This window comes from Janthinobacterium sp. PSPC3-1 (assembly GCF_049896105.1).
Taxonomy (GTDB): Bacteria; Pseudomonadota; Gammaproteobacteria; order Burkholderiales; family Burkholderiaceae_D; genus Janthinobacterium.
Genome location: NZ_JAFCTQ010000003.1, coordinates 222,985 through 338,327 on the forward strand (window position 1 = coordinate 222,985; position 115,343 = coordinate 338,327).

General features: G+C 64.4%; 93 protein-coding genes and 2 tRNA genes (2 of these 95 only partly in view). 71 read left to right on the forward strand and 24 right to left on the reverse strand.

Annotated elements, in window-relative coordinates; all coding sequences use genetic code 11:
• Nucleotides 1–125 carry the start of a BON domain-containing protein gene (locus ACP7B7_RS05590; protein ID WP_426075984.1) on the reverse strand. 292 nt of this gene lie to the left of the window's left edge, so the window shows 125 of its 417 coding nt (coding positions 1–125); the start codon lies at nt 123–125; its stop codon lies beyond the left edge, outside the window.
• Nucleotides 126–373: 248 nt separating this feature from the next.
• Here ACP7B7_RS05590 and ACP7B7_RS05595 point away from each other — a divergent pair, with 248 nt between their 5' ends.
• The 5 genes from ACP7B7_RS05595 (at nt 374) to ACP7B7_RS05615 (ending at nt 5,907) form a co-directional block, all read left to right on the forward strand.
• A complete protein-coding gene (locus ACP7B7_RS05595; RefSeq protein WP_426075985.1) occupies nt 374–1,474 on the forward strand; it encodes a dienelactone hydrolase family protein in 1,101 nt (366 codons plus the stop codon).
• Between the two features lie 153 nt (nt 1,475–1,627).
• Nucleotides 1,628–3,142, forward strand: a complete 1,515-nt coding sequence (locus ACP7B7_RS05600; RefSeq protein WP_426075986.1) for an NYN domain-containing protein — start codon at nt 1,628–1,630, stop codon at nt 3,140–3,142.
• A gap of 52 nt (nt 3,143–3,194) precedes the next feature.
• Nucleotides 3,195–3,815, forward strand: a complete 621-nt coding sequence (gene trhA / locus ACP7B7_RS05605; RefSeq protein WP_308920177.1) for a PAQR family membrane homeostasis protein TrhA — start codon at nt 3,195–3,197, stop codon at nt 3,813–3,815.
• Nucleotides 3,816–3,895: 80 nt separating this feature from the next.
• On the forward strand, nt 3,896–4,777 hold the full coding sequence (locus ACP7B7_RS05610) for a LysR substrate-binding domain-containing protein (RefSeq protein ID WP_426075987.1): 882 nt from the start codon (nt 3,896–3,898) through the stop codon (nt 4,775–4,777).
• A gap of 80 nt (nt 4,778–4,857) precedes the next feature.
• Nucleotides 4,858–5,907, forward strand: coding sequence for an MORN repeat-containing protein (locus ACP7B7_RS05615; RefSeq protein WP_426075988.1), 1,050 nt, complete (start codon nt 4,858–4,860; stop codon nt 5,905–5,907).
• Here ACP7B7_RS05615 and ACP7B7_RS05620 read toward each other — a convergent pair.
• On the reverse strand, nt 5,904–8,783 hold the full coding sequence (locus ACP7B7_RS05620) for a bifunctional diguanylate cyclase/phosphodiesterase (RefSeq protein ID WP_426075989.1): 2,880 nt from the start codon (nt 8,781–8,783) through the stop codon (nt 5,904–5,906). The genes ACP7B7_RS05615 and ACP7B7_RS05620 overlap by 4 nt on opposite strands.
• 141 nt (nt 8,784–8,924) lie before the next feature.
• On the reverse strand, nt 8,925–9,695 hold the full coding sequence (locus tag ACP7B7_RS05625) for a transferase spermidine synthase (protein WP_426075990.1): 771 nt from the start codon (nt 9,693–9,695) through the stop codon (nt 8,925–8,927).
• Between the two features lie 144 nt (nt 9,696–9,839).
• Here ACP7B7_RS05625 and ACP7B7_RS05630 point away from each other — a divergent pair, with 144 nt between their 5' ends.
• The 7 genes from ACP7B7_RS05630 to ACP7B7_RS05660 all read left to right on the forward strand — a co-directional run bounded on the left by ACP7B7_RS05630 (nt 9,840) and on the right by ACP7B7_RS05660 (nt 16,671).
• Nucleotides 9,840–10,115, forward strand: a complete 276-nt coding sequence (locus ACP7B7_RS05630) for a hypothetical protein (protein ID WP_308920182.1) — start codon at nt 9,840–9,842, stop codon at nt 10,113–10,115.
• A 31-nt stretch (nt 10,116–10,146) separates the two neighbouring features.
• Nucleotides 10,147–11,298, forward strand: coding sequence for a diguanylate cyclase (locus tag ACP7B7_RS05635; RefSeq protein ID WP_426075991.1), 1,152 nt, complete (start codon nt 10,147–10,149; stop codon nt 11,296–11,298).
• Between the two features lie 88 nt (nt 11,299–11,386).
• A complete protein-coding gene (locus ACP7B7_RS05640) occupies nt 11,387–12,469 on the forward strand; it encodes a calcium:proton antiporter (RefSeq protein ID WP_308920184.1) in 1,083 nt (360 codons plus the stop codon).
• Between the two features lie 158 nt (nt 12,470–12,627).
• Nucleotides 12,628–14,085, forward strand: coding sequence for a Ppx/GppA phosphatase family protein (locus ACP7B7_RS05645; protein WP_308920185.1), 1,458 nt, complete (start codon nt 12,628–12,630; stop codon nt 14,083–14,085).
• A 93-nt stretch (nt 14,086–14,178) separates the two neighbouring features.
• Nucleotides 14,179–14,895: a hypothetical protein gene (locus ACP7B7_RS05650; RefSeq protein WP_426075992.1), complete on the forward strand. Its 717-nt coding sequence runs from the start codon at nt 14,179–14,181 to the stop codon at nt 14,893–14,895.
• Nucleotides 14,896–14,955: 60 nt separating this feature from the next.
• Nucleotides 14,956–15,792: a formate dehydrogenase accessory sulfurtransferase FdhD gene (fdhD, locus tag ACP7B7_RS05655; protein ID WP_426075993.1), complete on the forward strand. Its 837-nt coding sequence runs from the start codon at nt 14,956–14,958 to the stop codon at nt 15,790–15,792.
• Nucleotides 15,793–15,909: 117 nt separating this feature from the next.
• Nucleotides 15,910–16,671, forward strand: a complete 762-nt coding sequence (locus tag ACP7B7_RS05660; protein WP_308920188.1) for a GNAT family N-acetyltransferase — start codon at nt 15,910–15,912, stop codon at nt 16,669–16,671.
• A 169-nt stretch (nt 16,672–16,840) separates the two neighbouring features.
• Here the strand turns inward: ACP7B7_RS05660 and ACP7B7_RS05665 are convergent, their stop codons facing one another.
• Together ACP7B7_RS05665 and ACP7B7_RS05670 are read right to left on the reverse strand one after the other, a co-directional pair.
• Entirely contained in the window at nt 16,841–17,128 is a 288-nt protein-coding gene (locus tag ACP7B7_RS05665) for a hypothetical protein (RefSeq protein ID WP_308920189.1), read from the reverse strand.
• A gap of 165 nt (nt 17,129–17,293) precedes the next feature.
• Nucleotides 17,294–17,992, reverse strand: coding sequence for an ABC transporter ATP-binding protein (locus ACP7B7_RS05670; RefSeq protein WP_308925734.1), 699 nt, complete (start codon nt 17,990–17,992; stop codon nt 17,294–17,296).
• A gap of 384 nt (nt 17,993–18,376) precedes the next feature.
• On the opposite strand from ACP7B7_RS05670, the gene egtD reads away from it, so the two are divergent.
• Both egtD and egtB read left to right on the forward strand, forming a co-directional pair.
• Nucleotides 18,377–19,375 carry an L-histidine N(alpha)-methyltransferase gene (gene egtD / locus ACP7B7_RS05675; RefSeq protein ID WP_308920190.1) on the forward strand — a complete coding sequence of 333 codons (999 nt, stop codon included), beginning with the start codon at nt 18,377–18,379 and terminating at the stop codon, nt 19,373–19,375.
• 9 nt (nt 19,376–19,384) lie between these two features.
• The gene (gene egtB, locus ACP7B7_RS05680; RefSeq protein ID WP_426075994.1) at nt 19,385–20,659 is read left to right on the forward strand and encodes an ergothioneine biosynthesis protein EgtB; all 1,275 of its coding nucleotides are present in this window, start codon (nt 19,385–19,387) and stop codon (nt 20,657–20,659) included.
• 144 nt (nt 20,660–20,803) lie between these two features.
• On the opposite strand, the gene ACP7B7_RS05685 is transcribed toward egtB, so the two are convergent.
• Nucleotides 20,804–22,384, reverse strand: coding sequence for a methyl-accepting chemotaxis protein (locus tag ACP7B7_RS05685; protein WP_426075995.1), 1,581 nt, complete (start codon nt 22,382–22,384; stop codon nt 20,804–20,806).
• A 166-nt stretch (nt 22,385–22,550) separates the two neighbouring features.
• Nucleotides 22,551–24,257, reverse strand: a complete 1,707-nt coding sequence (gene leuA / locus ACP7B7_RS05690; RefSeq protein ID WP_308920193.1) for a 2-isopropylmalate synthase — start codon at nt 24,255–24,257, stop codon at nt 22,551–22,553.
• 499 nt (nt 24,258–24,756) lie between these two features.
• Between leuA and ACP7B7_RS05695 the strand changes: the two genes are divergently transcribed.
• The 6 genes from ACP7B7_RS05695 (at nt 24,757) to ACP7B7_RS05720 (ending at nt 32,086) form a co-directional block, all read left to right on the forward strand.
• Nucleotides 24,757–25,668 carry a patatin-like phospholipase family protein gene (locus tag ACP7B7_RS05695; RefSeq protein ID WP_308920194.1) on the forward strand — a complete coding sequence of 304 codons (912 nt, stop codon included), beginning with the start codon at nt 24,757–24,759 and terminating at the stop codon, nt 25,666–25,668.
• A gap of 69 nt (nt 25,669–25,737) precedes the next feature.
• Nucleotides 25,738–26,145, forward strand: a complete 408-nt coding sequence (locus ACP7B7_RS05700) for a GlcG/HbpS family heme-binding protein (protein ID WP_308920195.1) — start codon at nt 25,738–25,740, stop codon at nt 26,143–26,145.
• Nucleotides 26,146–26,601: 456 nt separating this feature from the next.
• A complete protein-coding gene (gene carA, locus ACP7B7_RS05705; RefSeq protein WP_426075996.1) occupies nt 26,602–27,780 on the forward strand; it encodes a glutamine-hydrolyzing carbamoyl-phosphate synthase small subunit in 1,179 nt (392 codons plus the stop codon).
• Nucleotides 27,773–31,009, forward strand: coding sequence for a carbamoyl-phosphate synthase large subunit (gene carB, locus ACP7B7_RS05710; RefSeq protein ID WP_426075997.1), 3,237 nt, complete (start codon nt 27,773–27,775; stop codon nt 31,007–31,009). The genes carA and carB overlap by 8 nt, the downstream gene beginning before the upstream one ends.
• Before the next feature lie 157 nt (nt 31,010–31,166).
• Entirely contained in the window at nt 31,167–31,643 is a 477-nt protein-coding gene (gene greA, locus ACP7B7_RS05715; protein ID WP_308920198.1) for a transcription elongation factor GreA, read from the forward strand.
• Nucleotides 31,643–32,086: a DUF4149 domain-containing protein gene (locus tag ACP7B7_RS05720; protein WP_426075998.1), complete on the forward strand. Its 444-nt coding sequence runs from the start codon at nt 31,643–31,645 to the stop codon at nt 32,084–32,086. The genes greA and ACP7B7_RS05720 overlap by 1 nt, the downstream gene beginning before the upstream one ends.
• A gap of 90 nt (nt 32,087–32,176) precedes the next feature.
• Here the strand turns inward: ACP7B7_RS05720 and ACP7B7_RS05725 are convergent, their stop codons facing one another.
• Nucleotides 32,177–32,647, reverse strand: coding sequence for a YhbY family RNA-binding protein (locus ACP7B7_RS05725; protein ID WP_308920200.1), 471 nt, complete (start codon nt 32,645–32,647; stop codon nt 32,177–32,179).
• Between the two features lie 42 nt (nt 32,648–32,689).
• On the opposite strand from ACP7B7_RS05725, the gene ACP7B7_RS05730 reads away from it, so the two are divergent.
• The 6 genes from ACP7B7_RS05730 (at nt 32,690) to ACP7B7_RS05755 (ending at nt 38,117) form a co-directional block, all read left to right on the forward strand.
• Nucleotides 32,690–33,373 (forward strand): RlmE family RNA methyltransferase, encoded by a 684-nt coding sequence (locus ACP7B7_RS05730; RefSeq protein WP_034757436.1) that lies wholly within the window; start codon nt 32,690–32,692, stop codon nt 33,371–33,373.
• A 200-nt stretch (nt 33,374–33,573) separates the two neighbouring features.
• Complete coding sequence (ftsH, locus tag ACP7B7_RS05735) at nt 33,574–35,454, forward strand: ATP-dependent zinc metalloprotease FtsH (RefSeq protein ID WP_308920202.1); 1,881 nt, start codon at nt 33,574–33,576, stop codon at nt 35,452–35,454.
• Nucleotides 35,455–35,554: 100 nt separating this feature from the next.
• On the forward strand, nt 35,555–36,400 hold the full coding sequence (folP, locus tag ACP7B7_RS05740; RefSeq protein ID WP_426075999.1) for a dihydropteroate synthase: 846 nt from the start codon (nt 35,555–35,557) through the stop codon (nt 36,398–36,400).
• Nucleotides 36,401–36,437: 37 nt separating this feature from the next.
• Nucleotides 36,438–37,775, forward strand: coding sequence for a phosphoglucosamine mutase (gene glmM / locus ACP7B7_RS05745; RefSeq protein WP_308920204.1), 1,338 nt, complete (start codon nt 36,438–36,440; stop codon nt 37,773–37,775).
• A gap of 93 nt (nt 37,776–37,868) precedes the next feature.
• Nucleotides 37,869–37,945: transfer RNA gene (locus ACP7B7_RS05750), tRNA-Pro, on the forward strand.
• A 97-nt stretch (nt 37,946–38,042) separates the two neighbouring features.
• Nucleotides 38,043–38,117: transfer RNA gene (locus tag ACP7B7_RS05755), tRNA-Arg, on the forward strand.
• A gap of 50 nt (nt 38,118–38,167) precedes the next feature.
• Here the strand turns inward: ACP7B7_RS05755 and ACP7B7_RS05760 are convergent.
• Nucleotides 38,168–38,746, reverse strand: coding sequence for a GbsR/MarR family transcriptional regulator (locus ACP7B7_RS05760; RefSeq protein ID WP_308920205.1), 579 nt, complete (start codon nt 38,744–38,746; stop codon nt 38,168–38,170).
• 123 nt (nt 38,747–38,869) lie between these two features.
• On the opposite strand from ACP7B7_RS05760, the gene cydD reads away from it, so the two are divergent.
• The 5 genes from cydD to cydX are packed head-to-tail and all read left to right on the forward strand — an operon-like array spanning nt 38,870 to nt 45,145.
• Nucleotides 38,870–40,546 carry a thiol reductant ABC exporter subunit CydD gene (gene cydD / locus ACP7B7_RS05765; protein WP_308920206.1) on the forward strand — a complete coding sequence of 559 codons (1,677 nt, stop codon included), beginning with the start codon at nt 38,870–38,872 and terminating at the stop codon, nt 40,544–40,546.
• Nucleotides 40,543–42,219: an amino acid ABC transporter ATP-binding/permease protein gene (locus ACP7B7_RS05770; RefSeq protein WP_426076000.1), complete on the forward strand. Its 1,677-nt coding sequence runs from the start codon at nt 40,543–40,545 to the stop codon at nt 42,217–42,219. Before cydD ends, ACP7B7_RS05770 begins: the two co-directional genes overlap by 4 nt.
• 48 nt (nt 42,220–42,267) lie before the next feature.
• Nucleotides 42,268–43,842 carry a cytochrome ubiquinol oxidase subunit I gene (locus tag ACP7B7_RS05775; protein WP_308920208.1) on the forward strand — a complete coding sequence of 525 codons (1,575 nt, stop codon included), beginning with the start codon at nt 42,268–42,270 and terminating at the stop codon, nt 43,840–43,842.
• Between the two features lie 11 nt (nt 43,843–43,853).
• On the forward strand, nt 43,854–45,008 hold the full coding sequence (cydB, locus tag ACP7B7_RS05780; RefSeq protein WP_308920209.1) for a cytochrome d ubiquinol oxidase subunit II: 1,155 nt from the start codon (nt 43,854–43,856) through the stop codon (nt 45,006–45,008).
• Between the two features lie 23 nt (nt 45,009–45,031).
• A complete protein-coding gene (cydX, locus tag ACP7B7_RS05785; protein ID WP_308920210.1) occupies nt 45,032–45,145 on the forward strand; it encodes a cytochrome bd-I oxidase subunit CydX in 114 nt (37 codons plus the stop codon).
• Between the two features lie 20 nt (nt 45,146–45,165).
• Here cydX and ACP7B7_RS05790 read toward each other — a convergent pair whose 3' ends face one another.
• The gene (locus ACP7B7_RS05790) at nt 45,166–45,378 is read right to left on the reverse strand and encodes a hypothetical protein (RefSeq protein WP_308920211.1); all 213 of its coding nucleotides are present in this window, start codon (nt 45,376–45,378) and stop codon (nt 45,166–45,168) included.
• 131 nt (nt 45,379–45,509) lie between these two features.
• On the opposite strand from ACP7B7_RS05790, the gene ACP7B7_RS05795 reads away from it, so the two are divergent.
• A complete protein-coding gene (locus tag ACP7B7_RS05795; protein WP_308920212.1) occupies nt 45,510–46,235 on the forward strand; it encodes a hypothetical protein in 726 nt (241 codons plus the stop codon).
• Here ACP7B7_RS05795 and ACP7B7_RS05800 read toward each other — a convergent pair whose 3' ends face one another.
• Nucleotides 46,236–46,802 carry a methylated-DNA--[protein]-cysteine S-methyltransferase gene (locus ACP7B7_RS05800; protein ID WP_308920213.1) on the reverse strand — a complete coding sequence of 189 codons (567 nt, stop codon included), beginning with the start codon at nt 46,800–46,802 and terminating at the stop codon, nt 46,236–46,238.
• A gap of 79 nt (nt 46,803–46,881) precedes the next feature.
• Between ACP7B7_RS05800 and ACP7B7_RS05805 the strand changes: the two genes are divergently transcribed.
• Complete coding sequence (locus tag ACP7B7_RS05805) at nt 46,882–47,634, forward strand: nucleotidyltransferase domain-containing protein (RefSeq protein ID WP_426076001.1); 753 nt, start codon at nt 46,882–46,884, stop codon at nt 47,632–47,634.
• Here the strand turns inward: ACP7B7_RS05805 and ACP7B7_RS05810 are convergent.
• Entirely contained in the window at nt 47,631–49,865 is a 2,235-nt protein-coding gene (locus ACP7B7_RS05810) for a TonB-dependent siderophore receptor (protein ID WP_426076002.1), read from the reverse strand. The genes ACP7B7_RS05805 and ACP7B7_RS05810 overlap by 4 nt on opposite strands.
• A gap of 288 nt (nt 49,866–50,153) precedes the next feature.
• Here ACP7B7_RS05810 and ACP7B7_RS05815 point away from each other — a divergent pair, with 288 nt between their 5' ends.
• Nucleotides 50,154–51,047 carry a hypothetical protein gene (locus ACP7B7_RS05815; protein ID WP_426076003.1) on the forward strand — a complete coding sequence of 298 codons (894 nt, stop codon included), beginning with the start codon at nt 50,154–50,156 and terminating at the stop codon, nt 51,045–51,047.
• Nucleotides 51,048–51,098: 51 nt separating this feature from the next.
• Here the strand turns inward: ACP7B7_RS05815 and ACP7B7_RS05820 are convergent, their stop codons facing one another.
• From ACP7B7_RS05820 to ACP7B7_RS05835, 4 genes are all read right to left on the reverse strand, one after another.
• Nucleotides 51,099–51,497 carry a bacteriohemerythrin gene (locus tag ACP7B7_RS05820; RefSeq protein ID WP_426076004.1) on the reverse strand — a complete coding sequence of 133 codons (399 nt, stop codon included), beginning with the start codon at nt 51,495–51,497 and terminating at the stop codon, nt 51,099–51,101.
• A gap of 128 nt (nt 51,498–51,625) precedes the next feature.
• Complete coding sequence (locus ACP7B7_RS05825) at nt 51,626–51,778, reverse strand: hypothetical protein (protein WP_426076005.1); 153 nt, start codon at nt 51,776–51,778, stop codon at nt 51,626–51,628.
• 161 nt (nt 51,779–51,939) lie between these two features.
• Entirely contained in the window at nt 51,940–52,125 is a 186-nt protein-coding gene (locus tag ACP7B7_RS05830) for a hypothetical protein (protein WP_426076006.1), read from the reverse strand.
• A gap of 105 nt (nt 52,126–52,230) precedes the next feature.
• Entirely contained in the window at nt 52,231–54,777 is a 2,547-nt protein-coding gene (locus ACP7B7_RS05835) for a PepSY domain-containing protein (protein ID WP_426076007.1), read from the reverse strand.
• 249 nt (nt 54,778–55,026) lie between these two features.
• Between ACP7B7_RS05835 and ACP7B7_RS05840 the strand changes: the two genes are divergently transcribed.
• The 8 genes from ACP7B7_RS05840 to ACP7B7_RS05875 all read left to right on the forward strand — a co-directional run bounded on the left by ACP7B7_RS05840 (nt 55,027) and on the right by ACP7B7_RS05875 (nt 65,297).
• A complete protein-coding gene (locus ACP7B7_RS05840) occupies nt 55,027–55,536 on the forward strand; it encodes a sigma-70 family RNA polymerase sigma factor (RefSeq protein ID WP_426076008.1) in 510 nt (169 codons plus the stop codon).
• Nucleotides 55,526–56,509, forward strand: a complete 984-nt coding sequence (locus ACP7B7_RS05845) for a FecR domain-containing protein (RefSeq protein ID WP_426076009.1) — start codon at nt 55,526–55,528, stop codon at nt 56,507–56,509. The genes ACP7B7_RS05840 and ACP7B7_RS05845 overlap by 11 nt, the downstream gene beginning before the upstream one ends.
• Before the next feature lie 82 nt (nt 56,510–56,591).
• Nucleotides 56,592–58,976: a TonB-dependent siderophore receptor gene (locus ACP7B7_RS05850; protein ID WP_426076010.1), complete on the forward strand. Its 2,385-nt coding sequence runs from the start codon at nt 56,592–56,594 to the stop codon at nt 58,974–58,976.
• 97 nt (nt 58,977–59,073) lie between these two features.
• On the forward strand, nt 59,074–61,422 hold the full coding sequence (locus ACP7B7_RS05855; protein ID WP_308920224.1) for a TonB-dependent receptor: 2,349 nt from the start codon (nt 59,074–59,076) through the stop codon (nt 61,420–61,422).
• Nucleotides 61,423–61,483: 61 nt separating this feature from the next.
• Nucleotides 61,484–61,972, forward strand: a complete 489-nt coding sequence (locus tag ACP7B7_RS05860) for a Fur family transcriptional regulator (RefSeq protein WP_308920225.1) — start codon at nt 61,484–61,486, stop codon at nt 61,970–61,972.
• Between the two features lie 70 nt (nt 61,973–62,042).
• Entirely contained in the window at nt 62,043–63,143 is a 1,101-nt protein-coding gene (locus ACP7B7_RS05865; protein WP_308920226.1) for a branched-chain amino acid aminotransferase, read from the forward strand.
• Nucleotides 63,144–63,213: 70 nt separating this feature from the next.
• Nucleotides 63,214–63,918 carry a ribonuclease T2 family protein gene (locus ACP7B7_RS05870; RefSeq protein ID WP_308920227.1) on the forward strand — a complete coding sequence of 235 codons (705 nt, stop codon included), beginning with the start codon at nt 63,214–63,216 and terminating at the stop codon, nt 63,916–63,918.
• An 11-nt stretch (nt 63,919–63,929) separates the two neighbouring features.
• Complete coding sequence (locus tag ACP7B7_RS05875; protein ID WP_308925735.1) at nt 63,930–65,297, forward strand: MFS transporter; 1,368 nt, start codon at nt 63,930–63,932, stop codon at nt 65,295–65,297.
• A gap of 6 nt (nt 65,298–65,303) precedes the next feature.
• Here the strand turns inward: ACP7B7_RS05875 and ACP7B7_RS05880 are convergent, their stop codons facing one another.
• Nucleotides 65,304–66,938: an acyl-CoA synthetase gene (locus ACP7B7_RS05880; protein ID WP_308920228.1), complete on the reverse strand. Its 1,635-nt coding sequence runs from the start codon at nt 66,936–66,938 to the stop codon at nt 65,304–65,306.
• Nucleotides 66,939–67,059: 121 nt separating this feature from the next.
• Between ACP7B7_RS05880 and ACP7B7_RS05885 the strand changes: the two genes are divergently transcribed.
• The 14 genes from ACP7B7_RS05885 to ACP7B7_RS05950 all read left to right on the forward strand — a co-directional run bounded on the left by ACP7B7_RS05885 (nt 67,060) and on the right by ACP7B7_RS05950 (nt 81,853).
• Nucleotides 67,060–67,743, forward strand: a complete 684-nt coding sequence (locus ACP7B7_RS05885; RefSeq protein WP_426076011.1) for a Crp/Fnr family transcriptional regulator — start codon at nt 67,060–67,062, stop codon at nt 67,741–67,743.
• Between the two features lie 62 nt (nt 67,744–67,805).
• Nucleotides 67,806–68,399, forward strand: a complete 594-nt coding sequence (locus tag ACP7B7_RS05890; RefSeq protein ID WP_426076012.1) for a hypothetical protein — start codon at nt 67,806–67,808, stop codon at nt 68,397–68,399.
• A gap of 20 nt (nt 68,400–68,419) precedes the next feature.
• Nucleotides 68,420–68,797 carry a DUF2946 family protein gene (locus ACP7B7_RS05895; RefSeq protein ID WP_308920231.1) on the forward strand — a complete coding sequence of 126 codons (378 nt, stop codon included), beginning with the start codon at nt 68,420–68,422 and terminating at the stop codon, nt 68,795–68,797.
• Between the two features lie 70 nt (nt 68,798–68,867).
• A complete protein-coding gene (locus ACP7B7_RS05900) occupies nt 68,868–69,467 on the forward strand; it encodes an SCO family protein (protein WP_426076013.1) in 600 nt (199 codons plus the stop codon).
• Nucleotides 69,468–69,488: 21 nt separating this feature from the next.
• The gene (locus ACP7B7_RS05905) at nt 69,489–69,956 is read left to right on the forward strand and encodes a copper chaperone PCu(A)C (RefSeq protein ID WP_308920233.1); all 468 of its coding nucleotides are present in this window, start codon (nt 69,489–69,491) and stop codon (nt 69,954–69,956) included.
• A 106-nt stretch (nt 69,957–70,062) separates the two neighbouring features.
• On the forward strand, nt 70,063–70,725 hold the full coding sequence (locus tag ACP7B7_RS05910; RefSeq protein WP_426076014.1) for a CerR family C-terminal domain-containing protein: 663 nt from the start codon (nt 70,063–70,065) through the stop codon (nt 70,723–70,725).
• Nucleotides 70,722–71,930: a multidrug effflux MFS transporter gene (locus ACP7B7_RS05915; RefSeq protein WP_426076015.1), complete on the forward strand. Its 1,209-nt coding sequence runs from the start codon at nt 70,722–70,724 to the stop codon at nt 71,928–71,930. Before ACP7B7_RS05910 ends, ACP7B7_RS05915 begins: the two co-directional genes overlap by 4 nt.
• Nucleotides 71,931–72,018: 88 nt before the next feature.
• Nucleotides 72,019–73,353 (forward strand): DUF3422 family protein, encoded by a 1,335-nt coding sequence (locus tag ACP7B7_RS05920; RefSeq protein WP_426076016.1) that lies wholly within the window; start codon nt 72,019–72,021, stop codon nt 73,351–73,353.
• Nucleotides 73,354–73,413: 60 nt separating this feature from the next.
• The gene (locus ACP7B7_RS05925; protein ID WP_426076017.1) at nt 73,414–74,940 is read left to right on the forward strand and encodes a hypothetical protein; all 1,527 of its coding nucleotides are present in this window, start codon (nt 73,414–73,416) and stop codon (nt 74,938–74,940) included.
• A gap of 66 nt (nt 74,941–75,006) precedes the next feature.
• Nucleotides 75,007–75,399: a BlaI/MecI/CopY family transcriptional regulator gene (locus ACP7B7_RS05930; protein ID WP_426076018.1), complete on the forward strand. Its 393-nt coding sequence runs from the start codon at nt 75,007–75,009 to the stop codon at nt 75,397–75,399.
• A complete protein-coding gene (locus ACP7B7_RS05935; RefSeq protein ID WP_308920239.1) occupies nt 75,396–77,108 on the forward strand; it encodes a M56 family metallopeptidase in 1,713 nt (570 codons plus the stop codon). The genes ACP7B7_RS05930 and ACP7B7_RS05935 overlap by 4 nt, the downstream gene beginning before the upstream one ends.
• A 15-nt stretch (nt 77,109–77,123) precedes the next feature.
• Nucleotides 77,124–78,053 (forward strand): subclass B3 metallo-beta-lactamase, encoded by a 930-nt coding sequence (bla, locus tag ACP7B7_RS05940; RefSeq protein ID WP_308920240.1) that lies wholly within the window; start codon nt 77,124–77,126, stop codon nt 78,051–78,053.
• Nucleotides 78,054–78,491: 438 nt separating this feature from the next.
• A complete protein-coding gene (locus ACP7B7_RS05945; protein WP_308920241.1) occupies nt 78,492–80,615 on the forward strand; it encodes a TonB-dependent siderophore receptor in 2,124 nt (707 codons plus the stop codon).
• A gap of 71 nt (nt 80,616–80,686) precedes the next feature.
• Nucleotides 80,687–81,853 (forward strand): DUF1624 domain-containing protein, encoded by a 1,167-nt coding sequence (locus tag ACP7B7_RS05950; protein ID WP_308920242.1) that lies wholly within the window; start codon nt 80,687–80,689, stop codon nt 81,851–81,853.
• Between the two features lie 16 nt (nt 81,854–81,869).
• Here the strand turns inward: ACP7B7_RS05950 and ACP7B7_RS05955 are convergent, their stop codons facing one another.
• From ACP7B7_RS05955 to ACP7B7_RS05965, 3 genes are all read right to left on the reverse strand, one after another.
• Nucleotides 81,870–83,747, reverse strand: a complete 1,878-nt coding sequence (locus tag ACP7B7_RS05955) for a hypothetical protein (protein ID WP_308920243.1) — start codon at nt 83,745–83,747, stop codon at nt 81,870–81,872.
• 107 nt (nt 83,748–83,854) lie between these two features.
• Nucleotides 83,855–84,385: an isochorismatase family protein gene (locus tag ACP7B7_RS05960; protein WP_308920244.1), complete on the reverse strand. Its 531-nt coding sequence runs from the start codon at nt 84,383–84,385 to the stop codon at nt 83,855–83,857.
• Nucleotides 84,386–84,404: 19 nt separating this feature from the next.
• A complete protein-coding gene (locus ACP7B7_RS05965) occupies nt 84,405–85,322 on the reverse strand; it encodes a LysR family transcriptional regulator (protein WP_308920245.1) in 918 nt (305 codons plus the stop codon).
• 144 nt (nt 85,323–85,466) lie between these two features.
• On the opposite strand from ACP7B7_RS05965, the gene ACP7B7_RS05970 reads away from it, so the two are divergent.
• The 11 genes from ACP7B7_RS05970 (at nt 85,467) to ACP7B7_RS06020 (ending at nt 106,572) form a co-directional block, all read left to right on the forward strand.
• Nucleotides 85,467–86,663, forward strand: coding sequence for an ABC transporter substrate-binding protein (locus ACP7B7_RS05970; protein ID WP_374694308.1), 1,197 nt, complete (start codon nt 85,467–85,469; stop codon nt 86,661–86,663).
• Between the two features lie 24 nt (nt 86,664–86,687).
• Complete coding sequence (locus ACP7B7_RS05975; protein ID WP_308920247.1) at nt 86,688–88,202, forward strand: CoA-acylating methylmalonate-semialdehyde dehydrogenase; 1,515 nt, start codon at nt 86,688–86,690, stop codon at nt 88,200–88,202.
• Between the two features lie 10 nt (nt 88,203–88,212).
• Nucleotides 88,213–89,103: a 3-hydroxyisobutyrate dehydrogenase gene (gene mmsB, locus ACP7B7_RS05980; protein WP_426076019.1), complete on the forward strand. Its 891-nt coding sequence runs from the start codon at nt 88,213–88,215 to the stop codon at nt 89,101–89,103.
• A 217-nt stretch (nt 89,104–89,320) separates the two neighbouring features.
• Entirely contained in the window at nt 89,321–92,869 is a 3,549-nt protein-coding gene (locus ACP7B7_RS05985; RefSeq protein WP_426076020.1) for a DUF4132 domain-containing protein, read from the forward strand.
• A gap of 32 nt (nt 92,870–92,901) precedes the next feature.
• A complete protein-coding gene (locus ACP7B7_RS05990) occupies nt 92,902–96,645 on the forward strand; it encodes a DUF4132 domain-containing protein (RefSeq protein WP_426076021.1) in 3,744 nt (1,247 codons plus the stop codon).
• Nucleotides 96,639–99,188: a DUF4132 domain-containing protein gene (locus ACP7B7_RS05995; RefSeq protein WP_426076022.1), complete on the forward strand. Its 2,550-nt coding sequence runs from the start codon at nt 96,639–96,641 to the stop codon at nt 99,186–99,188. The genes ACP7B7_RS05990 and ACP7B7_RS05995 overlap by 7 nt, the downstream gene beginning before the upstream one ends.
• A 12-nt stretch (nt 99,189–99,200) precedes the next feature.
• Nucleotides 99,201–100,304, forward strand: coding sequence for an AAA family ATPase (locus ACP7B7_RS06000; protein ID WP_426076023.1), 1,104 nt, complete (start codon nt 99,201–99,203; stop codon nt 100,302–100,304).
• Nucleotides 100,295–102,754 (forward strand): DUF5682 family protein, encoded by a 2,460-nt coding sequence (locus ACP7B7_RS06005; protein WP_426076024.1) that lies wholly within the window; start codon nt 100,295–100,297, stop codon nt 102,752–102,754. The genes ACP7B7_RS06000 and ACP7B7_RS06005 overlap by 10 nt, the downstream gene beginning before the upstream one ends.
• Nucleotides 102,747–103,889, forward strand: coding sequence for a VWA domain-containing protein (locus ACP7B7_RS06010; protein WP_426076025.1), 1,143 nt, complete (start codon nt 102,747–102,749; stop codon nt 103,887–103,889). The genes ACP7B7_RS06005 and ACP7B7_RS06010 overlap by 8 nt, the downstream gene beginning before the upstream one ends.
• Nucleotides 103,886–105,883: an SWIM zinc finger family protein gene (locus ACP7B7_RS06015; protein WP_426076026.1), complete on the forward strand. Its 1,998-nt coding sequence runs from the start codon at nt 103,886–103,888 to the stop codon at nt 105,881–105,883. The genes ACP7B7_RS06010 and ACP7B7_RS06015 overlap by 4 nt, the downstream gene beginning before the upstream one ends.
• A 260-nt stretch (nt 105,884–106,143) precedes the next feature.
• The gene (locus tag ACP7B7_RS06020; RefSeq protein WP_426076027.1) at nt 106,144–106,572 is read left to right on the forward strand and encodes a tetratricopeptide repeat protein; all 429 of its coding nucleotides are present in this window, start codon (nt 106,144–106,146) and stop codon (nt 106,570–106,572) included.
• Nucleotides 106,573–107,071: 499 nt separating this feature from the next.
• Here ACP7B7_RS06020 and ACP7B7_RS06025 read toward each other — a convergent pair whose 3' ends face one another.
• Nucleotides 107,072–108,262, reverse strand: a complete 1,191-nt coding sequence (locus ACP7B7_RS06025) for a DUF3626 domain-containing protein (RefSeq protein ID WP_426076028.1) — start codon at nt 108,260–108,262, stop codon at nt 107,072–107,074.
• Nucleotides 108,263–108,388: 126 nt separating this feature from the next.
• Here ACP7B7_RS06025 and ACP7B7_RS06030 point away from each other — a divergent pair, with 126 nt between their 5' ends.
• On the forward strand, nt 108,389–109,480 hold the full coding sequence (locus ACP7B7_RS06030) for a hypothetical protein (RefSeq protein ID WP_426076029.1): 1,092 nt from the start codon (nt 108,389–108,391) through the stop codon (nt 109,478–109,480).
• Nucleotides 109,481–109,517: 37 nt separating this feature from the next.
• On the opposite strand, the gene ACP7B7_RS06035 is transcribed toward ACP7B7_RS06030, so the two are convergent.
• Nucleotides 109,518–109,907: a DUF1090 family protein gene (locus tag ACP7B7_RS06035; protein ID WP_308920265.1), complete on the reverse strand. Its 390-nt coding sequence runs from the start codon at nt 109,905–109,907 to the stop codon at nt 109,518–109,520.
• 86 nt (nt 109,908–109,993) lie between these two features.
• Here ACP7B7_RS06035 and ACP7B7_RS06040 point away from each other — a divergent pair, with 86 nt between their 5' ends.
• The 3 genes from ACP7B7_RS06040 to ACP7B7_RS06050 are packed head-to-tail and all read left to right on the forward strand — an operon-like array spanning nt 109,994 to nt 113,170.
• Entirely contained in the window at nt 109,994–110,995 is a 1,002-nt protein-coding gene (locus ACP7B7_RS06040) for a tetratricopeptide repeat protein (protein ID WP_426076030.1), read from the forward strand.
• Between the two features lie 34 nt (nt 110,996–111,029).
• Complete coding sequence (locus ACP7B7_RS06045) at nt 111,030–112,256, forward strand: AGE family epimerase/isomerase (protein WP_426076031.1); 1,227 nt, start codon at nt 111,030–111,032, stop codon at nt 112,254–112,256.
• Complete coding sequence (locus ACP7B7_RS06050) at nt 112,253–113,170, forward strand: carbohydrate kinase family protein (protein ID WP_426076032.1); 918 nt, start codon at nt 112,253–112,255, stop codon at nt 113,168–113,170. Before ACP7B7_RS06045 ends, ACP7B7_RS06050 begins: the two co-directional genes overlap by 4 nt.
• Before the next feature lie 133 nt (nt 113,171–113,303).
• On the opposite strand, the gene ACP7B7_RS06055 is transcribed toward ACP7B7_RS06050, so the two are convergent.
• Both ACP7B7_RS06055 and ACP7B7_RS06060 read right to left on the reverse strand, forming a co-directional pair.
• Nucleotides 113,304–114,347, reverse strand: a complete 1,044-nt coding sequence (locus tag ACP7B7_RS06055) for a LacI family DNA-binding transcriptional regulator (RefSeq protein WP_426076033.1) — start codon at nt 114,345–114,347, stop codon at nt 113,304–113,306.
• A gap of 1 nt (nt 114,348) precedes the next feature.
• Nucleotides 114,349–115,343: the 3' portion of a glucokinase gene (locus ACP7B7_RS06060; RefSeq protein ID WP_426076034.1), read on the reverse strand. The gene runs 919 nt beyond the window's last position; only the last 995 of its 1,914 coding nucleotides appear in the window; the start codon falls outside the window, past its right edge; its stop codon occupies nt 114,349–114,351.

A 115,343-nucleotide genomic window follows, 5' to 3' on the forward strand; every position in this document is an offset into this window, starting at 1 on the left:
GCGGCCGGGCTGGCCACGCCAGGTTTGCTTTGATCTTTGGCATGCGGCGCCGTTTGCGCCGTGGCGATCGAGGCGCTGCACGCCAGTGCCAGCGTCAGGCTGATGAGTTTTATTGCGTTGCGCATTCCATGCTCCTTGTAGGTACCGGCCGTTGTTGTGCCGAGAACTTCAGCATAGAGCAGGCAAGATTGACACGGTGTTAAGTACTTCACCTTGCGGCGAAGTAAATGAAAATAGCCACTGCGAAAAAAAGTTGCTGGCGATAATTGTTTAATATTGCTTTGCGTAAGCTTCGTACTAGACTCGACGCAATTGTTTGCCTTGCCCTCTGGAGTGCCGCATTTTTCCGTCCGTTTGCCGCCTGTTGCTCTGCGTGTTGTCCAGCTTGCCCCTGTTCGCCCGCGCGCTGACCTTGCCGCCTGATGCGCGCCTGCGCGAAGAAGTCATCATGGTGCCGTCCGGCGACGGCGGCCGCGAACAGCTGGAAACGACCGTGTTCCGGCCGCCCGGCCCCGGGCCGTTTCCGCTGCTGCTGATGAATCATGGCAAGCAGCCCGGGCCGGCAAGTCAGCAGCCACGCGAGCGCTTCATCTACATGGCCGCCGAATTCGTGCGCCGCGGCTATGCCGTGATGCTGCCGATGCGCGCCGGGTATGCCGGCTCGACGGGCGCCTACCGCGACCATGGCTGCGACATGGCGGCCAATGCGGCCGGCCAGGCGCGCGACGTGGGCGATGCGCTGGCCTATGCGCGGCGCCAGCACTGGATCGATACGAGCCGCATCGTCGTCGCCGGCCAGTCGTATGGCGGCCTGGCCGCGCTGTCGCTGGCCACGCAGGCCCTGCCCGGCGTGCGCGGCGTGCTCAATTTTGCCGGCGGCCTGCGCGTCGATGACGGCGCCTGCGACTGGCAGGCGGCGCTGGACGTGGCCTTTGCCGCCCTGGGCGCGGCCAGCCGGGTACCCAGCCTGTGGCTGTATGGCGAGAACGATGGCTATTTCGCGCCGCCGCTGGTGCGCCGCCTGTACCGGGCGTATACGGCGGCGGGCGGCCAGGCCGAGCTGTTCGCCTATGGCGCCTTCAGGCGCGATGCGCACCTGACCCTGGGCAGCCGCGACGGCGTGGCCGTGTGGCTGGCGCCCACCGAGCGTTTCCTGCGCCGCATCGGCATGCCGGCCGCGCCGGTGGTGGCGCTGTCCGAACCGGCGCCGCCGCCGGCCACGCGGTTCGCCAGCCGCGGCGATGTCGGCGCCGTGCCCTACCTGGCCGAAACGGGCCGCGCCGCCTACCGGGTTTTTCTCGGCAAGCTGCAGCCGCGCGCGTTTGCCGTCTCGGCCAGCGGCGCCTGGGGCTGGGCCGAGGAGGGCGAAAGCCCGGCGCTGCGGGCGCTCGACTCCTGCCAGCAGGGCAGCAGCGCGCCCTGTCATTTGTATGTGGTCGATGACAGCGTGGTGTGGCCGGCGGGTGGGCAATAAGGCCGCGCGTACGATAAGAGTTCGTGAAAACGGCGGCGGGCGAATATACTATCGGAAATAACGGACGGCGCAAGCCGTCCAGGCAGGCCTGCTGCGACTGCCCGCTTCGATATAATCGGAGCAGGCCAACCCATCACTTGAGAACAAATCCCTATGGCGTCATCCCCAGAAAACCTCAGCATGGCCGTGTTTTGCGACTTTGAAAACGTCGCGCTCGGCGTGCGCGATGCAAATTACGAAAAATTCGACATCAAACCGATCCTGGAGCGCTTGCTGCTCAAGGGCAGCATCGTTGTCAAGAAGGCCTATTGCGACTGGGACCGCTACAAGAGCTTCAAGGGCACCATGCACGAAGCAAACTTCGAGCTGATCGAAATCCCGCATGTGCGCCAGTCCGGCAAGAATTCGGCCGACATCCGCCTGGTGGTCGATGCGCTCGACCTGTGCTACACCAAGGCCCACGTCAACACGTTCGTCATCATCAGCGGCGACTCCGACTTTTCGCCGCTGGTGTCGAAACTGCGCGAAAACGCCAAGCAGGTGATCGGCGTGGGCGTCAAGCAGTCGACCTCCGACCTGCTGGTGGCCAACTGCGACGAATTCATCTTTTATGACGACCTGGTGCGCGAAAGCCGCCGCACGGCCGCCAAGCGCGATGCCCGCAATGAGCGCGATGAGCGTGATGCCCCGGCGCCGAAACGTTCGGCTGACGAAGAAGTGCGCCGCAAGGAAAAATACGAGTCGCGCAAGACCGAGGCGATCGAGATGGCCGTCGAAACCTTCGACGCGCTGGTGTCCGAGCGCGGCGACAGCGGCAAGATCTGGGCCTCGATGCTGAAAGAAGCGATCAAGCGCCGCAAGCCCGACTTCAGCGAATCGTTCTACGGTTTCCGCACCTTCGGCAACCTGCTTGAAGAAGCGCAGACGCGCGGTTTGCTGGAATTTGGCCGCGATGAAAAATCGGGCGCCTATGTGTACCGCAGCAGCGGCCTGGCGCCGGCCGCTTCCGTGCCAGCTGTCACGGACAACGCCAGCGAAGTCGTGGTGGTGGACGCCGCCGCGCAGGAAGACGGCAACCGCGACAGTGGCAACACCGGCAACCGCCGCGAGGGACGTGACAACACGCGCCGCAATGGCCGCGGCGGGCGCAAGCAGAACGACAACCGCCGCAACGATGCCGTACCGCAGGCCTTTGTGCCGGTGGCGGAAGTGGAAACGCCGGTCGAGGCCGTCGAGACGGTGCAGGAGCCGGTGCAGCAAGCGGCTGAGGCGGTAGAGACCGTGGCGGAAGACAGCAAGCGCGGCTCGCGCCGCAATGGCCGTGGCGGGCGCAACAGCAATAATCGCGAAGCGCGCAATCCCGTGGCCGAGGTGGTGGAAGTGGCACCGGTCGTCGAGTTCGTGCCTGAACCGGAGCCGGTGGTGGAAACCGTCGTCGAGCCGGTGATCGAAACGCCGGCCGAAGTCAAGCCGAAACCGAAGCGTACGCCGGCCCGCAAGGCGGCGGCTGCCAAGAAACCGGCCAAGGCGGCGGTGGAAGCGGTTGAAGCTGTGGTCGAGGTGGCGCCGGTGGTTGAAGTCGTGCCAGCGGTGGAAGAACAGCCAGCCAAGGCGCCACGCAAGACGCCAGCACGCCGTCCTGCGCGCAAGAAGGTTGAGGAAGCTTGATTGAACCCCTGAATCAGGGTCCGGCACCAGCCCTTGCCTGGGGTCTGTAGCCATGTACCCCGGCGAACGCTTCAACAGTATCTCCCACGTGGTCGGCGCGGCGCTGGCCGCCATCGGCGGGGTGATCCTGGTGGTGGCGGCGGCGCGCACGGGCGATGCGTGGAAAATCGTCAGCTGCAGCGTGTATGCGGCCATGCTGCTGACCTTGTACCTGACGTCCTCGCTGTACCACAGCGTGCGCGCCAGCAGGGCCAAGACGGTGCTGCAGCGGCTCGACCATTGCGCCATCTATCTGCTGATAGCGGGCACCTACACTCCCTTCATGCTGGTGACCTTGCGCGGGCCGTGGGGCTGGTCGCTGTTCGGCGTGGTGTGGGGCCTGGCCGTGATCGGCATCGCGCAGGAATATCTGTACGCCAGGGGCGCGCGCATTTTGTCGCTGGTGATCTATGTGCTGATGGGCTGGCTGATCGTCATAGGCTTGAAACCGCTCTTGGCGGCACTGGAATGGAACGGCTTTTTGTGGCTGGCGGCCGGCGGCCTGTGCTACACGGGCGGCATCGGCTTCTACGCCACCGACCACAAGCTGCGCCATGGCCACGGCATCTGGCACTTGTTCGTGCTGGCCGGCAGCAGCTGCCATTTTATCGCCATCTTGTTCTACGTTGCCTGACGTAGCGGGCAAGCCGGGCGCCGCCCCGACTATTGCTGATAATCCATTATAATGCCCCGATCTGTGAAACAAGGGCAAGAATGGATATCAACTCGGACGACCTGAAAATCTTCGTCACCGTCATCGACAGCGGCACCCTGAGCGCGGCCGCCGTGCACCTGGGGCAAACCACCTCGGGCGTGAGCCGGGCCTTGTCGCGCCTGGAAGACAAGCTGTCCACCTCCCTGCTGACGCGCACCACGCGGCGCATGGAACTGACCGAAGAAGGGCAGCTGTTCCTGGCGCGCGCGCGCACCATCCTGGCCTCCATGGAAGACGTGGAAGAATCGATCCGCATCCGCCGCCAGAAACCGGCCGGGCGCCTGTGCGTGGACGCCGCCTCGCCCTTCATGCTGCATTGCGTGGTGCCGCACGTGGCCGAATTTCGCGCCATGTACCCCGAGATACGGCTGGAATTGACCAGCAACGACCAGATCGCCGACCTGCTGGAACACCGCACCGATATCGCCATCCGCATCGGCGCCCTGGCCGACTCCACCCTGCATGCGCGCGCCTTGAGTTCCAGCCCGCTGCACCTGCTGGCCACGCCGGCCTACCTGGCGCGCCATGGCGCACCAGGCACGCCGGAAGAACTGGCCAACCACGCGCTGCTGGGCTTTGCCCAGTATGACCTGGGCAATAACTGGCCGTTGCGCCACCAGGCCGGCAACAGCCTGCAGATCGTGCCGGCGCTGGCCGCCTCCAGCGGCGAAACCTTGCGCCAGCTGGCGCTGCACGACCAGGGCATCGTGTGTTTGTCCGACTTCATGACGCGTGACGATATCGCCGCCGGGCGCCTGGTGAAAGTGCTGCAGCCGTTCTACACCGGCTACCGCCAGCAGATCCACGCCGTGTATTACCGCAATACCCAGCTGGCGCAGCGCATCAGCTGCTTCCTCGAATTCCTGCAGCAAAAGCTGTAGTGGAGACTGTGAGAATGCGTGTATTTTCCCTCATGTAGCTTATGTTAACATATTGCAACTTTAACTATTGCAAATATGTTATGAAAGCTTGCTTTTCCCTGATAGTCTTGCTGGGTGCTTCCAGCGCCGCTGCCGCCGACATCCGCTACGCCGGCAAGCCGGACTGCCGCGTTGTCGAACCGGCGCGGGTTGCCGGCCATGCGGCGTACTGGAGCGGCGCTTGCCAGGACGGTTATGCCAGCGGCCCCGGCGCTTTGCAGTGGAGCCTGGATGGCAAGCCGACCGAACGCTATGAAGGGCCGCTGGCCAAGGGCCTGCCGGAGGGGGCCGGCATCGCGCAACGGGCCGATGGCAGCGTGCACGAGGGCACGTACCGGGACGGCGAGCTGCAGGGGCCGGCGGTGGTGGTGTTTAAAAGCGGCAACAAGCTGGAAGCCACCTTCGAGCATGGCAAGCCGGTCGGCAATGTCAAGGCCGCCTTTGCCGGCGGAGACCGTTATGAAGGTGGCTGGCGCAATGGCCCGGAAGGCAGCGGGACGATGACATTTGCCCTGGGCGGCGCCTATCGCGGGCCATGGCGCGAGGGCAAGCCGGTCGGCGACGGCGAGATCCTGTATCCGAACGGGCAGGTGCTGAAAGCCCGCTTCAACGGCAGCTTCCAGTTGACGCAGCGGCCGCAGCCGGAGACGCCCAAGCTTTACAACATCAAGCGCGAGGATGCGCGCACCGGCTCGAACATACGCCCGGTGGTCGGCAGCAATTTTGTGGTGCCGCCGGAAAAACCATATGCCGAGTTGACGCCGGATCAGCAAGCGCTGGTGAAAGGCAGGTACAAGGCCTTGCAGGAGGACGATGCGCCGCCGTATCCGGAAAAAGGCATGCTGCAGATTTCGCGCGCGATGGGGAAAATGATCTCGTACGGCTACACCACGGGCGTCTTGCGCGCGAATGTCAGCGTCAATGAAAAAGGCGTGCCGCAGAGTGTGACCTTGCTGGAAAGCCCGGACAGCGAAGCGGGCAAGCTGGCGGGCTCGATCCTGATGCTGATCACCTATACGCCGGGACGTTGCGCGGGCCAGCCTTGCGCCATGATGGTGCCATTCAATTACTCGCTGAGCGTCGTGCACTAGCCTGCCGGCGTGACCAGTTCGCCGCGCAGCAGCAGCTCCACTTCATGCGCCGGCAGCGGATGGCTGAAGTAAAAGCCCTGTGCTTCGTCGCAGCCGTGGCGGCGCAGGTAGTCCAGCTGTTCCGCCGTTTCCACGCCTTCGGCCACCACGCGCAGTTTCAGGTTGTGCGCCAGCGCGATGATGGAGACCACGATGGCCGCGTCGTCGGCATCGCTGGCGACGTCGCCGACAAAACTGCGGTCAATTTTGAGGACGTCGATCGGGAAGGTGCGCAGGTAGGCAAAGCTGGAATAGCCGGTGCCGAAATCGTCGATCGACAGTTGCACCCCCAGCGCCTTCATGTCGTGCAGCTGGCTCACCGCCAGCGCCACGTCGTGCATGAACAGGCTTTCCGTCAGTTCCAGTTCCAGGCAGGCCGGCGCCAGGCCGGTTTCCGCCAGCACGTCGGCGATCGAGGCCACCAGGTTCGGCTCATTGAACTGGCGCGCCGACAGGTTCACCGCCAGGCGCAAGGACCCCAGGCCGGCCGCATGCCAGGCCTGCATCTGCGCGCAGGCCTGGCGCATCACCCAGGCGCCGATCGGCACGATCAGGCCGGTATCTTCGGCCAGCGCGATAAAGCGGTTGGGCGCCACCATGCCCAGTTCCGGGTGGCGCCAGCGCAGCAGCGCTTCGACGCCAACGATGCGCCCGCTTTCCAGGTCCAGCTGCGGCTGATAATGCAGCACGAACTGGTCGCGCTCGAGGGCGTTGCGCAGCGCCGTTTCGATGCGCAGCCGTTCCAGGGTAGCCTGGTTCATCGCCTTGGTGTAGAACTTGATGGTATTGCGGCCCTGTTTCTTGGCGCTGTACATGGCGATGTCGGCCTGCTCGATCAGGTTCTGCGTTTCGCCGTTCAGGGTCACGTCGCCGGGCGCGTCGAATTGCGTCATGTCGTAGACGGCCACGCCGATGCTGCAGGTGACAAAGAATTCCTTGCCGTCGAGCAGCACCGGTTGCGCCACGGCGTCCATGATGCGCTGCACCACCGCCTTGCTCAGTTCCTCGTCGGCCTGCTCGGACAGGATGGCGACGAATTCGTCGCCCGACAGGCGCGCCACGGTGTCGCTTTCGCGCAGGCTGGCCTGCAGGCGCGCGGCGATGGTTTTCAGCAGCAGGTCGCCGGCCTTGTGGCCCAGGCTGTCGTTGACGAACTTGAAGCGGTCCAGGTCGATCAGCAGCACCCACAGCGCACGGTTCTTGCGGCGCGACAGCGCCATCGCCTGCGCCAGCCGGTCGCGCAGCAGGGCGCGGTTGGGCAGGCCGGTCAGCACGTCGTGGTGGGCGATATGCTGGATCTGCTGTTCCGCCAGCTTGCGCTCGGTGATCTCGGAACCGGTGCCGCGATAGCCCTTGAAGTCGCCCAGGTCGTCGAACAGCGGTTCGCCATTGATGCTGAACCAGCGCAGCTTGCCGTCGCGGTCGGCCATCGCATATTCGAGGTGGAAGAAGGGCAGGTGGGCCTGCAGGGTGGCCATATGCTGCTTGCCCCAGCGCGCATTGCGCATCTCGGGATTATGGTCCCAGCGCGTGGCGCCGATGAAGCGATCGAGCGGCATGTTCGACTTGTCGGCAAAGCCGCTGGTGATGTGCGTGAAGCGGAAGTGCGCGTCCTGTTCCCAGTACCAGTCCGAGGACAGGGCCAGCAGGCGGCGAAAGCGCTTTTCGCTTTCCTGCAGCGCCCGTTCGGTGCGCTGGCGCGCGCGCACGTCTTCGCTGAGCAGCTCGTTGCTGCGCTTGAGGTCGGCCGTGCGCTGCTCGACCAGCAGCTGCACGCGGCGCGAGCGCTGCGTCAGCGACTGCACGAAGGCGGCTGTCAGCAGGCTGAACAGGAGGCCCGTGACCAGCGTAAACAGCGAGCCCAGGTGGTCGGTCATGAAGGGGCGCGGGTGCGCCACCACGCGCACGTGCCAGGAACGGCCGGCGGTGGCAAAGCCCTTGTCGTAGCGGCTGTGATAGGCGAAATGCAGCCAGCGCGGCAGCCGGTGCCAGCCGCCGGCGTGGTCCTCTTCCGCCACCGCGCCGTGCTGGAAGATGCGGCTGCCCGCTTCGGCGCTGGCGCCGGCAAAGACTTCGATTTCCAGCTGCGGATCATCCAGCAGTTCGGCGCCGGAGAGGATTTTTTGCACCAGCTCGCCGCCGCGGACGACGGCCGCCGTGTCGCCGATCACGGCCGCGCGCCGCTGCTCGGGAGTATCGAGCGGCGCGCCGTGGCGGTACACGGGGCGCAGGATGACAAAGCCCTTTTCCGGGCCCTGGGCCAGGTTCAGCAGGCTGGTCGCCACCGTCAGGTTGCCCGTCACCGCCTGGTCGAGGGCGCCGGCCAGCAGGCCGTCGGGGCGCACGTTCAGGCCGAAGGCGGGCAGGTTGCCGTGCATCGGCTCCAGGTAGTCGACCACCAGGTAGTTGGCGCGCACCGGCGCCGGCAGCATGGCGCCGTCATGCATCTCGAGCATGCGGTAGCCGGGCACGATGGCGCGCAGTTCGGCTTCCAATGCGGCGCGTTCGCCATGCGGCACGCGGCGGTGGTAATTGAAGGCCTGGATGAAGGGATGGCGCTGCAGCAGCGGCGTGGTGAAGTCATGGAACTGCTGGCGCGTGACGGGCACCACGGCGGAAAACAGCTGGTTGGTGGTGGTCAGCACTTCCACCGCGTCGTCCAGGCCCTGCTCGATGGCGGCCACGCGCGCGCCGGCGCGCTGCTGCAGGCTCAGGCTCATCTTGTCGTACTCGAGCTGGCTGATGGCGGCAAACAGCACCGCCGTCACCGACAGGCCGCAGGCAAACGTCAGCGCGGCCGCGGCGGAAAGGGAGTAGGGCAGGCGGCCACGCAGCATGGAAAAGGGTCTCGTTCAGGATGGATCTGGCCCGCCGCGACAGCGGGCCGGCAGAGCCGGTAGTGTGTCATAAACGCTGTCTGGCGTGCTGATTTTGCAACCGCTCAGTGCCATTATGCAACACCGCCATGCAACACCGTTTCAATCCGGCGGCCGCTGGCGCCGTTGCAGGCGCCACAGCTGCCAGGGTGGCAGCAGGCGGTTCAGGAAGCCCAGGCCGCACAGCGCGCGCCAGCGGACCATGCGCACCATGCGCACCGCGCGGCCTGCGTCGGCACGGCCGGGCTTGGCCGCGAAGATGATGCGGTTATTGCCGGCGATGCCGTCGAAGTGGCAGACCAGGCCGCGAAAGGTCAGCATCAGCCGGCCCAGCATGGCCGCGTAGTGCGGATCGTAATTGAACAGGTTGGCCACCAGCACGCTGCCGGGCACCAGCGCGCGCAGGCAGTCGGCATAGAAGCGCGCGCTGCCCAGCGCCGGTGGCAGGCCGCTGGCGTCGAAGCCGTCGAGCAGCAGCACGTCGGCGCTGGCCGGATGCTGGCGGATATAGCTGACGGCGTCGGTCTCGATGATGCGCAGGCGCGCATCGTCGGGCGGCACCATGAATTGCTCGCGCAGCGCGATCACGTCGGCGCGCAGTTCCAGCACCGTGATGCGCGTCTCGGGCAGGTAGCGGTGGCAGAATTTCAGCAGCGAGCCGCCGCCCAGTCCCACCATCAGGATATGGCGCGGGCGCGGCACGAACAGGGTAAAGCACATCATGGCGCGCGCATAGCGCAGCAGCAGGTGATCGGGGCGCGACAGCAGCATTTCACTCTGGATCATGCCGGGGCAAAACTCCAGCCGGCGCCGGTCGCCATCGGTATGCACGAGAGGAGGGGGAGGGGCGGTCGTCTGCGCGTCGATGGGCATGAATCGGTGGGTGGAAAAGAGGCCAGGTTTTGTTGCATTCAAAGAAATCTGATAAGCTCCTGACAGCATACCCGATTTATTATCCCCATAGGGCCGCGGCGCCTCGGCAAGCTGCCGGCAAGATCGGGCACCATGGAGACAAGCATGTTTTTGGATCACCCCACGATTACCGCCACCAACAGTTTTACCGAGCCCGACCGCATCGAGCGGCTGACCCGCGTCTACGGTTACGCGGCGGCCATGGCCGACCAGGCCGGCAACGAGCACTTCATCGAAAAAGTGGCGCAGATCCACGACCACAAGGGCACCCTGATCGTGTTCTGGTACGACGCCCCCACCGAAGCGGAAAAGCACTATTTCGTGCAGGCCTGGGCCAGCAAGGTCGGCGACGGCAGCACCAATGTCGAACACGAGATCTGAGCTGCTGCACGCGCGCGCTCTGGCCTGAGCCATGGATATCAAGACCCTGGTCCTGGCGCTGGCGCTGGGCAACCTGAGCCTGTGCGCCGCGCTGTTTTTCTTCGAGTACGAGCGCAAGAAGTCGTTCGCCATGTCGACCTGGGCGCTGGCCAAGCAGTGCCAGGCCATCGCCTGGTGCCTGCTGTACCTGCGCGGCGTGCTGCCCGATTTCCTCTCCATTTTGCTCGGCAACAGCCTGCTGTTCGCCGGCATGGCGCTCGACGCCGGCGCCCTGTGGCAGGCGGCCGGCAAGAGCGGCTGGCGCCGGCGCCTGCTGCCGGCGCTGGGCGCGGCCGTGCTGCTGTTCGCGCTGTGCTATATATTCGACGTGGCGCCGCTGCTGCGCAGCGCCGGCGGTTCGCTGATCGTGGCCGGCTTCTTCCTGTCCGGCGTGGCCGCCTTGTCGCTGCAGTGGCGCGAGGCGAGCATGCTGCGCCGTTTCCTGGTCGTCGCCATGGGCCTGCTGTCGCTGCTGATCGCCGCGCGCGGCGTGCTGGCCGCCTTCGTGCCGGGCTTTGACGCCGAGCTGATGCAGCTGGCCGGCTTCGGTGCGCTGTACCTGATGATGCTGACCAATGCCTTCGGCTACCTGCTGCTGTCGCGCGAAAAACTCGGTGGCGAACTGGCTCGCCTGGAAGTGGTCGATGCGGCCACGGGCGTGCCGAACCGGCGCGGCTTTTACCAGGCGCTGGCGCCATGGATGGCGCTGGCGCGCCGGCCCGGCCTGCCCACCGCGCTGGTGGTGCTCAATCTCGACGATTTCAAGCGCGTCAACGACAGCTACGGCCATCCGGTCGGCGACGCGGTGCTGAAAAGCGTGGTCGACATCTGCCGCCAGCAATTGCGCGACAGCGACCTGATGGGCCGCCTGGGCGGCGCCGAATTCGCCATCCAGCTGCCGCGCACCAGCTTGAGTGACGCGCTGATGGTGGCCGAACGTATCCGCTTTGCGGTCGCCGCCTTGCCGGTCAAGACGGAAAAAGCCGTGCTCAGCCTGACGGCCAGCCTGGGTGTGACCACCATCCGCGCCGAAGACAGCACGGTGGCGCTGTTCAAGCGCGCCGACGAGGCGCTGCAGGCGGCCAAGGAAGCCGGGCGCAACCGCGTGATGGCGGCGCCGGAGGCCCCCGCACTGGATGTGTAAGCCCTAACTTATATTTAAGCCAAGCAAGTTATGATGCGAAAGACTTTGTCTTTCGCATTTCTTTTTCCACTCTTGCCCGGGCCACTCCATGAAAAGTCTTACCTCCCTGCCTGTATGGCCGCTGGCCGCCCCGATCGTGGGCTGGCTGTTCCTGGGCGGCGCCAGCTTCGGCTTCGGCGGCGCCTACCAGATCCTGCTGGTGATCGGCCTGATCGCCAGCGTGCTGGCCGCCGTCTACCACGCCGAAGTGGTGGCGCACCGCATCGGCGAACCGTACGGCACCCTGGTGCTGGCGCTGGCCGTGACCCTGATCGAGGTGGCGCTGATCGTCTCGCTGATGCTGGCCGGCGGTCCTGAAACCACGGGCCTGGCGCGCGACACCGTGTTCGCCGCCATCATGATCATCCTGAACGGCATCGTCGGCATCTGCCTGCTGCTGGGCGCCGGGCGCCACAAGGAGCAGACCTTTGGCCTGCTGGGCGTGAGCGCGTCGCTGGCCACCCTGGCGGCGATCGCGATTCTGACCCTGGTGCTGCCGAACTATACGTCGAGCGCGGCCGGACCGTTCTACAACTCCAGCCAGCTGATCTTCATCGCCGTCATTTCGCTGGTGCTGTACGGCACTTTTGTCCTGGTGCAGACGGTGCGCCACCGCGATTACTTCCTGCCCAAGGAAGCCGTCGGTGACGAAGAGGTCCATGCCGAGCCGCCCACGCCGACCGTGGCCTGGATCAGCGCCATCGCGCTGCTGGTCTGCCTGGGCGCCGTGGTGCTGCTGGCCAAGTCGCTGGCGCCCGCGCTGGAAACGGCCATCGCCGCCATGGGCGCGCCCAAGACCCTGGTCGGCATCGTCATCGCCGCCATCGTGCTGCTGCCCGAAGGCCTGGCGGCCGTGCGCGCGGCGCGCGCCAATCGCCTGCAAACCAGTCTGAACCTGGCGCTCGGTTCGGCCCTGGCCAGCATCGGCCTGACGATACCGGCGGTGGTGGTGGTGTCGCTGGCCACCGGGTTGACCATCACGCTGGGCCTGGACATCAAGTCGACCGTGCTGCTGCTGCTGTCGCTGATGGTGGCCACCCTGTCGCTCGGCACGGGACGCACCACCGTGATGCAGGGCACGGTGCACCTGGTGATCTTCGCCGTGTATTTGTTTACAACGATCGTGCCGTAAAAACCGGCCGCTGGCTGTCACGATCCTGTCACGCCCCTGTCATATGATGGCGGTAGTGTGGTAGGATTTTTAAATCGTTTAAATGATTTATATAATTTCCCTGCCGGCCGGCCTGTTTCGGTCCAACTGGCGGGGCAGTGACCAGACAAGAGGCCAGTATGTATGCAGCGGTGGACCTGGGGTCCAACAGTTTTCGTTTACACGTCGGCAAGCATGATGGCGACACCATCCGCGTCATCAAGAGCGTGCGCGACCCGATCCGCCTGGCCGCCGGCCTGGACGCCCATGGCGACCTGACCGAGGCGGCCATGCAGGGCGCGCTGGCGTGCCTGCAGCGTTTTCGCACCGTGCTTGACGGTTTCCAGCTCGAAGCCGTGCGCGTGGTGGCCACGTCGGCCATGCGCGTGGCGCGCAACGGCGCCGTCTTTTTGCCGCTGGCCGAAGAGGCCATCGGCTACCCGATCGAAATCATCTCGGGCGAGGAAGAGGGGCGGCTGATCTACATGGGGGTGGCCAATTCGCTGGCGATTCCCGGCGAGCGGCGCCTGGTGATGGATATCGGCGGCGGCTCGACCGAGCTGATCCTGGGCCGTGGGCAGGACGTGGAGCGGGTCGAGTCGTTCAGCCTCGGCACGGTCAAGCAGAGCCTGTCGTTCTTTATCGGCGGGCGCATCGACGCACCGTCGTTCGAAGCGGCGATCCTGTCGGCGCGCAGCCACTTCGAGGATGGCGCGCCACCGTACATGCCGCAGCACTGGAAGACGGCCTATGGTTCTTCCGGCACGATCCGCACGATTGCCGACATCATCGCCCGCAACAAGCTGGGCGACGGCCTGCTGAGCGGCTCCAGCCTGGACGCGCTGGCGCGCCGCTTCATCGAACTGGGCCACACCAGCAAGATCGACCTGCCCGGCCTGCGGCCCGACCGCGCCGGCACCATCGTCGGCGGCCTGGCGATCCTGATCGGCCTGTTCCGCGAACTGGCGATACCCGCAATGACGCCGATCGAGGCCGGCCTGCGCATGGGCGTGATGTGGGACTTGTTCCTGCGTTCGACCAAGCGCGACCGGCGCGAACAGTCGGTGCAGGCCTGCATGGAAAAATTCCATGTCGACCAGCGCCGCGCCAGCCGGGTGGCCGAGCAGGCGCAGGCCCTGTACGCGCAGCTCAAACCCACGTCCGAGGCGCTGGTCAAGCCGCTGCGCTGGGCCAGCCTGCTGCACGAGACGGGCATGGTGGTGTCGCAGACCGGTTATCACAAGCATGCGGCCTACATCATCGAAAACGCCGATTTGCCCGGTTTTACCACGCGCGAACAGAAGACCATGAGCCGGCTGATCCTGGCGCAAAAGGGCAATCTGCGCAAGATCGACGATGTGCTGGCCGATGCCGACTTCGCCAAGGCGGTGCTGGCGCTGCGCCTGTCGATTTTGCTGATGCATGCGCGCATCGAAGCCGATTTCAGCGAGCTGCGTCTGCGCATGAAGAACCGGATCGACCTCGATATCAAGCGCGGCTGGGTGGCGCACCATCCGACGGTGTCGTTCTGGATCGAAAAAGAACAGGAATTCTGGGATGAAGTCGGCGTCGATTTCACCATCCGCGCAAGTGCCTGAGCGCTTGCGCGACTGCCACCAATTTTTTTTTGACGAGCAAAATTCTTAAAAACCATATATATTGTTTATATTATTTACTTGATTGGATGACCCATGACCAAAACCGCGCCAGTGAAAAAGCCCGTCGCCGCTCCCGCTTCGATATTCCCGACCAGCGAATCGATCAACGCGGCAGCCGCCTTTGACGCCGCACCGGCGGCCGCCGTGGCAGCCAAGCCTGCGGCAAAAGCGCCAGCCAAGCCACGCGCAAAAGCGGTAGCGCCAGCCGCAGCCAAGCCGGCAGCGCCAGCCCCGGCCCCTGCTGCGGCGGCCAAGCCCGCAGCCGCCAAACCTGCCGCCAAGCCAGCCGTGGCGAAGGCCGCCGTGGTTGCCAAGCCTGCCGTGAAAGCTGCCGTCAAGGCCGCTGCCAAACCGGCGCCAGCCGCCGAAAAACCGGTGGCCAAGGCCGTGGCCAAAGCCGCGCCCAAACCAGCCGCCAAGGCCGCCGCGAAGCCAGCCGCCAAGGCGGTAGCCAAGCCGGCAGCCAAGCCAGCGGCAGTGAAAAAAGCGCCTGCCGCCAAGGCCGCCGCCGTCGTCAAGGAAAAGGCCCGCAAGCCGAAACTGGTGCGCGACAGCTTCACCATGCCGGAAGCCGAATATGAAGTGCTGGGCCAGGTGAAAAAAGCCTGCCTGAAAGCCGGCTTCGAGATCAAGAAAAGCGAATTGCTGCGCATCGGCGTGGCGCTGATCAGCCAGATCGACCTGGCCACCCTGCAAAACGTGCTGGCCGGCCTGCCGCAACTGAAAACCGGCCGTCCAAAGAAAGACTGATAGCGGCTGTCCTGCTGGCGTCGTCATTCTGGTTTACCATGGGGCTTGCATAGAAATCCCATGGTAGCCATGTCAGCAGATACTGAAACATCCGAAATCGAGCGCGCCGGCTTTGTCGAGCGCGCCATCGTGCGCCATCGCGGCGCCGGCAGCACCCCCGCCATCGACCATGTCGCCGAGGAAATCCCGGTCGCGCTGGTCTTCAACGGCATCTCCCACGTGGTCATGATGGCCACTCCGCGCGACCTCGAAGCATTCGCCTGTGGCTTTGCGCTGACCGAAGGCGTGGTGGCGTCGGCCGCCGCCATTTTCGACTGCGAAGTATTCCTGCGTCCTGATTCGGCCGAAGTGGCGATGACCATCGCCCAGGAAGACTTCGTGCGCCTGAAAGACCGCCGCCGCGCGCTGACGGGCCGCAGCGGCTGCGGCGTATGCGGCATCGACAGCCTGGAAATGCTCGACCTGCGGCCGGAAGCGCTGCCGCCGGCGCTGATCACCGTCAACCTGCCGCAGGCGCTGGCGAAGGCCGCCGACGGCCTGCGCGCGCACCAGGCGCTGATGCAGGCCACCGGCGGCGTGCATGCGGCCGCCTGGTGCACGCCAGAGGGCGAGATCGTGCACGTGTTCGAGGATATCGGCCGCCACAATGGCCTCGACAAGCTGATCGGCCACCTGGCCCTGCAAGGCGCCGACCTGCGGCGCGGCTTCGTGTTTTTGTCCAGCCGCGGCAGCTACGAGCTGGCGCGCAAGGCGGCGCGCATGCGGATACCCTTGCTGGCGACCATCTCCGCGCCCAGCTCGCTGGCCATCCGCATCGCCACCGAGGCGGGCATGAAACTGGTGGGTTTCTGCCGCCAGGATGCGTTTGTTGATTACACGCCACACATCACCTTGTAGCCATCCGCTTGCCGCCAGAGGGGTTTGACTTGCGTCATGGAAATGACATTCCACTGTCATTTTCCTGACATATTAGGCAAGTACGCTGGAGTCGTCTTGTTCACCAGGGATGACACCATGCAAAACATAATCGCTACAAACGACACCAAGTCGCGGCCGGTACAACTGGTACTCAGCCAGGCAAGCACGGCCGAAGAGCTGCGCGAAGTACAGCGCCTGCGCTACAAGGTCTTTATCGAAACCATGGGCCTGACGTCGCTGGCCAATGCCGATGGCCTCGACAGCGACGAGTTCGACGCCCACTGCGATCACCTGATCGTGCGCGACGCCGACACCCTCAAAGTGGTCGGTACCTACCGCGTGCTGAGCGCGTCCAAGGCCGCCAAGCTGGGGCGCTTGTACTCCGAGAATGAATTCGACCTGAGCCGCCTGAACCACCTGCGCGGCCGCATGGTCGAAGCGGGGCGCGCCTGCATCCATCCGAAGTACCGTGGCGGCAGCGTGATCATGCTGTTGTGGTCGGGCCTGGCGGAATACATGCGCCGCGAGCGCTGCGACTACCTGGTCGGTTGCGCCAGCATCAGCCTGGCCGACGGTGGCCACAATGCGGTGGCGGTCTACCAGGCGCTGGCGGAAAAGCATCTGGCGCCGTCCGAGTACCGCGTCACGCCGCACCTGCCGTTCCCGATCCACAAGGTGGAAGCGGCCCAGAAGCCGCAAGTGCCGCCATTGATCAAGGGTTACCTGCGTTCAGGCGCGTGGATTTGCGGCGAACCGGCCTGGGATCCTGATTTCGAGAGTGCCGACATGTTCATGATGATGCCGCTGGCGAATCTGGACGAGCGCTATGCGCGTCATTACGGGGTGACGCCGGTCTGATGGAATAGCAGGGTAGGGCGAGATGGAACCTGGTGGCAGAAACAGACAGCATGGTTTGGGCTGTGCTTCCTTGATGTTGCCAGGGTTTGCTCTGTCAGGAGCGCACTGCAGGTAGTGGCCGAGTGGGCGGCACCAGGAGCGCGGGCCGGGCCAGGCAAGGGCAAGAAGATCAGTGGGTCGCGGTCGACGTCAATTCTTTCAGGTCGCGGATCGAGATCTCCGACTTTTCATGCATGCGCAACAAAATCGTCGCGCCCACGGCCAACTTGCCGTGGCGTATCTTGCTGATGATGGGCGGCTGCACTTCCAGCACGCGGCACAATTCCGCATCATTTTTCAAATTGAGCTTTTCAATCAGGGTGTCGAGCAGCTTGTTGGGAACAAAGCTCGATGGTTCCAGCGCACGCGCCCGGTTCATCGCTTCGATCATTTCCAGTTTCTTTTGCCGAACGTTCATATACTCCTCCTTCAGGCCAGGGTAGGGACGGAACCGCTGCCGGTTCCGCTGTGGGTGTTATCGCAGCACCGCCTGTGATGGTCATATTGTCAATCAACATTGGCACCAAGGCAATTTTATGGATAATACTACGATAACAAAATTTGTGATAGATGGTCAGTAAAATTAACTAAGTGTTTCGCGCATTTTTGCGGCGCCTGTTGTATTTTGCAAGCCGTCGCGGGTCAGTATCATGGTCCGGTCGGCCATTTCGGCGGCCGCCACCGAATGCGTGACCATGATGGCGCAGCTGCCGTTGGCCTTGATCTCGGCGCGCAGCAATTGCAGGATGCCATGCGCGGTTTCCGGATCGAGGTTGCCGGTCGGCTCGTCGGCCAGCACCAGCGCCGGCTTGTGCACCAGGGCGCGGGCGATCGCCACGCGCTGCATTTCACCGCCCGACAACTGCTGCGGAAAGTCGCCACCGCGTCCGCCGAGTCCGACCGCGTCCAGCATGCTGGCCGCGCGTTCCTGGGGCAGGCCATTGAGCAGCAGGGGCAGGGCCACGTTCTGCAGCAGGGTCAGGTGCGGCAGCACGTGAAAGGCCTGGAAGATGAAACCCATGCGGGCGCGGCGCAAGCGCGTCGCGGCGGTATCGTCCAGGCTGGACATGGCGATGCCATCGATCCATATCGGCTGTGCTTCAAGGCCGGGACCCGCGTCGGGCGTGTCGAGGCCGGCGATCAGGTTCAGCAGGGTCGACTTGCCGACACCGGAGTCGCCCATGATGGCAATGAATTCGCCCGCCGCGAAGCGGCACGACAGATTGGCCAGCACGGGGCGCGCGTTGGCATAGGACTTGGACAGATGGCGCAATTCGAGCATGGTAGTCACGATCTTGGTAGCAAGATTAAAAGCGGCGGCACGCGGGGAAGAGGGGTGCCTGGAAACGACATTGGCGCGCGGCGGATTGTTTGGCCGGCAATGTGGAGTATACGACAGCCTTGTTTCTTTTGCTTGCACAACTTCATTTACGCAACAAAGTGTGTATCGGATTCAACTGATGACGAAAAAAAACGCATGAAAGGTAAGTGAACTGGCGTACGGCTGGGGTTTGAATATTCGGCTATGATGGAAAAACGTCATCGCCATGCCGTTGCGAAACAGGTGCCTGTCAGCCGTTTCCACTATGACGCGATGCTTGAACTGCGCCGCTGCGGCCTTGCGGCCGTGACCGTTGTTGCTACCTCTCACAATCTCAGCCAGCCCATGACCAAGACCTTTGCGCCGCCATCGACAGATCTTCGCCAGCCCGCCACCGCCCCCCTTTTGAAGGCGGCAGCCACTCCTGCAACGATAGCCGAGGTGGCGCAAGGCCTGCTGGCGCCATCCGCCTGGACCTCGCCCAAGTACTTGTACGATGCGCTGGGTTCCAAATTGTTTGAAGCCATCTGCGTCTTGCCCGAGTACTATCCGACGCGCACCGAGGCCGCCATCTTTGCCCGTCACGGCGCCGACATGGCGCAAGCCGTGGGGCCGGGCAGCACCCTGGTCGACCTGGGCGCCGGCAATTGCGCCAAGGCCGCCAGCCTGTTCCCGCTGTTACAGCCGGCGCAGTACGTGGCCATTGATATCTCGTATGATTTTCTCAGCGAATCGCTGGGCCGGCTGCAGCAGCGCTTTCCGGCGATCGACATGCTGGGCCTGGGGCTGGACTTTTTCAGCGGCCTGGAGCTGCCCGCGTCGGTGCGCGACAGCAAGCGGCTGTTTTTCTATCCCGGTTCCTCGATCGGCAATTTCACGCCGGACCAGGCCATCGCCTTTTTGCGCGAGGTGCGCGCCAGCGCCGGCCCCGACGGCGGCTTGCTGATTGGCGTCGACCTGATCAAGGACGATGCCGTGCTCGACGCCGCCTACGATGACGCGCTGGGCGTCACGGCCGCGTTCAACCTGAACATGCTGCGCCACCTGAACTGCTTGATGGGCGCCGATTTCGACGTGCGGCAATGGCGGCACCACGGCTTTTTCAATCCCCGCGAGAGCCGCGTCGAGATGCACCTGGAAGCGCGCAGCGAGCAGCTGGTGCGCTGGCAGGGCGGCCAGCGGCGCTTTGCCAAGGGCGAATGCATCCACACGGAAGACAGTTATAAATATACGCGGGCCAGTTTTGTCGGGCTGCTGGAACAGGCCGGCTTTGCCACCGCCCAGGTCTGGACCGATGAGCAGAACTGGTTTGCCGTGATCCACGCGCGCGCCATCCGCGACTAAGGAGCTTACATGCACGCCGCCCATAGCCAGGCCCAAGCCGCCAGCCATCCCTTGCTGGAACACTACCAGCGCGTGCGCCAGCACTCGCTGCAGCTGGCCGCGCCGCTGTCCGACGAGGATTGCGGCGCGCAGTCGATGCCCGACGCCAGCCCCGTGAAATGGCATCTGGCCCATACCACCTGGTTTTTCGAAACGTTTATCCTGGAAACGCTGGAAGACGGCTTTGCGCCGTTCCACCCGGCCTTCCGGGTGCTGTTCAATTCCTATTACAACGGCATCGGCGACAAGCACCCGCGTGCCCAGCGCGGCTTGCTGACACGGCCCGGCATGGCGCAGGTGCGCGCCTACCGCGCCGATGTCGACGCACGCGTGGCGCGCCTGATGGACGGCGGCCTGGCCCCGGCGCAGCAGGAACGCCTGGCCATGCTGCTGACCCTGGGTCTGGAACACGAACAGCAGCACCAGGAGCTGTTGCTGACCGACGTCAAGCACCTGCTGGCGCAAAGCGCGCTGTTTCCCGCTTATCTGGACGCGCCTTCCGCGCGCGCGGTGGCGGCACCAAGCGGCAAGGCGGGCTGGATCGCGTTTGACGGCGGCTTGAGCGAGATCGGTTACGCGGGCGAGGGCTTTTGCTTCGACAATGAATTGCCGCGTCACCAGCAATTCGTCGCCCCGTTCGAGCTCGCCTCCAGCCTGGTCACCAACGGCGAATACCTGGCCTTTATCGAGGCCGGTGGCTACCGCAATGCCAGCCTGTGGCTGGCCGAGGGCTGGGACTGGGTGCGTAGCCAGGGCCTGGCATGCCCGCTGTACTGGCAGCAGGATGGCTCGGGCAACTGGCTGGAATTTACCCTGCATGGCCTGCAGCCACTGGATATGGAGCGGCCGGCCACCCACCTGTCGCTGTTCGAAGCGGACGCCTACGCCCACTGGGCCGGCGCGCGCCTGCCGACGGAGGCGGAGTGGGAGCTGGCGGCGCACGGCGTGCCGATGCAGTGCGGCCAGCTGCATCCGGCCGCGGCGGTGCCCGGCGCCGGCTTGCGCCAACTGTTCGGCCACTGCTGGCAATGGACCAGCAGCAGCTATGCGCCGTATCCCGGCTACCGCACGGCGCCTGGCGCGCTCGGTGAATACAACGGCAAGTTCATGCTGAACCAGTATGTGCTGCGCGGCTCGTCCTGCGCCACGCCGGCCGGCCATGCGCGCGCCAGCTACCGCAATTTCTTCCCGGCCGGCGCGCGCTGGCAATTTACAGGCATACGCCTGGCGCGCCAGGTCGACTGAGAACGCCTAACCAAACCTACTACGCGTCGGTATAGGCAGCTTGCGATGCTCACTGCCTCGGCGGCCCCGTGCATGCGCACAGCTGCGCTTCTCGGCCGCCTCTCCCTTCCGCTCGCTACGGTTTTGTTAGGCGTTGTAAAGGTATCAAACCAGTGCCAACTGACGTCGGCCTGTTTGCTGCTGGTCCAGCTTGAACTGGCTGACCAGCGTTTCCAGTTCGCCGGCCTGGTCGTGCATGGCGGCGGCCGCTGCGGCTGCCTGTTCCACCAGCGCCGCGTTTTGCTGGGTGGTCTGGTCCATCTGCATGATGGCGGCATTGATCTGTTCGATGCCTTCGCTCTGCTCGTGGTTGGCCGTGCTGATCTCGCCGACGATGGCGCTGACCCTGCCCACGCTGGCCACCACATCGTCCATGGTGCTGCCGGCCTGGCTGACCAGCCGCGCGCCCTGGTCGACCTGGCTGACGGAGTCGGCGATCAGCGCCTTGATTTCCCTGGCCGCCGCGCTTGACCGCTGTGCCAGGTTGCGTACTTCGGTGGCGACCACGGCAAAGCCGCGGCCCTGTTCGCCGGCGCGCGCCGCTTCCACCGCCGCATTCAGCGCCAGGATATTGGTCTGGAAGGCGATGCCGTCGATCACGCCGATAATGTCGACAATTTTCTTCGATGAGCTATTGATGGCGTCCATGGTGCCGATCACCTGCGCCATGGCGGTGCCGCCGCGCTGCGCCACTGCGGCGGCCGAGCGGGCCAGCTGGTCGGCCTGGCGCGCGTTGTCGCTGTTGCTGCGCACGGTGCCCGTCATCTCGATCATCGACGAGGCGGTCTCTTCCAGCGCGCTGGCCTGGGCTTCGGTGCGGGCCGACAGGTCGGCATTGCCGCTGGCAATTTCGCTCGAGGCCACGGCAATCGCACCGGTGCCGCCGCGTACCTGCCCCACCAGTGCGGCCAGGTTGTCGTTCATCTCGCGCAGCGCCTGCAGCAGCTGCCCCGTTTCATCCTTGCCATCGGCCACGATCTTGCTGCTCAGGTCGCCAGCCGCCACCGCGCGCGCCACGGTCAATGCATACGCCAGCGGGGCGGTGATCGAGCGCGTCACATACCTGGCAAACAGCACGCCCAGCAGCACGGCGGCCGCGCCCAGGCCGGACATCATGATATTGGCCAGCGAAATGTTTTGCTGGATCTGTTCGCCGCCTTGCAGCACCATGCCGCGCTGCAGGTCATTGAGGGTATTGACGGTCGCTTGCAGGCTGGCCAGGGCCGGCAGGGTATCCTTGCGCACATGCTCGGCGGCCGCTTCGCGCTGGCCGGCCATCAGCAGCTTGTCGGCCTGGCTGAAGGAGGCGACATAAGCCTTGCGCTGCTGCTTCAGGGTGGCCAGCAGGCTCAGGCCTTTGGGCGTGTGCACCAGTTGGTCGAGCACCTCCAGCGATTTGGTGATGGTGATTTTATTGGCGTCGATCTCGGCGTGGATGGCGTTCGAGTGGGCCCCATCCTCATGGATGAACAGCTCCAGCACCAGCGCCGCGTTCGAGCGCGTGGTGCTGCGGATGGTGGCGATGGCATCGGCCTTGGCCCAGTCGCTCTGGATAATGAACTCGCTGAGCGCGCCTATCTTGTCGAGTCGCAACAGGCCGGTGGCGATCAGCACCACCATCAGCAGCAATACCATGCCAAAACCCGCGCCCAGCCGTGCGCCTATCTTCATGTCCGTCAATTTCATGATGCTTCCTTCGGTAGCTATTGCATAGTCTCCGATGGTCTTCTTCTCATTTGATTATACGGTTTGTGATACCTGGATGGCATCAATGTGGCCACTGGAAATGAAAAAAGCGGAACGACCGTCAAGTCATTCCGCTTTTTCTCCTATGAGAATCGCTGCCTGGTGCTTACGCGGCGGCGGCTGGCGTTACCGCCGCTGTTGTTTTTTCGCCTTCCGTTTGCTTGATGCGGCGGTTCACGGCCGACAGGACGGCCTTGAACGAGGCGGTGACGATATTGCTGTCGATGGCCGCGCCGAACAGGGTCGGGCCGTTATCGAGGCGCAGCTCGACATAGCAGGCGGCCTTGGCGTTGGCGCCCGAACCGATCGAGTGCTCGTGGTAGTCCATCAGCTTGATGTCGAGACCGAGCGCATTGACGAAGGCGTCGATCGGACCATTGCCGCCGCCCTGCAGCGCCAGTGGCGACTGGCGGTGCGACAGGCTGATGTCGATCTGCACCGATTCGTCGCTGCTGGTGTCTTCCACCATGCGGTGCGAGCCGTAGGCGTAGGGCGCGGTCTGTTCCAGGTATTCCTTCTGGAAGATGTCGTGGATGTCCTGTGCGGCGATTTCGCGGCCGGTGGCGTCGGCCACGGCTTGCACGGCGCGCGAGAATTCGATCTGCAGGCGGCGCGGCAAGACCAGGCCGTATTCCTGTTCCAGCAAGTACGCCATGCCGCCCTTGCCGGACTGGCTGTTGACGCGGATCACGGCGTCGTAGCTGCGGCCCAGGTCGGCCGGATCGATCGGCAAGTACGGTACTTCCCAGATGCTGTCCGGTTGCTGCTTGGCAAAACCTTTTTTGATCGCATCCTGGTGCGAGCCGGAGAACGCGGTAAACACCAGGTCGCCCGCATACGGGTGGCGCGGGTGGACCGGCAACTGGTTGCATTCTTCCACGCACTTGCGCACGGTATCGATATCGGAGAAATCCAGGCCCGGGTGCACGCCCTGCGTGTACAAATTCATCGCCAGGGTGACCAGGTCGACGTTGCCGGTGCGCTCGCCATTGCCGAACAAACAGCCTTCGACCCTGTCGGCGCCTGCCATCACGGCCAGCTCGGCGGAAGCGACGGCCGTGCCGCGGTCATTGTGCGGGTGCACGCTGATGATGATGGAATCGCGGCGCGCCAGCTTGCGCGACATCCATTCGATCTGGTCGGCATACACGTTCGGCGTGCTGCATTCGACGGTCGACGGCAGGTTGATGATCATCTTGTTGGCCGGGGTCGGTTTCCAGATGGCGCTGACGGCATCGCAGATATGCTTGGAGAAATCGAGTTCGGTGGTCGAGAACGATTCAGGCGTGTATTCGAAGCCCCATTCCGTTTCCGGATGCTGTGCGACCAGCTGTTTCACCAGGGTGGTGCCGGTGGTGGCGATATTGGTGATTTCTTCGCGCGACATGCCGAACACGACTTTGCGGAACACGGGGGCCACCGAATTGTACAGGTGGACGATGGCGCGCTTGGCGCCGACCACGGATTCCACCGTGCGGCGGATCAGCTCTTCACGCGACTGCGTCAGCACGATGATGGTGACGTCGTCCGGGATGCGCTTTTCATCGACCAGTTTGCGCACGAAGTCGAAATCGGTCTGCGAGGCGGACGGGAAACCCACTTCGATTTCCTTCAGGCCGATGGCGATCAGCATTTCAAAGAATCGCAGCTTCTTCTCGGCGCTCATCGGCTCGATCAGCGACTGGTTACCGTCGCGCAAGTCGGTGCTCATCCAGATCGGCGGTTTATCGATGATCTGGTTTGGCCATTGACGGTCGGTCAATTTGACGGGAGGGAAGGCGCGGTATTTGGAAGCTGGATTTTGCAACATCATGATCGGGTACTCCTGAAGATAGGGGGGAATCGAAATCGGGTGTGGCGCAAGCTTGCCGGGCGGCCACGCAACACTAGGCCAGGCAAGCGATCGGTAGTTTTAGCAGGCAGAGTGGGGCAACGGCGCCGGCGGTCGCAAAAGAAACTGTGTGTGGTGCTGGGGATGGTGCAAACATCTCAAACCTTCCAGGGTTTTTTTAAAACACGCCGGCGTGTGGCCAGGCGCAGCAAAGCGGCAAACTCAAGCGCGTGCTAGTAGTAGTCGCGGTAGCGACAGCAGGGAAGGGGATGGAAGTTTGAAGGAGGACATGCAGCCAATGTAATGGAATTTGGGTTTGGCTGTCAAGCAGATTTCTGGCGAGCGGGCAATTTGCGCGCGTCCGCTGGCGCGTCGGCAGAAAATACTTTTAAGCATCGCTTCAGTGGGCGCGGCTCCGCTTGCGCTACAATCTGCGCTTCCCTTTGCTGTCACTGCCGCGCGCGGCTCCTACTCGTCCACTATGCTCCCTAAACGCCTGACCCTGCTTGCCCTGGCCGCCTTTGTGCTGGCCGGCTGCGAAACTCCCGCCCCGAAAACCGTGCAAGTGCTGACGCCGCCCGAGCCGGTGGCTGTCACGCCGCGCAAGATCAAGATCGGGCTGGCGCTGGGCGGCGGCGCGGCGCGCGGCTTTGCCCATATCGGCGTGATCAAGGCGCTCGAATCGCAGGGCATCAATGCCGATATCGTCACCGGCACCAGCGCCGGCAGCGTGGTGGGCGCCTTGTATGCGGCGGGCAACTCCGGCTTTGCATTGCAAAAGATGGCGTTCGACATGGATGAGGCGGCGATCTCGGACTGGGCGCTGCCCCTGTTCGGCAAGTCGTCCGGCGTGCTCAAGGGCGAAGCGCTGCAAAGCTATGTGAACAAGGCGGTGGGCGGCGTGCCGCTGGAAAAACTCAAGATTCCGTTTGGCGTGGTGGCCACCGACCTGAAAAACGGCCAGCCGATCCTGTTTCAGCGTGGCAATACCGGCATGGCCGTGCGCGCCTCGTCGGCCGTGCCGGGCGTGTTCCAGCCGGTGGTGATCGCCGGCCATACCTACGTCGATGGCGGGCTGGTGGCGCCGGTGCCGGTGCGCTTTGCGCGCGACATGGGCGCCGACTTCATTATCGCCGTCAATATTTCCTCGCAAACCGATACCCAGAAAGCCATCAGCTCGATGGAAGTGATCATGCAGACCTTCGCCATCATGGGTCAGCGCATTAACCAGTTCGAACTGAAGGACGCCGACGTGGTGATCCAGCCCAGCCTGGGCACCATGAAAGGCAACGATTTCGCCAGCCGCAACCAGGCCATCCTGGCCGGCGAGCAGGCCACCTTTGCCGTGATGGCGCAGTTGAAGCAAAAGCTGAAGGCCAAACGCGAGCAATAAGGGCTGCCGGTATTGCGGCCGTTTCAGCTACAATTTTGAACCACCGAATCACCATCACAAGGAAGCATCATGCAATCGAAACCGGTACTGAGCCTGGAAGACATCAAGAAAATCGCCGCCGCCGCCGAAGCGGAAGCGGTCAAGAACAACTGGGCGGTGGCGATCGCCATCGTCGATGACGGCGGCCATCTGGTGTGGATGCAACGCATGGACGGCGTGGCGCCGATCTCGTCGCATATCGCGCCCTCGAAAGCCAAGACGGCCGCGCTGGGCCGCCGCGAGTCGCGCATCTATGAAGAGATGATCAATGGCGGCCGCGTATCGTTCCTGAGCGCGCCGGAAATCGACGGCCTGCTCGAAGGCGGCGTGCCCATCATTTACGACGGCCACTATGTGGGCGCCGTTGGCGTGTCGGGCGTGCGCTCGAACGAAGATGCGCAGATTGCAAAAGCCGGTATCGCCGCCCTGACGGCCTAAGAGCCTATCCCAGTAGATGAATACGCCCCCTGCTGGCGCCCCTCAGAAGCGGGGACTGCGTTGCTCGTCGTTGCATGGCTCGCCATGCGGCCTCCTCGCGCCTTGTCCGCGCTCCTGATGAGCTGCAAGCAGAAGACGCTCACTACTGGGATAGGCTCTAAGTAGTAGCCGATATTGCCTGAGAAGCCGCTCCGCATATGCCGGGCGGCTTTTTTCGTGGTGGGGCGATTTATGCTGCCGCGCAAAAAAATGCCGCAGATTTCTGAATTTTCGTCCTTGTGGAAAAGCTGCCTTTTGGTTATAATTCAAAGGTTTAGCCAATCACACACATACCGTAGCGACTACCCATCCCATCATTCAAAATGACCGTTGACACACCCTGAGCGCACGCGACTCGGGTAGAGAGACGGTCGGTCTGACGTGGCGCAGCTACGGTAACTTTATCAGGAGTTGCCCTTGCCGCCATTTTTTTCTGGCCCTGCCGTTCCAGCCATATTAGCGCTTGCTGATGGAACGATCTTCAAAGGATTTTCGATCGGCGCCGCCGGTCATACCACGGGCGAGGTTGTTTTCAATACCTCGATGACCGGGTATCAGGAAATCCTCACCGACCCCAGCTATAGCCGCCAGATGGTCACCCTGACCTATCCGCATATCGGCAATACCGGTGTCAATCCGGAAGACGTCGAATCTTCCAAGGTTCATGCTTCCGGCCTCATCATTCGTGACCTGCCTTTGCTGGCATCCAATTTCCGTTCCACCCTTTCCCTGTCCGACTACCTGAAAGCTGAAAATATCGTCGCCATCGCCGGCATCGATACCCGCAAGCTCACGCGCATCCTGCGTGAAAAAGGTGCGCAGGGCGGCGCCATCCTGGTCGGCACGCAAGGCAACGAACCATCCTCCGCGCAAGCGCTGGACCTGGCCCGTTCCTTCCCTGGCCTGTCCGGCATGGACCTGGCCAAGGTTGTTTCGACCAAGACCGCCTATGAATACCGCGAAACGGAATGGACGCTGGGCGAGGGCTACGGCCAGCTGGCGGACGCCGACGTGAAATACCACGTGGTCGCCTTCGACTACGGCGTCAAGCGCAATATCCTGCGCATGCTGACGGCGCGCGGCTGCAAGGTCACCGTACTGCCGGCGCAGGCGACAGCCGAAGAGGCCCTGGCCCTGAATCCTGACGGCATCTTCTTGTCGAACGGTCCCGGCGACCCGGAGCCATGCGACTACGCCATCGCCGCCACCAGGGCGTTGATCGAGAAGGGCATCCCGACCTTCGGCATCTGCCTCGGCCACCAGATCATGGCGATCGCTTCCGGCGCGAAAACGCTGAAGATGAAGTTCGGCCACCACGGCGCCAACCACCCGGTGCAAGACCTGGAAACGAAACAGGTCCTGATCACCTCGCAGAACCACGGTTTCGCCGTTGATGCAGCCACCTTGCCTGCCAATTGCCGCGTTACCCATGAATCGCTGTTCGACGGCTCCCTGCAGGGCTTTGCCCGCACGGACAAGCCGGCCTTCTGCTTCCAGGGTCACCCTGAAGCGTCGCCGGGCCCGATGGATGTTGCTTACCTGTTTGACCGCTTCATCAAGCTGATGGACGCGGAGGAGAAAAAGAAAAATGCCTAAACGTTTAGATATCAAAAGTATTCTGATTATTGGCGCTGGCCCGATCGTGATCGGCCAGGCCTGCGAGTTCGACTATTCCGGCGCGCAAGCGTGCAAGGCCCTGCGCGAAGAGGGCTACAAAGTCATCCTGGTCAACAGCAACCCTGCGACCATCATGACCGATCCGGAAATGGCCGATGTCACCTATATCGAACCGATCACCTGGTCGGTGGTCGAGCGCATTATCGCCAAGGAGCGTCCTGACGCGATCCTGCCGACGATGGGCGGCCAGACCGCGCTGAATTGCGCGCTGGACCTGTTCAACAATGGCGTGCTGGCGAAATACAACGTCGAGCTGATCGGCGCATCGCCGGAAGCCATCGACAAGGCCGAAGACCGTTCCAAGTTCAAGGACGCGATGACCAAGATCGGCCTCGGTTCGGCCCGTTCCGGCGTGGCGCACTCGATGGAAGAATCGTGGGCCGTGCAGCGCACGGTCGGTTTCCCGACCATCATCCGTCCATCGTTCACCATGGGCGGTTCCGGTGGCGGCATCGCCTACAACGAAGAAGAATTCGAAACGATTTGCAAGCGCGGCCTGGAAGCCTCGCCGACCAAGGAATTGCTGATCGAAGAATCCTTGCTGGGCTGGAAAGAGTACGAGATGGAAGTGGTCCGCGACAAGGCGGACAACTGCATCATCATCTGCTCGATCGAAAACCTCGATCCGATGGGCGTGCACACGGGCGACTCGATCACGGTCGCGCCGGCACAGACCCTGACCGACAAGGAATACCAGATCATGCGCAACGCCAGCCTGGCGGTCCTGCGCGAGATCGGCGTCGACACCGGTGGCTCGAACGTGCAGTTCTCGATCAACCCGGCCGATGGCCGCATGATCGTCATCGAAATGAATCCGCGCGTGTCGCGTTCCTCGGCACTGGCGTCGAAGGCCACCGGTTTCCCGATTGCGAAGATCGCCGCCAAGCTGGCGGTCGGTTTCACGCTGGACGAATTGCGCAATGAAATCACGGGCGGCGCCACGCCGGCCTCGTTCGAACCGTCGATCGACTACGTCGTCACCAAGATTCCGCGTTTCACGTTCGAGAAATTCCCGACCGCCGACCAGCACCTGACGACGCAGATGAAGTCGGTCGGTGAAGTGATGGCGATCGGCCGCACGTTCCAGGAATCGTTCCAGAAAGCCCTGCGCGGCCTGGAAGTGGGCGTCGACGGCATGAACGAAAAGACCAAGGACCGCGAAAAGATCGAAGAAGAGCTGGGCGAGCCTGGTCCGGAACGCATCTGGTACGTGGGCGACGCGTTTGCCCAGGGCTTCACCCTGGAAGAAGTGCACCAACTGACCAAGATCGACCCGTGGTTCCTGATCCAGATCAAGGAAATCGTCGACCTGGAACTGTGGCTGGACACGCAGAAGCTGGAAAGTCTGGACAAGACCACGCTGTACAAGCTGAAACAAAAAGGCTTCTCGGACCGCCGCCTGGGCTTTTTGCTGCAGACGACCGACACCGCCGTGCGCCAGCAGCGCCATGCGTTGAACATCCGCCCTGTCTACAAGCGCGTCGACACCTGCGCGGCCGAGTTCTCGACCGACACCGCGTACATGTATTCGACCTATGACGAAGAGTGCGAATCGAATCCGACCGACAAGAAAAAGATCATGGTATTGGGCGGTGGCCCGAACCGTATCGGCCAGGGTATCGAGTTCGACTATTGCTGCGTCCATGCCGCTCTTGCCATGCGCGAAGACGGCTACGAGACCATCATGGTCAACTGCAACCCGGAAACCGTGTCGACCGACTACGATACCTCGGACCGCCTGTACTTTGAATCGCTGACGCTGGAAGACGTGCTGGAAATCGTCGCCATCGAAAAACCGGTTGGCGTGATCGTGCAGTACGGCGGCCAGACGCCATTGAAACTGGCGCTGGACCTGGAAGCGAACGGCGTGCCCATCATCGGCACCTCGCCCGACATGATCGATGCGGCCGAAGACCGCGAGCGCTTCCAGCAGATGCTGCACAAGCTGGAACTGCGCCAGCCGCCTAACCGTACCGCCCGCACCGAAGCCGACGCCCTGGCGCTGGCGCAGGAAATCGGCTACCCGCTGGTGGTGCGTCCTTCCTACGTGCTGGGCGGCCGGGCGATGGAAATCGTCCACGAGCAGCGCGACCTCGAGCGCTACATGCGCGAAGCGGTCAAGGTTTCGCACGATTCGCCGGTGCTGCTGGACCGTTTCCTGAACGACGCCATCGAGTGCGACGTCGATTGCATCTCCGACGGCGAAACCACCTTTATCGGCGGCGTGATGGAACACATCGAACAGGCAGGCGTCCACTCGGGCGACTCGGCCTGCTCGCTGCCACCGTATTCGCTGAGCGCCGACACCATCGCCGAACTGAAACGCCAGACGGCGCTGATGGCCAAGGGCCTGAACGTGGTCGGCCTGATGAACGTGCAGTTCGCGATCCAGAAGCAGGAGATCGACGGCGAACTGAAAGACGTCGTGTTCGTGCTTGAAGTCAATCCACGCGCCTCGCGTACCGTGCCTTTCGTGTCGAAAGCCACCGGCTTGCAGCTGGCGAAGATTGCCGCCCGTTGCATGGTCGGCCAGAGCCTGGCGTCGCAAGGCATTACCGAGGAAGTCGTGCCGCCGTATTACAGCGTCAAGGAAGCCGTGTTCCCGTTCGTCAAGTTCCCTGGCGTGGACACCATCCTGGGACCGGAAATGAAGTCGACCGGCGAAGTGATGGGCGTGGGCCTGACGTTCGGCGAAGCGTTCGTGAAATCGCAGCTGGGCGCCGGCGTCAACCTGCCGAAAACCGGCAAGGTCTTCATCAGCGTGAAGTCGTCGGACAAGCCGCGCGCCGTGCAAGTGGCGCGTGACCTGGTCGACTCCGGCTTTACGGTGGTCGCCACCAAGGGCACGGCGGCCGTGATCGCGGCCGCCGGGATTGCCGTCACGCCAGTAAACAAGGTGATCGAAGGCCGTCCGCACGTGGTCGACATGATCAAGAACCACGAGATCGTGCTGGTGATCAACACCGTCGAAGAAAAGCGCAGCGCCATCGTCGATTCGCGGGCCATCCGCACCTCGGCCCTGGCCTCGCGCGTGACGACCTACACCACCATCGCCGGCGCGGAAGCGGCCGTCGAAGGCATCCGTCACCTCGACGAGTTGCGCGTGTACGATCTGCAGGGCCTGCACAAGACCTTGCAACAGGCGTAAGCCAGCGTGTTATTTGCAGTGGCCGCCGTTAGGCGGTACACTGCATGCTTATCAACCACAGAGTTCCGTGCAGAGCAGCGCGCGGCCTCTGTGGTTTTCACTTGGTGACGTCGTTTGCACGACCTGACACTGATAACTAGCAGATAGTAGAGATAACATGACCTCAGTCCCATTGACCAAATTCGGCGCAGAACTCCTGAAAGAAGAGCTGCATCATTTGAAGACCAAGGAACGCCGTATCGTCATCGATGCGATCGCCGAAGCGCGCTCGCACGGCGACCTGTCGGAAAACGCCGAGTACGATGCCGCCAAGGAACGCCAGGCCTTTGTCGAAGGCCGTATCGCCGAACTCGAAGGCAAGCTGGGCGCCGCACAGATCATCGACCCGACCACCCTCGACGCGGAAGGCCGCGTGGTGTTCGCCTCGACCGTAAACCTGGAAGACCTGGAGTCGGGCCAGAAAGTGACCTACCAGATCGTCGGCCTCGATGAAGCCGACCTGAAGCTGAACAAGGTTTCCGTCACGTCGCCGATCGCCCGTGCGCTGATCGGCAAGTATGCCGGCGACGTGGTCGAAGTGCAGGCGCCGTCCGGCCCGCGCGAATACGAAATCCTGGAAGTACTGTACATCTGATGCTCACGCGCATCCGCATCCTGGTTGCCACCCTGTGGGCCGGCAGCCTGTGGACCATCGGCTTTGTCGTCGCGCCCACCTTGTTTGCTACCTTGAGCGACCGTGTATTGGCTGGCAATATTGCCGGCAGCATGTTCCGTGCCGAGGCCTGGCTGTCGGTCGCCTGCGCGGTGATCCTGCTGGCCCTGCTGCAATGGGCGCCCGGCGCGCTGGAACCCAAGCGCCGCCGCCTGCTGGGCGCGCTGGTGCTGTCGATGCTGGTGTGCGCGCTGGTCAGCCATTTCGGCATCACGCCGCTGATGGCCGAACTGAAGGCGCAGGCGCCGTCGGGCATCATGGACGACGCCATGCGCAGCCGTTTCGGCATGCTGCATGGCGTATCGACGCTGGTGTTTGCAGTGCAGAGTCTGCTGGCGGGTGTGCTGATCTGGAAACAACACTGACCATGCTGTAATGGCAATAAAAAAGCGGAGCAGGGAAAATCCCTTGCTCCGCTTTCTGTTTCAACCGCCTGGCGGCGGCCGAGGGTGGGCTTACTTGCTGCCCAGTGCGCTTTTCTTGGCGCTCTTCTGGCGCGGCTTGGCACGCTTGATGGAGCCGCCTTCGGTGACGCGCTCATTGCCCTTGATCATGACTTTCGTCACGCTCGGGCGCTTGGTGCCGCTGGCGCTGGCTTTGACGATGGTCACTTCGCGCATGCCCTTGCCGGAACTGATCTTCTCCTTCACCACTTCTTTTTTCGGACGGTAGATTACCAGCAGTTTGCCTATGTGTTGTACCGGGGCGGCGCCGAGATTGCCGCAAATCGTCTCGTACATTCCGACGCGGGCTTCGCGGTCGTCGCCAAACACGCGCACTTTAATCAGGCCGTGCGAATCGAGGCCCAGGTCAATCTCTTTGAGGACAGCAGGTGTCAAGCCCGCTTCGCCGATAATGACGATAGGCTTCAGCGCGTGTGCTTCGGCGCGCAGTGCGCTGCGCTCAACGGGTGTAAGTTTTAGCATAATAATTTTTAGTAATTCCCTTAAAAGCAGTATTCTACGCGAATGGCAAAGAAGAAATTAAACAAAAACTGGTTGCACGACCACATTAATGACCCTTATGTGAAGTTGGCGCAAAAAGAGGGCTACCGTGCCCGGGCCGCATACAAGCTCAAGGAAATCGATGAAGACGAGAAACTGATCAAGCCTGGCCAGGTGATTGTCGACCTCGGTTGCACCCCTGGCAGCTGGGCGCAATACACGCGCCGCAAGCTGGCCGGCAAGGATGGCGGCGGCGTCAATGGTACGCTGATCGGCCTCGACATGCTGGAGATGGAGCCGATCGCCGACTTTCATTTCATCCAGGGCGACTTCCGCGAAGCGCGCGTGCTGCGCCAGCTGGAAGTGGTGTTGCAAGGACGCAAAGTGGACCTGGTGCTGTCGGACATGGCGCCGAATCTGTCGGGCATCGCCACGGCGGACGCCGCGCGCATGGAACATCTGATCGACCTGGCCATCGAATTTTCACAGCTGCATTTGAAACCTTCCGGCGTGTTGCTGGTCAAGTGCTTCAAGGACATGGGTTTCAGCCAGATCGTGGAAAAATTCCGTGCTGAATTCAAGGTCGTGGTGCAAAAGAAACCGAAGGCCAGCCGCGACAAGTCGTCGGAAATCTTCCTGATGGGCCGGGGTATCAAGAATCCCTTGAAAAATGCCGTTGAAGAAGACGATTCCGCTCTTGATATTTAAGTCGGAATCCGCACATGGGAACGAGAAGTGCGGCAGTGGTGGTGGCCTATGGGCCTAAATTGTTTATACTGCACTTCTTGACGTGGGCGCGGGTATTTGGCGCACACGGATAGCCAGGCTTTGGCACGGCCTGCTTATTGCGAGTAAAATCGTGTTTCTAGCTATAGCAAAAAGATGCGCACTGCATCCAAGGAGTCTTCGTGAATAACATGTTTTCCAAATCTGCCATCTGGGTCGTCGTACTGCTGCTGCTGTTCATGCTGTTCAAGCAGTTCGATAGCCATGGCGCCACGGGCGGCAGCAAGGCCATCGCTTATTCCGATTTGCTGGATGAGGTCAAAGCCAAGCGCGTCAAGGATGTCGTGATCGAAGGTTCGTCGATCACCGCCAAGCTGATGGACGATACCAAGGTGCGCACCACTGCCACCAGCCTCGACAAGGGCCTGATCGGCGACCTGCGCGACAACGGCGTGCACTTCGACGTGCGTCCGCCCGAGGAACCATCGTTCCTGCAATCGATTTTTGTCTCCTGGTTCCCGATGCTGCTGTTGATCGGCGTCTGGGTCTTCTTCATGCGCCAGATGCAGGGCGGCGGCAAGGGCGGGGCTTTCTCGTTCGGCAAGTCGAAAGCCCGCATGATGGATGAAGCGAGCAACACCGTCACCTTCGCCGACGTCGCCGGTTGCGACGAAGCGAAGGAAGAAGTCAACGAAGTGGTCGACTTCCTCAAGGATCCGAGCAAGTTCCAGAAACTGGGCGGCCGCATTCCGCGCGGCGTGCTGATGGTCGGTCCTCCGGGCACGGGTAAAACCCTGCTGGCGCGCGCGATTGCCGGCGAAGCCAAGGTGCCGTTCTTCTCGATCTCCGGTTCGGACTTCGTTGAAATGTTTGTCGGCGTCGGCGCCAGCCGTGTACGCGACATGTTTGAAAACGCCAAGAAACACTCGCCGTGCATCATCTTTATCGACGAGATCGACGCGGTCGGTCGTCACCGTGGCGCCGGTACCGGCGGCGGCAATGACGAACGCGAACAGACCCTGAACCAGCTGCTGGTCGAGATGGACGGTTTTGAAGCGAATTCCGGCGTGATCGTCGTGGCCGCCACCAACCGCGCCGACGTGCTTGATAAAGCGCTGCTGCGCCCGGGTCGTTTCGACCGCCAGGTTTCGGTCGGCTTGCCGGACATTCGCGGCCGTGAACAGATCCTCAACGTGCACATGCGCAAAGTGCCTATCGGCACCGATGTCAAGGCCGATATCCTGGCCCGCGGCACGCCTGGCTTCTCGGGCGCCGATCTGGCCAACCTGGTCAACGAAGCGGCCCTGTTCGCCGCGCGCCGCAGCAAGCGCCTGGTGGAAATGTCGGATTTCGAAGACGCGAAAGACAAGATCTACATGGGTCCCGAGCGCAAGTCGATGATCATCCGCGAGGAAGAGCGCCGCAATACGGCGTATCACGAGTCCGGTCACGCAGTCGTCGCCAAGTTGCTGCCGAAAGCCGACCCAGTGCATAAAGTGACGATCATGCCGCGTGGCTGGGCCCTGGGTCTGACCTGGCAGTTGCCGGAACACGACAATCTGTCCGCCTACAAGGACAAAATGCTGGAAGAAATTTCCATCCTGTTCGGCGGCCGTATTGCGGAGGAGATTTTCGTCGGCCAGATGTCGACCGGCGCCTCGAACGACTTCTCGCGCGCCACCAAGCTGGCCCGCTCGATGGTGACCCGCTTCGGCATGTCCGACAGCATGGGCGTGATGGTCTACGAGGACAGCGAAAACGAAGGCTTCTTCGGTGGCGCCACCAAGACGATCTCGGAAGCGACCCAGCAAAAGGTCGACGCCGAAATCCGCAGCATTCTCGACACGCAATATGCACTGTCGCGCAAGCTCCTGGAAAGCAACCGTGACAAGGTCGAAATGATGACCAAGGCCCTGCTGGAATGGGAAACCATCGATGCCGAGCAGATCAACGACATCATGGCCGGCCTCGAGCCGCGTCCGCCAAAAGTCATTCCACCACGCCGCAATGCGGGTGACAGTGGCGCCGGCGGCATCTCGCCGAACGTGACGGCACCAGCCTGATTGTGACAGCCTGTTAAAAGGCGGCAATGGCAGGAAAGGGTAAGGAGCAATCCTTGCCCTTTTTCGTTACAACTCCACATCCTCCACCCTTCAAAGTTACATGCGACAGTATTTACAATTTGGCCGCTGCGGCTTCCAGCTGCAGGAGCAGGCGCCGGGCGGCAACGCGCTGGTGATGGGCATCCTGAACATCACGCCCGATTCTTTTTCCGACGCCGGCAAGTTCCAGCACCTGGAGTTTGCCCTGTCGCGCGCCGAGCAGATGATACTGGATGGCGCCGACATCCTCGATATCGGCGGCGAATCGAGCCGTCCCGGCGCGCCACCGGTGTCGCTGGCCGACGAATTGCAGCGCGTGATGCCGGTGCTGTATGCGCTGCGCGACTGCGGCAAGCCCTTGTCGGTCGACACCTACAAGCCGGAAGTGATGCGCGAAGCGATCCTGGCCGGCGCCGACATGATCAACGATATCAATGGCTTCCGCGCGCCGGGCGCCATCGACGCCGTGAAGGACAGTGACTGCGCGCTGTGCATCATGCACATGCAAAGCGTGCCCGAAACCATGCAGGACCGGCCCCAGTACGACGACGTGGTGCGCGAAGTCATCGAGTTCCTGCGCCAGCGGGTCGACACCATGCTGGCTGCCGGCATCGACCGCGAGCGCCTGTGCATCGACCCCGGCTTTGGTTTTGGCAAGACGGTCGAGCAGAATTACGCCTTGCTGCGGGCAACCAGGCAGTTGCGCAGCGAACTGGGCTTGCCGGTACTGGCGGGCCTGTCGCGCAAATCGATGATCGGGGCCGTCACCGGCCGTCCGGTCGAACAGCGGCTGGCGGGCAGCATTGCCGGCGCCATAGCCGCAGTCGCACATGGCGCGCAAATCGTGCGCGTACATGATGTGGCAGAAACCGTCGATGCGCTGAAGATCTGGCGCATGGCACATTGATCTTGTAAAATTTGCTATAAACATAAAAGAGAAGAATATGACACGCAAGTATTTTGGTACCGATGGCATCCGCGGCCTGGTGGGCACGGCTCCGATCACCCCCGACTTTGTCATGCGCCTGGGCTACGCGGCCGGCAAGGTGCTGGTCAAGGCACAAAACAGCAAGGTGCATCCAACCGTGCTGATCGGCAAGGACACGCGCATTTCCGGCTATATGCTGGAAGCGGCGCTCGAGGCGGGCCTGGCGGCGGCCGGCGTCGACGTGATGCTGGCCGGCCCCGTGCCCACGCCGGCGATCGCCTACCTGACGCGCGCGCTGCGCCTGACGGCCGGCGTGGTGATCTCCGCCTCGCACAATCCCTACCATGACAATGGCATCAAATTCTTTTCCGGCCAGGGCACCAAGCTGCCCGACAGCCTGGAGCAGGAAATCGAAGCGGCTCTGGACCAGCCGATGGATTGCGTGCCGTCCGAAAAACTGGGCCGCGCCAAGCGCCTGGACGACGCCTCGGGCCGCTATATCGAGTTTTGCAAGAGCACTTTCCCGAACGAGCTCGACCTGCATGGCCTGAAGATCGTCGTCGATTGCGCGCATGGGGCCGCCTATCAGATCGCGCCCCACGTATTCCATGAACTGGGCGCCGAAGTCATCGCCATCGGCAACAAGCCGGACGGCTTCAATATCAACGCCGGCTTCGGCGCCACCGCCACCAAGGCGATGGCCGCGGCCGTCGTCGAGCATGGCGCCGACCTGGGCATCGCGCTCGACGGCGACGCCGACCGTTTGATCATGTGCGACGCCACCGGCCGCCTGTATAACGGCGACGAGCTGCTGTACGTGATGGTCAAGGACCGCCTGGCCACCGGCCCGGTGGCGGGCGCCGTCGGCACGCTGATGACCAATATGGCGCTCGAAGTGCTGTTCAAGGAGCGGGGCATCGGTTTTGCGCGCGCCAAGGTGGGCGACCGCTACGTGCTGGAAGTCATGAAAGAGAAGGGCTGGCTCCTGGGCGGCGAAGGTTCCGGTCATTTGCTGTGCCTGGACAAGCACACCACCGGCGACGGCATTGTGTCGGCGCTGCAAGTGCTGTCGGCGCTCAAGCGCAGCGGCCAGAGCCTGCAACAGTGCTTGAGCGAACTGGTGCTGTTCCCGCAAACCCTGATCAATGTACGCGTGGCGCCCGGCACCGACTGGAAGCAGAACGCCGCCATGGTGGCCGAGACCGCCAAGGTGGAAGCCGAGCTGGGCGACACCGGCCGCGTGCTGATCCGCGCGTCCGGCACGGAACCGCTGATACGCGTGATGGTTGAAGCGAAGGATGCGGTCAAGGCCGAAAGCATGGCCAAACGCATCGCCGACAAGCTCGCGGCGTAATTGCTCGCGCCAGAGGGGAGATCGATAGTTATTTCCATCTATTTCGCCTCTGGCAATTGACGAAATTGTTGCCAGGCTTTATTATCTTGTCTTCGGAGTGTGGCGCAGCCCGGTAGCGCACCTGGTTTGGGACCAGGGGGTCCAAGGTTCGAATCCTTGTACTCCGACCAAAGTCATAAAACGGGCTGTCAGAAATGACAGCCCGTTTTTCATTGCAGGCAGGGATAGGCAATCCTGCCTTTGCATCAGTTAAAATACTGCACCTCTCCGCCCATCGTTCAACGGATAGGACAACGGTCTTCTAAACCGTGAATGGGGGTTCGATTCCCTCTGGGCGGACCAGCGATCGCTGGCCCTCGATGCGCTCGCGCATCCGCATAGATTCTCAGCCTCTACTCTTCTTCTTTCTTGTTCCCCGCGCCAAACAGGCGATCCTTGGCATTCAACAGCTTTTGTACCTTGGCGCCCATCTTCATCAGCTGCGCCATCGATTCGGGCGACAGCCGCTGCAGGTCGTCGAACCAGGTATTGGCCAGGTCGACCAGCTCATACATTTCGCGCATGCGCTCCTGCGCATACTTGTCGCCCGGCTCATTGGCCGGCGCCATCAGCGATTCGCGCAGCACCGTCAGGGTGGGCGCCACTTCGCGGCGGCGCCGTTCGGCCGCCACCACCCGGAAAATCTGCCACACGTCGCCCAGCGACGAGAAATACTCGCGCCGGTCGCCGGGAATGCGCGTCAGCCGTATCAGGCCCCAGCCCTGCAATTCCTTCAGGCCGATGCTGACGTTCGAGCGCGAAAAACTCAGGTGCTCGGCGATTTCATCGGCATGCAGCGGCTGCTCCGACACGAACAGCAGGGCATACACCTGGCCCACCGTGCGGTTGAAGCCCCAGCGGCTGCCCATCTCGCCGAAATGGCTGACGAAGGTCAGGATCAGCGGCGTCATTTCAATATTGTGAGTTTTCATAATTATCTGGAAGTTTTGCACTCGATTGATGGCAGGTCAATTGATATCTGTCACGTTTCGCAGTATTATACAAAAAATCGAATTTACAGAAATCTCTGAAAACTCAAGAAATACGAATAAAACATGAACGCCATGCCTCCTGTCTTGCCACGCTTTGTCCTTCCCCGTCTCGCCAGCCTGGTACAGGGCGGTGCCGCATTGCTGTGGTTGCCGCAGGCGGCCTTGCTGGCCTCGGCCATTGTGGCGATGACGGCGGGTGCCGGCTGGCGCGCCGCGCTGCCGCCGGCCGCCGGCGTTCTGCTGTTGGGCCTGCTGCGCGCCGCCGGCGAAGCGTGGGGCGCGCGCGCCATGTATGCGGCCGCGCGTGCGCATTTGTCCACGCTGCGCGCGCAAGTGGCGCTGGTCCTGGCGCGGCGCTCGCCGCTGGACCGCCAGCGTGCCCAGTCGGGCCAGGCCGCCAGCGTGATCGCCGAGCAGGCCGAAGCCATCGTGCCCTACCTTGTGCGCTACCAGCCCACGCGCTGGAAAGTGCTGCTGGTGCCGCTGGTGATCCTGGCCGCCATCGCGCCGCTGTCGTGGCTGGCCGCCCTGATCCTGCTGGTCGCCGCGCCGCTGATACCGCTCTTCATGGCGCTGGTGGGCATGGGCGCGCAGGCGGCCAGCCGTGCGCAGATGGTGGAAATGGGCGGCATGAACGCCTTTCTGCTGGACCGGCTGCGCGGCCTGGCCACCCTGCGCGCGCTGGGCGCCGTCGACGCCACCGCCGAACGGCTGGACGCCAGCGCGCAATCCGTGCGCCGGCGCACCATGGCCGTGCTGCGCATCGCCTTTCTGTCGTCGGCCGTGCTGGAACTGTTTTCCGCGCTGGGCGTGGCGATGGTGGCGGCATATATCGGTTTTTCGCTGCTGGGCACGTTCAACTTCGGCAGCTGGGGCGGCAAGCTCACCTTGGGCCAGGGCATGTTCATCCTGCTGCTGGCGCCGGCCTTTTTCGAGCCGCTGCGCGAACTGGCCGCCGTCTGGCACGACAAGGCGGCCGGCGAGGCGGGCCTGGCCGCTCTGGCCGACCTGGCCGAGGGCGGCCTGGCCATGCCTGGCCATGGCGCGGCAGACGCCATTGAAACCGCCCTCGAACACGCCGCGCCGCCTGCCGTGCACCTGCAGCAGCTGCAGTTTGCCCATGCCGGCGAAGCGCCGCTGTTCGACGGTCTCGACTTGCAGGTGCGTCCTGGCGAACACCTGGCCCTGCTGGGCGCCAGCGGCGCCGGCAAGTCCACCTTGTTGTCGCTGATCGCCGGCTTGCTGCCGGCCGATGGCGGCGCCATCCGGATTGCCGATGTGGTGCTGGACGATGCCACGGTTGCCGGCCTGCGCCGGCGCATGGCCTGGATGGGCCAGCGGCCGCACGTGTTTGCCGCCTCCGTCAGCCAGAACGTGACTTTGGGCCGCGCCGAGGCGGATGCCGGCCGCGTCGGCGCCGCACTGCATCTGGCCGAACTGGCCGGCGTATCCCAGGCGCAGCCTGGTGTCATGCTCGGCGATGGCGCGCAGGGCCTGTCCGGCGGCGAAGCCGTGCGCCTGGCGCTGGCCCGCGTGGCGATCCATCCGCACGCCGACCTGCTGCTGGTCGACGAGCCGACAGCCCACCTCGACAGCGAAACGGCGGCGCGCGTCACCGATGCGCTGCTGATGCTGGCCAAAGGCAAAACCATGATCGTCGCCACCCATGACCCGGTGCTGGCGGCGCGCCTGTCGCGCCGCGTGCTGCTGGGCGTGCAAACCCGGGAGCTGCAGGCATGAAAACCACCTTGTTACGTCATCCCCTGTTGCGCCAGCTGTTGCTGGGCCAGCCGCGCAAGATGCTGCTGGGCGCCGCGCTGTCGGCCCTGACGGTGGTGGCCGGCATGGCGCTGCTGGGCCTGTCCGGCTGGTTCATCACCGCCACCTCGATCGCGGGCCTGGCCAGCAGCACCGCGCTGGCGTTCGATGTGTTTGCGCCCTCGGCCGGCATCCGCCTGCTGGCGATCGGGCGCACCGGCACCCGCTATGCCGAGCGGCTGGTCACGCACGACGCCACGTTTGCCGCGCTGGCCGCCATCCGCGTGCACCTGTTTCGCCGCTGGTCGCTGCCCGCCGCCGGCAACCGCTTGCTGCGCCAGCCGGCCAGAATGCTGTTTCGCCTGACGGCCGATATCGACGCGCTGGAAGCCTTGTACCTGCGCCTGCTGGTGCCGGTGTGCACGGCCGTGTGCGCGGCCCTGCTGGCCGGCCTGGCGCTGGCCTTTCTCGACCTCGCCCTGGGCGTGGTGTTTGCCGCCTGGCTGGTGACCAGCGGCGGCGCCATCGCCTGGCTGGTGCTGCGCCGCGCGCGCCGCCATGCCGCCCAGCGGTCGCGCGGCGTGGAAAAATTGCGTTCGGGCGCGATCGACCTGGTGGCCGGCCAGACCGACCTGGTGATGGCCGGGCGTGTCGCCGCGCAATGCCAGGCCCTGGCGCAGATCGACCAGTCGCTGGCGGCCACCGATATCGCCCTGCAGCGCCTGGACGCCAACGCCGGCGCCGCCTATGGCGCGGTGGGCAGCCTGACCCTGGCCGGCGTGCTGCTGGCCGCGGCCGCCCTGGTCGAACAGCAACAGATCGGCGTGCCGGCCGCGGCGCTGGCGGTGCTGCTGGCCTTGACCGCGATGGAGCCGTTTGCCGGCCTGCGCCGTGGCGCGCTGGAAGCGGGGCGCATGCTGCTGGCGCTGCGCCGGCTCCATCCCCGCGCGGAAGAACAAGCGGCGCAATCGGCGCCGGCCACGGCCGGCTTGCACCTGGAGCAGGTCAGCGCCTGCCACGCCGGCAGCCACGCCGCCGTCGTGCATGGCGTCAGCCTGGCGATGGCGCCCGGCGAAAAAGTGGCGCTGATCGGCCCCAGCGGCGCCGGCAAGTCGACCTTGCTGGCCCTGGCCGCGCGCGAAATCGCGCCCCTGTCCGGCACCGTCCGCGCGCCGCGCGCCTGCCTGTTTACCCAAAGAACCGAGCTGTTCCAGGACAGCCTGCGCGACAACCTGCGCCTGGCCGACCCCGCCGCCGACGATGCGCGCCTGTGGCACGCCTTGCAGGCGGCGGGCCTGGCGCAGGAAGTGCGCGCGCTGGCCCAGGGCCTCGACACGCCGCTGGGCGAGGGCGGCCTGGGCCTGTCGGGCGGCCAGTCGCGCCGCCTGGCGCTGGCGCGGCTGTTCCTGCACGACGCGCCTTTGTGGTTGCTCGATGAAGCCACCGAGGCGCTCAATGCCGACACGGCCGGCGACGTGCTGCGGCGTTTGCGCGAGGAGAGCGGAGGGCGCACCCTGCTGATCGCCACCCATTTGCGGCGCGAGGCGCAACTGGCGGACCGGCTGCTGACGCTGCGCCATGGCCGCATCGTCGGCGATGTGCGGCGCGGCACCCCCGAATTTGACCAGGCACTGCGCGGTTTGCGGGCCGATTGACCGTTTTGTAGCACCGCTGTATTCACTTAGGAAACAAACAGGAACATCATGGACCTCGATATTGTTGCATTATCAAGACTGCAATTTGCGCTGACAGCGCTCTACCACTTCATTTTCATTCCGCTGACCATCGGCTTGTCAGTGATCCTCGCCATCATGGAAACCGTGTACGTGATGACGGGCCGCACCATCTGGCGCGACATGACCAAATTCTGGGGCGTGCTGTTCGGCATTAACTTCGCCATGGGCGTGGCCACCGGCATCGTGATGGAATTCCAGTTCGGCATGAACTGGAGCTACTACAGCCATTATGTGGGCGACATTTTCGGCGCGCCGCTGGCGATCGAAGGCTTGATGGCCTTCTTCCTGGAAGCGACCTTTGTCGGCATCTTCTTCTTTGGCTGGGATAAATTGTCCGCGCGCGGCCATCTGGCGACCACCTGGCTGGTCGCCATCGGGTCGAATTTCTCGGCCCTGTGGATATTGATCGCCAACGGCTGGATGCAGAACCCGGTCGGCGCCGCCTTCAATCCGCAAACCATGCGCATGGAAGTGACCGACTTTGGCGCCGTGCTGACCAATCCGGTGGCGCAGGCCAAGTTCGTGCACACGGTGTCGGCCGGCTATACGGTGGCCGCCATCTTCGTGCTGGGCGTGTCGGCCTGGTACTTGCTCAAGGGCCGCCACGTGCAACTGGCCAAGCGCTCGATGACGGTGGCCGCCGCCTTCGGCCTGGCGGCGTCGCTGTCGGTGGCGGTGCTCGGCGATGAAAGCGGCTACCTGGCGTCCGAACACCAGAAGATGAAACTGGCCGCGATCGAGGCGATGTGGGAAACCGAACCGGCGCCAGCCGCATTTACGGCCATCGGCTTTCCCGACGAGGCCGCGCGCGAGACGCACTATGCGCTGCATATTCCGATGGTGATGGGCCTGATCGGCACACGCTCCCTGAATACCGAAATTCCCGGCATCGCCCAGCTGGTCGAGCGCGGCGAGCTGCTGATACGCGACGGCATCAAGGCCTATGACGCACTGCAAACCATCCGCGCCGTGCCGCCCGGCGGCGTGGTGCCCGAAGCAGCGACGGCCATGTTCGAATCGAAAGGCCCGTCGCTCGGTTACGCCTTGCTGCTGAAACGCTATGTCGACGATCCGCGCCTGGCGACACCCGAACAGATCGCCCGGGCCGCGCGCGACACGGTGCCGCCGGTGGCGCCCTTGTTCTGGTCGTTCCGCGTGATGGTGGGCCTGGGCATGTTTTTCATCTTGCTGACAGGAACCTTCTTCGTACTGTCGGTGCGCCGCACCCTGGACGCCCACCGCTGGCTGCTGAAAGTGGCCGTGTTCGCCATCCCGCTGCCATGGGTGGCGGCTGAAGCGGGCTGGATCGTGGCCGAGCTGGGCCGCCAGCCCTGGGTCATCGAAGGCGTGCTGCCGACCGCCGTGGCGGTGTCGAACCTGGGCGTGACGACCTTGCTGATCACCATCGCCGGCTTTGCCGCCATCTATACGGTGCTGCTGGTAATCGAAATGAAGCTGATGCTGAAAACCATCCGCAAGGGACCGGACGAGCATGCGCCCGTCGCGCTGTCTGCCGCCCCCGCCACCGTACAACCTGCCTGAGGAGTCGCATCGTGATTTTGCATGAACTGATTTCGTATGAAACCCTGCGCCTGATCTGGTGGCTGCTGATCGGCGTGCTGCTGATCGGCTTTGCCGTCACCGACGGCTTTGACCTGGGCACCGGCATCTTGCTGCCGTTTGCCGGCAAGACCGACCTGGAACGGCGCATCATCATCAACAGCATCGGTCCCGTCTGGGAAGGCAACCAGGTGTGGCTGATCCTGGGCGGCGGCGCCATCTTTGCCGCCTGGCCGCAGCTGTATGCGGTCTCGTTCTCGGGCTTTTACCTGGCCATGTTCGTGATCCTGGTGGCGCTGATCCTGCGCCCGGTGGCCTTCAAATTCCGCAGCAAGCGCGAAGACGCCCGCTGGCGCGCGCGCTGGGATATCGCGCTGTTTATCGGCGGCTTCGTGCCGGCCCTGATCTTTGGCGTGGCGATGGGCAATGTGCTGCAGGGCGTGCCGTTCCGCTTTTCGGACGACATGCATATCTTTTACGAAGGCAGCTTCTTTGGCCTCTTGAACCCGTTTGCACTGCTGGCCGGCCTGGTGTCGGTGGCGATGCTGGTGATGCACGGCGCCACCTGGCTGCAGGTGAAAACCGAAGGTCCAGTCGCCGAACGGGCGCGCGCCTATGGCAGCGTGGCGGCGATCGCCACCGTGGTGCTGTACGCGGCTGCCGGCGTGGCGCTGTGGGCCATGGTCGATGGCTACCGCATCACCAGCGCGGTCAGCGTGGCCGGTCCGTCGAACCCGATGTTCAAGACGGCCGAAGTGGCGGCCGGCGCCTGGTTCGCCAACTATGCGGCCCATCCGTGGACCTGGGCCGCGCCCGTGCTGGGCCTGGCCTCGCCGCTGCTGGCGCTTGCCATGCTGCGCCTGCGCCGCGCCGTGCCGGCCCTGCTGGCCAGCGCGCTGGGGATTGCCGCCATCATCCTCAGCGTGGGCGCGTCGATGTTTCCATTGATCCTGCCGTCGTCGCTGGACCCGCGCGCCAGCCTGACGGTCTGGGATTCCTCGTCCAGCCACATGACCCTGTTCATCATGCTGGTGGCCACCACCATCTTTATTCCCCTGATCGTGGCCTACACCAGCTGGGTTTATAAAGTGTTGTGGGGCAAGGTCGATGGCCAGGCCATCGAAGACGGCTCCGGCCACGCTTACTAATCATTTACTGTAAAGGAATCATCATGTGGTATTTCGCCTGGATACTGGGCCTTCCGCTGGCGGCGATGTTCGCCGTGCTCAACGCAATGTGGTATGAAATGGTCGATGGCGATACGACGCCTGAAAAATATCGCTGACACTGCAAACAGTGCCGTCGCTATAACAGGATAAATTCGCCCCGGATGCGCAGTTTCATGCCGCGCGGTGCGTCGGCCCCGGCCGCTACCGCCCAGGCCGTCACCCATTGCGCGCAGCGCAGCCGCGCCTGCGGATTGTCATGCAGGCGCAGCCGTTCGAATGCCTGGTCCATGCGCATGGCCAGGTAGAGGGACTGTTCCATTGCATCGGCTTGTCTGCTGAAGTGGCGCATGGTGCTTCCTTTCATGACTGAACGGCTGCGGTGGGGAGTTTTCTGTTTCCTCCTCTATATACGCCGCCGCGGCCGCTTTGGATGCAGCGCAGTGCTACACTGCGCACCATTCTTTTGATTGGACCCGCATCATGACCACCACGCTTTCTTCCTTGCCCTACCGCGCCACTGCCGGCGAGGCCTGCAACTGGCTGCAAACGCAGACCGGCACGCCCTGGACCCTGGCGCGGCTGCTGGAAGAGGGGGGCTTGCCGTATGTGTGGATCGCGCATTCCGATGAATGGGCCGAGCTGTTCCACGATGGCGTGACACGCTATGCGGCACCGGTGGTGTTTATCGACGACAAGCGGCACCTGGCCGCCGGCGGCAGCGATGTATGGCTGCGTTTTACGCGCGATTCCGGCAACCTGGCGATTGCCCTGAAGGAGCCAGGCTTGCGCGCGTCCCTGGACGGCCTGCATTTCCAGGAACGCGACCTGCTGAAGCTGGTGAAGGAGTTGCTGGACCCCACGCCGGCCGAGCCTGAAAAGCCGCCGGTGATGGAAAGCCAGATCCTGAAAGGGCTGGAGCGCAACGAGATCCTGCAAGCGTTTGCCGGCGTGGGTGGCGGCAAGCTCAACCTGGAACAGGGCATGCTGAAAGGCGAGGGCGTGTTTGGCGACGATGGCGCGCGCGTGCGCAAGAATTCGCGCGGCGGCAAGAACAATTATCTATGGAATCCCGTCACCCTGGCCTTCGGCCTGCACGATGTGCACCGCGTGCCGATGCCGCATCTGAAAAAAGCGTTTGCCACCCAGCCGCTGTTGCGCCCCTGGAAAGCGGCCTGGCTGGAGTCGCTGGCCTTGCTGGGCGAGTAATCAGAAAAGGGTGCCCTGCGCCAGGTCGACCTGTCTGGCGCGCCGCGTGGCCAGCCCGGTTTTTTGCGCCTCTTGCTCGCTGGACAGGCCGATGCCTTCCAGCGCCAGCAGGGTTTGCTTGGCCTCCAGGCCACCCGCAAAGCCCGTCAGCGCGCCGGTGGCGCCGATCACCCGGTGGCAGGGCGCGATAATCGACACGGGATTCCTGCCATTGGCCGCACCCACCGCGCGCACGGCGGCCGGCCGGCCGATCTGGCGCGCGATCTCGCCATAGCTGCGCGTTTGGCCGAACGGGATCGTCAGCAGCGCCTGCCATACCTGCTTCTGGAAATCCGTGCCCAAAAAATCCAGCGGCACGTCAAACTGCTGGCGCGTGCCGGCAAAATACTCGCGCAATTGCTGCTGCGTTTGCAGCAGCACCGGATGCGCGCCGTCTTCGCGCAACTCGCCCAGGCGAACCCGGGTCGGCTTGTCGTCCTGCCACAAAATGGCCGCCAGCGCATCGCCGCGCGCCACCAGGGTCAGTTCGCCCACCGGTGAGGGCATAATCTTGTAGACACAGTGCATGGCCATTCCTTGTCAGCGACGATGGTGTCCAGTTTATCAGGAATAAAACCGGTGTAGCATGGCGGCAGGGAGGATGTTAATGGAAGCGATTGCAACTTACGAAACAATCCGCGCGCGGGCCATGCGGCTGGTGCAGGAACGTTATCCGGGCGCCGTGGCGGCGATCATCGGTGGCTCGTTCGCCACCGGCCGGCAGACGGCCACGTCCGATATTGACTTGCTGTTGCTGTTCGACCATGTGGAAGCCGCCTGGCGCAGCACCATTGTGTACGAGGGGCAGACCGTCGAATTGTTTGCCCATGACCTGGGTACGTTCCGGTATTTTTGCGAGCAGATCGACGCGCCTGGCGGCAAGGTGCCGCTGGCGATGATGGTGATGGAAGGTGAAAATATTCTGGCCGCCAGCGCGCACCATGCCGGATTGCTGGCGCTGGCGCAAGCGAGCCATGCGGCCGGGCCGCCACCGCTCGATGCAGGGAACTTGCGGCAGCGCCGCTATGCGATTACCAACGCGCTGGAAGACCTGGTCGACAGTCGCCATCCCGGCGAAGCGATGGCGGTGGCCTGCGGCCTGTATGGCATGCTGGCCGACCTGCATCTGCGCGCGGCCGGCCAGTGGAGCGGCGGCGGCAAGCATCTGTTTCGCCGCCTGCAGGCTTGCGATGCAGCCATCGCCGCGCAACTCGACAGTGCCCAGAGGTTATTGGCCAGCGACTTGGCGGCCGGCCAGCAAGCCTATGCGCAAGTGGCCGGCGCGATACTGGCGCCGGCCGGCGGTCCTCTGCTCGAAGGCTACGACCTGCCGGCGCCGGCGCACTGGCGCAGCAGTTAAAACGTGGTGCGCAAGCTCAGGTTGACATTGCGCGGCTCGCCCCAGAACACGCTGTCATAAAAGCCCACGTTGCGGTAGTACTTTTTATCCAGCAGGTTGTTGACGTTCAGCTGCACCGTCGTCCTGGGCGTCACGATGTAACTGGCCATCAGGTTGTACAAGGTATAGCCCGCCTGCGGAATCGTCGCCGCGGTACGCGTTGGTGGCCGGCCATACCAGCTTTTGCTGTAGGTGGCGCTTTGCGCGGTGGCGCTGCCGCCCACTTTCAGGCCTTGCCAGCGTCCGTCGAAGCGGTATGCCGTCGACAGGCGCAGCAAGTGGCGCGGCTGGTTCGGCACGGCGCGCTTGCCGTCGGCGTCCTCGGCCTTCAGGAAGGTATAGCCGCCGCTCGCTTCCCAGCCCGGCGCCAGCTGGCCAGACACGTCGAATTCGATGCCCCTGGCGCTGATGCCCTCGCCATTGGCCACGTAGGCCGAGCCGCCGCCCGGCAGCACAAAACCTTGCGGCACCGTGGTGTCGAGTTCTGCCAGGTTCTTCTTTTTCACTTTGAAGACGGCCGCCGACGCGTTCAGCTTGCCGTCGAAAAATTCGGCTTTCACGCCCGCTTCCAGGTTATCACCCGTTTCCGGGTCGAGAAAATGGTTGTTGCGGTCGCGGTTCGACTGCGGCGTGAACAGCTGGGTGTAGCTGGCATAGGCCGAGTATTGCGGGCTGATGTCGAACACCACGCCCGCATATGGCGTGATTTCATTGCGCGTTTCGGAAAAATCGCTGCTGCCGGTGTAGACGCCGCTGGTGTTCCAGGCCCGCGTTTCGGTGCGGTAGTTGCTGGTGCGCGCGCCGGCGATCACGTGCAGGGAATCGGCCAGGCTCAGGCGCGTGGCCACGTAGCCGCCGGCCAGGCGCGTCACGTCGCGCGTGTAGGAGCCGTCCGGCGTGAAGACCGGTTTGGGGATATTGCCGGTCCATGTGCGGTAATCGGGCACGGCGGCCGGGTACAGTATCGTCGCCTCGCCGCCCAGCGACTTCGAATTCGTATTGCCGCCATTCCAGCCAACGATGGCGGTGTGCTTGCGGCCCAGCAAGGAGAACGGGCCGCTGGCATACAGGTCATAATTGTCGGCCGTGCTCTTGCCTTCGCCCCAGGCGCCCGTCCACAGGCGCATGCCGGTGCCCGTTTGCGGATTAGGATAGCCGGCGCCGGCATAGGCCACCGTGGTGTTGTTGCTGCTTTCCGTGCGCGCATAGCCCAGGTGCAGCTTCCAGTTGCCGGGCAGATGCTGGTCCAGCGCGGCGAACACGGTGTGCTGGTCGTTGGCCCAGGTGCTCCAGGGCGTGGTCAGGCTGGTATTGCGCGGCAAGTTGGCCAGGCTGCCGTCCGCATTCCAGTAGGGCACGGCGCCCCAGGTGGCGCCGGTCGGCGTATTGTCCTGGAAGTCGATACCGGCCGTCAGGAGGGTGCCGGGGCGCAGGTCCGCTTCCAGCACGGCCATGCCGACCGTCTTGCGTTCGTGGTACATATCGAAATAGGAATCGCGTTCCTGCCAGGCGGCGGTGGCGCGGCCGCGTACGCTGCCATCCTGGCTGAACGGCGTGGAAATGTCGGCTTCCACGCGGTGGTTGTCCCAGCGGCCCAGGCTGGCGCCGGCGCTGGCCTGGAAGGTTTTGGTGGGGCGCTTGCGTATCATGTTGATGGTGGCCGACGGGTCGCCCGTGCCGCCCATCAGGCCGTTGGCGCCGCGCACCACTTCTACCCTGTCATACAGCACCGTATCTTGCAGCGGCGAATTCGAACCGCGCGGCATGCCGTCGACCTGGATATTGTTGATGCTGAAACCGCGCGCATAAAAACTCGTGCGTTCGCTGTCCTGCTGGCCCACCTGGATGCCGGTGGTCAAGCCCAGCGCCTGGTCCAGGCGCACGGCGCCCAAGTCGTCGAGCAGCTCGCGCGTGATGATGCTGACCGACTGCGGCGTTTCGCGCAGCGACAATTCCATGCGCGTGGCGCTGCGCGCTGCGCCGCTGGTGTAGGACTGCGTGCCTTCCGTGGCCTGGGCCGCCTGGCCGGTGATGGTGATTGCTGGCAAGGTCGGGTCGGCGGCGGCATCTGGCGCGGCCTCGGCCGCGTGCAGCGGCAGGCAGGCGCCGGCGGCCAGGCTCAGCAGGGTAAGGCGCAGCAGCCGGGGCAGCAGGCGCAAGGCGGGGCGGGTGGTACGGGCGTGTAAAGACATGATCATCCTGGATATTTTTGGTTGTGGGTGTTCTATCGCTTCTGGCGCGAGGCGCAGTGGCTGGTGGGGTGGCGTGCTGCCGGCCCGGCCTGGCTTGGATATCGGTACAGTGATTCTGACTATGTGAATGAGAATCATTATCAATATAAATCTTATTGATTAAATGAGCAAGTATTTGCACCGCAACGGTGCATGCAGTGTTGCAAATCAGTCCATGGTCGCCTGTGCACATGGCGCAAACGGTTCTGCGATAATGCAGACAGGATATTTGCCAGATGAAGGAATTGCATGCGTAGAAGAATCGGGATCGGGATCGCCTGTGCCGGATGGCTGTGCGCCATGTCGCCTGGCCATGCGCAGGAAGCGCAGACGCCGCCGCCGGCCGTGACGGTGCAGGAACAGCCGCCGCTGCCGCAGCAGCAGCAGGAACTGCCGGCCACTCCCGCACCCGCCGCCCCGCCGGCGCAAGACGCCACCCCGGCCGTACCCGCACCGGAACCCGTGGCGGCGGAACTGCTGGAAGTGACGCCGCAGTCGGTGACGGTGACGGCCAGCAATATGGCGGCACCGCCGCGCGTGCGCTTCACGGCCTATCGCGACAGCTATCTGACGGCAAAAAAAGTGTGGCAGGTATCGCGCGGCAATGTGGTGATGGCCTTGCGGCTGATCCCGGCCAAGCTCAGCGCCACCATCGACGATGTGCGCGTGGCGCTGCAGGGCGATGGCGCGCCGGTGGCGATCAAGGTGGGCGAGGGCGGTGTCTTTATCGTGCCGATCAATGACGAGATCGCCGCCCAGGGCGGCAGTTTCCTGGTCAACAAGGGCAAGGGGGAATTGACGGCCAATATGGTGATCCAGCCCTCGGTGCCGCGCGACGCCTGGACGGTGGCGCGGGTGGCGCACGTCCTGCACGACGCCAGGCTGGCCGTGCATGCGATCACGCCATGGTACAAGCGCCTGTTTGCCAGCGAAGTGCAGTCGCTGGCCTTTTGCACACCCGAGCGGGGCAGCGCCCTGCAACTGATGCAGGACCAGCAGCTGATCGCCACCCTGCCGATGAACGATGCCGCCGTCAACGACATCAACCAGCCCGTGTATTGCAAGATGTTCGATGGCGAAGACAAATATCCGGGCCATTACCGCCTGGTCATGCCCGAGCAGGCAACGGTACTTATCCTGTAAGCTTTACGACGCCTGACAACACCGACGCGCAGCAGGTTTGCTTGGGCGTCATCAACTAGGCTGGCGATGGACCAGTTCCAGCGCCGCGGCCAGTGCCAGGTCCATCGTGGCCTGGTGAAACAGCAGCCATTGCGGCAGCAGGGTCAGCGCATGGCGGCCCTGTTCCACGTCGCCCTCGTCGACGGCGGCCCAGGCGTGGTGCAGGCCGCTGAGCACGCGCGCATGCTGCTCGCGGTGGTTGGCCAGCGAGGGAAAGCCGATTGCCTCCATCAGGTCTTCTTCCTCGCGGAAATCGCGTTCCACGGCCGCGATCAACTCGCGAAAGCCCACGCTGAATTGCGGGTCGGCCAACTGCGCCAGCCGCGCCAGTTCGTCAAACAGCGCTTCGTGCGCCTCGTCGATGGCGGGAACGCCCAGCGCCATGTCCTGTTTCCATTGAGATGTCAACATGCCAGCTCCTGTGTCAGCCCATGGTCGGGCTGACCGGGCTTTTCAAGTGTGGGCGCGCTGAACGTGAAAATCCATGATCTGGATCAAAAGTTCAATGGGATCAAACGCAGATAACGGCCATCAGCGCGTCAGCGTTGTGGCCAGTGCGACCACATGGCATGGGCATCGACATTCGGCGTCTGCAACACTTGCGCCAGCGAGGGACTGGACCGGTGCAGCATCACCGGCACCAGCATCAGGGACGACAGGGCAAGGCAGGCCAGCACTTTGAGCGTCAACATGATCATCTCCCGGCAGGCCGGCGGCGGCGCGGGGATGCGGCGCCAGCCGGTTTGCGATGACATCATGCTTGCAGTTTAGGTCAGATGGCGATAAGTTCAACTTATTGCTGTGATGCACTGCACCAAGCCGTGGCCTGCCTTGCAGCTACTTTTCCTCGCCGCTACTTTGCCTTGCGGCCCTTGCGCGGCTTGCCCGCCGCCGGCAGGAAGGAATCGAACCATACCTGCGTCAGCTGCCGCGTGTTCTTTGCCGCTTCACGCTTGATGGCGGCCGTCGCATGGCCGCGCGCCGTGTTGGCGACGCGGTTGGCGGCGCTCAGGTACATGCTCATCCAGGGGTTTTTCATGGCACACCTCACAGTGGAAAGATGGCCCCACTGTAGTCCGATGGCGTGGCACTACCGTGCGGCGCCCCACACAGGGCGCCGGGTTTGATCATCGTTTGTGCCAGATCAATAAACGTCGCGGCGGTAGCGTCCTTGCGCGCGCAAGTCGTCCAGGCCCTCCTGGCCCAGCACCTCCAGCAGTACCGCATCGACGCCGGCCGCCATGCCCTGCAGGCTGCCGCAGACATACACGATGGCGCCGTCCAGCAGCCAGGCGCGCAATTCAGCGGCTTCACTGCGCAGGCGGTCCTGCACATATTCCTTGTGGTCGCCATCGCGCGAAAAGGTGCGGTCCAGGCGCGCCAGGTGGCCGTTTTGCAGCCACGCTTCCAGTTCCTCGGCGCAGACGCTGTCGGCGCTCCGCTGGCGCTCGCCGAACAGCAGCCAGTTGCGTGCCAGCCCCGCCTGCCGGCGCGCACGCAAATGGGAACGCAGGCCGGCCAGGCCCGAGCCGTTGCCGATATAGATGCACGGCACTTCGCTCAGCGCCGGCGCGAAGGCCGGGTTCGCTTGCAGCCGCAGGCGGATCTCGCCGCCCAGCGGCGCGAACTGCGTCAGCCAGCCCGAGGCCACGCCATAGCCGCCATTGTTCTCGCCCTGGTGGCGTTCCTGGCGCACCAGCAGTTGCAGTTCGCCATCGTGCGGCATGGACGCCAGCGAATAGCTGCGCGGCGCATGCGGCACGCTGCCGCCGCTGTCTTCGCCTTCGCTGCCATCGATATTGCACGCGATGATTTCCGCCAGCGCGCCGGCTTCCCAGCTGGCGCCGGCAGGGCCGGACAAGCCGATTTCAAACAGCTGGCCACCCTGGCTGCCGGGATTGAGCAGCACGCGGCGCGTCAGACGCCACGCTGCATAGGACGCTTCCTCCTGGCGGCCGATGGCGTCGATCGGGCTGCCGCTGGTGCGCGCCAGCGCCTGCGACCAGGCGGCCAGCGCGTGGGCGTCGTGCTTGTCGACTTCGATCAGCGGGAACAGCGGCGTCGCGCCCAGGGCTTGCAGGCGCAAGTCCAGCGCATGGCCGAAGCCGCAGAACTCGCTGTAATGGCGGTCACCGAGGGCCAGCAAGCCAAATTCCAGGCCGGCCAGGGCGGGCGCCTTGCTGTCATCGAGCAAGCGCGCAAAGCGGCGCGTGCCGTCCGGCGCTTCGCCCTCGCCAAAGGTGCTGGCGACGATCAGCGCCCGTTCGTACTGGCGCAGCTGGGCGGGAGATAATTGATCGAGCGACTGCACGTCGACCGGCACGCCGGCCTGCTGCAGGGCGCGCGCGCTTTCCAGCGCCAGCCTTTCGGCCTGGCCCGACTGGCTGGCGTAGGCCACCAGGGTCGGCAGGGCGCTGACATGGGGGCCGGGCGCGCCGGCGCCCAGCATGGCGCGCTGGGCGGCGACGGCGCGCTTGGCCTTGCGCCGGCCCAGGTACAACATCCAGCCGGTGATGCCGAACAGCGGCATGCACAGGCTGGCGACGGTAACGATAATGCGCCCCGGCAAACCGAAATAAGTGCCCATGTGCAGCGGGTAGATAATGCTGACCAAGCGCGAACCTTGCCCCTGCTGGCCATACGGCTTGTCTTCGGTGATGCTGCCGTCGGCCGGCGAGATGGCCATGGTGCTGCGCGCGCGGTCGTGCGGCGCGTCGGCCGCCAGCCAGGTGAACTGCACGGTGTCGTTTGGGCGCGTCGGCATGCGCACGGTGGCCAGGGTCCAGGCGCCGGCGCGTTGCTGGAACGTATTCCAGGCCAGGGCCGTGTCTATCGCGGCGCGCGCCGTTTCCGGCTTTTTCTCGCGTGCCGGTCCTGGTTTGGCGGGCGCCTGCGCCACGCGCGGCGGCTTGCCGGCCCAGGCGTCGATATTGTCGCGCACGATATCGTAGCTCCAGTACAAGCCGGTCAAGGTCAGCATCACATACACCACCAGGCACCAGGTGCCGATCACCGAGTGCAGGTTCCATAAAAACGAGCGGCCTTTCAGGGCCGGATCGAACGTCAGCCAGGTGCGCCAGTCGAGCGGGCGGCGCGGCCAGCGCAGGTACAGGCCCGACAGCGCCAGGCCCAGCAGGCACAGCGCCAGCGCGCCCAGTACCTGGCGGCCCGGTTCGCGCGGCAGCAGCAGCCAGCGGTGCAGCGATTCGGTCCACTCGAAAAAGCCCGCGCCCTGCAACGCCGGCCGGGTCGCGCCCGTGTACGGGTGCACATATACGGATTCGCCACGGCGCTGGCCGGCCTTCGGCGCAAAGAACACGCGCGGCGCGGCGCCAGGCTCGGCATACACAGTGATGGACGCGACCCGCTGGCCGTGTTCGGCGGCCGCCACGCTGGCCAGCTGGCCGGGCGTGAGCGCGGCGCGCGTTTCCACCGGCACATGGCGCACGCCGGGATTCATCACATCCAGCAATTCATCCTTGAACGAAATGGTCGCACCGCTCAAGCCGATGATCATCAACACGGTGCCGGCTGTAATCCCGATAAACCAGTGCAGCTGGAACCAGACCTGCTTCCAGGTCCAGTCCGGCAATAAACGCCGTTGCCGCGTGGCGGCGGGCGCGGCCTGTGGCCTGGCCGGCGCGGTGGTATCGTTGCCGGCGCGGGGCTGGGGCAGGGAAGAAATAGTCATCAATGGGCTTTCGATGGCGTCTGCGCGCAGCTGGAACGCGCATCATGAACGAGAAAGGCTGACATATTATCGCAAATGAGAACCATTCGTAAAAAAGCTGCGCCGGAAAATGTTGTTCGATGGCGGCAGTCGCCGGCAGGCCAATTTACAAGCACGCCCGATTATGTGAAAATGCAAATAGTTCTCATTCATATGTCATCGATCATGTTGATCGGGCCGCCAGCGGTCTTTCCCTTGAGTCGTCTCCCCGTGTCCACACTGTCTCCCGCCGCCGATGTATTTTCCGCCCTGTACGCCAGCCACCATGGCTGGCTGTACAACTGGCTGTGGCGCAAGCTTGGCTGCCGCGATGGCGCGGCCGACCTGGCGCAGGACACCTTCGTGCGCATGCTGGCGGCGCAGTCGGCCGACAGCCTGCGCGAGCCGCGCGCCTACCTGAGCACGGTGGCCAATGGCTTGCTGGTCAACCACTGGCGCCGGCTGACCCTGGAACGCACCTTCCTGGCCGCCCTGGCCAGCCGTCCCGAGTTGACGGCGCCGTCGCCCGAAGAGCGTGCGCTGGTGGTGGAAACCCTGTGCCGCATCGACGCCATGCTCGACACCCTGTCGCCGCGTGCGCGCCAGGCTTTCTTGCTGGCGCAGATCGACGGCCTGACCTATGCCCAGATCGCCGTGCAGCTGGAAGTATCGGAGCGGATGGTCAAGAAATACATGGCGCAGGCCATGCTGCAATGCATGTTGTGCATGGATGATGCCTGACTACGCCATTCTGCAGGAGGCGGCCGAGTGGTTTGCCGTGCTGCGCGGCGAAGACGCCGGCCAGGCCGAGCGGCAGGCCTGGGCCCGCTGGCATGCCAGTTCTCCCGCGCACCAGGCCGCCTGGCGCAGGGTGGAAGCGGTCAGCGCCGAATTTCGCGTGCTGCCCGGCGAGCCGGCCCGCATGGCGCTCGACGATGCCGGGCCGCGCGCGCGCGAAGCGCAGCGCCGCCGCCTGGTCAAAGGCTTGCTGACCCTGTGCCTGGCAACGGGCCTGGGCGGCGCCGGCCTGCTGCGCCGCGATACGCGCGCCTGGATCGCCGGCGTGCGGGCCGGTCAACAGACGCGGGTGGGCGAAATCCGCCGCACGGCCCTGCCTGACGGCTCGCAACTGTGGCTCAATACGGCCAGCGCGCTCGATATCGACTACACCGCCAGCCTGCGCCGCATCGCCCTGCATGGCGGCGAGATCCTGCTCGACTCGGCCAGGGACGACCATCTGCCGGCCCGCCCGCTGGTGGTCGATACCGTGCACGGCCGCCTGCGCGCGCTGGGCACGCGCTTTACCGTGCGGCCCGATGGCGACGCCACCTTGCTTGCCGTCTACGAGGGCAGGGTGGAAGCGGCGCCGCGCGATGGGGGCGCCACCCGCATCGTGCCGGCCGGCTTGCGGCTGCGCCTGTCCGCCGATGGCGCCGGCCAGCCGTTTGCCCTCGATCCGAATGCCGCCGCCTGGACCGAACATCGCCTGGTGCCCGACCAGATGCGGCTCGACGATTTCCTCGCGCAATTGTCGCGCTACCGGCGCGGCCACCTGGGCTGCGCGCCCGAAGTGGCCCATCTGCGCCTGGTCGGCAGCTACCCGCTGGCCGATACCGATCGCATCCTGGCCGCGCTGGAGGCCACCTTGCCCGTCAAGGTGCGCCGTCTGCACGACTGGTGGGTGACGGTCGAACCGCTGGCGCAAAATAAATAGAATATTTTTCACGCGGCGGTTCCCTTTTTGCGCGTTCGCTTGGCAATGGAGAATAACCTTGCCATGATGTGAGAAAGAAACCGTGCCGTTGCCCCCTTGTTCCCTGCGATTTCAGCGCCGCCTGCTGCCCTTGTGCCTGACGGCCGCCTTGCTGGCGCTGCCGTGCGTGACGCAGGCGGCGGACACGGCGCGCAGCTACCGCATCGCGCCGGCGCCGCTGGGCCTGGCGCTGCGCCAGTTCGCCGGCCAGGCGGGCATCCTGCTGTCGGCCGAGGGCAGCCTGACGCAGGGCAAGAACAGCGGCGGCGTCAATGCCACCGTGGCGACCGCCGAGGGCTTGCGGCAATTGTTGGCGGGTACCGGCCTGATCGCGGTGCAACTGCCTGACGGCAGTTACATCGTGCGCCTGGCGCCGGTCTCCACGCCGCCGCGCGCCGCGCTGGACTGGCAAACGCTGCCGGCTGTCAGCGTCACCGGCAGCCAGGAGGCCGGCTACCTGCGCGGCAGTTCATCCACCGCCAGCCGCAGCGAGACGGCCTGGCGCGACACGCCGCAGGCGGTCAGCGTGGTCACGGCCGAGCTGATACGCGACCAGGACATGCGCACCATGGCCGACGCCATGCGTTATATGCCGGGCGTGGGCACGGCGGCCGGCGAGGGCAACCGCGACACGGCCGTGTTTCGCGGCAACAGCTCGACCTCGGATTTTTACCTCGACGGCATGCGCGACGACGTGCAGTACTACCGCGACTTCTACAATATCGAACGGGTCGAAGCCGTCAAGGGACCGAACGCCATGGTGTTTGGCCGCGGCGGCGGGGGCGGCATCATCAACCGCGCCACCAAGCAGCCGCAATGGCGCGACGGCGGCGAGGCCACGCTGAGCCTGGGCGCCTGGCGCAGCCGGCGCGCCACCGCCGATGTGGAGCAGGTGATCGGCGAGGCGGCCAGCGTGCGCGTCAACGCCTTGCTGGACAACAGCGCCTCGTTTCGCGACGGCGTGAATCTGCGCCGCGCCGCCATCAACCCGGCCCTGGCATGGCGTCCGATTGCCGCCACCAGCGTGCAGCTGAACTATGAACATTTTCGCGACGACCGCGTCACCGACCGGGGTGTGCCGTCGTACCAGGGCCGGCCATTCGAGACCGGCCGCTCGACGTTTTTCGGCAAGGCCGGCGCCAGCCCGTCATGGGCGCGCATCGATGCTCTCAGCTCCATCGTCGAGCACGGCTTTGCCGGCGGCGCCGTGTTGCGCAACCGTACCCGCCTGGCCGACTACGACAAGCTGTACCAGAATGCCTTTCCCAGTGCCGTCAGCGCGGACGGCGCCAGCGTCACGGTGCTGGCCTATAACAGCGCCACGCGGCGGCGCAATCTGTTCAACCAGACCGATGTCGAGTGGACGGTCGACAGCGGCGCCGTGCGCCACCGCCTGCTGGCCGGCCTGGAACTGGGCCGGCAGAGCACAGACAATCTGCGCAATACCGGCTATTTCACCAGCCTGGGCAACGACGTCACGCATATCCTGCTGCCGACCAGCCATCCGGTAACGGACTTGCCCATCACGTTCCGCCCCAGCGCCACCGACGCCGACAACCACGGCGTGGCCGACACAAACGCGGTTTATCTGCAGGACCAGCTGCGGCTGTCGCCGCAATGGCAGCTGATTGCCGGGCTGCGCCATGAACGCTTCGCCGTCGACTTTCGCAACCGCCGCAATGGCGCCGTGATCGCCCGCACGGACCGGCCCTGGTCGCCGCGCGCGGCCGTCATCTATCAACCGGTGGCAACGCTGTCCCTGTACGCCAGCGCCAGCCAGTCTTTCCTGCCGCGCGCGGGCGAACAGCTGGCCTCGCTCACGCCGTCCAACGCCGTGTTCGAACCCGAGCGTTTCCGCAACCTGGAACTGGGCGCCAAATGGGAAATCCGGCCCGGCCTGGCGGCCAGCGCGGCGCTATACCGCCTGGCGCGCAGCAATGTGGCCGTGACCGACCCGGACGATATGCTGCGCGCGATCCTGGTCGACGGCCAGCGCAGCGAGGGACTGGAACTCGATCTGAACGGAAAAATCAACGAAGCCTGGAGCATCGCCGGCGGCTATGCGCTGCAGCATGCCGTGCTGGCGGCCACGCAGTCGGCCAGCGCCCAGGATGGCGCGCAAGTGGCCCATGTGCCGCGCCACAGCCTGTCGCTGTGGAACCGCTACGATTTCTCTCCCGCCTGGGGCTTGGCGCTGGGCCTGGTCGCCCGCAGCGCCGTGTATGCCTCGGCCTCGAACACGGTCACCTTGCCCGGCTACGCCCGCCTTGACGGCGCCTTCTATTTCAAGCCGAACCCGTCCTTCCAGCTGCAGCTGAACCTGGAAAACCTGACGGACAAAACCTACTACGCCTCCGCCCACAGCAACGACAACATCGCGCCCGGTTCGCCGCGCGCGCTGCGCATGACGGCGGCGTGGAAGTTTTAATTTGCAGCATTCCGCATCTTGCATTCCATAGCCAGCCAGCCGCGCGCGTGCGGTAGCCAGCCATTATTCATTCATCCGACATACTGAAAGAAAAGCGATGACCTCGAAAGACACAGCACGCACCAGCAAGCCTGGCGCCATTATCCGCAGCCGCAAGCACCAGCCGTCTTCCGCACCGCGCATGCACGGCACCGCGCTGGCCGCCTTTGCCACCCTGGCCCTGCCGTTCGCCGCGCACGCGCAAACGGTGGACAAGCCGCAGCAACTGCAGGAAGTCAAGGTGGTCGGCACCGCCGAGCGCCTGATCCAGGCGCCCGTGAAATCGGCCTCGGACAAGCTGACCGCGCCGCTGCTCGACACGCCGAAATCGGTGACCGTGATTCCGGCCGAAATCATTGCGCAAACGGGCGCCGTCTCGCTGACGGATGCGCTGCGCACCGTGCCCGGCATTACCATCGGCGCCGGCGAAGGCGGCAACCCGGTCGGCGACAACCTGTTCATTCGCGGCTACAACGCCCAGACCGACACCTATATCGACGGCATCCGCGACACCGGCTCGCAATCGCGCGAGATCTTCGCGCTGGAACAGATCGAAGTCGTCAAGGGCCCGAACTCGGCCTACGGTGGCCGTTCGTCGGCGGGCGGTGGCGTCAACCTGATCAGCAAGACGCCGAAAGCGGACAATTTCACCAATGCCTCCATCGCCCTGGGCAGCGCCAAATACCGCCGCGCCACGGCGGACCTGAACCGCGTCGTCAGCGACGACGTGGCCGTGCGCCTGAACGTGATGGCGCATGACGCCCATGTGGCGGGCCGCGACTTCATCAATGGCGACCGCTGGGGCATCGCGCCATCCGTCACCTTCGGCCTGAAATCCGCCACGCAAGCCACGCTCAGCTACTACCACATGCAGTCGAGCGAACTGCCCGACACGGGCTTGCCGTTCAATAATCCGTTCTCGTCCGGTGTCAACGTGGCGAAAAACGGCAACGGCACCCCCGTCGACGTGCCGCGCAATACCTTCTATGGCCTGGTCAACCGCGACTTCCGCGACACGCAAAGCGATATCGGCACCATCGACCTGCGCCACGATTTCGGCGGCAAGCTGGTGCTGCGCAATGTCACGCGCTACGGCAAGACCAGCAACGACTACGTCTGGACCCAGCCCGACGATTCGAAAGGCAACACCATGTTGTACGGCACCGTCTGGCGCCGCGCCAACACGCGCGTCACCGATACCGATGCGCTGGCCAACGCCACCAGCCTGGGCGGTGAGTTTTTTGCTGCGGGCGTGAAAAACACCTATACGGTGGGCATGGAACTGAGCCGCGAGGAAACCGGCCGCAGCTCGTATATCTTCAAGCCGGGCACCAACAACCTGGTCGATAACACGACCGTGTGCAAGGTGTCGGGCGCCGTCACCGGCTACAACTGCGCGCCATTGTTGAACCCGAACGCCAACGATCCGTGGGTCTACACGCGCACGGTGTCGCCGGCCCGCACCAATGTGGTCACCAACACGCGTTCCGTGTATGGTTTCGACACGCTGGAATTCACGCCGCAATGGCTGCTGAACCTGGGCATCCGCTGGGACGACTACAAGAGCGCCCTGAACGTGCCGCAATACACGCTGGACGGCAAGGTCACCAACGCCAGCAGCGCCAATGTGCACGCCACCTTCGCCAGCTACCAGGCGGGACTGGTGTACAAGCCCTCGACCAACAGCAGCGTCTACGTGTCGTACGGCACCTCGTCCACGCCACCGGGCAATGACGGCGGCGACGGCCTCGATGGATTGACGGCGGCGATCCAGAACCTGAAACCGCAGGAAAGCAAGAGTTTCGAACTGGGCACGAAATGGGAAGTGCTGCCGGGCGGCCGCCTGTCCCTGAGCGGCGCCTATTTCCAGAGCAATATGAGCAATGCGCGCGTGACGGCGCCGGACGGCACCACACAAAACGTGGGCGACAAGGAAGTCAAGGGCATCGAGCTGGGCGTGAGCGGCAATATCACGCGCGACTGGTCGGTATTCGGCGGCTACACGCACCTGAACGCCATCGTGAAAAACAACGGCTACGTCACGAATGGCGTGGTCAATGGCGTGACGCAATATGCGCCGTCGCCGTACAACGGCAACCAGTTCCCGACCACGCCGAAAAACAGTGCCTCGCTGTGGACCTCGTATGCGGTCACGCCGGCCATCACCATCGGCGGCGGCGTCAACTATGTCGACAAGGTCTACGCGTCGGTGGCCAACAACAAGTTCGCGCCGGCCTACACCCGCTTCGATGCCATGGCCAGCTATATCGTCAGCCGCAACGTCACCCTGCAGCTGAACGTGCAGAACCTGACCGACAAGCTGTACTTCGACAAGGTCTCCTCGCCGCACTACGCCGGCGTGGCGCCGGGCCGTTCGGCCACGCTGACGGCCAACATGAAGTTTTGATCGTCCTCATCAGCGCCGCCAGCCGAGCGGCGGCGCTTTTTTCATCACCAGGAGGAGCAATATGCCGATGGCCGGTGCCCATTCCATGCCAGGCGGCGATAGCCGTATTTTCGAACGCCTGCGCGCCGCGCGGCTGCGCCCGACCAGCGCCCGCGTCTGCATCCTGCAAATATTATCCGCCAGCGAGCGCGCCGCCCTGAATGCGGAAAGCATCTACCAGCAACTGCTGCAGATCGGCATCGCGGTCAGCCTGGGCACGATTTACCGCGTGCTCAAGGAAATGGAGCAGTCAGGCCTGCTGCTGCGTGAACGCGAGGCCAGTGCCAGCGGCAACAAGGCGCGCTACCTGATCAAGGCCGACCGGGTCGAGACGGACAGCTGCTACCTGGTGTGCCGGGTCTGCGAACGCAGCGTGCTGATGCAGGATGCCGCGCTGATCGAGCAGCTGCGCGGCACCGCCGCCTTGCACGGCATGGAAATCGGCGCCCGGGTGCTGTCGGTGCAGATGCGCTGCGCCAGTTGTGCGGAAGACGTGCCTGGCCGGCGATAGCGACGCCATCTGCCCCATCCGCCGCTTTGGCGCTACAATAGCTGACTCTCTTTTTTTGTAGCTTGCCGCCATGACCACGTCCACACCGAACATCACCATCACGCCTTCCGCCCACCCCCTGTCCGACGCCGAACGCGGCGAGCGCATGAACAAGCCGGCCTTTGGCCGCGTGTTTACCGATCATATGGTGGTGATTCCTTACCGCGACGGCAAGTGGCAGCAGGGCGAACTGAAAGCCTACGGCCCGTTGATGCTGGACCCGTCGGCCTCGTCGCTGCACTACGGCCAGGCCATTTTCGAAGGCTACAAGGCGTTTGCCCAGCCCGACGGCAGCATCAAGACCTTCCGTCCTGAACAGAACGCAGAACGCTTCAACCGCAGTGCCGCGCGCCTGGCCATGCCGGCCATTCCCGTCGACCTGTTCCTGGAAGCGGGCGACGCGCTCATTTCCATCGACCGCAACTGGGTGCCGGGCAAGACCGGCGAGAGCCTGTACATGCGTCCACTGATGATCGCCACCGACCCTTACCTGGGCGTGCGTCCGTCGGAAGAATACCTGTTCGTGCTGTTCGCCTCGCCTGCCGGCGCCTATTTCCCGCAAGGCGTGAAACCGGTCACCGTATGGATCAGCGAAGACTTCGTGCGCGCCGCGCCGGGCGGCACCGGTGAAGCCAAGTGCGCCGGCAACTATGCGGCCAGCCTGATGGCCCAGTCGCAAGCGCAAGAGAAGGGCTGCGACCAGGTGGTCTGGCTGGACGCCGTGCACCGCGAATTCATCGAAGAGATGGGCGGCATGAATTTGTTCTTCGTCTACAAGGACGGCGACAAGGTGACGGTGGTCACGCCGGAACTGACGGGCACCTTGCTGCCTGGCATTACCCGCCGCAGCCTGCTGGAAATGGCGAAAGACCTGGGCTATGCCACCGAAGAGCGCAAGCTGTCGGTACAGCAATGGCGCGACGATATCGCTTCGGGCCGCATGACCGAAGTGTTTGCCTGCGGCACGGCCGCCGTCATCACGCCGGTCGGCGTGGCCAAGGCCAATGGCTTTGAAATGACCATCAACAACAACGAGAACGGCGCCGTCACCCTGGCCCTGCGCGAAGCCCTGCTGGGCCTGCAGCACGGCACGGCCGCCGACACGCACGGCTGGATGCACAAGGTCTGCTGATTTACCGTGTTTGAATCACACTGCGCCGGCACCATGTTGCCGGCGTTTTTACATCGTTGAAGGAAATCCCATGCAACTGCGCTTTATCCTGCCTTTGTTATTGAGCCTGGCCAGCGGCCTGGCGCACGCTGCCGACGCCCAGTGTGTGGCGCCACGCAATATCAGCTTTGCCGACTACGACGTCAAGCCGTCGGACGAAAAAAATACCTGCTACAAGCAGAGCACCAACGTGCCCACCGATTACTTCATGCTGGCGCTGTCGTGGTCGCCCGGCTTTTGCGACAGCCAGCGCCGCCGCGGCGAGATTTCCAAAAAGGCCGCCTTCCAGTGCGCGGAAAGCAATCACTTTGGCTGGATCGTGCACGGCCTGTGGGCGCAGTCCGCCAACCCGGCCAGCTGCGACGATCTTTCCGTCACGCCGCCGCGCAAGACGGACCTGCATCCGCGCTATTGCAAGGGCAACCTGCCGAAACTGGCGCCGTCCGAGATCCTGCCTTATATGTGCATGCAGCCCGGTGAAGCATTGCTGCAGGGCGAATGGGAAAAGCATGGCGCCTGCGATTTCGGCACGGCCAAGGAATATTTCGAGAAGGAGCGTGAATTGTTCCAGGCCCTGAAATTGCCTGCCACTACCATGCCGAAGAACGAGTTGTTCCAGTGGATGAAGGAACACAATCCGCAGCTGAAAGGCCGCTGGCTCGGTTACGAAAAACACTCGGGCGAGCTGCGCATCTGCTACTCGAAGGATTTCAAGGTGATCGATTGTCAGAAGTAAAGCAGGCAGTGATGGTGGGCGAGGATGGCTTGCCGCCCGGTGCGCGCGGCTGGGCCATGTTGTCGCTGGCCATCGGCGTGGGCATGGCCTCGCTCGATACGGCGATCGCCAATACGGCCTTGCCGGCCATCGCCAGCGAACTGCATACGACGCCGGCGGCCTCGGTGTGGATCGTCAATGTGTACCAGCTGGCGATGGTGGCGACCCTGCTGCCGTTTTCTGCCCTGGGCGAGATCGTCGGCTACCGCCGCGTGTTTATCTCCGGCATGTTGCTGTTCACCCTGGCCTCGCTGGCCTGCGCCATGGCCTGGTCGCTGCCCTCGCTGGTGGTGGCGCGCCTGTTTCAAGGCGTCGGCGCCAGCGCCATGATGAGCGTCAACACGGCGCTGCTGCGCGTGCTGTACCCCAGGCATCTGCAGGGCCGGGCCTTCGGCAATAATGCGCTGGTGGTCGCGGTGGCGTTTGCCATCGGCCCCACGGCCGCCTCGCTGATCCTGGCGACCGCGTCGTGGCCGTGGCTGTTCGCCATCAACGTGCCGCTCGGCGTGGCCGGGTTTTTCCTGGCCCGCCGCATGCTGCCGGCCACCCGCTTGTCCGGTCATACAATGGATGGCCGCACGGCGCTGTACAACGTGGGCGCCTTCGGTTTGCTGATTTTACTGTTCGGCGACGCCGCCCACCATGCGCCATGGACCACCTTGCTGCCAGAGCTGGTGGCGGTGGTACTCTTCTTTATCCTGCTGCTGCGCCGGCAAAGCGGCCACCAGGCGCCGATGTTGCCGGTCGACCTGTTTCGCCGGCCGCTGTTCTTTTTGTCGTCGATGACGGCGATCTGCACCTTTGCCGCGCAAGGCCTGGCGTTCGTGTCGCTGCCATTCTATTTTGAAGTGACCCTGGGCCGCTCGCCGATCGAGACGGGCTTTTTGATGACGCCGTGGGCCGTGCTGGTGGCGGTGATGGCGCCGATTGCCGGGCGTCTCAGCGACCGCTATTCGTCGGGCCTGCTGGGCGGCATCGGCCTGGCGGCGCTGGCCACCGGCCTGCTGACCCTAGTGTGGATACCGGCCAACCCCGGCGTGGTCGATATCGGCTGGCGCATGGCGCTGTGCGGCATCGGTTTCGGCTTTTTCCAGGCGCCCAACCTGAAAGCCATCATGGGCAGCGCGCCACCCGAGCGCAGTGGCGGCGCCAGCGGCGTGGTCGCCACCTCGCGCCTGGTCGGCCAGGCCACCGGCGCCGCGCTGGTGGCCTACTGTTTTACCGTTTCAGCCACGCGCGGCACCAGCTATGCCTTGTTGCTGGCGGCGGGCTTTGCGGCGCTGGCCTGCATCGCCAGCTTTTCACGGCTGGTGGTGGCGCAGCCGGCCGCCCAGCCCTGAGGCGCTTCAGACGTCGATTGCCTTGTCGGACTGCATGCGCTTGCGCAGTTCGAACTTCTGGATCTTGCCGGTCGAGGTGCGGGGCAGGGGACCGAAATAGATTGCTTTCGGTACCTTGAAGCCGGCCAGGTTGTTCTTGCAAAACGCGATCAGTTCGGCTTCCGTGACACTGGCGCCCTCGCGCAGTTCCACGAATGCGCAGGGCGTCTCGCCCCATTTTTCGTCGGGCTGGGCGATCACGGCGGCGGCCAGCACCTGCGGGTGGTGATACAGGGCGTCTTCCACTTCCACGCTGGAGATGTTCTCTCCGCCTGAGATGATGATGTCCTTGCTGCGGTCCTTCAGCTTGATATAGCCGTCCGGATAGCGCACGCCCAGGTCGCCCGTATGGAACCAGCCGCCGGCAAACGCGTCCTGCGTGGCTTTCTCGTTTTTCAGGTAGCCCTTCATGCAGATATTCCCACGGAACATGATTTCGCCGATCTGTTCGCCGTCATTCGCCACCGGCTGCATGGTCTCCGGATCGAGCACGGCCACTTCGCTTTGCAGGTGGTAGCGCACGCCCTGGCGCGATTTTTTCACGGCCCGGTCTTCCGGCGACAGCGCGGCCCATTCCTCCTGCTCGGCGCAGATGGCGGCCGGGCCATAGACTTCCGTCAGGCCATACGAGTGGATCAGGTCAAACCCCATTTCTTCGATGCGCGCCACCATGGCCGCTGGCGGCGGTGCGCCCGCCACCATGCCGCGCACGGTCCAGTCGATGCCCTCGCGCCAGCCGGCCGGCGCATTGGCCAGCCCCGCATGCACGATGGGCGCCGCGCAATAATGGGTGACGCGCAGTTCGCGCATCAGGTCGAACACCAGCTTCGGCTCGAACTTGCGCAGGCACACATTGACGCCGGCGCGCGCGGCGATGGTCCAGGGAAAGCACCAGCCATTGCAATGGAACATCGGCAAGGTCCACAGATAGACGGCATGCTTGGGCATGTCCCATTCGAGGATGTTCGACAGGGCGTTCAGCGCTGCGCCACGGTGGTGGTAGACCACGCCTTTCGGGTCGCCCGTGGTGCCGGACGTGTAGTTGAGGGCGATCGCATCCCATTCGTCGGCGGGCGGCTGCCAGGCGTAATCGGGGTCGCCGCCGGCCAGCAGGCTTTCGTAGTCGAGCTCGGCAAACGCTTCCACCTGCGGCCCCAGTTCGTCATTGACCTGGATCACGCGCAGGCCGGGAATCTGTGCCGCCATCTGGCGCGCCAGCTCGGCAAATTCGGTATCGGCCAGCAGGACCTTGGCCTGGCCGTGGCGCAGCATGAAGGTCAGCGAGGCCAGGTCGAGACGGATATTCAGGGCGTTGAGCACGGCGCCGGCCATCGGCACGCCAAAGCTCGCCTCCACCATGGCGGGCGTATTGGGCAGCATCACGGCCACCGTGTCGCCTTTGCCCACGCCCAGTTTCGCCAGGCTGGATGCGAGCCGGCGCGTGCGGGCATAGGTGTCGCGCCAGTTCTGGCGCACGCCGCCATGTGCAATTGCCAGGCGATTGCCATATACTTCGGCTGCCCTGGCGATATAGTCGAGCGGGGTAAGGGCGGCATAGTTGGCGCTGTTCTTGCCCAGGCCGGTGTTGAAATCGGGTGTCATGGTGTGTCTCCTGATTGAAAATCTGCTGCTCCCTGTGGGCGGGGCTGGTGCCGACCAGCATAGCACCGGTATTGAAAAATCACTGTCACTCAGTTGACAACTGCGGACCAGCAAGGATGGAATGGAACACGATCTGCCCGAACTCGACAGCCACGACTGGTTCCTCGCCCTCGACGCCGGCCACCAGGCGCTGCTGCGCGCCGGCAGCGAACTGCGCCAATTCGAGGCGGGCGCGTATGTCACGCGGCGCGGCGAGCCGTCGCAGCACTGGATCGGCGTGCATGCGGGGCTGATCAAGCTGGCCGTGTACAACGCCGATGGCCGTGGCGCCACGTTTTCGGGCGTGCCGGCCGGCGGCTGGTGCGGCGAGGGCAGCGTGCTCAAGCGTGAACTGCGCCGCTACGACGTGGTTGCCGTGCGCGCCTCCAGCCTGCTGCTGGTGCCGGCCGAGCTGTTCCACCGCCTGCTGGCCGAAAGCCTGTCCTTCAATGCCTATGTGATCCGCCAGCTCAACGAGCGCATGGGCCAATTCATCGCCACCATCCAGAACCAGCGCCTGCTGGACGTCGATGCGCAGGTGGCGCAGGCGATCGCGCAGCTGTTTCACCCGATGCTATATCCGCGCACTTCCAGCGTGCTTGCGTTGTCGCAGGAAGAAATCGGCATGCTGACCGGCATCTCGCGCCAGCGCGTGAACCTGGCGCTGGGCCGGCTGGCCGAGCTGGGCCTGATCAGCATCGCCTGGCAGGCCATCCGCGTGGTCGACCTGGACGGCTTGCGCCATTACGGCGTGGCGTCGCTGTGATGACAGACGGCGCGCGCAAAGCATGGCATGCTGGGCGCTGTCATTATCAAGCGAGCTGACGCATGGCCCTGGTTTCCCATCATCCGCAACACTTGCTGGGCCTGCGTTTTCCGCTGCGCCTGCGCGTCACCGTGCGCCAGGGTTTTGTGACACTGCACAATGAAATCGCCGTCAAAAAGCTGGGCAGCGGCGACAGTTTTGTCGTGCCCGCCTTCTTGCGCTTTGCCTGCGACGTGATGCCGGGCCGCGGCAAGCCGGCCGTGTTCAGCCTGGCGCTGGAACAGGACGAGGCAGAGACAGCGGCAGATCATGGCGGTGGCAAGCGCTGGAGCCGCGCGCTGGCCCGGCATATTTTCCAGTCGCCGCAAGGCCAGTGGACGGCCGCCCGTTTGGCCGCGCTGTGGCAGGTGACGCCGCACAAGGCGCGCTCGCGCCTGTTTGCCGAAGGCGAAGCCTTGCTCAGCCTGGTGCGCGAACAGCGGCTGGCGCATGCCCTGCATACGGCGGCGCAAGCCGATCTTGGCGACGAGCGGGGGCTGGCGGAAGTGGCGGCCGGTTCCGGCTTTGCCTCGGTGCCCGCGTTTTGCGATGCCTGCACCGATGTGGCCGGCGTGCGCCCCGGCCTGTTCCTCGGCGGGCCAGGGCCCGCGCTGTGATACTCCGCTATAATCGCGGCATGGGACATTTTTTACAGCGCAAGCAGTGGAGTCTGTGGTTCGCCTGCCTGGCGCTGCTGCTCAATGCCCTGTTGCCGTCTTTGTCGCATGCGTTTGCGGCCAGCCAGGGCAGTGCCGCCGTCGAGATCTGCTCGGCCAGCGGCGCCGTCTACACGCAGGCCGACCTGGCGCCCCCATCCGGTCCGCAGCCCCAGCATATCGAACATTGCCTGTACTGCATGCACCATGCGGGCAGCCTGGCCTTGCCGCCAGCGCCGCCGCCGCTGGTCGCCGTGATCAAGGGACACGATGCGTATCCGCCGCGATTCTGCCAGGCCTTGCTGCCGCAGTTTGCCTGGCGCGGCGCGCGCCCGCGCGGGCCACCTGCGGCCGCCTGAGTTACCGTCTTTCCCGCCGCCACGCGGCACCATCTTTATGCAGTACTACGCCCATCGGGCCTGATATCATATGAAACGTCGCTTATTCCTTCTCGCCGGCACGGCGGGCATGCTGACGCTTGCCGCCTGCGGCGAGCCAGAACCCAAACCCCATTACAACGGCATCGACCTGACCGGTGGCGATTACAAGCCCGACTTCAAGTTGAGCGGCCCCGACGGCAAGGTCTACACCCTGGCCGACTTCAAGGGCAAGTATGTGATGGTCTTCTTCGGCTTTACCCAATGTCCGGACGTGTGCCCGACGGCGCTGTCGCGCGCCGTCGAAATCCGCAACAAGCTGGGGCCGGATGCCGACAAGCTGCAAGTGATCTTCATCAGCATCGATCCCGAGCGCGATACGGCGGCCTTGCTGGGCGAATACATGCGCGCCTTCGATCCGAGCTTCCTGGGGCTGCGCACCGATCCGCAAGCCACTGCCCAGACCGCTTTCAACTACAAGGTGTTCTACCGCCGCGTGGTCAGCGGCAGTTCCTACACCATGGATCACACGGCCGTCAGCTACGTGCTCGACAAGGAAGGGCGCATGCGCCTCGGCCTCAAGCACCAGCTGACGGCTGACGAATGCGCGCAAGACATCAAGACTCTGATGACCGCCAAATACACCTTATAAATCCCCTGAAAGGATCACATCATGTTTCACTTGAAAACCGTTGTTGCCGCCACCCTGGCCGTGCTGTCATTCTCCGCCGCCGCGCAAAGCGCCGTTACCGTCACCGAGCCGTGGGTGCGCGCCACCGTGGCGCAACAAAAGGCGACCGGCGCCTTCATGCAGATCACGGCGCCGAAAGCCATGCGCCTGGTCGAAGTGCGCAGCGCCGTGGCGGGCGTGGCCGAAATCCATGAGATGAGCATGAGCGACAATATGATGCGCATGCGCCAGGTCAAGGAACTCGCGCTGCCGGCCGGCAAGGCGGTCGAGCTGAAGCCGGGCGGCTATCATGTGATGCTGCTCGACCTCAAGGGCCAGGTCAAGGCGGGCGACAAAGTGCCGCTGACTCTGGTGCTGGAAGGCGAGGACAAGAAACGTGAAACCATCGAAGTCAATGCCGTGGCGCGTCCGCTGGGCGGCGCCCCGGCGGCGCATTCGATGCAGCACTGATCGTTGCTTTCCTAAAACCCGGTGCGCCGGGTTTTTTTACGTCTGCTTGAAAATTAAACAGTTGTTTGATATGATCTCAAACAACTGTTTAATTCATCCATACATCATGACCATCGAAAACAATACCGAACCCGCACGCGCCCGCATCTTGCAAACAGCGGCCGAGCTGTTTGCCGAACATGGCTATGCCAGCACCTCGGTGCGCAAGATTTGCGAGGCCGCCCAGGTCAACGTGGCGATGGTCAATTACTATTTTCACAGCAAGGAAGAGCTGCACCTGGCCGCCTTCGACCATGCGCGCGAACTGGCAGCGGCTTCGGCGCCAACGGTAGCCGAGGCCAGCGCGGCGGCCAACCTGCCGCCTGCCGAGCAATTGCGCCTGGCCATCGAAGCGCTGGTGTCCGACATGCTGCGCGGCGGGTCGGCCACGCTGTTCAGCCGCCTGGTGGCGCGCGAACTGCTGGAACCGACCGCCGCCATTCACAAGCTGGCCGAGCGCAATGTACGCCCGCAGCACGCGCTGTTTACCGGTCTGATCCGTGGCGTGGTGGGCGAGGCCATGCCGGCCGATAGCGTGCAGAAATGCGTGTTCAGCGTGATCGGCCAGGCCGTGTTCTATGCGCGCTCGCGCATCGTGCATGAACTGGTGGCGCCTGAAATCACCTATGACCAGGCGGGCATCGCCGCCATCGCCAGCCACGTGGCGCAGTTTTCGCTGGCCGCGCTGGACGGCATGCGGGCCCGATACACGGCAGAGGTGGCCGCATGAAGGCCCGCAACCTGACCCTGGTGCTGGCGGGCCTGGCCATGCTGGGCCCGTTCGCCACCGATACCTTTTTGCCGTCGTTCCCGGCGATCGCCACCCATTTCGATGTCAGCAGCGTGCTGGTGCAGCAGACCCTGAGCGTCTACCTGGCCGCCTATGCCTTCATGACCTTGTTTTACGGCACCTTGTCCGACTCGTTCGGCCGCCGTCCCGTGATTCTCGGCTCCCTGCTGCTGTTCGCCGTCGGCTCGATCGGCGCCGCGTTTGCCCCCAGCTTTGGCTGGCTGCTGTTTTTCCGCGGCATGCAGGGCGCCTCGGCCGGCGCGGGCAGGGTGATCGGCCAGGCCATCGTGCGAGATACCCTGTCCGGTGCGGCCGCGCAAAAGATGCTGGCCAATATCATGATGGTGTTCGGCATCGCGCCCGCCATCGCACCGATTATCGGCGGCTGGCTGCATGTCGCCTACGGCTGGCAGTCGACCTTTGTGTTTACGTTTTCCGTCACCGTGCTGCTGATGCTGGCCTGTTTGAAGGGCTTGCCGGAAAGCTTGCCGGCCGCCCAGCGCCAGCCGTTTCATCCTGGCACCATCGCCGCCAATTACTGGCAGGCGCTGCGGCACAAGGTGTTTCTGCTGCGCTCGCTGGCGGTGGCGTTTGCGTTTGGCGGCTTCGCGCTGTATATCGCGTCGGCGCCGCATTTCATCCTGGATCTGCTGCGCCTGCCCGAAACGGCGTTCGGCTGGATGTTCGTGCCGATGGTGGCGGGCCTGGTGCTGGGCTCGGCGCTGTCCGGCAAGCTGGCCCACTCGGTGCCGAGCGCTATATTGGTGCGGCGCGGCCTGCTGGTAATGGCGGCCACCGGCGTGCTGAACATGGCGTACAACCACTGGTTTGTCGCCAGCATCCCGTTTGCCGTGGTGCCGGTGGCGCTGTATGCCTTCGGCATGTCGATCGCGCTGCCGGGCATGACCATGTCCACTCTCGATATTTTCCCGCGGATGCGCGGCCTGGCCGCCTCCTTGCAGAATTTCGTGCAGATGGTGCTGTTTGCGCTGGTGTCCGGCTTTGTCGCGCCGCTGCTGTTCGATAGCGGCTTCAAGCTGGCGCTGGGGCAGGCGGCGGCCGTCGTCCTGGCCGGTTTCTTCTGGTGGCTGGGCACGCGCCAGGCGGCCGCTCACGGGTCGACTAGGGCGGTCAAAAGCAACTAATAGTCAGGCATGCATGCCGCTTTGTTACACTGTCACTATCGGCCGCCTGCACGGGGCCAGGCAGCTTTGTAACTTTATTGGCAGATCCATGCACCTTATTAACTCCAGTCTTAACCACGCCTTGCGCGTGCCGCTGGCCGCGGAAATCCATTCGCGGCCCTTTTTGCAGCTCGATGCACCGGAACTGATCACCCACCTGGCCGTCTACAGCAACGACCAGCCCGCTACGGGTGTGTCCAACATGCAGGCCCAGCACGCCACCCTGGCGGCGCTGTGCACACATTTCGGCGTTACCGGCCCCAGCAGCGAAGCGAAGTATTTTTATTATGACTTCGGCCGTTTCCGCCTGAAGTGGGAATGCCATACGGAATTTGCCACGTTTACCTTTGCCGAGCATCCCGATGCTCCCGTGCCGCTGGCGCAAGCGTTCGAGTCGATGCCGCTCGAACAATTGCCGCAGCAGTGGCTGGCCGGCCTGAAAGGCAAGCTGATGGTGGCGGCGCACGTGGTGCTCGAGCGCGCCGTCGAGCCGGCCGACGCCTACATGCAGGGTTTGGCCAAGGTTTTCGAAGGCAATACCCTGGTCGGCAGCGAAGTGCTGCAGGGTGGCGAACTGTGGACCGATTTCACCATTCAGTCCGACGGCTTCAGCCGCTTCATTATCCGCGACGCGGGCATGCGCTCGCAGCAATCGGGGCGCCTGGTGCAGCGCGTGCTGGAAATCGAAACCTACCGCATGTTTGCCTTGCTGGGCCTGCCTTACGCCATGCAGGCCGCGCCATCGCTGAACGCGATTGAAAACGAGCTGGCGACCCTGGCCGCCGCCATGGTCGAGACCGATAATGCGCGCGGCGATGACGGCGTCTCCGAGCAGGCCTTGCTCGACCGCATCACGCGCCTGGCGGCCCGCATCGAAAAGCTGTCGCTCGACAATAGCTACCGTTTTTCCGCCTCGAAAGCCTATATGGGCCTGGTCCGGGCCCGCATCGAGGAGCTGCGCGAAGTGCGCATCGAGGGCATACCGACGGTCGAGGAATTCATGGACCGCCGCCTGACGCCGGCCATGAGCACCTGCGAAGCGATGGCCAGCCGCCAGGAAGCGATGGCCCAGCGCATCGCCAATACCAATGACTTGCTGCGCACCCGCGTCGGCATCGTGCAGGAATTGCAGAACCGGCAAATCCTGCAATCGATGAACGAACGTGCCGCCCAGCAATTGCGGCTGCAGCAGGCCGTCGAAGGCTTGTCGGTGGCGGCCATTTCCTACTATGTGATCGGCCTGTTCAGCTATACGGGCAAGGCGGCCAAGGTGATGGGCTTGCCGCTCAATCCGGAAATCCTGGTCGGCGCGCTGGTGCCGTTCGTGGCGGCCGGTGTATGGCTGGGGCTGCGGCGCATGCATCACAAGCTCCATGCGCACTGAGCAGGACGACAGCCGTGCCTGAAGTTTGCTATGGTCCGACATTGAGCTTAACAAGGAGCCATGGTGCTAGCAAATGTCGGCGATATCTACAGTGTGTTTTCAATGGAGCTGCAGCAATACGTGGCGTGTCAGGTCACCCAGCTCAAGCCGGCGTCGTCGCCCAGGGGCACGCCGCTGGCGGCCGTGCTGGAACTGGACTGGAGCGGCGATGCCTTGCCCGACGCGGCGGCCGCCAGCCGCATGCGGCCCTTGCGCTACAGCTATTTTTTCATCCGGGACCGCCTCGATCACGGCTTTGTGACGGCCAATGTGCCGCCCGACCACGTGTTCATTGCCAATGTGCCCCCGCTGGTGGAAGAGGAGGTCAACACCTACAAGTTCGGCTGGGACGTGGGCGCCAGCATGGCGCGCCAGCGCAACTGGGAGAAAATTGATCCCGAACGGCGCGCGCAATTCCAGGCCGCATCGAGCGACAAGCAGGTGACCGTCGGCGGCCATGTCTTCAAGCAGGACGCGACCCGCATCAACGACAGCGTGCTGGACGCCATCAAGGACTTGTCCGAACTGGACCGGTTGCCTTGCCTGATGAACATCGAAACGAAGCAGGGCACGCCCGAGCTGATGGCGTATATCCAGCGGCATCCGTTTATCAACGAGCTGGACTGGCAATCGTCGACCGTCACCGATATCGACGTCAGCGCCACCCGCCTGAACCGTTTTATCCTGCAGCCCGATGGGGTTGCCAAGGTGCGCCTCAATCCCGAGCTGTACCTGTTCTCGCTGACGGCCATGCCGTCGCCGCAGTTGCGGGTCGAGCAGGCGGAGCAGGGGCGCGACCTGACTTTGCAGTGCGTGGAGAACATGCCGGTCCTGCAAGGCTTGGACCGCCTGGGCGCGTTGTCGCTGACCGGCGTCACGGAGGTCGACCTGGCGCCGGTGGTCCGACGCTTTCCTCAACTGAGGGAGTTGCGCATCTGGGGCAAGCCCGGCAATGCCAGCAATTTCCACAGCATCGCGCAGCTGACGCAGTTGCAGATGCTGACCACGTTTGATGTGTTCGGCTTCGGCGCCGACGAGTTCCCCGCACCTGAACAATTGCCGAAGCTGTCGCAGCTGTGGATGACCAGCGTGTCGGCAGATGTCGCCAAGGCCGTCAAGACGGTGTACAAGAAAGCGGCGGCGCAGGGGCTGGACTTGTCGATCAGCAAGCCTCGCAAACCGGAATGGCTGGCCGAGAACCTGCACAATCCGTTTCGCGACTGGGATGGCAGAGAGCAGATTTCGGCAGCCCAGGCAAAGAAGGCGGCGCTGGCCTACAAGAACCTGCTGGCCGCCACGCGTGCCATCGACGCCACCATGCCGGCGGCCGAGGCTGCCGCCGCGCTGGACGCCATGGTGACGGCCTATACCGTGGATTTCAACAAGATGGACCGCTCCGGCATGATCGAAACCGTCGAGCGCGAGGAAATCTACAGCGTGCTGGTCGATGTATTGAAACAGTTGGAACAGGAGCTGGGAGAGCAGGGGGCCGTGCTGGTGCGGCAGGAACGCCTGTATGAATTATTCGACCAGTTGCGCGACTTCTGACGCAGGTACATCCGGAGTAGAAATAAAGTTCTAGACATAAAGTTCTAGTATGGGTATGCTGGCGTCATGTCAAAACATAGCCCACTCCCCACACCTACCGCAGCCGAACTGGAGCTGCTGCGCATCCTCTGGCAGCACGGTCCGCTGGACGCGCGTGCCGTCTATGATTTTCTTGCGCTCGAGCGTGCCGACGCCAGTTACGCCACCGTATTGCGCCAGCTGCAACTGATGCATGGCAAAGGCCTGCTGAGCCGCGATGAAAGCCGGCGGCCTCAGCAATACTGCGCTGTGGAAGCGCAGGAAAAAGTGCAGACCAGCCTGCTCAAGGACCTGATCGGCAAGGTGTTTGCCGGTTCCGGCAAGGCACTGGTGCTGACCGCCCTGCGCGAGCATGTCAGCGACGCGGACCGGCTGGAAATCGAAAAAATCCTGCGCAACAAGGATGCGGGCAAGCCATGAACCTGGCCATGCTGATTCCCGCACTGGGCTGGTCGCTGCTGTATTTTGTCTGGCAGGGACTGGCGGTCGGCGCGCTGGCAGCCGTGGCCCTGTGGCTGCTGCGAGGCGCTGACGCGCGTGCCCGCCATGCGGTGTGCGCGCTGGCGCTGCTGGCGTGCTTGGTCATTCCTTTGACGCATCTGCTGTATCTGCTCGGCGCCGTAGCGCCGCCGTCCTCCGCCTTTTCTTCGACGCTGCTGAACGCGTGGATGCCGTCGCTGGTGCTGGCCTGGAGCGCAGGCGTGGCCTTGATGAGCTTGCGCCTGTTGCTGGGCCTGGCCTGGGTCGCCCGGCTGCGCCGCCAGGCCATTGCCGCACCGGCCATCTGGCAGCAGCGCCTCGATGCGCTGGCCTTGCGCATGGGTCTGCGTTCCCCGGTCCCGCTCAGGCTGCATGCGGCGCTGGCCAGTCCGGTGACGGTCGGCTTTTTCCGTCCGCTGGTGCTGCTGCCGGCGTCCTTGCTGAGCGGCATGCCGGTGCCTTTGCTGGAAGCCCTGCTGGCGCACGAACTGGCGCATGTGCGGCGCTGGGATTACCTGGTCAACCTGTTGCAGAGCGTGGCCGAAGCGCTGCTGTTCTTCCATCCCGTGGTGTGGTGGTTGTCGGCGCGCCTGCGGATCGAACGCGAACTGGTGGCCGATGCGCTGGCGGCGCAGTCCTTGCAGGATCCGGCCCAGCTGGTCAGTGCGCTACACCAGCTCTCTTTGCAGCCAGCAACGCCTGGGCACGATGGCTTGTTGCTGTCGGCGCGCGGCGGCACCTTGCTCATGCGCATCCAGCGCCTGATGGCGCCCGCGCCCACGCTGATGCCGGGCAGGGCGGGCTGGAAACTGGCGCTGCCGGCCATGCTGCTGGCCGGTTCCACCTTGCTGGCCCAGGCGCCGCGCCCGTCCGCGCCGCCGATACGGCTTGCCGCCGCCAGCATGCTGGCGCTGCCCGTCAATGCCCGCCATATGCTGGTGATCGACGACGCCAGCGGCAAGGTGCTGATGGCGAAGGACGCCGATGCCATCGTGCCGATCGCCTCGATCACCAAGCTGATGACGGCCATGGTGGTGCTCGACGCCGGCCTCGACCCCGATGAAACACTGCGCATCGTGCGCGCCGATGGCGAGCCCAGCCAGCGCCGTGGCGTGCTGGCCGACGGCGTGCAAGTGCCGCGTTCGGTGGCCTTGCAACTGGCGCTGCTGCCGTCCGAAAACCGCGCCGCCGCCGCCCTGGCGCGTACTTATCCCGGTGGCCGCGCGGCGTTTGACCTGGCGCTGCAAGCGAAGATCCGCAGCCTGGGCCTGAAACGCACGACCCTGGACGACCCGGTCGGCACCTCGCCGGCCAACACCTCGACCGCCACCGAAGTGGCGCGCATCGTGGCGGCGGCCGCGCGCTATCCCGAGATCGCCCGCATCACCACGGCCGCGCAAGCGAGCGTGGCCGTCAACGGCAGGCCGCGCACCCTGCACAACACCAATGCGCTGGTCGGCCATGCCGGCTGGGACATCGCGCTGTCGAAAACCGGCAGCAGCAACGAGGCCGGCAGTTGCCTGACCATGCGCATGAAGAGTGGCGGCAAGCATGTCACCGTGGTGCTGCTCGATGCCGACGGCGCCGAGCGGCGCGGCCTCGATGCGGCCCATATCCGCACCGCGCTGGCTTCCAATACCTATTTTTAACCCTGGAGAATAATAATGACGAGATTGGCAAAACTGTTGGTGGTGGTGGCGATGACGGCGGCGGGCATGGCGCAGGCACAGGATGTGCCGGTGAACTGCGACGACTGCAAGGCGTGGAATGCGCCCGTCAAGCCGTTCAATATCTACGGCAATACCTGGTATGTGGGCGTGGCGGGCTTGTCCGCCGTGCTGGTCACCAGTGACGGCGGCCATATCCTGCTCGACGGCGCGCTGCCGCAATCGGCGCCGCTGATCCAGGCTAACATCGAGTCGCTGGGTTTCAGCATGAAAGACGTCAAGCTGATCCTCAATTCCCACGCGCACTGGGACCATGCGGGCGGCATCGCGGCGTTGCAGCGCGCCAGCGGCGCCACCGTGGTGGCCAGCGCCTCGGGCGCACAGGTGCTGCAGAGCGGTACCAACGGCCGTGACGATCCGCAATACCAGGCCAAGCCGGTGGTGCGGGTGGCCAAGGTCGACCAGGTCACCGTGGTAAAAGAGGGCGACGTCGTCAAGCTGGGGAAACTGGCGCTCACAGCCCATATGACGCCCGGCCATACGCCCGGCGCCACCACCTGGACGTGGCAATCGTGCGAGGACCAGCGTTGCAAGAATATCGTCTACGCCGACAGCCTGAACGCCTATTCCAGCGGCGACTTCACCTTTACCGGCAAGGGCAAAACGCCCGATATCTCGGCCTCGTTCCAGGCCAGCATAGACAAGGTTGCCGCTTTGCCGTGCGACGTGATTATCTCCGTGCACCCGGGCATGACCAAGGTGCTGGAAAAAGCCGCCGGGCGCACCAGCGAGCACAATCCCTTTGTCGACGCGGGCGCCTGCCGCGCGTACGCGGACAATGCGGGGAAATTGCTGGCCAAGCGATTGGCGAGCGAGCGGGGGGCGGTGGTGCAGGATGCGGCTACGGGTACGCCGCATAGCCATTAAGATACCTCATTTACGCCAGGATACTCGATGAATGCTGGCTATAACCGCAGCATCCTGCAGGGTGCTGTGAATAACGAAACGCAGACTCAGGCGATGAAAAAATGGCAGGCGAAAAAGCCGGAATGATTCGTTAAACGTGTTTATAACCAGGCGGGTCTTGAGAGCTATATAGACCAACAGACGCGTTTGCCTGCTACGCTTGCAGTGTCGGCACGGCCTGCCGAAGCCAGTGGCGGACAGGTCGTGTTGCCGCAAGACGCTCAGCAGATGATGGTTAGGCGATAATTGCCTGTGATGAGCAGAAACCGCTAGCGTATGGACGCCTGCCGCGCCTGCCTGGATGAGGCCAGAAAAAAATGCCTTCAGGTCTTTAGTGAGAATCGATTATCAATTACAATGCAAGCCTATTGCATTTCATTGACTGTTTTCAGGAAGCTCATGTCTCCATCCCGATTTTTACGCCGCCCCGCCGCACTGTTGCTCGCCGCCGCCAGCCCCCTGGCGCTGGCCGCCGATCCCGTGCCCGCCGAAGACACCACCGGCCACAGCCATATCCCGGAGGTGGTGAACGTGAAAGCCGAGCGCCAGCATTACCGCAGCCTGTCGGCCACCGGCGCCACCAAGACCGACGCCTTGCTGATGGATTTGCCGCAGAGCGTGCGCGTGCTGACCGGCGATTTGCTGCGCGATGCGGGCGTGACGAATTTGGCCGGTGCGCTTGAATTGTCCAGTGGCATTGCCAAGCAAAGCCCGCTGGGCGGCCTGTGGGACAGCTATGCCATGCGCGGCTTTACGGGCGACCCGAATTTCGGTTCCGACTATATGGTCAACGGTTTCAGTTCCAGCCGTGGCTACAACGGCATGCGCGACGCGGCCAATACGCAGAACATCGAGGTGCTCAAGGGGCCGGCGTCGGCCCTGTATGGCCGGGGCGAGCCGGGCGGCACCGTCAATATCACCACCAAGAAGCCGAAATTCGTGCCCGAATACAGCGCCGATGTTTCGCTGGGCAGCTTCAACATGAAGCGCGCCGCCGTCGACCTGACCGGCCCCCTGAGCGACACCGTCGCTTATCGCCTGAACGCCGCGCATGAACAGGGCGACAGCTTCCGCGACACGCTCAAGGTCGAGCGCAGCATCTTTTCGCCATCGTTCATCTGGCTGCTGGGCGACCATACGACGGTGTCCTACGAGATCGAAGCCGTGCGCCAGCGCGCGCCGTTCGACCGCGGCGTGCTGGCCGTCAATGGCAAGCTGGGCGTGGTGCCCGTGTCGCGCTTCCTCGGCGAGCCGAATGATGGTCCGATGACGGTCAAGTCGCTGGGCCAGCAGCTGTTCATCCATCACGATCTGTCTGGCGAGTGGATATTGCAGGCCGGGCTGTCCTACCGCGACAGCGAACTGACGGGCTATTCGAGCGAGGCGAACAACCTGCTGGCGGACGGACGCACCTTGCGCCGCCAGCGCCGCCACCGCGATTTTTCCTCGACCGATGTGTCGGGACGCATCGAACTGCTGGGCAAGCTGACCACGGGCGCGTTCAAGCATGAAGTGCTGCTGGGCGTGGACGCCTACCATTTCGACGACCACCGGGTGCAGCTGCGCCGCAACCCGTCCGCCGGCAATGCTTACGCGATCGATATCTTTGCCCCGGTGTATGGCGGCGTGGCCGATCCGCTGGCGTTGTCGATCGATACGCAAGAGGGGCAGAAGGCGCACGGCCTGTATGCGCAGGACCAGATCGACCTGGGTGCGCAATGGAAGGCGCTGGTCGGCGTGCGCCACGACAGCTATGACCAGGATGTGACGAACAATCGCCTCAAAGTGAGCAATAATCAGTCGCTGTCGGCCACCAGCCCGCGCGTGGGCCTGGTCTACCAGCCGTCGAAAGCGTGGTCGCTGTACGCCAGCGCCGCCAAGGGTTTCCGGCCCAACAGCGGCATCAGCATAGCCAACCAGGCGTTCCCGGCCGAGCAGAGCCGCTCGTACGAACTGGGCGCGAAACTGGACACCGGCAAGCTGACGGGTACCCTGGCCGTGTATGACATCAGCAAGCGCAATGTCTTGACCACCAATCCGCTCAATACCGATTTCGCCATCGCCGCCGGCGAAGTGGGCAGCCGCGGGCTGGAGCTGGACGTGTCGGGCGAACTGGCGCGCGGCTTGCGCGTCTCGGGCGCCTATGCCTACACGGACGCCACCGTCACGCGTGGCGACAATACCATCGTTACCGGCAGCCGTTTTGCCAACGTGGCGCGCCACAGCGCCAATATCGTTGCCACCCAGCAGTTCATCCTGGGCAGCGGCACGGCCAGCGTCGGTGGCGGCCTGCAATACGTGGGCGAGCGCCTCGGTGACGTGGCCGTCAGCAGCAACTTCACCTTGCCGGCCTATACCACCGCCAAGCTGCTGGCCTCGTACTCACCGACCGCGAAGCTGCGCCTGTCGCTGAATGTGGAAAACCTGTTCAACCGCAGCTACTACGCCAGTTCCTACAGCCCGCTGTGGGTGGCGCCGGGGGCGGAGCGGACGGTGACGTTGAATGCGCATTACAGGTTTTGATATGTTTAACCCCCAGTCTCCGCCGTTGGGTTAAATAACGCCATCCTCCCACCAACATTCCTCATGATTTAATGACTGTAAACGCTACTCTCACTCCCATCCCCCTGCGCGCCCGCATCGCCGTGATCGACGTGATGCGCGGCCTGGTGATGCTGATCATGCTGTTCGACCATGTGCGCGAAACCGTGTTCCTGCATCACCAGGTCGGCGATCCGATGGATGCGTCCACCGTCGACCCGGCCCTGTTTTTCACGCGCATGGCGGCCCACGTTTGTGCGCCGATGTTCGTGTTCCTGACGGGCCTGTCGGCCTGGCTGTACGCCCATCCGGCGGCAGGCCCGCGCAGCGCCACCGGCTTCCTGTTCAAGCGCGGCCTGCTGCTGGTGGTGCTGGAACTGGTGTTCGTCAATTTCGCCTGGAACGGCGCGTTTCCGCCGGCGGTGCTGTACCTGCAGGTGATCTGGGTGATCGGCCTGGCCATGATGGCGCTGGCCGTGCTGCACCGCTTGCCCCTGGCGGTATTGCTGGTGCTGGGCGTGGCGATCGTCGCCGGCCAGCATCTGTTTACCGATCTGCATGCGGAAGAGGGCAGCCTGGCCTACTATCTGCTGACGGTGCTGCTGCAGCGCGGCTATCTGGTGGCCGACGGGGCCATGAAAATCAAGGTCAGCTATCCGCTGCTGCCGTGGATAGGCGTGATCGTGCTCGGCTACGCGGCCGGCCCCCTGTATGCGCGCAGCCTTGGCCTGGCAGGGCGGCGCCGTTGGCTGCTGGCGCTGGGCGCAGGCTGTTTGCTGCTGCTGGCCGTGCTGCGCGGTTTTAATATTTACGGTGAAACCCTGCCGTGGGTGGCCGGCGAGACGGCCTTGCAGACGGCGATGAGCGTGCTGAACTTCACCAAGTATCCGCCGTCGCTGGACTTCCTGCTGTTCACCCTGGGCCTGGGCCTGCTGGGCCTGGCCTGGCTGGAAACCCTGGACAACTGGTTCGTGCGCGCCTGCGCCACCTTTGGCGGCGCGCCGATGTTCTATTATTTGCTGCACCTGTACCTGCTGTTGATCATCGGAAAAACTCTTACGGCCGTGCTGGGCGCCAACCATGGCGGCCGCTATGGCGTCGAGCATGTGTGGCAGGTGTGGCTGATCGCGCTGGCCCTGATGCCGCTGCTGTACTGGCCCTGCCGCGCGTTTGCCAACTACAAGCGCACCTCGAACAAAGCCTGGGTGCGCTACTTCTGAGCTGCTTTTTGCAAGACTATTTGCAGTACAGCCGGTCGATGCTGTGCGGCGAAGCCAGGTAGTGCCGCGTCTGCCAGCTGATCGCCACCCGGTAGGCGCAGGGCGCATCAAACGCCACGTTGACGGGGAAGCCGCCGTTATTGCCCGACAGATGGGGGCCGCCCGCGCCGCCGCGGAACAGGTAATTGCTGGCCGGTGGCGGTGGCGTGAAATTGGCGGCCGGCAGCGGTGGCGGCGGATGGGTGATGCCGTTGTTGTTGGAAATCGTCACATTGAAAAAGCGCAGATGCGGGTGGTCTATCGTGTACAGGATATGCACCACGCCGCCCGCGATCGGGTTGCAGGCATTGCTGCGCAGCTCTTCCAGGTCCAGCGCGACAATCACCGGTGAATTGTCGAAGACGATGGAATCGAGGCCGTCGCTGGCCACCAGCGCCAGGGTGGTGGCGTCGCGCACCTCGAAGCCAAGACGGTAGCGGCGCACGGGTTCGCTTTCGGTGCTGGCCAGGCTGCGGCCCGCGTCCAGAATCGGCAGGCCGCCCGGCAGCTTGGGCGGATGCAGGCTGGTGATGGCATCGGTATTGACCACCAGCAGGTCAAAGGTGCGCAGGAAATTGCCGGTACCGACATTGACGACCGAGGTGGTGCCGTCGCGCATGTCGACCGTCACCGCCTTGTTGTCGACCCGTATCCAGCCACCCGCCTGCAGGTCGGCCGTGTCGACGAAGACCGGTGCGGAGTCGCCCAGTCCCAGGCCGTTCGTGTAGAACACATAGCCCACATGGGTGCCGAGCATCTGCGTCAGCGGCGCCAGGCTGGCGGGTGCCACCGAGGGCAGGGCGGCGGGATCTTCGGTGCCGCCGGGCCAGGTCCACTCGCCGACCAGGAAGCGGTATTCGAGCGCATTGGCGGGAATGGCGCTATTGCGCAGCGGGCAATTGCCTTTCAGGGTGACGGCGCCGCCAAAGACATAGGATTGGATGGGGCCGCCCGCATAACCCTGTGGCGAAAAGCCGGGCAGCGACGGAAACGGGTGGATATCGAACACCTCGACCTGTTGCCAGTGCGGCACGGCTTCCACGTCGGGTGGCAAGACTTCGCTCGAGCACAATTCCACGCAGAAGCAGTGGCCGACGTTTTCGCGGCCCGGCTGGCGTCCGGCCGATTGCGGTTCCGACAGAATGGTCACGCCGCCCAGCTGGGCCGTGAAGTACACATCGGGGCCGCCGGCAAACTCGATATTGATCACGGGCGAGAAGGGCGTGAGGGTAAAGTCCGACGCCAGGTAGTCGATGCGAAAGCGGCCGCTCGCGTCCGTCACGGCGTCGCCCAGGGCGTCGTCCTGCAGCCAGTCGGCGTCAAACGCGCGCACGGTGGCGCCGGCGATCGGCGCATGCGGCGCGGCGCAGGTGCGCAGCATGCCGCAGATGGTCCAGGCGCCAAAGCGCGCGCGGATCAAACACCAGAACCGGTGCGGCAGGCAATAGTCCCAGATGGCCAGGAAATCCTCGCCGGCGCGGCGCCAGCGCGGCTGGATGATGGTGATGGAAAACTGCAGCGGTACCGGCTCTCGCGGCCCGGGCTTCAGGTGCGGCACGGTGGGGCACAGCACGTCGACCTCGACCGCCTCGCCCTGGTATTGCGTCTCCTCGTCGATGGTAAAACTGTAGTTGCCATCGGCATCGGTGCGCGCCTCGGCCAGCAAGAACGGCGTCTTGGCCTCGACGTCTTCGTCCCTGAGGATGGCGAAGGTTTCCTTGGCACTGGCCACGGCCAGCGCCGTGGCGTTCTGCGTATCGCGCACACGGTACAGGCGTACGATGACATGCGACAGGTTTTCCGGACACTCTGCACAGATCAAGCCGCACAGTTTGCCTCGCAGGATATAGGCCATGACGATCCCCTTGCTCGATTGAAACAGGCGCCGCAAGACGCTGCGGCTACCCTGTCAAGCTAGCAAACGGCAGCCTGAGGCGTTTGATCTCGCGTAAGGCCGACCCGCTATTTAATCAGGGCAAGCACCTCGCGGAAACGGGGATGGCGGCAGTCGCGCAGCCACTCGAAGGCCAGCATTTCCACCGTCAGCAATTGCGCGCCCAGGGTCGCCAGCCGGCTGAGTGCCGCATCGCGGCTGGACTGCAGGCGCGAGCCGACGGCATCGATGGCGATGATCACGTCGTAGTCGCGTTCCAATAGCCCGATTGCCGTTTGCAGCATGCAGACATGGGCTTCGCAGCCGGTGACGATCACCTGCGTGCGTCCGGCTGGCAACAGTTCCTGCAAACCGTCTTCGCAGGCGCCGAAATGGGTTTTCTGCAGCGTGTCCTGGCACAGCGCGGCGATCCCGGGCGCGTTCGGCCCCAGCTTGCCGCTGTTCTGCTCGGTGCCCAGCACGGGGATGTCGAGCAGCCGGGCAATCGTGGCCAGCCGCACATTCTGCGCCAGCACAGCGTCGCCATCGTGGATCGCCGGCATCAATCGTCCCTGCAGGTCGACAATCACCAGCACCGCTTTATTTGCATCCATCAGCATCGTGTTCTCCTTGGTTTATTCATGGTAACCATTCGGACGTGGACGACTCGCCCATCAGGTAATCATGGTTCAGTTCGATGACCTCGCGCAGATAATTCCACAAGGCCCGCACCCGGGCGATATTACGCCGCTCTGTCGGCGAGATCATCCAGAAAGACCGCTGCAGGTCGATCTGGCCGTCCAGCACCGGCACCAGTTCGGTGGACTGCTGGGCCACGAAGCATGGCAGGATCGCCAGCGCCTGGCCGGCGCGCGCCGCATGGTATTGCGCCAGCACGCTGGTGCTGCGAAAGGCGCGCAGCGACTCGGGCGCCACATGGTCCATATAGCGCAGCTCGGCGCTGAAGACCAGGTCGTCCACATAGCCGATGATGGGGTGCTGCGCCAGCTGGGCCACGCTGGCAATCGGCTCATGGCGCGCCAGATAGGCGGGCGTGGCGTACAGCTTCAGGCGGTAATCCGACAATTTCGTCACCACGTAGGGGCCGGACAGGGGCCGCTCGATGGAAATGGCCACGTCCGCCTCGCGCTTGGACAAGCTGACGAAACGCGGCACGGCGATCAGGTCGACGCTGATATGCGGATGGCGGCCGCAAAAATGCGCCAGGTGCGGCGCCAGCACCACCGCGCCAAAGCCCTCGGTGGCGCCCAGGCGCACCTGGCCCGACAGCAGGCGGTTGTGCTCGCCCAATTCCTCGGTGGCGGCAAACACCGTGCTTTCCATGGTTTCCGCATATTCCATCAGGCGGTGGCCTTCGGGCGTCAGCTGGTAGCCGACGTAATTGCGGTCGAACAGCTGGGTGCCCACCTGCTCCTCGAACTTGCGCATGCGGCGCGAGACGGTCGAGTGATCGATGCCCAGTTTTTTGGCCGCATCGACCAGGCCGGCGCTGCGCGTCAGTTCCAGGAAGACCCGTACATTGTCCCAATCGAGCATTTTGCCTCCTTGTGCATTTTTGCAAAGGAATTATGCAGTAATTTCACTTGAGTGCATATTTTTACACATGCAGAATGCAGATAAACATATAAGAAATATTCTTTATCCATCAGGAGACACTGCATGAAAAAGACCGTTCTGGCCATGGGCGCACTCGCGCTCGCCCTTTCCTTCAACACTGCCCAGGCGCAGATTTCCGATGGCGTCGTCAAGGTCGGCATCCTGACCGACATGTCCGGCCCGTATTCGGCGATGGGCGGGCGCGGTTCCGTCATCGCCAGCCAGATGGCGATGGAAGACTGCCTGAAAGCCGAATGCAAGGGCATGAAGATCGAAATCGTCTCGGCCGACCACCTGAACAAGGCCGATATCGCCGCCTCCAAGGCGCGCGAATGGATAGACCGCGACAAGGTCGATGCGATCGCCGATCTCACCAATTCCTCGGTGGCGCTGTCGGTGCAAAAGCTGATGAAGGAGAAGGGCGGCATCGCCATGTTCAGCGGCCCGGCCACCGGGCGGCTGACCAATGAAGACTGCTCGCCGAACGGCTTCCACTGGATGTTCGACACCTATTCGCAGGCGGCCGGCACGGCGGCGGCATTGACCAAGCTGGGACAGAAATCCTGGTACTTCGTCACCGTCGATTACGCCTTCGGCCACTCGCTGGAAAAAGACGCCAGCGATGTCGTCAAGCGCAACGGCGGTACCGTGCTGGGCGCCGTGCGCCACCCGCTCAACGCCTCGGATTTTTCCTCGTTCCTGGTGCAGGCGCAAGGCTCGAAGGCGCAGGTGATCGGCCTGGCCAATGGCGGCGCCGACGTTGTCTCGGCCATCAAGCAGGCGCGCGAATTCCGCATCGGCAGCGGCAAGGACCAGCGCCTGGCGGCCTTGCTGGTGTTCCTGTCCGACGTGCACGCGCTGGGACTCGAAACGGCGCAGGGCCTGGTCTACGCCGACGGTTTTTACTGGGACTACGACGACCGCAGCCGCGCCTTTGCCAAGCGTTTCGAAGCGCTCAACAAGGGCGCCAAGCCGACCATGGTGCAGGCCGGCGTGTATTCCAGCGTCTATCACTACCTGAAATCGGTAGCGGCCGCGAAAAGCGACGACTCGAAAATCGTCGCCGAAAAAATGCGCGAACTGCCGATCAAGGACGTCGTCATGAACAACGCCTCGATCCGCCCCGACGGCCGCGTGATCCACGATATGTACCTGGTGCAGGTGAAAACCCCGGCCGAATCGAAAGGCGCGTGGGACTACCTGAAAGTGCTGTCGACCATCCCCGCCGACCAGGCGTTCAAGCCGATGGATGCGGCGGCGTGCAACCTGGTCAAGAAATAACCCCCCTATTCTACGGAGCACACCATGAACCAAGCCCTCACCCAAGTCCCCGCCGTCCCCCTGCATATCGGCGGCAAGCACCACGCTTCAAGCACCACCGAATGGCGCGACGTGGTCAATCCGGCCACCCAGGAAATCGTCGCCCGCGTGCCGTTTTCCACCACCGCCGAAGTCGAACTGGCGATCGCCACCGCCAAGGAAGCGTTCAAAACCTGGCGCAATACGCCGCTGGCGGCGCGCATGCGCATCATGCTCAAGTACCAGCATCTGATCCGTGAAAATATCGGTGCCCTGGCCGAACTGATCACGCGTGAACACGGCAAGACCCTGCCGGATGCGGAAGGCGAAGTCATGCGCGGCCTGGAAGTGGTGGAACACGCGTGCTCGATCGCCACCCTGCAGCTGGGAGAAATTGCGGAAAACGCCGCCAACGGCGTCGATGTCTACAATATCTACCAGCCGCTGGGCGTGGGCGCCGGCATCACGGCCTTCAATTTCCCCGTGATGCTGCCGTGTTTCATGTTCCCGATCGCGATTGCCTGCGGTAATACCTTTGTGCTGAAACCGTCCGAGCAGGACCCGTCGTCGACCATGTACCTGGTCGAACTGATGTACCAGGCGGGCCTGCCGGCCGGCGTGCTGAATGTGGTGCATGGCGGCGCCGACGTGGTCAACCTGCTGTGCGACCATGCCGATATCAAGGCCGTCTCGTTTATCGGCTCGACCGCCGTCGGCACCCACGTGTACCGCCGCGCCAGCGAATCGGGCAAGCGCGCGCAGTCGATGATGGGCGCGAAAAACCATTGCGTGGTGCTGGCCGACGCCAACAAGGAGCAGGCGATCAACAACCTGATCGGCGCGGCGTTTGGCGCGGCCGGCCAGCGCTGCATGGCCAATTCGGTGGTGGTGCTGGTGGGCCAGGCGCGCTCGTGGCTGCCGGACATCGTGGCGCGTTCGCAAGCGCTGAAAGTGGGGCCGGGCAGCGACCGCGACGCGGACCTGGGGCCGATGGTCTCGAAGGCCGCCATGCAGCGCGCCGAAAAACTGATACAGGCCGGCGTCGACGAAGGCGCGCAGCTGCTGCTCGACGGCCGTGGCCACCAGGTGGCCGGTTTCGAAGGCGGCAACTTCATGGGGCCGACGATCTTCTCGAAAGTCAACGCCAGCAATTCCGTCTACACGCAGGAGATCTTCGGCCCCGCCATGTGCGTGGTGGAGACCGAGACGCTGGACGAAGCGATCGCCTTTATCAACGCCAACCCGAACGGCAACGGCACCTCGATCTTTACCTCGTCGGGCTGGGCCGGGCGCAAGTTCCAGAACGAGATCGACGTGGGCCAGGTCGGCATCAACGTGGCCATTCCCGTGCCGGTCGCCTACTTCAGCTTTACGGGGTCGCGCGCCTCGAAACTGGGCGACCTGGGCCCGAACGGCAAGCAGGCGCTGTACTTCTGGACCCAGACCAAGACCGTCACGGCGCGCTGGTTCGCGCCGGACGATGGCGGCAGCGGCGTGAACACCACCATCTCGATGAAATAAGGGGAGGGCGATGAGCACGAATATCGTTTTTATCGGCCTGGGCAACATGGGCCTGCCGATGGCGCAGAACCTGGCGCGCGCCGGCCATGCCGTCACCGGCTTTGATCTGATGCCGGCCAGCGTGCAGCAGTTCGTCGCCGCCGGCGGGCTGTCGTCCGAAGACCAGGCGGCGGCGATTGCGGCCGCCGACATCGTCATCACCATGCTGCCGGCCAGCCGCCATGTGCAGGGCGCCTACCTTGGCGACACCGGCATCCTGGCGCACGCCAAAGCGGGTGCCTTGCTGATCGACTGCTCCACCATCGCGCCGGAAGTGTCGCGCGAGGTGGTGGCGGCGGCCACCGCCAAAGGCCTGCGCATGATCGACGCGCCCGTCTCGGGCGGCACGGCCGGCGCGGCGGCGGGCACCCTGACCTTTATGGTGGGCGGGGAAGAGGCGGACCTGGCCAGCGCGCGGCCCTTGCTGGAGCAGATGGGCAAGAACATCTTTCATGCCGGTCCCAGCGGCAGCGGCCAGACGGTCAAGATCTGCAACAACATGCTGCTGGGGATACTGATGATAGGCACCAGCGAAGCGATCCGCCTGGGCGTGGCCAATGGGTTGGACCCGAAAGTGGTGTCCGACGTGATGGCGAAAAGCTCGGGCCGCAACTGGACGCTGGAAGTGTACAACCCATGCCCGGGCGTGGCCGAGAATGTGCCGGCCTCGCGCGATTACACGGGCGGCTTCGGCGTGGACCTGATGCTGAAGGACCTGGGCCTGGCGGTGGAAAGCGCGGGCGCTTCCGGCGCCAGCGTGCCGCTCGGTGAACTGGCGCGCCGGCTGTACGAGCTGCACAGCAAGTCGGGTGCGGGCGGGTTGGATTTTTCCAGTATCTACAAGCTCGATACGGCAGCTTGATGCGCCGGTGGTGGCGTCGGATTACGCGCTTGCGCGCTGATCCGACCTACGCAATGTATTCATCGTTTCCGCCGTAGGTCGGATTAGCGGCAACGCCGCGTAATCCGACACCGCCCCGCCCAACCATCAAATTCCAACCGTACGCCATGCCAGTAAGCTAAGAATATACAATCAGCAACTTGATCCAGTGCAATAACTGCACAACACGAGGATGCTGATGAACCATACGAGCACACACGCCATCGACGGCGAACTGGCGGCCGCACTGGAGGCCGGTCTCAAGAGCCTGGCCACCATCGACAAGGGCTTGTGGCAGCGCAGCTGCGCCTTTGTGCTGCGCGGTGAGCAGGAGATCGTGCTGCAGCAACTGCAGCAGGCCAGTGCGGAGGCGGCCATTCTGCTCGGCCATGCCGGGCGCATCGGCGGCGCTTTTTACTGGAGCGGCATCAGCGACAAGCAAACCAGGCTGGCGCGCGCCGGCCAGCTCGCGCGCGACCGCTTTTATGCCATGCTCGCTGCCGACAGCCTGTCGCCGACTATGCTGGTCCGGCTGGGGAAACTGCTGGCGGCGGCCGACCAGGGCCAGTCGCTGGAGCCGACCGGCGCCAATGTGCCCGAATGGCTGCATTACCTGGTCAGCGATGCGCTGTTTGGTAGCTGTGCCGCAACGCACCAGGAAGCCACGTCGGCCAACCGGCCGGCCTGGAACGTGCGGCTGCTGATGCGCCTGCTGGCGGCTGAAGACCTGCCCGAAGCCGATGCGCTGGAACTGGTATTCGAGCGCCGCCAGCACCCCGAATACACGACAGTGCACTGCCTGCAGCGGCTGCTGGTGCCCAATGTGATCGACAACGTCATGCAGGAGCTGCCCGATGATGTGCGCGCGCTGGCGCCGCGCCTGTCGGCCCAGGGCAAGCGCTTGCTGGCCGAGCGCATCGGCGGCGCCGAGGAGCTGGCGCAGACCTTTGACGATGTGCTGGTGCGGCTGGCGGTCGACGCCAGCAAGACCGTGCGCGCCGCCGCCGCGCCGTTTGTCAGCGCGATTGCGGAAGAGCGGCAACTGGCATTGCTGCGCCCCTGGCTGGTGGACGGCAAGCTCGATGAGCGCACGCAGGCGGCCGAGCTGCTGGGCCGCACGCCATCACAGGCGCGCAGCGCGCTGCTGGCGCAGGCCCTGGAAAATGAAGCGGGCAAGGCGGTCAGGCAGGTGATCGGCAACGCACTGGCGCGCATGGGCGACGTGCAAACCAGTCCATCAGACGCGGTGCCGCCACCCGCGCCCGAAGCGCCGCTCACCTTCCTGGACGAAGAGGCGATGGTAATCCTGCTGGAAAACCATATCGCGCTGTTGAAAAAATGCGATGAGGACGCGCGCGACGAGGTGGAGCAAAACCGTGGCCGGCGCGAACAGTACGAATTCGAGCGGGAGCGCAGGGAGCAGCAGTATGCGTTCGGCGAACCGCAGCTGCGCGCCGTGATCGACGCCTTCAATGGCGACGGCGACGATGCCGATCGCGCGCTGCTGAAAGACCATGCGATGCGCGAGACGATTGCATACCGCGACCGCATGTTCGAGCTGGAAGGCTTCGGCCTGCGCCAGCTGGCGCTGTGGTACGGCCCGATGCGCCAGCGCTGGCTGTCGGTCTGGAACGACGGCCCCTTTCGCGACTGGTTCGAACAGCAGGACTCCGCCGACATCGACCTGCGCACCATCGACACCTTGCTGCGCGAAGCGGGCGCCATGCCCGACCTGGTGGCGCTCGACTGTTTGCAACCCGCCTGGCGCGGCTCGCCGCTCGATACCCTGCCAGCCGAGAATATCTGGCCGCTGTTCCATGAACAGCCGGCATTGATCGAACAGGGCCTGGGCCTGTCGGTGGCGCGCAGCGATATCACGCTCGAATTGGCGTGGACCTTGAAGGTGATCGAATTGTTCCCGCAGCCGCCCATGCGCTGGCGTCCGCGCCTGATGGAGCTGGCGCTGGGCGAAGGCAAGACGTATCGCCAGGGCGCGCAGGATGTCTTGCGCAAGGTGCCCGATATTGGCCTGCAGGTGATGGACAGTCTCGCGTCCAGCAAACAGGAGGTGCGCAGCGTGGCCGCGCGCTGGCTGGCCGACCTCGATTGCCGCGCGGCCGTGCCGGCGCTGTACCAGGCGCTGGACAAGGAAAGCCGCGAGACCGTCAGCGCCACCCTGATGGCGGCGCTGGAGCTGCTCGGCGAGGACCTGGCGCCGCGTTTGAACCCCGACAAGCTGCTGGCGGAGGCGCGCAAGGGCCTGAAAGCCAAGGCGCCGGCCGGGCTGGTCTGGTTCCCGTTCGAGACCTTGCCTGCCTGTGCCTGGCAGGATGGCGCGCCGGTGGAGCCCGAGATCATCCGCTGGTGGGTGGTGCTGGCCTGCAAACTGAAAGAACCGGGCGGCAATGGGCTGCTGGCGCGCTACCTCGGCTTGCTGTCGCCAGCCAGCCGCGCCGCGCTGGGCTCGACGATATTGCGTGCGTTTATCGCGTATGACGAAAGCCGCGGCAGCGTGATCGGCGAGAAAGGCGTGCTGGCCCTGGCCGCGCAGGCGCCGGGACCGGAAGCGGTCGGCCTGGTGCAGGCCTATATGCGCGCCTTCCATGTGCGCCGCGCGCAGATCGAAGCGATGCTCGAAAGCCTGGCCGGCGGCATGGACCCGGCCGTGATCCAGCTGCTGCTGGGCGTGTCGCGCCGCTACCGCACCGCCTCGGTGCAGGACAAGGCGCGCGAACTGGTCGAACAGATCGCCGAGCGGCGCGGCTGGAGCGAAGACCAGCTGGCCGACCGCACGGTGCCCACCGGCGGCCTCGATGACGATGGCCGGCTCGAACTCGATTACAGCGGAAGGCAGTTTGTCGTCACGCTCGACGCGGCCTTGAAACCGGTGCTGCGCAATGCGGACGGCAAGGAAGTCAAGGCGCTGCCCGAGCCGCGCCAGGGCGACGACGCCGACAGCGTCAAGGAAGCGAAGCAGGCGCTGGCCGGCTGCAAGAAAGAACTGAAACAGGTGGTCGAGATGCAGACGGCGCGCCTGTACGACGCCATGTGCACGGGCCGCGCCTGGCCGGTCGACGAATGGCAGAGCTATCTGGCGGGTCACCCGATTGTTGGGCGGCTGGCGCAGCGCCTGCTGTGGCTGGCGCAGGAAGGCGAGGGCAGTCGGGCGGCGGTGCTGCGCCCGACCGAGGACGGCAGCCTGATTGACAGTGATGACAACGACGTGACACTGGCGCCAGGCAGCGTGCTGCGGCTGGCGCACGCGTCGCTGCTGGAACCTGGCCAGGCCGCCGCCTGGCAGCGCCATCTGACGGATTACAAGGTCAAGCCGCTGTTCGAGCAATTGCAGCGCGCGTCGCCCGATGCCGCCCTGCTGAACGATATTGATATCGGCGACCGCCTGGGCTGGGTCAGCGACGCGTTCACCTTGCGCGGCGCCTTCGGCAAGCTGGGCTACCAGCGCGCGCAGGCCGAGGAGGGCGCCATCTTCGACCATTACTACAAGGAATTCGGCGGCGCCGACCTGCGCGTGGTGATCCATTTTTCAGGCAATGCGCTGCCCGAGGATAACCTGCCGGCCGCGCTGAAGCACCTGAGCTTCGAGCGCCTGTCCGGGCCGTGGAAGCAGCGCGCGATGTCGCCGGCGCAGGTGCCGCCAGTGTTGCTGGCTGAGGCCTATAACGATTACCTGGCGGTGGCGGCGCACGGCGCCTTTGAGGCCGACTGGGAAAACAAGATGCCCTGGTAGGGCGTTCATGCACACCAAACACGAAAGACGACATGTTTAAAAAAATACTGGAAGTGGCGCAGCAGGCGGTGGGACTCGATGATTACGCGCAGCTCAAAAAAGGCTTGCGCGGCCTGACGCAGATTTCGACCCCGCTGTGGGAGCGTGCCTGCGACTTTGTCTGCAACGGCGGCGACCCGCAGGTGCTGCTGGAACTGCAACAGGAGGCGCCGCGCGCCGGCAAGCTGCTGGGCCGGCCGGGCCGCCTTGTGAGCGGGTTTTACAGCTACAACATGGACAAGAAAGACGGCGCGCTGGCCTCCGAAAGCCTGCGCCACCGCCACCAGTTCTACGCGCAGTTCGATGCCGGCAAGCTTGATGCGGCCGTATTGACGCGCTTGGGCAAACTGCTGCAGGCGGCCGACCAGGGCGACTCGCTCGATCGCACCGGCGCGCCCGTGCCCGACTGGCTGCACTATGTTGTCAACGATGCGCTGCACGCCAGCTTCGACGATACGCGCGCCACCGCCACCATCGTCAACCGGCGCGGCTGGCATGTCGGGCTGCTGGTGCGGCTGCTGGAAGCCGAAGGCGAACCGGCCATCGCCGGCCTGCGGATGGTGTTCGAGCGCAGCGGTTTGTCCGACTATGAGCGCGACCGGGCCTTGCCGTATCTGCTGGTGGCGGGCGCGCTGGACGACTACATGCTGGCGCACGCCGAACTGGTGGAGCAGTTGCCAGCCCTGCTGTCGGCCAGCGGCAAGGTGCAGCTGGCCCGGCGCCTGGGTGGCGCACCGGCGCTGGCCGACCGTTTTGCGGCCATCCTGGTGCGCCTGGCCGTCGATGGCGGCAAGACCGTGCGCGTGGAAGCGGCGCCGCACCTGGCGGCGATTCCAGAAGAGCGCCGCGTCGAGCTGCTGCGGCAGCTGCTGGAAGCAGGCAAGACGGAAGAGCGCGTGCAGGCGGCCGAACTGCTGGGACGCAGCCTGGGTCCGCAACAGGCGCCGCTGCTGGAAAGTGCATTGGCGGTGGAAACGAGCAAACCGGTGCAGGCGGCGCTGCGCAATGCGCTGTCGTGGCTCGGTGCCGCCAGCGATGCCGGCGCCAGTGAGTTGCAGGTGCCGCCGCTGCCGCCTCCGCCGCCGGCCACCCGGCTCGGTGACGACGCGCTGCAACTGCTGCGCGCCAACCACGCCACGCTGCTGGCCAAGTATCGCATCGACGCGGAGCAGGAGCGCGAGCAGAACCAGCTGGGCAAGCACAAATACAAATGGCAGCAGGCCGCGCTCAAGCGCTACGAGGCACTGAAGGACGACTACCTGGTGGGGGCCATCCGCGTGCTCAATGGTGAGGGCCAAAAGGGCGACGATCAGCCTCTGAAAAACAATATGGTCACCGGCGTAGTCGAGTTCCAGGGCAAGCTGGCGGCCTTGCCGGAATTCGGCATGGCGCAGATGACGCGCTGGATCATCGCCACGCAGCACAACAGCCAGCGCTTCTGGCATGTCGGCTTCTTCCAGCAATGGCTGGCGCGCCAGGACCAGCAAGCATTCGACCTGCGCCTGCTGGACCGCGCCATGCGCGAAGCGGGCGACCAGAACGACAGCGTGGCGATGGTCTGCCTGGCCAGCAGCTGGTGGGGCGGCAAGCCGCAGCACATGCTGGACGCCGCCATGGTCTGGCCGCTGTTTGCCGAACGGCCGGAACTGATCGACCAGGCACTGGGCCTGCGCGCGCTGGAAAAGCGCCAGGGCGTGTCGCCGCCGGAACTGGGCACCACGCTGGAGATCCTGGCGATGTTCCCCAGCTTGCCGGTGCAATGGCTGCCGCGCGTGATGGAATTTGCGCTCGGCGAAGGCAAGCAGCACCGCGCCGCGGCGCAGCAGGTGCTGGCCGGCCTGCCGGACATCGGCAAGCGCGTGGCCGAAGCGCTGGGATCGAGCAAGCAGGACATGCGCATCGGCGCGGCACGCTGGCTGAGCGATCTCGATTACCGCGCCGCCGTGCCGGCGCTATACCAGGCGCTGGACAAGGAATCGCGCGAGACCGTGATCGCCGCTTTATTGACGTCGCTGGAAAAGCTGGGCGAAGACCTGGCGCCGCGCCTGTCGCCCGAGGTGCTGCTGGCCGCCGCGCGCAAGGGCCTGAAGGGCAAGGCGCCGGCCGGCCTGGCCTGGTTTCCGCTGGACCTGCTGCCGGCCTGCCGCTGGCAGGATGGCACGCCGGTCGAGCCGGACATCCTGCGCTGGTGGGTGGTGCTGGCCTGCAAGCTGAAGGAGCCGGGTGGCAATGCCCTGCTGCTGCGCTATCTGAGCCTGCTCGACGAGGCCAGCCGCGCGGCGCTGGGCGAGACCATCTTGCGCCTGTTTATCGAGCACGATGTGCGCGGCCCGGCCATGGAGGTGGCCAACGCGCACGCCGCGGCGAACGCGCCGGGCCGCTACCAGAGCTACCAGGACAGCGCCAAGCGCTATCCGCAGTACTACAGCGCGCAGGGCAAGCTGACGCAGGACCAGGTGTTCGACGAGCTGCGGCGCGAAAAGCTGGCCGAATACCTGGGCAGCGCGATCGGCGAAAAAGGCATTCTGGCGCTGGCTTCCTACACGCCGGGCCAGGTGGCGCTGACCCTGCTGCAAGCCTATCTGCGCGATCATTACCCGCGCCGCGCGCAGATCGAAGCCATGCTCGATGCGCTGGCCGACGGCCACGATCCGGCCGTGATCCAGCTCCTGCTGGGCATCGCGCGCCGCTACCGCACCGCCTCGGTGCAGGAAAAAGCGAGATTGCTGGTCGAGCGCATCGCACAGGGCAAGGGCTGGAGCCAGGATCAGTTGGGCGACCGCACGATACCGACCGGTGGCTTCGACGACCATGGCCGGCTTGACCTGCCGTATGGCGAACGGGTGTTTTACGTGACCCTGGACGGCGCCATGAAGCCGGTGCTGCACAACCCGGACGGCAAGGAAATCAAGGCCCTGCCGGAACCGCGCCAGGATGAAGCGCCCGAAGTGGCCAAGGAAGCCAAGCAGCAGCTGTCCAGCTGCAAGAAGGAGCTGAAACAGGTCATCACCATGCAGACGGCGCGCCTGTACGAAGCGATGTGCGCCGGCCGCGTCTGGCCGGCACAGGAATGGCGCGACTACCTGCTGCTGCATCCGATCGCCGGCCGCCTGCTGCAGTCGCTGGTATGGATCAGCGAGGACGAAACAGGGCAGACCTTGCTGCGTCCGAGCGATGACGGCAGCCTGCTCGACGCGAATGACGACGAAGTCACGCTGGCGCAAGGCAGCCGCGTGCGCCTGGCGCATGCCTCGCTGCTGGACGCGCAGCAGATCGCCGCCTGGCAGCGCCATTTCAAGGACTACAAGCTCAAGCCGCTGTTCGAGCAACTGGCGCACCAGCTGCCCGATGCCTCGCTGATGGCGGGGCGCAGCATCGCCGACCGCGAAGGCTGGGTCGGCGACACCTTCGGTTTGCGCGGCGCCTTTGGCAAGCAGGGTTATCTGCGCGGCCAGGCCGAGGATGGCGGGGTGTTTACCGAATATCACAAGGACTTCCCTAGCGCCGGCCTGCGTGCGCTGATCGAGTTTTCCGGCAGCGGCCTGCCCGAAGAGCAGATGGCGGCGGCGCTGAAAACGCTGGCCTTCTATCGCCTGCCGCAATCGTGGCGCGACGAGGCCGTGCCTCTGACTGATGTGCCACCGGTGCTGCTGGCCGAAGCGTATGCCGATTATCACGCCGTGGCCAAATCGACTGGCGGTCATGATGCGCAGTGGGAAAGCAAAATGCCATGGTAGCGGTGGCTGCCTCGCACTTGCCGCCGGACGTGCCGCTGAACGACGATGCCTTGCGGCTGCTGCGGGACAATCGCGAGCAGTTGCTGCGGATGGTACACCGGACCATGCTGGCGGACCAGGAAGCCTATCCGGCGTCGCCCCATCCCTTGCAGCGGTACCAGCAGGTCGAACAGCAGTGCGCCTGGTGGAATGACGAGCGCTTGCAAGGACTGCTGCGCGCCGTGAATGGCGAAACAGGGGAGGCAGAGCAATTTTTCAGCCAGCCGCTGGCGTCCGAACTGCTGCGCTGGAAAAACCGGCTGGCCGTGCTGCCGGACGTGAGGTTCCTGCATCTGGCCCGCTACATGCTGGCCACGCGCCATCGCAGCCGCCTGTTCTGGAGCGATGAGGGCTTTATCGCATGGCGGTCGCGCCAGCCGGCCGGCAGCATCGATCTGCGCATGCTCGATGCGGCCATGCGCGCAGCCGGCGATACGCAGGATGGCGTGGGCCTGGCTTGCCTGGCCGAGCGCTATTACCGCGAACCGTATCCGCATGCGGTGTTGCCGGCACAGTGTATCTGGCCGTTCTTTGAACAACGTCCCGACTTGATCGAGCAGGGCCTGGGCTTGTCCGCTGATGCCCGCGTGCCGCCGGACCGTCTGCAGCTGGACGCCACCTTGGGCGTGCTGGCCACTTTCCCGGTGTTGCCACAGCGCTGGCTGCCGCGCGTGATGGAGATCGCGCTGGGCGAGTCCAGGCAATTGCGCGGCTTGGCGCAACAGCTGCTGGCCACGGCGCCCGATCTTGTCAGCCAGGTGGCTGCCAGCCTGGCGTCCGAGCGGCAGGAACTGCGCATCCGCGCCGCGCAGTGGCTGGGCCGGCTCGGTGACCAAGGCGCGGTGCCGGCGCTGTACCGCGCGGTGCAGCTGGAAAAGCGCGATGCCGCCAGCGCGGCGCTGCTGTCCGCGCTGGAGCTGCTCGGTGCGGACCTGGCGCCGCTGCTGGCGCCGGACGTGCTGCTGGCGCAAGCGCGCAAGGGCTTGAAGGCCAGGCAGCCGGCCGGCCTGGCGTGGTTTGATTTTTCCGCCTTGCCGGCATGCCGCTGGCTTGAGGGCGCGCCGGTGGATGCCGACATCGTGCGCTGGTGGCTGGTGCTGGCCTGCAAGCTGAAGGAGCCGGCCGGTAATCCGCTGCTGATGCGCTATCTGGGCCTGCTGCAGCCCGGGAGCCGCGCCGCACTGGGCGAAACGGTGCTGCGCCAGTTCATTGCGCACGATGCGCGCAGCGTCAAGTCGACCCTGTACGGCTTTGAAATGACGGACTACGTAGGCAGCGCGATCGGCGAAAAAGGCCTGCTGGCGCTGGCCTGCCATGCGCCCGGGCCGCTGGCGGTAGCGCTGCTGCAGGATTTCATGCGCGACCATTATCTGCGCCGCGCGCAGATCGAGGCGCTGCTCGAAAGCCTGGCCGCCGGTTGCGATCCAGCCGTGATCCAGCTGCTGCTGACGGTGGCGCGCCGTTATCGCACCGCCTCGGTGCAGGACAAGGCGCGCCAGCTGGTCGAGCGCGTGGCGGCCGCCATGGGCTGGAGCGCCGGCCAGCTGGCGGACCGCACGATTGCATATGCCGGGCTCGATGACGGCGGCCGCCTCGCGCTGCGGTATGGCGCACGGCAGTATGTCCTGACACTCGGTACCGGCCTGAAGCCGGTGCTGCACAATGCCGACGGCAAGGCGGTTGCGGCGCTGCCCGAGCCGCGCCAGGACGACGATCCGGCCAGCATCAAGGAAGGCAAGCGCCAGCTGTCCAGCTGTAAAAAAGCGGTGGCGCAGGTGGTGCGGCTGGAGACGGCGCGGCTGTACGAATCCATGTGCGCGGGCCGGCTGTGGGCAGCCGGCGAATGGCGGCAATACCTGCACCGCCATCCGATCACCGGGCGCCTGCTGCAACAGCTGGTGTGGCTGGAACTGGCGCCGGACGGAGAGCTGCGGCAGGTATTCCGGCCGGCCGAAGACGGCAGCCTGCTCGATGCGCGGGACAACGAAGTCGCGCTGGCCGATGACAGCATGCTGCGCCTGGCCCACGCCGTGCTGCTGGACGAAGTGCGGATCGCCGCCTGGCAGCGCCACCTGCGGGACTACAAGACCACGCCGCTGTTCGCGCAGTTTGACCACCGCGCGCCCGACCAGGCCTTGCTGGCCGGCCTGGAAATCGATGACCGGTTGGGCTGGACCGGCAACAACTTCAGCTTGCGCACGGCGTTCGGCAAGCGCGGCTGGGTGCGCGGCGCCGCGCTCGATGGCGGCGTGTTCGACGCCTACCAGAAGGATGTGGCCAGCGCCGGGCTGCGCGCGAACATCAGTTTCACGGGTAGCCAGTTGCCCGAGGAGCGCCAGCCGGCGGCGCTCAGGACCCTGTCGTTCCTGCGGCTGGCGGATTTGCAGGTCGTGCCGCTGGCCGAGGTGCCGCCCGTGTTGCTGGCCGAAGCCCATGCGGATTATCATGCGGTGGCCATGACCTGCGGCTACGATGAAAACTGGGAAAGCCGTACCCCCTTTTAGGCGAGAAAAACCATGAGTGACACAGATAGCAATCAACACGCGGTACGCCGCAGCGCCGAACAGCGCCATGCCGGCGAACTGGCGCGCTTGAAAGAAGCCGATACCGATCCGCGCCCGGAAGGCTGGCTGCTGTCGCCGCGCGCCGTGCGCCGCTTTATCCTCGGCGACGCGGCGCTGCGGGTGAGCCGCAAGTTCTATGGCGACGATCCGCTGGTCGACCGCGCCATCGTCACCCTGATGGGCCACCAGGGCCTGATGCTGGTGGGCGAGCCGGGCACGGCCAAGTCGCTGCTGTCGGAACTGCTGGCCGCCGCCATCAGCGGCGATTCGGCGCTGGCGATACAGGGCACGGCCGGCACGACCGAGGACCATATCAAGTACTCGTGGAATTACGCGCTGCTGCTGGCCGAAGGGCCGAGCCGGCGCGCGCTGGTACCGTCGCCGCTGTTCCAGGCGATGGAGGCGGGCAAGCTGGTGCGTTTCGAAGAGATCACGCGCTGCGCGCCCGAGATGCAGGATGTGCTCATTTCGTTGATGTCGGAAAAGCAGCTGATGATTCCCGAGCTGGGCGGCGACGCGCGCGTGCATGCGCGGCGCGGCTTCAATATTATCGCCAGCGCCAACCTGCGCGACCGGGGCGTGCATGAAATGTCGTCGGCACTGAAGCGCCGCTTCAACTTCGAAACCGTGAAACCGATCCGCGACCATGGCTTCGAAGTGGAACTGGTGATGCAGCAGCTCAAACGCGAGCTCGATGCCATCGGCGCCACCGTGGTGGTGGGCCGCGACGTGGTCGAGCTGCTGGTGACCACCTTCCAGGAACTGCGTGCCGGCCAGACCCGCGAAGGCGCGGCCATCAAGACGCCGGACGCCGTGATGTCGAGCGCGGAAGCGGTCAACCTGGTGTATGCGGCCTCGCTCGAAGCGCTGCACTTCGGCGACGGCGTGCTGCGCCCGCGCGAACTGGCGAACCAGCTACAGGGCGTGGTGTTGAAGGACAACGCGGACGATATCAAGCGTGTGCGCCATTATTTCGATACCGTGGTGCGCGAGCGGGGCCGCCGCGACGACCTGTGGAAACACTTCGGCGAGGCGGCGCGTCAGCTATGGCTGTAGCATTGCCGCCGTCCTTGTCCGCGGCGCGCGAAAAACTGCATGCCGAGGGCCTGTATTTCGCGCCGCTGCGCCACCATAGCCCGGCCTGCGCGTTTGCCTTGCAGGCCATGCTGCGCGAGCTGCGCCCCGCCGCCGTGCTGATCGAAGGCCCGGACGGTTTCAACGACATGCTGCCCTTGCTGCTGGACCCGCGTACGCGCCCGCCGGTGGCGCTGCTATGCCAGACGCCAGCGGCCGGGGATGATGGCCAGCCGCGCACGCGGTCGGCGTTTTTCCCGTTCTGCGACTACAGCCCGGAATGGGTGGCGTTGACGACCGGGCGGGAGGTCGGTGCGCAACTGGCCTTTATCGACCTGCCGTGGCAGGCGCGGGCGGACAAGCATCAAAACGACCAGGAGGCGCGCAGCCTGATGGCCGAACGCTACCTGGCGCACAGCACCTACCTGAATGCGCTGGCGCGGCAGGCCGGCTGCCGCGACCAGGACGAATTGTGGGACCATCTGTTCGAGTCGCGCTCCCGTCCGGCCTTGCTCGACTGGCACAGCCTGTTCGGCGATGTGTTTTCCTACTGCGCCATGGCGCGCCTGGACTATGAGCCGGCCGTGCTGGAAGCGGAAGGCAGCCTGCCGCGCGAACGCCATATGGCGGCCCATATCGCCCGCTGGCGCAGCGAGGTGGAAGGGCCCATCGTGGTGGTGACGGGTGGTTTTCATACCAGTGCGCTGATCGAGCTGTTAGCCAGCGACAATGTCAAAGCGCCTGCGGCCGCCGCCGCCACCCCCAGCTGGCTGATACGCTACAGCTTCGAGCGCCTCGACGCCCTCAATGGCTATGGCGCGGGCATGCCGGCGCCGGCCTATTACCAGGCCGTGTGGGACGCGCTGCAAACGCCTGGCGGCGGGCATCACCTGGCGGTGGCCGTCGACCAACTGACCCAGCTGGCGCAGCATAGCCGCGCGCGCGGGCTGCAGGATCGCATCTCGACCGCCGAGGTGCAGGCTGCCGTGCTGCAGGCGGCGCGGCTGGCCGCCTTGCGTGGCCATGCGGGACCGGGCCGGATGGATCTGTTGGACGCCATGCGCTCCTGCTTCGTGAAAGGCGCCATCGACGACGGCACGCAGGGCTTGCTGGCGGATGTGCGGCGCCAGATGACGGGCAGCCGCCTGGGCGACGTGCCGCCATCGGCCGGTTCGCCGCCGCTGGTGGAAGACGCGCGCGCGCTGGCGCGCCGCCACGGCTTGCGGCTGGACGACGGCGAGCAGCGGCTGGCGCGGCTGGACCTGTACCGCAAGGAGCGCCACCGCTTGCGCAGCCATTATTTCCATCTGATGCAATACCTGGACGCGGGCCTGGCGCGCTGGCAGGGCGGGCCCGATTTCCTGACCGGCAGCCGGCTCGAACTGCTGTTCGAGGAATGGTCGTATGCGTGGACGCCGCTGGTCGAGGCGCGCCTGATCGAGCTGTCCGGCGATGGCGCGACGCTGCTTGAAGTGGCGCTGGCGCGGCTGCTGCGCGAGGAGCAGGCCCTGGCCGCCGAAGGCCGCGCCAGGTCCGCCGGCAGCGCGGCCGCCTTGCTGGTGCGTGCCTGCGTGATCGGCCTGCATGAACGCCTGCCCGGGCTGCTCGATCTGCTGTCGCGTCACCTCGACGAGGACGGCGACTTCGCTTCCGTGGTCGCTTGCGGCCATGCGCTGGTGACCTTGTGGCGCGCGCGCGAGCCGCTGGGCGTGCGTGCGCATCCTGGCGTGCTGCAGCTGATGCGGCGCGTCTGGCCGGCCGCGCTGTTTTTGCTGCCCGCCCTGGCCGATGTGGACGAACACGCGGAGAGTGCGCAGGTGGGGCAGTTGCTGGCGCTACGCGAATTTGGCCGCGCGGCGCGCAGCGCCCTGGGCGAGGAGGAAGCTGGTCTCGCTTTCGAAGTGGACGACCTGCACCGCCATCTGGACAGCCTGGCGCGGCGCGGCGACTGCGCGCCCGGCATCTGCGGCGCGGCCAGCGCGCTGCTGTTCCTCGACGGCGCGTGGGACGAGCGGCAGTTGTCGCTGCTGCTCGAACAGCGCTTCGGCGCTGGCGCCACGCCGCAGGACGCCGTGCGGTTCTTGTCCGGCCTGATGGCCGCCGCGCCCGAGATGCTGCTGACGCAGCCAGCTTTGCGGCGCAGTTTCAATCAACTGGTGGGCAGCTGGGACGAGGCGAGCTTCATCCAGTATCTGCCCGATCTGCGGCTGGCGTTTACAGGCTTGAAACCGCAGGAAACGGGCGAACTGGCCGAAGCGCTGGCGCTGCTCAATGGCGCCGCGCCCGAGGCCTTGCAGGCGGAGCTTCATTACGACGTCAGCGAGGCCGAGATGCTGGCCGGCGGGCGCCTGAACGCGGCGCTGGCCGCCTGCCTGGAGCGCGATGCGCTGGCCGGCTGGTTGAACATCACACCGGAGGCGCCGCATGGCTGACCAACTAGACAATGCCGAACTGCTGCGCCGCTGGCGCCTGATCCTGGGGCGCTATGCGCAGCCTTTGCAAGGCGAAGCGTGGTCCGCTCACGATGGCCGGCTCGACGCCAGCCTCGATTACCTGTATGGCCGCGAATATGAGCGCAAGGGCATGCTGCTTGGCGGCCGCGCCGGTGGCGGCGGTTCGCTCGACCCCAGCCAGCTGCGCGCCATCGACTGGCTGAACCAGGCGCGCAAGCTGTTTCCGCAGGAGGTTTACGAGCGCGTGCAGGGCCATGCGATCGAACGCTATGAATTGAGCGGCCTGCTGCGCGACCCGGCGGTGCTGGCCAGCCTGGAGCCGAACCAGGCGCTGGCGCGCGCGCTGATCGGCATGCGCGGTCGCCTGAGCGCCGACATGCATGATGCGGTGCGCGCCATTATCCGCCGCGTGGTCGAGGAAATCACCGAGCGGCTGCGCAAGGATTTCGTCAACGCCGTGACGGGACGGCGCAACCGCTTCCGCCGCACGCAGATGAAGAGCGCGCAGAACTTCGACTGGCGCGCCACCATCGCCGCCAACCTGAAGCACTACGACACGGCCGGCGCGCGCATGGTGATCGCGCGGCCCATCTTCAATGCGCGCGTCAGGCGCAGCCTGCCATGGGACGTGATCCTGTGCGTCGACCAGAGCGGATCGATGATGGATTCGGTGATCTATGCGGCGGTGGTGGCCGGCATTTTGTCCGGCCTTCCCGCCGTCAATGTGCGGCTGGTGGTGTTCGACACCAGCGTGGTCGACCTGACGCACCTGGCCAGCGATCCCGTCGAAGTGCTGCTGACGGTGCAACTGGGCGGCGGCACCAATATCGGCCGCGCGGTGCAGTACTGCGAACAGCTGGTGACCACGCCGCAGCGCACCATCTTCGCCCTGATCAGCGATTTCGAGGAGGGGGCGCCGCCGGCGCCGCTGCTGGCGGCATTGAAGCGCATGGCCGAATCGCGCGTGACCTTGTTGGGCCTGGCCGCGCTGGACGAGCGCGCGCAACCGGTCTATGACCGCGGCATGGCGCAGCGCCTGGCAGACCAGGGCATGCATGTGGCGGCGCTCACGCCGCAGCATTTCGCCGAATGGCTGGCGGGAGTGATGCAATGAGCTGGCAAGCGGTGTACCGCAGCTTCGACGACGACAGCCTGGCGACCTTGGCCAATGCGGGCCTGCTGCGCCGCGCCCTGAAGGACGTGGAGGCGGGCAAGGTCGGCTGGCAAGGGGAAGCGGGCGGTGTGGTCCTGGCCGACGGCCAGCGGGTGACGCTCGATGGCGGCGGGCCGCAAAAGGCGCGCTGCGATTGTCCGGCGCCCGGCATCTGCAAGCATATCCTGGCAGCTAGCGTGTGGCTGCGCGAACTGCCCGCTGAAAACGCCGGCATGGCCGCGGTGCCTGGCGTGCTGGAAGAGGTGCTGGCGCAGGACAGCGCGCTGCTGTGCAAGCAGGCCGGCAAGCCGGCCGTGCGCCAGGCGCTGGCCTGGCTGGCCGAAGGTGATGAGGTTGTGGCGACGGTGGTCAACGCCCGGCTGCAGATCGAGTTGCCAGCCTTGAAGCTGGCCTGCGGTTATCTGCGCGGCGCCGGCTACGAGGGCATGGTGTCGGAGACGCCAGTAAAGCTGCGCAAGGCGCTGTACCTGTATGCGCTGGCCTGCGTGTGGCGCGCGCATGGCCAGGCGTTTGCGTGGCCGGCGGGGATGGACGCGGCGCCGGCGGAGGCAGCGCCAGGCGTCAGCAGCTCGGAACTGCTGTTCCTGGCCCAGTTGCGCCGGCTGCTGGGCGAGCTGTATGACAATGGCCTGTCGCATGCCAGCGCGATCGCGGCCGGCCAGCTGCGTGCGCTGACCATGTCGGCGCGCGGCGAAAACCTGCCGCGCCTGGCCGCCATGCTGCGGGGCTTGGGCGGCACGCTGGACCTGCTGGTGCGGCGCGACTATCACGCCAGCGAACGGCTGGCGTTCGACGAGATGGCGTCGATTTACGCGCTGTGCGCGGCGCTGGAACAGGCCACCGGCCAGCCCTTGCAGCGGCTGCGCGGGCAAACGCGGCGCAGCTTCGACGCCGCCGGCGAAACACCATTGGAATTGCTGCCGCTGGGCGCCTGGTGGTGGGAAACGCGCGGCGGCGCGCATGGCCTGACCCTGTCGTTCTGGGATCACCGGGCGGGCCGGATTCTGCAGGCGGTGCTGGCGCGGCCGGACGGCAGCGACCGTTCGTTTACGCGCGAATCGAGCTGGAATGCCATCAGCCTGTGGCAGGGCGCCGGCAGCGTGCAGCGCCTGTGCGAGCAGGTTCTGGTGCTTGCCGGCGCCTCGCTGGCCGAGGATGGCCGCATCGGCATGGACAGCCAGGCGCGCGCCAGCGGCATGCCTTTGTGGGAACTCGACGATGCGCGCTGGCAGCAGCTTGGCTTTGCCGACTGGGCGGCGCTGGCCGCCTTCCTCGGCGAGAACGTCGGGCTCACGGCGCAGCCGGTCGACTGCGTGCTGCTGCGGCCCAGCGCCGTCGCCGCGCCCCGGCTCGATGAAGTGCGCCAGCAGCTGGACTGGCAGGTGTTTGATGCCAGCGGCGCCGTGCTGAACCTGGTTATCCCCGCGCAGGAGGCGCTGCGCCCGCGCATTACGCGGCTGCAGGCGGCGGTGACCGATGGCGCCGATATCCGCGCCGTGCTGGCCAGCCGCGCGCGCGGCGAGCAGGACGGCTGGCAGCCGGTGGCGCTGTTGATCGCCAAGAACGGCAAGCTGCGCGTGGTGTCGCTCGACTTCGCCGTCGACGCAGGCAAGCTGCCGTCGGCGCTGGCGCGTTTTTTCAAGAGCCTGGCCGGCACCAGCATGGCGCCGCCGGTATTGCCGCAAACTTCAGGCCTGTCGCTGGTATTGGCCCAGGTAGTCGATCGGCTGGCGCTGCAATCGCGCAGCGGCCGGCCGCGCCTGGAGCCGGAGGCGGCCAGCGAGCTGGCGCGCCATGGCGCCACCTTGCGCGCGCTGGGACTGGACCTGCCGGCCCGTTTGCTGGCCGACTATGTGCGCCAGCCACGTGCCGGCGAGGCCTTGCGGCTGGCGTATGTCTGCACGACATGCCTTTCCCTGGATGCCTTGAAATAAGGGGCGAAAAATATTTTCAACTGGAAGGTATTAAATTGATCATGTGATGCCCCTGGCATGCTTTTAAAGGATCAATGATGCGGTTACGGCAAGCGTGTGTGCTCAGTTTTCCATGGGGGGGCGTGTATCGGTTCTCCCGTTCAGGCCACTTTCGCCGGGAGCGGGGGCCTGATGGTCGATGGCAGGGTCTGTGGTGCGCCGTTCTATCGCGATCATGCCGCATCGGGCAGCGGCTGGCGGCGAACGGCAACGCAGGCGCCATGTTCCGCGTGGCGCGGATGACTGAAAAAGGACGTGGCACCAGCAAGGGCGGGAATCTCGAGGCCGCCAAGCCCTGGTATCTCAAGGCGGGTGACGCGCGGGCGCAGTCCTGGCTGGGCAGGGCGTACATGTCGGGCGATGGCATGCAACAGGATACGGTCGAAGCCTTGCGCTGGTTGCGCCTGGAGGCCGGTAATGGCGATGCCGAGGCGCGCAATGTGCTGGGCCGCTGGTACGAGCGTCTCGGCAATGCGGAGCATGACCTGCGGCAGGCGAGTAAGCTGTACCGGCAGGCGTTTGAAAAAGGCGACTTCGATGGTCGCATCGGCTATGCGCGCCTGCTGCTGAACGGCCCGGTCGAGGATCGCGATTCGGTCCGCGCGGCATGTTGGCGCTGTCGGTCTTGTATGTCAGCGGCACCGGCGTGAAAGCCGATCCGGAACTGGGGGAAAAATGGCTGGCTGACGCGCTCAAGTTCAGGGACCCGCAGGCGCACGTGATGCGCGGCGATCAACTGCTGCAGGAGGGGCAGAGCGCGGCCATGCGCCGGTGCAAAGCAAGCTGGCCCGGTGTTTTGAAACGGGCGTGGGCATGCCGCAGGATGCGCGGCGCGCGCGCCTGTGGTACGCGCAGGCATTGCTGGAGGACGATGTGGCGGCGATCGCCGGCATGGCTCGCTTGACTTGGGGCGAGCAGGCGAGCGGCGCTGCGCGTACACTCCAGGCGCCAAGACTGGCGGGCCTGCAGCGTCGCCAGTTCAGTCCTGGCTTTTCCAATCTTCCACCTTGTTGGTATTGCCCATCGTCCAGGTGTTGGCGGCGTCAAATCGCAGCCTGACGGCTTCGGCCAAGTCAGTTTTGTTGCTCATGGCGTCGGCTATACCTTCATGCAATCGCTCTGTGGAAGCACCAGCCAAGGCCCGGCCGCTCAGTCCGGCCTGCGCTGGCGGCTGTTCATCGTCGCTCCACTCAGGTCCAGGAACATCAACTTGATGCCATGCAAGGTACAAAAGACTTGCAACTCACGCTTCATCTTGGCGATGGCCAACACCCTGTCGCCCAGGCTCAGTTCCAGCAACTCAGCCGGCATGAGGTCCTGATGCGTGCTGCGGTCATGCAACATGTGATCCAGATCAGGCTGCGAAATGACGATGATCTGCACATCGTTGGCCCAGCTAATTTGTCCCCAACCTTGCGCCTCGATGAATTCATTGGGCGATGCCGCTTCCCCCACGCCGGCGAGCGAACACAGGTATTGCAGCTCCCGATCGGAAACACGCAACAAGACATTGGCAATCGTCGTGATCGAACAGATATCGATGGAATCCGGCGATTTCAGCATTTGCAGCGTGTCCGTCGCCGTGTAGGTGCAGCGCATTTTCACTGCGTCTTTATAGACCACGTAAGACTGGCCGTAGGGCGGAGCCCCGCCCTGCTGCAGGCAACCTGGGCTAAGGGCGATGTAAATTGGCCTGCCATCGCCCGTGGGGGCAATGGAGACGGAGGTGCTGAGTTCCATGAAGAGCTTTTTTTCGCCACTATCGCGCTCCATGCCATAGGCATCTTTGCTGCTCGAACCGAGCGCCCACATATTCTTCATCACGCCCGCCGAGGCCAGCATCTTCCACAGTCTGGGGGTCGGGAAATTGCTGGTGAGTTCAGCCTTGAGCAAGAGCTGGACAATCTTGTTGTAAAGTTGCTTGATAAGAATATCTTGCTGATAACCGAACCAATTGATATTGCCCATCAGCCGAGATATCCTCAACTGCATCGAGGTTTCGATTTCCAGTTGCCTGGTTTGGTTAGGCACGCTCACGCCACTCACGGCCGATACCGCCGCGCTGCGGGCATCTTCGCCATAAGCACGCGCCTCGCTGGAGCGGTGACAGACATCGCACACCAACTGACTGTCAGGGAAGCGGAGAAATACTCCCCAGTTCAATGCCGGCAAATTAAAGTAACACCCGTTGGGGCAGCGTATCAATGGCATAGGAACGGTTCTTCTGCAATGGAATATGGAGCGACTCACTACCATACGCCTCAACTTGGCGCGGCAGGCATGCGATTGATTTTGCCACAATTGCATGCCCACATAGTCATTGAATTGATATTTATTCACCGTGCCTGCGGACGCGGCGCCGGAGCCCGGCACTCAAAAAATTGGCGGGCAAACCCCATAGCCGTTATCGACAATGAATAAAATTGCCAGTAAAATAAGAAAATCGACATTCAAAAGAGGGCACTCATGGCCAGTTTGAGCAAGGCAGGAGAAGAATTATTTATCGCTGAATCGACCGCATTGTCAATTATCGGCGAAATGGATTCGAATGGAATGCTGGCATCCGCCTTGCACATGAGGCATAAAGTCCGGGAAGCGGACATTGAAAAATTATTGGAAACTTGTGCCAAGACGCCGCCGGAAACCTATGCCCGCCTGTTGGCGGTGGCTTATCTGATGTGTTATTCCAGTTCGGCCTACGCTGAAATCAATGCGCTGGTAAAGTCCCATAATTTGAAGGATGTCAACGTGACGCCCCATTTTGGAGGGGGTAGCAGATATTTGAAACTGGCCTGCATTGCGGAACCAATGAATCTGTGGACGGGATGGGCATTGGAAAATACAAAAAGCAACCAGACCACCTTCGATGGACATATGGTCGATATCATTGTCAATAGCGTGACATCGATCAAGATGACCGCGCTGTCAAATGCTCCATCATCGGGCCAGACCATCACTACGGGGCAAACTGTCTGGAACTCAAGCTTCAGTCCAAACCAGAAACTGCAGGGCACGCATAGTTTCAACTCTTCTAACGCACCGCCAAAGCTTCAACGAACCCTGACGCCAACCAGCGAAGGATTGCAGCAAATGCTGAAGTCCGATCATGTCTACAAGAGTTCAATAAACGAGGGCGCCATCTCCGGCAGGGATGATCTGATCAAGGAGGTTTTGCAGGCCGCGAATAATCCTGGTGCCAATCACGCAGTTCTGCAAAATAAATTAAACGAGGATCTCGATAAAATCCGTGTTGCTTTCAAGAATATGAAAACATTGGCTTTGAATTTGAATAACAAGGGGAAGCAACACTATGAAGAATTGTATTCCCAGTTGGAACTCAGGTTTCCTGTTTCGGGCAGATCGGACATCATAAAAAGCATGCTCGATGTGATCAAGACCGCGTATCATGGCTGGATAAAAAATCGAAATATTCTGGAAACTGAACTCGATCAGGTCATTCTTGCACTTGGCTCCAAATCCCCCGTTCCATTTGTCTTTGATTACATCAACGGTTGGCAGCACAATGCTTCGTTTTATCTGAGGACGCCCTATAAGTAAAAGCCGGGTTTTCGAGAATTATTCTGAATAATGGCTGTCAAGGCTGGCGTGCCTGCAGCGCCGCCAGTTCGGCCTTGGCTTTTTCCAGCTTGCCTTCGAGCTTGGCGATCTTCTTCGGTTCCTTGTTCGCCTCCTGGGCCAGGCGCAGCGAGCGGTCGGTCTGGTTGACCTTGGCCTGGGCCTTGATGATTTTTTCGTTGTGGCGTTTTACCAGCGCGTCGTCGCGGCAACTGGCGTTGTTTTCGTCGAGCGCGCGGCTCAGGCCTTCCACCTTGTTGGTATTGCCCATCTGCTGGGCGTCGCGCAGTTCGGCACGGATGCTTTCGCGCTTGGCGGCGCAGCCGGCCAGCTGGGTTTCGGCCCAGGCGCCGCCGCTGGCGGAAATGGCGACAAGCAGGGTCATTGCGGTGAGGGATAGACGGTTCATGGCGGCCTTTCAACAGTGGTGAACGATCCTACCATTATTGCGTGCCGGGCGCTGTCTTGCTGGCGCAGTCAAGTACCATGGCACCCATGCTTAAATATCTATTTGCGCTGGCGTGTCTGCTGCCGGCGTCTACCTTTGCAGAACCTGCACCGCGCCAGCATCCGGCGCTGGTGCCCTTCGACATGAGCGGTCTCGACGCGCTGCGTCAGCGGGTCGACGCGGTGCTCAACCGCCCGGCCGACCTGTCAGCCGACAAGGTCGCCGCGTTTGCGCAGGCGCGCGCCGGCGCGCAGGCCGGCGATGCCGCGGCCCAGCTGCAACTGGCCGGCATGCTGCACGAGGGCCAGGGCACGCCGCGCGACCGCGACGCGAGCCTGGCCTGGTTGCGCAAAGCGGCGCAAGGCGGCAACGGCACGGCGCAATCGATTCTCGGCGTGGCGCTGACGCATGGCCAGGGCATTGCGGTGGACCGCAATGCTGGCGAATACTGGCTGCGCAAGGCGGCGGCGCAAGACATCGAACAGGCGCACATCACCCTGGCGCTGCAGTACGAAACCATCCACGGCAGCCCTGAAGAACGCGCGCATGCGCTGCACTGGCTGAAGGTCTGCGCGGAAAACGGCTACCTCCCGGCCTATAATGAAATCGGCTACCGGCTGATGATGACGGCCACCGGCGAGGCCCAGCGCGTGGAAGCGTTTGGCTGGTACGTGAAGGCGGCCAAGGCGCTCGACCCGCCGGGCCTGAACAACGTCGCCTACTCGTACGAAGTGGGGCAAGGCGTGGCGCAGAGCGACGAGGCGGCGCTGGGCTGGTATGAAATGGCGGCGATCGCCAAAAGCCCGCCCGGCCAGACCGGCTTTGCGCGGCTGCTGGAACAGGGCAGGGGCGGGCCGACCCGGCAAGGGCCGGCGCCGCCGCCGTTCGCGCTGTATCTGCTGGCCGCGCGGCAGGGCGATGAAGAGGCGATGGCACGGCTGGTCAAGGTGTTTGAACTTGGCGAACTGGGGCAGGCCGCCGATCCGGCACAGGCGGCGCTGTGGCGGGAAAAGCTCGGGCAAGCCAGGGCCGCAGGCGGCATGCTATGATATTTGTTATCGATAACAATATGATGAGAGACCGATGAATTCCGCAATCAATCCCGATTTCCGCTCCAGGCACATGCTGGAACAGCATATCCTGCATACCATGCGCTTTTACCATCCGCGCGCGCTCGACGCCAGCGGCGGTTTTTACCATTTCTTCCTCGACGACGGCACCGTCTACGACGCCACCACGCGCCACCTGGTCAGCAGCACGCGCTTCATCTTCAACTACGCCATGGCCTACCGCCAGTTCGGCGACGATGACTACCAGGCGGCGCTGCGCCACGGCGTGGCGTTCCTGCGCGAGGTGCACCGCGATGCGGAAACGGGCGGCTATGCCTGGCAGCTGCACTGGGAAGACGGCCGCAAGACGGTGGAAGACGGCGCCAACCACTGCTACGGCCTGGCCTTCGTGCTGCTGGCCTATGCGCACGCGCTTGCCGCCGGCATGCAGGAAGCGCGCGCTTATCTGGATGAAACCTTCGAACTGATGGAGCAGCGCATGTGGCTGCCCGAGCACGGCCTGTACGCCGACGTCGCCAGCGCCGACTGGGCCACTATCGACGGCTACCGCGGCCAGAACGCCAACATGCACGCCTGCGAAGCGATGCTGGCGGCGTTCGAGGCGACCGGCGAAGCGCGCTACCTGCACCGCGCCGAGACGCTGGCGCACAATATCACGGTGCGCCAGGCCGGCCTGGCCGGCGGCATGATCTGGGAACACTACAAACCCGACTGGTCGATCGACTGGGACTACAACCTGCACGACAAGAGCAATATCTTCCGTCCGTGGGGCTACCAGCCTGGCCACTTCACGGAATGGGCCAAGCTGCTGCTGATCATGGAGCGCCACGCCAAGTTCATGGCCGGACCGTCGGACTGGCTGCTGCCGCGCGCGCGCGAACTGTTCGATACGGCCCTGGCCAAGGCCTGGGACCACACGCATGGCGGCATCCATTACGGCTTCGGCCCGCAGGATGAAATCTGCGATGGCGACAAGTATTTCTGGGTGCAGGCCGAGAGCTTTGCCGCTGCCGCCGTGCTGGCCAAGCGCACCGGCGACGAAGGTTACTGGCAGACCTACGACAAGATCTGGGACTACAGCTGGCGGCATTTCGTCGACCATGATCATGGCGCCTGGTACCGCATCCTGACCCCCGACAATCAGAAGATCAGCAACGAGAAAAGCCCGGCCGGCAAGACCGACTACCACACCATGGGCGCCTGCTACGAAGTACTGAATGTGATCGGCGGTGCGGCATGAGCGGCTTTCCTTCTTTTGTCTCGGCCGGCGAAGCGCTGACCGACATGCTGCGTACCGGCCCGGACCAGTGGAGCAGCCAGGTGGGCGGCTCGACCTGGAACGTGGCGCGCGTCATGGCGCGTCTCGGCGTGCCGAGCGCGTTTGCCGGCGCCGTCAGCCTCGACGTGTTTGGCGACGCGCTGGCCAAGGCCAACGATGCGGCCGGCCTGGATGCGCGTTTCCTGCAGCGTTATGCGAAATCGCCGCTGCTGGCCATCGTGCACGAGCTGCACCCGCCGACCTATTATTTTATCGGCGACGACAGCGCCGACCTGCATTTCGACGCGGCGCAACTGCCGGCCGGCTGGATGCAGGGCGCGCAATGGGTGCATTTCGGCGGCATCAGCCTGGCGCGCGAACCGCTGGCCGGCAAGCTGGTGGCGCTGGCCGAAGAACTGAAGGCGGCCGGTGTCAAGATCAGCTACGACCCGAACTTCCGCGTGATGATGGACGAGCGCTACGACGCCACCCTGGCGCGCATGACGGCGCTGGCCGACGTGGTGAAAGTGTCCGATGAAGACCTGGCGGGCCTGTTCCGCCACGACGATATCGACGCCTCGTTTGCCCTGCTGCGCAGCTGGAATCCGCAAGCCGGTTTCCTGTACACGCGCGGCGCCGCCGGCGCGGCCCTGTACCAGGGCGAACGCAGCTGGCAGGCTGCGCCGCCGAAGATCGAGGTGGTCGACTCGGTCGGTGCCGGCGACGCCAGCATCGGCGGCCTGCTGTACAGCCTGATGTACCGTCCCGAGGCCGATGGTGGCGAGCATTTGCGCTTTGCCGTGGCCGCCGGCGCGGGCGCCTGCCTGGCCGCCGGCGGCTCGCCGCCGTCGGTGGAGCTGGTGGAGTCGCTGGCGGAAAAAACCGTGGTCAGGTGAGTTCGATGGCGCGGGTGATGTCGGGTTACGCGCAAGGCGCTAACCCGACCTACGATGCTGGAAGGGACCGTAGGTCGGATTAGGCCGAAGGCCGTAATCCGACACCACCGCCGGCGCGGCAGCTAAAGTCGTGTTACGTGGCCCACGGGCCGGATGATGCCCGCTCGATCAGCGTAAATTCCAGCAAGCGGTGCGTCGCCGGCGCCACGTCGCCGGTGCGGCGCTGGCGTATCTCGTCAAGCACCAGGGTGACGGCGGCGCGCGCCATGTCGGCGATCGGCTGGTGGATGGTGGTGAGCTCGGGCCAGACCGTGGTGGCCACCGGCGTGTCGTCGAAGCCGCAGACGGACAGCTGCTGAGGCACCTGCAAGCCCATGCCGTGCGCGACCGCCAGGGTGGCGGCCGCCATGTCGTCGTTGCTGGCAAAGATGGCGCTGGGGCGTGACGGCCCCGCCAGCAGCTTGTGCGCCGCGTCGAGCCCGGAACGATAGGTAAACAATCCCTGCGCCAGGCGCTCCCGCGGCACGCTCAGTCCCGCTTCCCGCATCGCATCGAGAAACGCCTGCCGGCGCAGGAGGGCGGGCGTGTGGGCCGGGTCGCCCTCGATAAAGCCGATATCGCGGTGGGCCAGCCCCAGGAGGTGGCGTGTCATCGCCAGCGCGCCCTGGTAGTCGTCGATGCGCACGGCGGAAATGGCCGGCGAAGGCTGGCCGGTGGCCACCGCGATCGACGGCATGCCGATGCGGTTCAGCTGCGCCTGGACCTCGGGCGAGTCGCACAGCGGCGGCGGCACCAGGATGCCGTCGACCCCGGCCGCCACCAGTTTCTTGATCGCGGCGCGCTGGCTGGCCAGGTCGCCACAGCGTTCGAGCAGCAACTGGCCGCCGCTCTGGCTGCACTGCTCCATGGCGCCGACCAGGAATTCACTGAGATAGGCGGCGCTCGGGTTGCTGTACAACAGGCCGATGCGCAGGGTGCCGGTGCGCGCGGTCCTGGCCGCCAGGTTGGGCTGGTAGCGCAGCGCGGCGATCGCCGCTTCCACCTTGCCGCGCGTGGCGGCGCTGACGCTGGCGCGGCCGTTGATCACGCGCGACACGGTCATGGCCGAGACGCCGGCCAGGCGCGCCACGTCGTGCACGGTGGCGCCGCCTTGCGTATCGGCTGCGATGGGCGTCATCTTATTCGAGATGGCCGCCGAACTTCAGCTTGCCGCTGATGCGCATGCCGTGCAGCTGGCCTTCATCGGGTTCGGCCGCGCTGGTGCGCTGCACCGTGTCGCGCCGCGCCAGGCCGACCGACAAAATATCGAGCATCATCAGCTGCAGCAGGCGCACGATCATCGGCACGAAATTGAGATTGCCTTCGGGGTGGTTCAGGGTCAGCAGTACGTCGGCCTGGCGCGACAGCGGCGAGCCGCTGGCGGTGATGGCCAGCACGCGCGCGCCGCAGCCCTGCGCCACCTTCACCGTGCGCAGCAGTTCGGGCAGGGTGCCCGAGCGTGAAATCACCAGCGCGACGTCGCCCGGCTTCAGCATGGCGGCGCTCATTTCCTGCGCCTGCTGGTCGGCGAAATAACTGCTGACGATGCCCAGGTTGAGCAGCTTGTGCTGCATGTCGTCGGCCACCACGCGCGCGCTGCCGACAGCCAGCAATTCCACCCGCCGCGCGCCGCGCAGCATGTCGATCGCCTCGGTCAGCGCTTTCACGTCCAGCATGTCGCGCATGGCCAGCGCGGCCGAGGCGCTGTTGCCCAGCACCTTGCGCGCCAGTTCGGCGTCGGAGTCCGACATCTCCACATGGCAGTGCGCCACCGTGATGGCGCCGCCGGTCAGGCCCGAGGCCAGTTTCAGCTTGAAATCGGCCAGGCCCTGCACGCCGATCGAGCGGCAAAAACGCATGACGGTCGGCTGGCTGACGCCCACGCGCTGGGCGATTTCGGCGATCGGCAGGGTCAGCATGGCGTTCGGTTCCTTCAGCACCCAGTCGGCCACCTTGCACTCGGAAGGGCTCATGCGGCCGCGCGCCTGGCGCACCGAGTCGAGCACCGGCGCGCCGGAGTTGGCCCGCTTGAGCTTTTGCGCCAGGATGGCGGCGATGCCCAGAAACGTCGGCAGTTCGGCCGTGATCAGGAAGGTGGGAATCTGCGCCAGGTATTCGTTCAGGCGGCCCTTCT

Coding starts and splice junctions, on each gene's coding strand:
- ACP7B7_RS05725 (WP_308920200.1), bottom strand. CDS start 32,647: ATGCTAAAACTTACACCCGTTGAGCGCAGCGCACTGCGCGCCGAAGCA.
- ACP7B7_RS05790 (WP_308920211.1), bottom strand. CDS start 45,378: ATGCGCCACTTCAGCAGACAAGCCGATGCAATGGAACAGTCCCTCTAC.
- ACP7B7_RS05920 (WP_426076016.1), top strand. CDS start 72,019: ATGCACCTTATTAACTCCAGTCTTAACCACGCCTTGCGCGTGCCGCTG.
- ACP7B7_RS05730 (WP_034757436.1), top strand. CDS start 32,690: ATGGCAAAGAAGAAATTAAACAAAAACTGGTTGCACGACCACATTAAT.
- ACP7B7_RS05835 (WP_426076007.1), bottom strand. CDS start 54,777: ATGACTATTTCTTCCCTGCCCCAGCCCCGCGCCGGCAACGATACCACC.
- ACP7B7_RS05975 (WP_308920247.1), top strand. CDS start 86,688: ATGAACCAAGCCCTCACCCAAGTCCCCGCCGTCCCCCTGCATATCGGC.
- ACP7B7_RS05880 (WP_308920228.1), bottom strand. CDS start 66,938: ATGACACCCGATTTCAACACCGGCCTGGGCAAGAACAGCGCCAACTAT.
- ACP7B7_RS05600 (WP_426075986.1), top strand. CDS start 1,628: ATGGCGTCATCCCCAGAAAACCTCAGCATGGCCGTGTTTTGCGACTTT.
- ACP7B7_RS05805 (WP_426076001.1), top strand. CDS start 46,882: ATGGAAGCGATTGCAACTTACGAAACAATCCGCGCGCGGGCCATGCGG.
- ACP7B7_RS05985 (WP_426076020.1), top strand. CDS start 89,321: ATGAACCATACGAGCACACACGCCATCGACGGCGAACTGGCGGCCGCA.
- ACP7B7_RS06040 (WP_426076030.1), top strand. CDS start 109,994: ATGCTTAAATATCTATTTGCGCTGGCGTGTCTGCTGCCGGCGTCTACC.
- ACP7B7_RS05665 (WP_308920189.1), bottom strand. CDS start 17,128: ATGAACGTTCGGCAAAAGAAACTGGAAATGATCGAAGCGATGAACCGG.
- ACP7B7_RS05855 (WP_308920224.1), top strand. CDS start 59,074: ATGACCTCGAAAGACACAGCACGCACCAGCAAGCCTGGCGCCATTATC.
- ACP7B7_RS05615 (WP_426075988.1), top strand. CDS start 4,858: ATGAAAGCTTGCTTTTCCCTGATAGTCTTGCTGGGTGCTTCCAGCGCC.
- ACP7B7_RS05890 (WP_426076012.1), top strand. CDS start 67,806: ATGGCCCTGGTTTCCCATCATCCGCAACACTTGCTGGGCCTGCGTTTT.
- ACP7B7_RS05900 (WP_426076013.1), top strand. CDS start 68,868: ATGAAACGTCGCTTATTCCTTCTCGCCGGCACGGCGGGCATGCTGACG.
- ACP7B7_RS05720 (WP_426075998.1), top strand. CDS start 31,643: ATGCTCACGCGCATCCGCATCCTGGTTGCCACCCTGTGGGCCGGCAGC.
- folP (WP_426075999.1), top strand. CDS start 35,555: ATGCGACAGTATTTACAATTTGGCCGCTGCGGCTTCCAGCTGCAGGAG.
- ACP7B7_RS05660 (WP_308920188.1), top strand. CDS start 15,910: ATGCAAAACATAATCGCTACAAACGACACCAAGTCGCGGCCGGTACAA.
- carB (WP_426075997.1), top strand. CDS start 27,773: ATGCCTAAACGTTTAGATATCAAAAGTATTCTGATTATTGGCGCTGGC.
- ACP7B7_RS05870 (WP_308920227.1), top strand. CDS start 63,214: ATGCAACTGCGCTTTATCCTGCCTTTGTTATTGAGCCTGGCCAGCGGC.
- ACP7B7_RS05770 (WP_426076000.1), top strand. CDS start 40,543: ATGAAAACCACCTTGTTACGTCATCCCCTGTTGCGCCAGCTGTTGCTG.
- ACP7B7_RS05990 (WP_426076021.1), top strand. CDS start 92,902: ATGTTTAAAAAAATACTGGAAGTGGCGCAGCAGGCGGTGGGACTCGAT.
- ACP7B7_RS05970 (WP_374694308.1), top strand. CDS start 85,467: ATGGGCGCACTCGCGCTCGCCCTTTCCTTCAACACTGCCCAGGCGCAG.
- glmM (WP_308920204.1), top strand. CDS start 36,438: ATGACACGCAAGTATTTTGGTACCGATGGCATCCGCGGCCTGGTGGGC.
- ACP7B7_RS05875 (WP_308925735.1), top strand. CDS start 63,930: ATGGTGGGCGAGGATGGCTTGCCGCCCGGTGCGCGCGGCTGGGCCATG.
- ACP7B7_RS05950 (WP_308920242.1), top strand. CDS start 80,687: ATGACTGTAAACGCTACTCTCACTCCCATCCCCCTGCGCGCCCGCATC.
- ACP7B7_RS06035 (WP_308920265.1), bottom strand. CDS start 109,907: ATGAACCGTCTATCCCTCACCGCAATGACCCTGCTTGTCGCCATTTCC.
- ACP7B7_RS05630 (WP_308920182.1), top strand. CDS start 9,840: ATGTTTTTGGATCACCCCACGATTACCGCCACCAACAGTTTTACCGAG.
- bla (WP_308920240.1), top strand. CDS start 77,124: ATGACGAGATTGGCAAAACTGTTGGTGGTGGTGGCGATGACGGCGGCG.
- ACP7B7_RS05810 (WP_426076002.1), bottom strand. CDS start 49,865: ATGTCTTTACACGCCCGTACCACCCGCCCCGCCTTGCGCCTGCTGCCC.
- ACP7B7_RS05935 (WP_308920239.1), top strand. CDS start 75,396: ATGAACCTGGCCATGCTGATTCCCGCACTGGGCTGGTCGCTGCTGTAT.
- ACP7B7_RS05800 (WP_308920213.1), bottom strand. CDS start 46,802: ATGCACTGTGTCTACAAGATTATGCCCTCACCGGTGGGCGAACTGACC.
- ACP7B7_RS05760 (WP_308920205.1), bottom strand. CDS start 38,746: ATGAAAACTCACAATATTGAAATGACGCCGCTGATCCTGACCTTCGTC.
- ACP7B7_RS05965 (WP_308920245.1), bottom strand. CDS start 85,322: ATGCTCGATTGGGACAATGTACGGGTCTTCCTGGAACTGACGCGCAGC.
- ACP7B7_RS06050 (WP_426076032.1), top strand. CDS start 112,253: ATGAGCGGCTTTCCTTCTTTTGTCTCGGCCGGCGAAGCGCTGACCGAC.
- ACP7B7_RS06020 (WP_426076027.1), top strand. CDS start 106,144: ATGTTCCGCGTGGCGCGGATGACTGAAAAAGGACGTGGCACCAGCAAG.
- ACP7B7_RS05650 (WP_426075992.1), top strand. CDS start 14,179: ATGACCAAAACCGCGCCAGTGAAAAAGCCCGTCGCCGCTCCCGCTTCG.
- ACP7B7_RS05945 (WP_308920241.1), top strand. CDS start 78,492: ATGTCTCCATCCCGATTTTTACGCCGCCCCGCCGCACTGTTGCTCGCC.
- ACP7B7_RS06005 (WP_426076024.1), top strand. CDS start 100,295: ATGGCTGTAGCATTGCCGCCGTCCTTGTCCGCGGCGCGCGAAAAACTG.
- ACP7B7_RS05930 (WP_426076018.1), top strand. CDS start 75,007: ATGTCAAAACATAGCCCACTCCCCACACCTACCGCAGCCGAACTGGAG.
- ACP7B7_RS06010 (WP_426076025.1), top strand. CDS start 102,747: ATGGCTGACCAACTAGACAATGCCGAACTGCTGCGCCGCTGGCGCCTG.
- ACP7B7_RS05815 (WP_426076003.1), top strand. CDS start 50,154: ATGCGTAGAAGAATCGGGATCGGGATCGCCTGTGCCGGATGGCTGTGC.
- ACP7B7_RS05700 (WP_308920195.1), top strand. CDS start 25,738: ATGCAATCGAAACCGGTACTGAGCCTGGAAGACATCAAGAAAATCGCC.
- fdhD (WP_426075993.1), top strand. CDS start 14,956: ATGGTAGCCATGTCAGCAGATACTGAAACATCCGAAATCGAGCGCGCC.
- ACP7B7_RS05620 (WP_426075989.1), bottom strand. CDS start 8,783: ATGCTGCGTGGCCGCCTGCCCTACTCCCTTTCCGCCGCGGCCGCGCTG.
- trhA (WP_308920177.1), top strand. CDS start 3,195: ATGTACCCCGGCGAACGCTTCAACAGTATCTCCCACGTGGTCGGCGCG.
- ACP7B7_RS05865 (WP_308920226.1), top strand. CDS start 62,043: ATGACCACGTCCACACCGAACATCACCATCACGCCTTCCGCCCACCCC.
- ACP7B7_RS05915 (WP_426076015.1), top strand. CDS start 70,722: ATGAAGGCCCGCAACCTGACCCTGGTGCTGGCGGGCCTGGCCATGCTG.
- ACP7B7_RS05820 (WP_426076004.1), bottom strand. CDS start 51,497: ATGTTGACATCTCAATGGAAACAGGACATGGCGCTGGGCGTTCCCGCC.
- ACP7B7_RS05895 (WP_308920231.1), top strand. CDS start 68,420: ATGGGACATTTTTTACAGCGCAAGCAGTGGAGTCTGTGGTTCGCCTGC.
- ACP7B7_RS06030 (WP_426076029.1), top strand. CDS start 108,389: ATGGCCAGTTTGAGCAAGGCAGGAGAAGAATTATTTATCGCTGAATCG.
- leuA (WP_308920193.1), bottom strand. CDS start 24,257: ATGATGTTGCAAAATCCAGCTTCCAAATACCGCGCCTTCCCTCCCGTC.
- ACP7B7_RS05695 (WP_308920194.1), top strand. CDS start 24,757: ATGCTCCCTAAACGCCTGACCCTGCTTGCCCTGGCCGCCTTTGTGCTG.
- ACP7B7_RS05905 (WP_308920233.1), top strand. CDS start 69,489: ATGTTTCACTTGAAAACCGTTGTTGCCGCCACCCTGGCCGTGCTGTCA.
- ACP7B7_RS05960 (WP_308920244.1), bottom strand. CDS start 84,385: ATGCTGATGGATGCAAATAAAGCGGTGCTGGTGATTGTCGACCTGCAG.
- ACP7B7_RS05925 (WP_426076017.1), top strand. CDS start 73,414: ATGGTGCTAGCAAATGTCGGCGATATCTACAGTGTGTTTTCAATGGAG.
- egtD (WP_308920190.1), top strand. CDS start 18,377: ATGACCAAGACCTTTGCGCCGCCATCGACAGATCTTCGCCAGCCCGCC.
- greA (WP_308920198.1), top strand. CDS start 31,167: ATGACCTCAGTCCCATTGACCAAATTCGGCGCAGAACTCCTGAAAGAA.
- ACP7B7_RS06015 (WP_426076026.1), top strand. CDS start 103,886: ATGAGCTGGCAAGCGGTGTACCGCAGCTTCGACGACGACAGCCTGGCG.
- ACP7B7_RS05860 (WP_308920225.1), top strand. CDS start 61,484: ATGCCGATGGCCGGTGCCCATTCCATGCCAGGCGGCGATAGCCGTATT.
- ACP7B7_RS05825 (WP_426076005.1), bottom strand. CDS start 51,778: ATGTTGACGCTCAAAGTGCTGGCCTGCCTTGCCCTGTCGTCCCTGATG.
- ACP7B7_RS06045 (WP_426076031.1), top strand. CDS start 111,030: ATGAATTCCGCAATCAATCCCGATTTCCGCTCCAGGCACATGCTGGAA.
- ACP7B7_RS05795 (WP_308920212.1), top strand. CDS start 45,510: ATGACCACCACGCTTTCTTCCTTGCCCTACCGCGCCACTGCCGGCGAG.
- ACP7B7_RS06055 (WP_426076033.1), bottom strand. CDS start 114,347: ATGACGCCCATCGCAGCCGATACGCAAGGCGGCGCCACCGTGCACGAC.
- mmsB (WP_426076019.1), top strand. CDS start 88,213: ATGAGCACGAATATCGTTTTTATCGGCCTGGGCAACATGGGCCTGCCG.
- egtB (WP_426075994.1), top strand. CDS start 19,385: ATGCACGCCGCCCATAGCCAGGCCCAAGCCGCCAGCCATCCCTTGCTG.
- ACP7B7_RS05645 (WP_308920185.1), top strand. CDS start 12,628: ATGTATGCAGCGGTGGACCTGGGGTCCAACAGTTTTCGTTTACACGTC.
- ACP7B7_RS05910 (WP_426076014.1), top strand. CDS start 70,063: ATGACCATCGAAAACAATACCGAACCCGCACGCGCCCGCATCTTGCAA.
- ACP7B7_RS05635 (WP_426075991.1), top strand. CDS start 10,147: ATGGATATCAAGACCCTGGTCCTGGCGCTGGCGCTGGGCAACCTGAGC.
- ACP7B7_RS05995 (WP_426076022.1), top strand. CDS start 96,639: ATGGTAGCGGTGGCTGCCTCGCACTTGCCGCCGGACGTGCCGCTGAAC.
- cydX (WP_308920210.1), top strand. CDS start 45,032: ATGTGGTATTTCGCCTGGATACTGGGCCTTCCGCTGGCGGCGATGTTC.
- ACP7B7_RS05625 (WP_426075990.1), bottom strand. CDS start 9,695: ATGCCCATCGACGCGCAGACGACCGCCCCTCCCCCTCCTCTCGTGCAT.
- ACP7B7_RS05610 (WP_426075987.1), top strand. CDS start 3,896: ATGGATATCAACTCGGACGACCTGAAAATCTTCGTCACCGTCATCGAC.
- ACP7B7_RS05955 (WP_308920243.1), bottom strand. CDS start 83,747: ATGGCCTATATCCTGCGAGGCAAACTGTGCGGCTTGATCTGTGCAGAG.
- ACP7B7_RS05640 (WP_308920184.1), top strand. CDS start 11,387: ATGAAAAGTCTTACCTCCCTGCCTGTATGGCCGCTGGCCGCCCCGATC.
- ACP7B7_RS05685 (WP_426075995.1), bottom strand. CDS start 22,384: ATGAAATTGACGGACATGAAGATAGGCGCACGGCTGGGCGCGGGTTTT.
- ACP7B7_RS05670 (WP_308925734.1), bottom strand. CDS start 17,992: ATGCTCGAATTGCGCCATCTGTCCAAGTCCTATGCCAACGCGCGCCCC.
- ACP7B7_RS05845 (WP_426076009.1), top strand. CDS start 55,526: ATGATGCCTGACTACGCCATTCTGCAGGAGGCGGCCGAGTGGTTTGCC.
- ACP7B7_RS05885 (WP_426076011.1), top strand. CDS start 67,060: ATGGAACACGATCTGCCCGAACTCGACAGCCACGACTGGTTCCTCGCC.
- ACP7B7_RS06000 (WP_426076023.1), top strand. CDS start 99,201: ATGAGTGACACAGATAGCAATCAACACGCGGTACGCCGCAGCGCCGAA.
- ACP7B7_RS05775 (WP_308920208.1), top strand. CDS start 42,268: ATGGACCTCGATATTGTTGCATTATCAAGACTGCAATTTGCGCTGACA.
- cydD (WP_308920206.1), top strand. CDS start 38,870: ATGAACGCCATGCCTCCTGTCTTGCCACGCTTTGTCCTTCCCCGTCTC.
- ACP7B7_RS05830 (WP_426076006.1), bottom strand. CDS start 52,125: ATGAAAAACCCCTGGATGAGCATGTACCTGAGCGCCGCCAACCGCGTC.